The 115,343-nt window shown below is 51.0% G+C and carries 106 protein-coding genes, 3 tRNA genes, 1 pseudogene and 1 other annotated feature (1 of these 111 running past the window's edge); of the genes and pseudogenes, 48 read left to right on the top strand and 62 right to left on the bottom strand.

The window, feature by feature from the left end; genetic code table 11:
- Positions 1-2: 2 nt before the first annotated feature.
- The 3 genes from SC206_RS19290 to SC206_RS19300 all read right to left on the bottom strand — a co-directional run bounded on the left by SC206_RS19290 (position 3) and on the right by SC206_RS19300 (position 1,874).
- Positions 3-76, bottom strand: a tRNA-Val gene (locus tag SC206_RS19290).
- A gap of 76 nt (positions 77-152) precedes the next feature.
- A tRNA-Val gene (locus SC206_RS19295) sits at positions 153-229 on the bottom strand.
- Between the two features lie 271 nt (positions 230-500).
- Entirely contained in the window at positions 501-1,874 is a 1,374-nt protein-coding gene (locus tag SC206_RS19300) for an MATE family efflux transporter (RefSeq protein ID WP_332739862.1), read from the bottom strand.
- A 343-nt stretch (positions 1,875-2,217) separates the two neighbouring features.
- Here SC206_RS19300 and SC206_RS19305 point away from each other — a divergent pair, with 343 nt between their 5' ends.
- Positions 2,218-2,883, top strand: coding sequence for a riboflavin synthase subunit alpha (locus tag SC206_RS19305; RefSeq protein WP_332739864.1), 666 nt, complete (start codon positions 2,218-2,220; stop codon positions 2,881-2,883).
- A gap of 113 nt (positions 2,884-2,996) precedes the next feature.
- On the opposite strand, the gene cfa is transcribed toward SC206_RS19305, so the two are convergent.
- Positions 2,997-4,148 (bottom strand): cyclopropane fatty acyl phospholipid synthase, encoded by a 1,152-nt coding sequence (cfa, locus tag SC206_RS19310; RefSeq protein ID WP_332739866.1) that lies wholly within the window; start codon positions 4,146-4,148, stop codon positions 2,997-2,999.
- A gap of 379 nt (positions 4,149-4,527) precedes the next feature.
- The gene (punC, locus tag SC206_RS19315) at positions 4,528-5,724 is read right to left on the bottom strand and encodes a purine nucleoside transporter PunC (protein WP_332739870.1); all 1,197 of its coding nucleotides are present in this window, start codon (positions 5,722-5,724) and stop codon (positions 4,528-4,530) included.
- A 200-nt stretch (positions 5,725-5,924) separates the two neighbouring features.
- Between punC and punR the strand changes: the two genes are divergently transcribed.
- Entirely contained in the window at positions 5,925-6,827 is a 903-nt protein-coding gene (gene punR, locus SC206_RS19320; protein WP_332739872.1) for a DNA-binding transcriptional activator PunR, read from the top strand.
- An 80-nt stretch (positions 6,828-6,907) separates the two neighbouring features.
- Here punR and purR read toward each other — a convergent pair whose 3' ends face one another.
- Together purR and SC206_RS19330 are read right to left on the bottom strand one after the other, a co-directional pair.
- Positions 6,908-7,933, bottom strand: coding sequence for an HTH-type transcriptional repressor PurR (gene purR, locus SC206_RS19325; protein WP_332739874.1), 1,026 nt, complete (start codon positions 7,931-7,933; stop codon positions 6,908-6,910).
- A 447-nt stretch (positions 7,934-8,380) separates the two neighbouring features.
- Positions 8,381-9,253 carry a C40 family peptidase gene (locus SC206_RS19330; RefSeq protein ID WP_332739876.1) on the bottom strand — a complete coding sequence of 291 codons (873 nt, stop codon included), beginning with the start codon at positions 9,251-9,253 and terminating at the stop codon, positions 8,381-8,383.
- 466 nt (positions 9,254-9,719) lie between these two features.
- Between SC206_RS19330 and SC206_RS19335 the strand changes: the two genes are divergently transcribed.
- Positions 9,720-10,070, top strand: a complete 351-nt coding sequence (locus SC206_RS19335) for a Grx4 family monothiol glutaredoxin (protein WP_332739878.1) — start codon at positions 9,720-9,722, stop codon at positions 10,068-10,070.
- Positions 10,071-10,174: 104 nt separating this feature from the next.
- Here the strand turns inward: SC206_RS19335 and rnt are convergent, their stop codons facing one another.
- From rnt to SC206_RS19350, 3 genes are all read right to left on the bottom strand, one after another.
- Positions 10,175-10,846 (bottom strand): ribonuclease T, encoded by a 672-nt coding sequence (gene rnt, locus SC206_RS19340; RefSeq protein ID WP_332739880.1) that lies wholly within the window; start codon positions 10,844-10,846, stop codon positions 10,175-10,177.
- Positions 10,847-10,970: 124 nt separating this feature from the next.
- On the bottom strand, positions 10,971-11,378 hold the full coding sequence (gene gloA / locus SC206_RS19345) for a lactoylglutathione lyase (protein WP_332739881.1): 408 nt from the start codon (positions 11,376-11,378) through the stop codon (positions 10,971-10,973).
- Positions 11,379-11,501: 123 nt separating this feature from the next.
- Positions 11,502-12,593 carry an alkene reductase gene (locus SC206_RS19350; RefSeq protein ID WP_332739883.1) on the bottom strand — a complete coding sequence of 364 codons (1,092 nt, stop codon included), beginning with the start codon at positions 12,591-12,593 and terminating at the stop codon, positions 11,502-11,504.
- Between the two features lie 219 nt (positions 12,594-12,812).
- Here SC206_RS19350 and SC206_RS19355 point away from each other — a divergent pair, with 219 nt between their 5' ends.
- Positions 12,813-13,052: a DUF1289 domain-containing protein gene (locus SC206_RS19355; RefSeq protein WP_332739885.1), complete on the top strand. Its 240-nt coding sequence runs from the start codon at positions 12,813-12,815 to the stop codon at positions 13,050-13,052.
- Between the two features lie 11 nt (positions 13,053-13,063).
- Here the strand turns inward: SC206_RS19355 and SC206_RS19360 are convergent, their stop codons facing one another.
- From SC206_RS19360 to SC206_RS19370, 3 genes are all read right to left on the bottom strand, one after another.
- On the bottom strand, positions 13,064-15,115 hold the full coding sequence (locus SC206_RS19360; protein WP_332739887.1) for an FUSC family protein: 2,052 nt from the start codon (positions 15,113-15,115) through the stop codon (positions 13,064-13,066).
- Positions 15,116-15,191: 76 nt separating this feature from the next.
- Entirely contained in the window at positions 15,192-16,049 is an 858-nt protein-coding gene (locus tag SC206_RS19365) for an HlyD family secretion protein (protein ID WP_332739889.1), read from the bottom strand.
- A gap of 3 nt (positions 16,050-16,052) precedes the next feature.
- Complete coding sequence (locus SC206_RS19370) at positions 16,053-16,298, bottom strand: DUF1656 domain-containing protein (protein WP_332739891.1); 246 nt, start codon at positions 16,296-16,298, stop codon at positions 16,053-16,055.
- Positions 16,299-16,490: 192 nt separating this feature from the next.
- On the opposite strand from SC206_RS19370, the gene slyA reads away from it, so the two are divergent.
- Positions 16,491-16,925, top strand: a complete 435-nt coding sequence (gene slyA / locus SC206_RS19375) for a transcriptional regulator SlyA (protein WP_332739893.1) — start codon at positions 16,491-16,493, stop codon at positions 16,923-16,925.
- Between the two features lie 237 nt (positions 16,926-17,162).
- Here the strand turns inward: slyA and SC206_RS19380 are convergent, their stop codons facing one another.
- Complete coding sequence (locus SC206_RS19380) at positions 17,163-17,636, bottom strand: glycine zipper 2TM domain-containing protein (protein WP_332739895.1); 474 nt, start codon at positions 17,634-17,636, stop codon at positions 17,163-17,165.
- A 272-nt stretch (positions 17,637-17,908) separates the two neighbouring features.
- Between SC206_RS19380 and anmK the strand changes: the two genes are divergently transcribed.
- The 5 genes from anmK (at position 17,909) to pdxY (ending at position 22,771) form a co-directional block, all read left to right on the top strand.
- The gene (gene anmK / locus SC206_RS19385) at positions 17,909-19,033 is read left to right on the top strand and encodes an anhydro-N-acetylmuramic acid kinase (RefSeq protein WP_332740343.1); all 1,125 of its coding nucleotides are present in this window, start codon (positions 17,909-17,911) and stop codon (positions 19,031-19,033) included.
- Between the two features lie 32 nt (positions 19,034-19,065).
- Positions 19,066-19,410 carry an MliC family protein gene (locus SC206_RS19390; protein ID WP_332739897.1) on the top strand — a complete coding sequence of 115 codons (345 nt, stop codon included), beginning with the start codon at positions 19,066-19,068 and terminating at the stop codon, positions 19,408-19,410.
- 227 nt (positions 19,411-19,637) lie between these two features.
- Positions 19,638-20,315 carry a pyridoxamine 5'-phosphate oxidase gene (pdxH, locus tag SC206_RS19395; protein ID WP_332739899.1) on the top strand — a complete coding sequence of 226 codons (678 nt, stop codon included), beginning with the start codon at positions 19,638-19,640 and terminating at the stop codon, positions 20,313-20,315.
- Between the two features lie 151 nt (positions 20,316-20,466).
- Complete coding sequence (gene tyrS / locus SC206_RS19400; RefSeq protein WP_332739901.1) at positions 20,467-21,741, top strand: tyrosine--tRNA ligase; 1,275 nt, start codon at positions 20,467-20,469, stop codon at positions 21,739-21,741.
- A gap of 169 nt (positions 21,742-21,910) precedes the next feature.
- Positions 21,911-22,771, top strand: coding sequence for a pyridoxal kinase PdxY (pdxY, locus tag SC206_RS19405; RefSeq protein WP_332739903.1), 861 nt, complete (start codon positions 21,911-21,913; stop codon positions 22,769-22,771).
- A 192-nt stretch (positions 22,772-22,963) separates the two neighbouring features.
- On the opposite strand, the gene gstA is transcribed toward pdxY, so the two are convergent.
- The 12 genes from gstA to pspF form a co-directional block, all read right to left on the bottom strand.
- Entirely contained in the window at positions 22,964-23,572 is a 609-nt protein-coding gene (gene gstA, locus SC206_RS19410; RefSeq protein ID WP_332739905.1) for a glutathione transferase GstA, read from the bottom strand.
- A gap of 69 nt (positions 23,573-23,641) precedes the next feature.
- Positions 23,642-24,508: a 4-hydroxy-tetrahydrodipicolinate synthase gene (gene dapA / locus SC206_RS19415; RefSeq protein WP_332739907.1), complete on the bottom strand. Its 867-nt coding sequence runs from the start codon at positions 24,506-24,508 to the stop codon at positions 23,642-23,644.
- 236 nt (positions 24,509-24,744) lie between these two features.
- Positions 24,745-25,017, bottom strand: coding sequence for a hypothetical protein (locus SC206_RS19420; protein WP_332739909.1), 273 nt, complete (start codon positions 25,015-25,017; stop codon positions 24,745-24,747).
- Positions 25,018-25,189: 172 nt separating this feature from the next.
- Positions 25,190-26,389, bottom strand: a complete 1,200-nt coding sequence (gene fabV, locus SC206_RS19425; protein ID WP_332739911.1) for an enoyl-ACP reductase FabV — start codon at positions 26,387-26,389, stop codon at positions 25,190-25,192.
- A gap of 291 nt (positions 26,390-26,680) precedes the next feature.
- Positions 26,681-28,219 (bottom strand): dipeptide/tripeptide permease DtpA, encoded by a 1,539-nt coding sequence (gene dtpA / locus SC206_RS19430; RefSeq protein WP_332739913.1) that lies wholly within the window; start codon positions 28,217-28,219, stop codon positions 26,681-26,683.
- A gap of 560 nt (positions 28,220-28,779) precedes the next feature.
- Positions 28,780-29,958 carry a CMD domain-containing protein gene (locus tag SC206_RS19435; RefSeq protein WP_332739915.1) on the bottom strand — a complete coding sequence of 393 codons (1,179 nt, stop codon included), beginning with the start codon at positions 29,956-29,958 and terminating at the stop codon, positions 28,780-28,782.
- Between the two features lie 192 nt (positions 29,959-30,150).
- Positions 30,151-30,924: a putrescine export ABC transporter ATP-binding protein SapF gene (gene sapF / locus SC206_RS19440; RefSeq protein WP_332739917.1), complete on the bottom strand. Its 774-nt coding sequence runs from the start codon at positions 30,922-30,924 to the stop codon at positions 30,151-30,153.
- Positions 30,924-31,916 carry a putrescine export ABC transporter ATP-binding protein SapD gene (gene sapD, locus SC206_RS19445; RefSeq protein WP_332739920.1) on the bottom strand — a complete coding sequence of 331 codons (993 nt, stop codon included), beginning with the start codon at positions 31,914-31,916 and terminating at the stop codon, positions 30,924-30,926. Before sapD ends, sapF begins: the two co-directional genes overlap by 1 nt.
- Positions 31,916-32,806 (bottom strand): putrescine export ABC transporter permease SapC, encoded by an 891-nt coding sequence (gene sapC / locus SC206_RS19450; protein WP_332739922.1) that lies wholly within the window; start codon positions 32,804-32,806, stop codon positions 31,916-31,918. The genes sapD and sapC overlap by 1 nt, the downstream gene beginning before the upstream one ends.
- Entirely contained in the window at positions 32,793-33,758 is a 966-nt protein-coding gene (gene sapB / locus SC206_RS19455) for a putrescine export ABC transporter permease SapB (RefSeq protein WP_332739924.1), read from the bottom strand. Before sapB ends, sapC begins: the two co-directional genes overlap by 14 nt.
- Positions 33,755-35,488, bottom strand: a complete 1,734-nt coding sequence (sapA, locus tag SC206_RS19460; protein ID WP_332739926.1) for an ABC transporter substrate-binding protein SapA — start codon at positions 35,486-35,488, stop codon at positions 33,755-33,757. The genes sapB and sapA overlap by 4 nt, the downstream gene beginning before the upstream one ends.
- A gap of 347 nt (positions 35,489-35,835) precedes the next feature.
- On the bottom strand, positions 35,836-36,861 hold the full coding sequence (gene pspF, locus SC206_RS19465) for a phage shock protein operon transcriptional activator (RefSeq protein WP_332739928.1): 1,026 nt from the start codon (positions 36,859-36,861) through the stop codon (positions 35,836-35,838).
- A gap of 243 nt (positions 36,862-37,104) precedes the next feature.
- Here pspF and pspA point away from each other — a divergent pair, with 243 nt between their 5' ends.
- From pspA to SC206_RS19495, 6 genes are all read left to right on the top strand, one after another.
- A complete protein-coding gene (pspA, locus tag SC206_RS19470; protein ID WP_332739930.1) occupies positions 37,105-37,776 on the top strand; it encodes a phage shock protein PspA in 672 nt (223 codons plus the stop codon).
- 70 nt (positions 37,777-37,846) lie between these two features.
- Complete coding sequence (gene pspB / locus SC206_RS19475; RefSeq protein ID WP_332739932.1) at positions 37,847-38,074, top strand: envelope stress response membrane protein PspB; 228 nt, start codon at positions 37,847-37,849, stop codon at positions 38,072-38,074.
- Positions 38,074-38,433: an envelope stress response membrane protein PspC gene (gene pspC / locus SC206_RS19480; RefSeq protein WP_332739934.1), complete on the top strand. Its 360-nt coding sequence runs from the start codon at positions 38,074-38,076 to the stop codon at positions 38,431-38,433. Before pspB ends, pspC begins: the two co-directional genes overlap by 1 nt.
- Positions 38,434-38,632: 199 nt before the next feature.
- Complete coding sequence (locus tag SC206_RS19485; protein WP_332739937.1) at positions 38,633-38,956, top strand: phage shock protein PspD; 324 nt, start codon at positions 38,633-38,635, stop codon at positions 38,954-38,956.
- Positions 38,937-40,334, top strand: a complete 1,398-nt coding sequence (locus SC206_RS19490; protein WP_332739940.1) for a YcjX family protein — start codon at positions 38,937-38,939, stop codon at positions 40,332-40,334. Before SC206_RS19485 ends, SC206_RS19490 begins: the two co-directional genes overlap by 20 nt.
- Positions 40,331-41,392, top strand: coding sequence for a YcjF family protein (locus tag SC206_RS19495; RefSeq protein ID WP_332739942.1), 1,062 nt, complete (start codon positions 40,331-40,333; stop codon positions 41,390-41,392). The genes SC206_RS19490 and SC206_RS19495 overlap by 4 nt, the downstream gene beginning before the upstream one ends.
- Positions 41,393-41,501: 109 nt before the next feature.
- Here the strand turns inward: SC206_RS19495 and SC206_RS19500 are convergent.
- The 3 genes from SC206_RS19500 to SC206_RS19510 all read right to left on the bottom strand — a co-directional run bounded on the left by SC206_RS19500 (position 41,502) and on the right by SC206_RS19510 (position 43,251).
- A tRNA-Tyr gene (locus SC206_RS19500) sits at positions 41,502-41,586 on the bottom strand.
- Between the two features lie 211 nt (positions 41,587-41,797).
- The gene (gene purU, locus SC206_RS19505) at positions 41,798-42,646 is read right to left on the bottom strand and encodes a formyltetrahydrofolate deformylase (RefSeq protein WP_332739944.1); all 849 of its coding nucleotides are present in this window, start codon (positions 42,644-42,646) and stop codon (positions 41,798-41,800) included.
- Between the two features lie 143 nt (positions 42,647-42,789).
- Positions 42,790-43,251 (bottom strand): YchJ family protein, encoded by a 462-nt coding sequence (locus tag SC206_RS19510; protein ID WP_332739946.1) that lies wholly within the window; start codon positions 43,249-43,251, stop codon positions 42,790-42,792.
- A gap of 170 nt (positions 43,252-43,421) precedes the next feature.
- On the opposite strand from SC206_RS19510, the gene rssA reads away from it, so the two are divergent.
- The 4 genes from rssA to SC206_RS19530 all read left to right on the top strand — a co-directional run bounded on the left by rssA (position 43,422) and on the right by SC206_RS19530 (position 48,091).
- Positions 43,422-44,333, top strand: coding sequence for a patatin-like phospholipase RssA (rssA, locus tag SC206_RS19515; protein WP_332739948.1), 912 nt, complete (start codon positions 43,422-43,424; stop codon positions 44,331-44,333).
- 97 nt (positions 44,334-44,430) lie between these two features.
- Positions 44,431-45,444, top strand: coding sequence for a two-component system response regulator RssB (rssB, locus tag SC206_RS19520; RefSeq protein WP_332739950.1), 1,014 nt, complete (start codon positions 44,431-44,433; stop codon positions 45,442-45,444).
- 286 nt (positions 45,445-45,730) lie between these two features.
- Positions 45,731-47,074, top strand: a complete 1,344-nt coding sequence (locus SC206_RS19525) for a UDP-glucose dehydrogenase family protein (protein ID WP_332739952.1) — start codon at positions 45,731-45,733, stop codon at positions 47,072-47,074.
- 9 nt (positions 47,075-47,083) lie between these two features.
- Complete coding sequence (locus SC206_RS19530; RefSeq protein WP_332739954.1) at positions 47,084-48,091, top strand: NAD-dependent epimerase; 1,008 nt, start codon at positions 47,084-47,086, stop codon at positions 48,089-48,091.
- Positions 48,092-48,287: 196 nt separating this feature from the next.
- On the opposite strand, the gene hns is transcribed toward SC206_RS19530, so the two are convergent.
- Positions 48,288-48,692: a histone-like nucleoid-structuring protein H-NS gene (gene hns, locus SC206_RS19535; RefSeq protein WP_332739956.1), complete on the bottom strand. Its 405-nt coding sequence runs from the start codon at positions 48,690-48,692 to the stop codon at positions 48,288-48,290.
- 654 nt (positions 48,693-49,346) lie between these two features.
- Here hns and SC206_RS19540 point away from each other — a divergent pair.
- The gene (locus SC206_RS19540) at positions 49,347-49,925 is read left to right on the top strand and encodes a thymidine kinase (protein WP_332739958.1); all 579 of its coding nucleotides are present in this window, start codon (positions 49,347-49,349) and stop codon (positions 49,923-49,925) included.
- A 158-nt stretch (positions 49,926-50,083) separates the two neighbouring features.
- Here SC206_RS19540 and adhE read toward each other — a convergent pair whose 3' ends face one another.
- Entirely contained in the window at positions 50,084-52,786 is a 2,703-nt protein-coding gene (adhE, locus tag SC206_RS19545; RefSeq protein WP_332739960.1) for a bifunctional acetaldehyde-CoA/alcohol dehydrogenase, read from the bottom strand.
- Between the two features lie 550 nt (positions 52,787-53,336).
- Between adhE and SC206_RS19550 the strand changes: the two genes are divergently transcribed.
- The 6 genes from SC206_RS19550 (at position 53,337) to oppF (ending at position 60,538) form a co-directional block, all read left to right on the top strand.
- The gene (locus tag SC206_RS19550; RefSeq protein WP_332739963.1) at positions 53,337-53,981 is read left to right on the top strand and encodes a YchE family NAAT transporter; all 645 of its coding nucleotides are present in this window, start codon (positions 53,337-53,339) and stop codon (positions 53,979-53,981) included.
- 882 nt (positions 53,982-54,863) lie between these two features.
- On the top strand, positions 54,864-56,510 hold the full coding sequence (oppA, locus tag SC206_RS19555; protein WP_332739965.1) for an oligopeptide ABC transporter substrate-binding protein OppA: 1,647 nt from the start codon (positions 54,864-54,866) through the stop codon (positions 56,508-56,510).
- A gap of 86 nt (positions 56,511-56,596) precedes the next feature.
- Positions 56,597-57,517, top strand: coding sequence for an oligopeptide ABC transporter permease OppB (gene oppB / locus SC206_RS19560; RefSeq protein WP_332739967.1), 921 nt, complete (start codon positions 56,597-56,599; stop codon positions 57,515-57,517).
- A 17-nt stretch (positions 57,518-57,534) separates the two neighbouring features.
- Positions 57,535-58,443, top strand: a complete 909-nt coding sequence (gene oppC, locus SC206_RS19565; RefSeq protein ID WP_332740345.1) for an oligopeptide ABC transporter permease OppC — start codon at positions 57,535-57,537, stop codon at positions 58,441-58,443.
- Positions 58,444-58,454: 11 nt separating this feature from the next.
- Complete coding sequence (locus tag SC206_RS19570) at positions 58,455-59,504, top strand: ABC transporter ATP-binding protein (RefSeq protein ID WP_332739969.1); 1,050 nt, start codon at positions 58,455-58,457, stop codon at positions 59,502-59,504.
- The gene (oppF, locus tag SC206_RS19575) at positions 59,501-60,538 is read left to right on the top strand and encodes a murein tripeptide/oligopeptide ABC transporter ATP binding protein OppF (protein ID WP_332739971.1); all 1,038 of its coding nucleotides are present in this window, start codon (positions 59,501-59,503) and stop codon (positions 60,536-60,538) included. The genes SC206_RS19570 and oppF overlap by 4 nt, the downstream gene beginning before the upstream one ends.
- Positions 60,539-60,652: 114 nt before the next feature.
- On the opposite strand, the gene SC206_RS19580 is transcribed toward oppF, so the two are convergent.
- The gene (locus SC206_RS19580) at positions 60,653-60,976 is read right to left on the bottom strand and encodes an HI1450 family dsDNA-mimic protein (RefSeq protein WP_332739973.1); all 324 of its coding nucleotides are present in this window, start codon (positions 60,974-60,976) and stop codon (positions 60,653-60,655) included.
- 92 nt (positions 60,977-61,068) lie between these two features.
- The gene (cls, locus tag SC206_RS19585; RefSeq protein WP_332739975.1) at positions 61,069-62,529 is read right to left on the bottom strand and encodes a cardiolipin synthase; all 1,461 of its coding nucleotides are present in this window, start codon (positions 62,527-62,529) and stop codon (positions 61,069-61,071) included.
- Positions 62,530-62,771: 242 nt separating this feature from the next.
- Between cls and SC206_RS19590 the strand changes: the two genes are divergently transcribed.
- Positions 62,772-62,948, top strand: coding sequence for a YciY family protein (locus SC206_RS19590; RefSeq protein ID WP_152623567.1), 177 nt, complete (start codon positions 62,772-62,774; stop codon positions 62,946-62,948).
- A gap of 146 nt (positions 62,949-63,094) precedes the next feature.
- On the opposite strand, the gene SC206_RS19595 is transcribed toward SC206_RS19590, so the two are convergent.
- Both SC206_RS19595 and SC206_RS19600 read right to left on the bottom strand, forming a co-directional pair.
- Positions 63,095-63,256, bottom strand: coding sequence for a YnfU family zinc-binding protein (locus tag SC206_RS19595; RefSeq protein WP_332739981.1), 162 nt, complete (start codon positions 63,254-63,256; stop codon positions 63,095-63,097).
- 246 nt (positions 63,257-63,502) lie between these two features.
- Positions 63,503-63,799, bottom strand: a complete 297-nt coding sequence (locus SC206_RS19600; RefSeq protein ID WP_332739983.1) for a YciI family protein — start codon at positions 63,797-63,799, stop codon at positions 63,503-63,505.
- A gap of 218 nt (positions 63,800-64,017) precedes the next feature.
- On the opposite strand from SC206_RS19600, the gene SC206_RS19605 reads away from it, so the two are divergent.
- Both SC206_RS19605 and SC206_RS19610 read left to right on the top strand, forming a co-directional pair.
- Positions 64,018-64,779, top strand: coding sequence for an energy transducer TonB (locus tag SC206_RS19605; RefSeq protein WP_442976150.1), 762 nt, complete (start codon positions 64,018-64,020; stop codon positions 64,777-64,779).
- 303 nt (positions 64,780-65,082) lie between these two features.
- Entirely contained in the window at positions 65,083-66,114 is a 1,032-nt protein-coding gene (locus tag SC206_RS19610) for a hypothetical protein (protein ID WP_332739987.1), read from the top strand.
- Positions 66,115-66,317: 203 nt separating this feature from the next.
- Here SC206_RS19610 and yciA read toward each other — a convergent pair whose 3' ends face one another.
- From yciA to SC206_RS19625, 3 genes are all read right to left on the bottom strand, one after another.
- Positions 66,318-66,758 (bottom strand): acyl-CoA thioester hydrolase YciA, encoded by a 441-nt coding sequence (gene yciA / locus SC206_RS19615; RefSeq protein WP_332739989.1) that lies wholly within the window; start codon positions 66,756-66,758, stop codon positions 66,318-66,320.
- An 86-nt stretch (positions 66,759-66,844) separates the two neighbouring features.
- Entirely contained in the window at positions 66,845-67,393 is a 549-nt protein-coding gene (locus SC206_RS19620; protein ID WP_332739990.1) for a septation protein A, read from the bottom strand.
- A gap of 104 nt (positions 67,394-67,497) precedes the next feature.
- Positions 67,498-68,271 carry a YciC family protein gene (locus SC206_RS19625; protein WP_332739991.1) on the bottom strand — a complete coding sequence of 258 codons (774 nt, stop codon included), beginning with the start codon at positions 68,269-68,271 and terminating at the stop codon, positions 67,498-67,500.
- Between the two features lie 315 nt (positions 68,272-68,586).
- Between SC206_RS19625 and SC206_RS19630 the strand changes: the two genes are divergently transcribed.
- Positions 68,587-69,597 carry a glycosyltransferase family 9 protein gene (locus SC206_RS19630; protein WP_332739992.1) on the top strand — a complete coding sequence of 337 codons (1,011 nt, stop codon included), beginning with the start codon at positions 68,587-68,589 and terminating at the stop codon, positions 69,595-69,597.
- Here the strand turns inward: SC206_RS19630 and SC206_RS19635 are convergent.
- Positions 69,560-69,979 (bottom strand): YkgJ family cysteine cluster protein, encoded by a 420-nt coding sequence (locus SC206_RS19635; RefSeq protein WP_332739993.1) that lies wholly within the window; start codon positions 69,977-69,979, stop codon positions 69,560-69,562. The genes SC206_RS19630 and SC206_RS19635 overlap by 38 nt on opposite strands.
- Before the next feature lie 296 nt (positions 69,980-70,275).
- Here SC206_RS19635 and ompW point away from each other — a divergent pair, with 296 nt between their 5' ends.
- On the top strand, positions 70,276-70,911 hold the full coding sequence (gene ompW, locus SC206_RS19640) for an outer membrane protein OmpW (RefSeq protein ID WP_332739994.1): 636 nt from the start codon (positions 70,276-70,278) through the stop codon (positions 70,909-70,911).
- 132 nt (positions 70,912-71,043) lie between these two features.
- On the opposite strand, the gene SC206_RS19645 is transcribed toward ompW, so the two are convergent.
- From SC206_RS19645 to SC206_RS19675, 6 genes and pseudogenes are all read right to left on the bottom strand, one after another.
- Positions 71,044-71,358, bottom strand: a complete 315-nt coding sequence (locus SC206_RS19645; protein WP_045046667.1) for a BON domain-containing protein — start codon at positions 71,356-71,358, stop codon at positions 71,044-71,046.
- A 245-nt stretch (positions 71,359-71,603) separates the two neighbouring features.
- Positions 71,604-72,410, bottom strand: coding sequence for a tryptophan synthase subunit alpha (gene trpA, locus SC206_RS19650; protein WP_332739998.1), 807 nt, complete (start codon positions 72,408-72,410; stop codon positions 71,604-71,606).
- Complete coding sequence (gene trpB, locus SC206_RS19655; RefSeq protein WP_332740000.1) at positions 72,410-73,600, bottom strand: tryptophan synthase subunit beta; 1,191 nt, start codon at positions 73,598-73,600, stop codon at positions 72,410-72,412. Before trpB ends, trpA begins: the two co-directional genes overlap by 1 nt.
- 23 nt (positions 73,601-73,623) lie before the next feature.
- Positions 73,624-74,988, bottom strand: coding sequence for a bifunctional indole-3-glycerol-phosphate synthase TrpC/phosphoribosylanthranilate isomerase TrpF (trpCF, locus tag SC206_RS19660; RefSeq protein ID WP_332740002.1), 1,365 nt, complete (start codon positions 74,986-74,988; stop codon positions 73,624-73,626).
- A 3-nt stretch (positions 74,989-74,991) separates the two neighbouring features.
- Positions 74,992-76,595: pseudogene (gene trpD / locus SC206_RS22120) on the bottom strand (bifunctional anthranilate synthase glutamate amidotransferase component TrpG/anthranilate phosphoribosyltransferase TrpD).
- A gap of 1 nt (position 76,596) precedes the next feature.
- Complete coding sequence (locus SC206_RS19675) at positions 76,597-78,159, bottom strand: anthranilate synthase component 1 (protein ID WP_332740006.1); 1,563 nt, start codon at positions 78,157-78,159, stop codon at positions 76,597-76,599.
- Between the two features lie 21 nt (positions 78,160-78,180).
- Positions 78,181-78,282: a sequence feature (Trp leader region), on the bottom strand.
- A 287-nt stretch (positions 78,283-78,569) separates the two neighbouring features.
- Between SC206_RS19675 and rnm the strand changes: the two genes are divergently transcribed.
- Both rnm and SC206_RS19685 read left to right on the top strand, forming a co-directional pair.
- A complete protein-coding gene (gene rnm / locus SC206_RS19680) occupies positions 78,570-79,445 on the top strand; it encodes an RNase RNM (protein WP_332740008.1) in 876 nt (291 codons plus the stop codon).
- Between the two features lie 95 nt (positions 79,446-79,540).
- Positions 79,541-80,161, top strand: coding sequence for an L-threonylcarbamoyladenylate synthase (locus tag SC206_RS19685; protein ID WP_332740010.1), 621 nt, complete (start codon positions 79,541-79,543; stop codon positions 80,159-80,161).
- 9 nt (positions 80,162-80,170) lie between these two features.
- Here SC206_RS19685 and SC206_RS19690 read toward each other — a convergent pair whose 3' ends face one another.
- Positions 80,171-84,943 carry a hypothetical protein gene (locus tag SC206_RS19690; RefSeq protein WP_332740012.1) on the bottom strand — a complete coding sequence of 1,591 codons (4,773 nt, stop codon included), beginning with the start codon at positions 84,941-84,943 and terminating at the stop codon, positions 80,171-80,173.
- Between the two features lie 804 nt (positions 84,944-85,747).
- Between SC206_RS19690 and rluB the strand changes: the two genes are divergently transcribed.
- Entirely contained in the window at positions 85,748-86,623 is an 876-nt protein-coding gene (gene rluB, locus SC206_RS19695; protein ID WP_332740349.1) for a 23S rRNA pseudouridine(2605) synthase RluB, read from the top strand.
- 92 nt (positions 86,624-86,715) lie between these two features.
- On the opposite strand, the gene cobO is transcribed toward rluB, so the two are convergent.
- Positions 86,716-87,306, bottom strand: coding sequence for a cob(I)yrinic acid a,c-diamide adenosyltransferase (cobO, locus tag SC206_RS19700; protein ID WP_332740014.1), 591 nt, complete (start codon positions 87,304-87,306; stop codon positions 86,716-86,718).
- A 12-nt stretch (positions 87,307-87,318) separates the two neighbouring features.
- Positions 87,319-88,080, bottom strand: coding sequence for a YciK family oxidoreductase (locus SC206_RS19705; protein ID WP_332740016.1), 762 nt, complete (start codon positions 88,078-88,080; stop codon positions 87,319-87,321).
- Positions 88,081-88,445: 365 nt separating this feature from the next.
- Here SC206_RS19705 and sohB point away from each other — a divergent pair, with 365 nt between their 5' ends.
- Positions 88,446-89,492 (top strand): protease SohB, encoded by a 1,047-nt coding sequence (gene sohB, locus SC206_RS19710; protein WP_332740018.1) that lies wholly within the window; start codon positions 88,446-88,448, stop codon positions 89,490-89,492.
- A gap of 119 nt (positions 89,493-89,611) precedes the next feature.
- Here sohB and SC206_RS19715 read toward each other — a convergent pair whose 3' ends face one another.
- Complete coding sequence (locus SC206_RS19715) at positions 89,612-89,857, bottom strand: YciN family protein (protein ID WP_332740020.1); 246 nt, start codon at positions 89,855-89,857, stop codon at positions 89,612-89,614.
- Positions 89,858-90,292: 435 nt separating this feature from the next.
- Between SC206_RS19715 and topA the strand changes: the two genes are divergently transcribed.
- The 3 genes from topA to acnA all read left to right on the top strand — a co-directional run bounded on the left by topA (position 90,293) and on the right by acnA (position 97,183).
- A complete protein-coding gene (topA, locus tag SC206_RS19720) occupies positions 90,293-92,890 on the top strand; it encodes a type I DNA topoisomerase (protein ID WP_332740022.1) in 2,598 nt (865 codons plus the stop codon).
- 371 nt (positions 92,891-93,261) lie between these two features.
- A complete protein-coding gene (gene cysB, locus SC206_RS19725; RefSeq protein WP_332740025.1) occupies positions 93,262-94,236 on the top strand; it encodes an HTH-type transcriptional regulator CysB in 975 nt (324 codons plus the stop codon).
- A 271-nt stretch (positions 94,237-94,507) separates the two neighbouring features.
- On the top strand, positions 94,508-97,183 hold the full coding sequence (gene acnA, locus SC206_RS19730; protein ID WP_332740027.1) for an aconitate hydratase AcnA: 2,676 nt from the start codon (positions 94,508-94,510) through the stop codon (positions 97,181-97,183).
- Positions 97,184-97,272: 89 nt separating this feature from the next.
- On the opposite strand, the gene ribA is transcribed toward acnA, so the two are convergent.
- Positions 97,273-97,863, bottom strand: a complete 591-nt coding sequence (ribA, locus tag SC206_RS19735) for a GTP cyclohydrolase II (RefSeq protein WP_332740029.1) — start codon at positions 97,861-97,863, stop codon at positions 97,273-97,275.
- Positions 97,864-98,215: 352 nt separating this feature from the next.
- On the opposite strand from ribA, the gene pgpB reads away from it, so the two are divergent.
- From pgpB to lapB, 3 genes are all read left to right on the top strand, one after another.
- Complete coding sequence (gene pgpB, locus SC206_RS19740) at positions 98,216-98,986, top strand: phosphatidylglycerophosphatase B (protein ID WP_332740031.1); 771 nt, start codon at positions 98,216-98,218, stop codon at positions 98,984-98,986.
- Positions 98,987-99,245: 259 nt separating this feature from the next.
- Positions 99,246-99,554, top strand: coding sequence for a LapA family protein (locus tag SC206_RS19745; RefSeq protein WP_332740033.1), 309 nt, complete (start codon positions 99,246-99,248; stop codon positions 99,552-99,554).
- Positions 99,555-99,560: 6 nt separating this feature from the next.
- Positions 99,561-100,730 carry a lipopolysaccharide assembly protein LapB gene (gene lapB, locus SC206_RS19750; RefSeq protein WP_332740035.1) on the top strand — a complete coding sequence of 390 codons (1,170 nt, stop codon included), beginning with the start codon at positions 99,561-99,563 and terminating at the stop codon, positions 100,728-100,730.
- 66 nt (positions 100,731-100,796) lie between these two features.
- On the opposite strand, the gene SC206_RS19755 is transcribed toward lapB, so the two are convergent.
- On the bottom strand, positions 100,797-101,105 hold the full coding sequence (locus SC206_RS19755) for a hypothetical protein (protein WP_332740037.1): 309 nt from the start codon (positions 101,103-101,105) through the stop codon (positions 100,797-100,799).
- Between the two features lie 207 nt (positions 101,106-101,312).
- On the opposite strand from SC206_RS19755, the gene pyrF reads away from it, so the two are divergent.
- Together pyrF and yciH are read left to right on the top strand one after the other, a co-directional pair.
- Positions 101,313-102,041 carry an orotidine-5'-phosphate decarboxylase gene (gene pyrF, locus SC206_RS19760; RefSeq protein ID WP_332740039.1) on the top strand — a complete coding sequence of 243 codons (729 nt, stop codon included), beginning with the start codon at positions 101,313-101,315 and terminating at the stop codon, positions 102,039-102,041.
- Positions 102,042-102,052: 11 nt separating this feature from the next.
- On the top strand, positions 102,053-102,382 hold the full coding sequence (yciH, locus tag SC206_RS19765; protein ID WP_332740041.1) for a stress response translation initiation inhibitor YciH: 330 nt from the start codon (positions 102,053-102,055) through the stop codon (positions 102,380-102,382).
- Between the two features lie 228 nt (positions 102,383-102,610).
- Here yciH and osmB read toward each other — a convergent pair whose 3' ends face one another.
- Positions 102,611-102,829 (bottom strand): osmotically-inducible lipoprotein OsmB, encoded by a 219-nt coding sequence (osmB, locus tag SC206_RS19770; RefSeq protein ID WP_442976143.1) that lies wholly within the window; start codon positions 102,827-102,829, stop codon positions 102,611-102,613.
- A gap of 277 nt (positions 102,830-103,106) precedes the next feature.
- Between osmB and araD the strand changes: the two genes are divergently transcribed.
- Positions 103,107-103,802, top strand: coding sequence for an L-ribulose-5-phosphate 4-epimerase (gene araD, locus SC206_RS19775; RefSeq protein WP_332740044.1), 696 nt, complete (start codon positions 103,107-103,109; stop codon positions 103,800-103,802).
- Positions 103,803-104,119: 317 nt separating this feature from the next.
- Entirely contained in the window at positions 104,120-105,118 is a 999-nt protein-coding gene (kdgT, locus tag SC206_RS19780; RefSeq protein WP_332740045.1) for a 2-keto-3-deoxygluconate transporter, read from the top strand.
- 83 nt (positions 105,119-105,201) lie between these two features.
- On the opposite strand, the gene SC206_RS19785 is transcribed toward kdgT, so the two are convergent.
- The 4 genes from SC206_RS19785 to spy form a co-directional block, all read right to left on the bottom strand.
- Positions 105,202-105,750: a GNAT family N-acetyltransferase gene (locus SC206_RS19785; RefSeq protein ID WP_332740046.1), complete on the bottom strand. Its 549-nt coding sequence runs from the start codon at positions 105,748-105,750 to the stop codon at positions 105,202-105,204.
- A 159-nt stretch (positions 105,751-105,909) separates the two neighbouring features.
- Positions 105,910-106,215 carry a YbdD/YjiX family protein gene (locus SC206_RS19790; RefSeq protein ID WP_332740047.1) on the bottom strand — a complete coding sequence of 102 codons (306 nt, stop codon included), beginning with the start codon at positions 106,213-106,215 and terminating at the stop codon, positions 105,910-105,912.
- Positions 106,208-108,274, bottom strand: a complete 2,067-nt coding sequence (locus SC206_RS19795; protein ID WP_332740048.1) for a carbon starvation CstA family protein — start codon at positions 108,272-108,274, stop codon at positions 106,208-106,210. Before SC206_RS19795 ends, SC206_RS19790 begins: the two co-directional genes overlap by 8 nt.
- Before the next feature lie 300 nt (positions 108,275-108,574).
- The gene (gene spy, locus SC206_RS19800) at positions 108,575-109,075 is read right to left on the bottom strand and encodes an ATP-independent periplasmic protein-refolding chaperone Spy (protein WP_332740050.1); all 501 of its coding nucleotides are present in this window, start codon (positions 109,073-109,075) and stop codon (positions 108,575-108,577) included.
- Positions 109,076-109,493: 418 nt separating this feature from the next.
- Between spy and SC206_RS19805 the strand changes: the two genes are divergently transcribed.
- A complete protein-coding gene (locus SC206_RS19805) occupies positions 109,494-110,933 on the top strand; it encodes an aminotransferase-like domain-containing protein (protein ID WP_332740052.1) in 1,440 nt (479 codons plus the stop codon).
- A 100-nt stretch (positions 110,934-111,033) separates the two neighbouring features.
- A complete protein-coding gene (locus SC206_RS19810; RefSeq protein WP_332740053.1) occupies positions 111,034-112,464 on the top strand; it encodes a hypothetical protein in 1,431 nt (476 codons plus the stop codon).
- A 57-nt stretch (positions 112,465-112,521) separates the two neighbouring features.
- Here SC206_RS19810 and SC206_RS19815 read toward each other — a convergent pair whose 3' ends face one another.
- The 6 genes in view from SC206_RS19815 to sctI are tightly spaced (each overlapping or abutting the next) and all read right to left on the bottom strand, a layout consistent with a single transcriptional unit that may run on beyond the window.
- Positions 112,522-113,022 (bottom strand): hypothetical protein, encoded by a 501-nt coding sequence (locus SC206_RS19815; RefSeq protein ID WP_332740054.1) that lies wholly within the window; start codon positions 113,020-113,022, stop codon positions 112,522-112,524.
- A complete protein-coding gene (locus SC206_RS19820; RefSeq protein WP_332740056.1) occupies positions 113,016-113,237 on the bottom strand; it encodes a hypothetical protein in 222 nt (73 codons plus the stop codon). The genes SC206_RS19815 and SC206_RS19820 overlap by 7 nt, the downstream gene beginning before the upstream one ends.
- Positions 113,237-113,932, bottom strand: coding sequence for a hypothetical protein (locus SC206_RS19825; protein WP_332740058.1), 696 nt, complete (start codon positions 113,930-113,932; stop codon positions 113,237-113,239). The genes SC206_RS19820 and SC206_RS19825 overlap by 1 nt, the downstream gene beginning before the upstream one ends.
- Positions 113,907-114,467 (bottom strand): hypothetical protein, encoded by a 561-nt coding sequence (locus SC206_RS19830; RefSeq protein WP_332740059.1) that lies wholly within the window; start codon positions 114,465-114,467, stop codon positions 113,907-113,909. Before SC206_RS19830 ends, SC206_RS19825 begins: the two co-directional genes overlap by 26 nt.
- The gene (gene sctJ / locus SC206_RS19835; protein ID WP_332740060.1) at positions 114,460-115,182 is read right to left on the bottom strand and encodes a type III secretion system inner membrane ring lipoprotein SctJ; all 723 of its coding nucleotides are present in this window, start codon (positions 115,180-115,182) and stop codon (positions 114,460-114,462) included. Before sctJ ends, SC206_RS19830 begins: the two co-directional genes overlap by 8 nt.
- Positions 115,179-115,343, bottom strand: partial view of a type III secretion system inner rod subunit SctI gene (sctI, locus tag SC206_RS19840; RefSeq protein WP_332740061.1) — the 3' portion only. 135 nt of this gene lie beyond the right edge of the window; only the last 165 of its 300 coding nucleotides appear in the window; the start codon falls outside the window, past its right edge; its stop codon occupies positions 115,179-115,181. Before sctI ends, sctJ begins: the two co-directional genes overlap by 4 nt.

Below are 115,343 nucleotides of genomic sequence, written 5' to 3' on the forward strand. Positions count from 1 at the left end.
GGTGCGTCCGAGTGGACTCGAACCACCGACCCCCACCATGTCAAGGTGGTGCTCTAACCAACTGAGCTACGGACGCACATCAAAATGCAATTTACTGCGAGTCATGATTTAGTTTGAAATCATTAACTTTTAAATCAATAGCTTTCGAGATTTGGTGCGTCCGAGTGGACTCGAACCACCGACCCCCACCATGTCAAGGTGGTGCTCTAACCAACTGAGCTACGGACGCATCGTTATCCCTGTCTGCCAGTGCTGGCAGCGGGGACGAATATTAACGACCTACCCGATGACTGGCAAGGGAAAAAATGCATTTTCATGACATATTGCATCTGATTGCTGCGCTAACGCTCATTCCGTTGATTTTTTGGTCATTAATGACGCTAGGAACACGGATTACTGATGGGGAAAAATGAAAACCTGAACGAAACAAAACGAAAGAAAAGGAAAGTGATCAGGCTGGGAGAAGATTATCATCTGTCACCCAGCCTGATTAATAAGGCTTAACGCCCGGCGCGCTGTAAAATCGAAAATGATGACTGTTTCTGCAACCAGCGCATGCGAAATGACATCATGGTCGCCGCGAACGTCAGGCCGATAATAAATCCGCACCAGAAGCCGCTAGGCCCCATCGCGGGCACCAGATAATCCGTCAATGCCAACAAATAGCCGATTGGTAGCCCCAAAATCCAATACGCCGTGAAGGTGATGTAGAAAATCGAGCGCGTGTCTTTATAACCTCGCAGCACCCCGCTGCTAATCACCTGAATGGCATCGGAAATTTGGAAAATCGCCGCAAACAGCATCAGATGCGAGGCCAAACTCACCACCTCGGGGCTGTCGTTATACAGCAGCGCAATTTTTTCACGTAACAGCACCACCGCCGTGGCGATAAAGCAGGCCATCACCACCCCCGTGGCAATGCTGGTGTAAGCCGAAACCTGCGCCGCCTGCGGATTAGACTCGCCTAGCCGCGAACCTACGCGAATGGTGGCCGCGACGCTCAAAGAAAGCGGCACCACAAACATCAGCGAGCCGACGTTAAGGGCAATTTGATGACTCGCGACCGCCACAATTCCGAGCGGCGAAACCAGCAGCGCAACGACGGCAAACAGCGTGACTTCAAAGAAAAGTGCCAACGCAACGGGCAGGCCCAACTGGGTCAGACGTTTGAGCACGGCCCAATCAGGCTTGGCAAACGACTGGGTCGGCACAATATCTTTCAGCCAGAACGCGCGTTTGGTGTAAATGCGCATCATGATAAACATCACCCAATAAACGGTGCCGGTTGCTACGCCACAGCCCACGCCGCCCAGCGCAGGCGCGCCAAACTTGCCATAAATAAAGATGTAGTTAACCGGAATATTGACCAGCAGCCCGATAAAGCCGAACACCATGCCCGGCTTGGTTTTCGACAGGCCTTCGCACTGGTCACGTAATACCTGGAAGAACAGATAGCCCGGCGCGCCCCACATAATCGCCCGCAGATAGCCAATGGCTTTCTCTTTAAGCAGCGGATCGATGTTGTGCATCAGGCCAATCATCAGGTCGCAATTATAGATAACCACCATCACCAGCAGCGAAACGCCACCGGCCAGCCAGAAACCTTGCTGCACCTGATCGCCGATTTTGTCACGTCGTCCGGCGCCGTTTAAATGGGCAACGGTCGGGGTGAGGGCCAGCAGCAGGCCGTGTCCAAATAAAATCGCCGGTAACCAAATCGAGGTCCCGACGGCAACCGCAGCCATATCGGTCGCGCTCACCGATCCTGCCATTATGGTGTCGACAACACCCATTGCTGTTTGCGCAATCTGGGCAAGAATAACGGGGATAGCGAGAGCCAATAAACTACGCGCTTCTGTAAGGTACTTCTGCACGCATTACACCTTTTATAGTCATTAATAATTAATAAGCGGAACCGTCACTCAGCGGCGACGTTATTTCCAGAGGGTTTCATTATCTTTCAATCAACGCTCTGTGTTGTAAACAGAGGGAACCTATTCTAAATAAATAGAACATAACGGAAAATTGCTGAAAGATTGTACCTTGTCATGCAGGTTAAGCCAATCGCATGCTTAAGTGTCATGCAATCTTCATCTGGAAACATTTTATACCGCGCAGCACGTTTGGACCCGTATTGAATTTGGCTTTCGTGAGGAAGTACGGCAAACTTATTAGCATCATCTGAAGTAATTAAATTGAATTTGCGAGGCGCGCGTTATGTTTACCGGAATTGTGCAGGGCAAAGGCACGCTAGTGTCCATCGACGAAAAACCTAATTTCAGAACCCACGTGGTGAAATTGCCGGCCGAACTGCTGCCGAATCTGGCGCTGGGCGCTTCCGTGGCCCACAACGGCTGCTGCCTGACGGTGACCAAAGTTGAAGACGATCTGGTGAGCTTTGATCTGATTAAAGAGACGCTGCGACTGACCAATCTGGGCGAACTTCAGATTGGTGATGAAATTAATATTGAACGTGCAGCCCGTTTTGATGACGAAATTGGCGGACATTTGATGTCAGGCCACATTGTTTGTACGGCAGAAGTACAAAAGATTTTAACTTCAGAAAATAATCGTCAAATCTGGTTCCGCCTGCCGCATCCTGATTACATGAAATATATTCTGCATAAAGGTTACGTGGGCATCGATGGCATCAGTTTGACCGTCGGCGAAGTCACGCCAACGCGTTTTTGCGTACATTTAATTCCTGAAACGCTGGAGCGCACCACGCTTGGCAATAAACGTCTCGGCGACAAGATTAATATCGAGATTGACCCGCAAACTCAGGCCATTGTCGATACCGTAGAGCGGGTGCTTGCCAGCCGTGAAGCAGCACAGGCCGCCGCCGCCGCGCTGGCCGAGCAGCAACATCACGACGCTGAGTGATAAAAAAGAGCCAATAAAAAGCCGAGGGCAATTAACGTCGCCTTCGGCTTTTTTGTTGCAGCAGCTAATGTGTAGAACCCAAATAAATAAAAAAAGCTAGTTAAAACTTAGGTTTAACGCGGCACGCGGATCCCGCCTTCAACGCCGTTCGGACTCAATACTACCTGCCAAAGCTGAATGTCGCGCGCGCGGAATGCCCCGGCGCAGGCGTTCAGATAGTAGGAGAACATCCGGTAAAAGCGGCTTGAATAGTTATCGGCAATCGTAGGCCAGGCTTGCAGGAAACGCTCATACCAGGCCATCAGCGTGTGGTCGTAATCCGAGCCAATATTGTGCCAGTCTTCCATGACGAACAACCCTTCGGTGTATTGAGCAATATGCTTAACCGACGGCAGACAGCCGTTAGGGAAAATATATTTATCAATCCACGGATCGACGTTGAGATCGGTTTTATTGGCGCCGATGGTGTGCAGCAGGAACAGGCCGTCGGGCTTGAGATTGTGTTTAACCACGTTGAAATAGGTCTGATAGTTTTTCGGACCCACATGCTCGAACATGCCGACCGACACGATGCGATCAAACTGGTCGTCGAGGTCGCGATAATCCTGTAACAGGATAGTCACGTCGAGACCTTCGCAGCGTTGCTGAGCCATTTTTTGCTGTTCGGCCGAAATAGTCACGCCGAAAACGCTCACGCCATAGTTGCGCGCGGCATATTCCGCTAATCCACCCCAGCCACAGCCGATGTCGAGCAGGCGCTGACCCGGTTGCAGTTGCAGTTTATCGCAAATCATTTTCAGCTTGGCTTCCTGCGCTTGTTCAAGCGTGGTGGCGTCTTTCCAATAGCCGCAGGAATATTGCATGTAGGGGTCGAGCATTTTACTGAACAGATCGTTACCGAGGTCGTAATGTTCTTTACCGACGATCCAGGCACGTTTTCTGGATTGAAGGTTGGTCAGTCTTGCTGCTGCAATGCGAAGGGTGTCCTTTAAATGATGCGGAAGTTTGCTCTCAAGGCCAGCGGCAACAACGCGTTGGAAGAAAATGTCGAGTCTTTCACATTCCCACCAGCCGTCCATGTAGCTTTCACCCAAACCGAGCGAACCTTCCTGCAGGACACGTTTAAAAAAATCGGGATTTTTTACGGTAATGTCAAAAGGGCGGGAACCATTAACCTCGATGCCAGCCATTCTTAACATTTCGCTTGCGATGCGGTACCACTGATTGTCTTGAATACTTAGATCTTCTACGCACGATGTACTCATAGCTTCTCCATCACTTTTCTCTTCTGACTTATTAACCAGCCAACTTATTTAACCAGCCAAGTTATTTAACCCATTAACAAATAGGAACGCCTGGCAGATCTAATGAGAACAGACGAAAGGATCCGTCTTGCCTGATATACGACTATGAACAGAGGAAAATACGAAGGACACCTGACGGTTTAACGCCACGGTGAAACATCCTTGTACTATTAATGTGACGCGATGCCCGCGCCCAAAAGTTGCTTGTGATAAAAGTTTTGTAAAAGTGTTATTTTATTTTGTTGAATTGAGTATAAGCTCGCCTGCCAGCATTCTCAATATTAAATATTCGCAGGCGCACCTATTGTTCAACTCACTGTTTGCTATGATTTTTTAGCAGTCAATTAGCATGCTTTGCTTCTGGATGTCTGGACTTCTGTTTTGCCACTTTCTTCGTCAATCTATATCCCAATACCATTAATCCTACCGTCGATAACATCACTGTGACCGTCGCCAGCAAAGGTTGGGCAATAAATGTCGAGACCAGCATGCTGGCAATAAAACATAATCCTAATTGCAGAGTATTTTGCAGCGCGGCAGCCTTGCCGGTATTTGCCGGGAAGGGCATCAATGCGTTCGCCACCACAATCGGATAACAGGCACCGTTCATGAAAGCCATAAAGCAGAACGGAATCAGCAAGGCTAATAATGGCGCCGTGGTGAGTGTGGCAATCAGGAATAATGAAATAACGCTGACCGCATAGCCCACTAATAGCCAAGGCAGCAGGCGAGCGCCATCAATTTTGCCGATAAGCGCGCGACATCCATAACCGCCGAGTAAAAATGCAATCGTTTGAGGCACATAGCTTAAACCAATGGCCGATGCGCCATAGCCCATTTCACCCAGAATAAAGGGTGAGCCGGTCAGCCAGGCAAAGAAACCCGCCGAGCTGGCGGCGTAAATCAATACGTTACCGCTATAGACCGGCGAGGCTAACATGCTGCCGATCCCACTTTGTGATGAATTTTTTTGCCCGCTTGCTTTACGCGTTTCTTTTAAGGTCAGCGTGAAGAACAGCAGCAACGCGCCCAGAACTAACAGCAGGGCGAAAATCACGCGCCAGTTAAAGTGATTCAAAACCCAGGCACCGACCAGTGGGGCAAGCGCGGGGGAAAGCGCGACCAGCGGCATGATGCTGGCAAAAGTGCGTTTGGCAACCTGCGCGGAATAGCGGTCAACCACCAGCGCCTGCCAGCTTACCGCCGCCGCACAAACGCCCACGGCCTGCACGAAACGCAGCGCCAGCAGCAGCTCGGTGCTTTGCACCCAAATCATGCCGAGACAGCCGAAGGTAAACAGCCCCAAACCCGCCAGCAGGATAGGTTTCCGACCAAACTTGTCTGACAATGGCCCCCAAATCAGCTGCGCGGCCGCAAAACCCGCTAGAAAAACGCTCAGGCTCGAGCTAATTGCGCCGGGCGAGGCATCAAGGCTTTCTTGCATATAACCGAAGGCCGGCAGATACATGTCGGTGGCCAAAAATCCGAGCATGCTCAGACCCGCCAAATAAAGTAAAAATCCAAATGAAGGTTTCATGATGTTCTCTTGTAATGCGTAAACGTAGCCAAAACTGTTGTAGGGACAGAATTTGGGAGTGAATGTGCTAAAAGCGAAAAGTTAAGAGCGCGCAGTTTATCTGCTTGGCGCGGCGGTTGTGAAACGCTAATATTTGCACCATCGATTCAAAAATTTTGAAAGCAGAGGGCGGCCTTTTCAGGCGTCGCGAGGAACCGGTTATGTGGTCAGAATATTCACTGGAAGTCGTCGACGCCGTCGCGCGGAACGGCAGCTTTACCGCGGCGGCTCAAGAGCTGAATCGCGTGCCCTCGGCGATCAGTTATCAGGTGCGCCAGCTTGAAGAATGGCTGGCGGTGCCGCTGTTCGAAAGGCGGCATCGCGACGTGGAATTAACCCCTTCAGGGCGGCTTTTCGTTGAAGAAGCGCGGGTGCTTATCAAAAAAATGCTCTCAACCCGGCGTCAGTGTCAGCAGATTGCCAACGGCTGGAGCGGACAGCTGCGCGTGGCGGTGGATCGCATCGTTAAACCGGCGCGCGTGCGCCAGCTGGTGGTGGATTTTTACCGCGCCTTTCCCGATACGGAGCTGCTCATTCAGGGCGAAGTTTTTAACGGCGTGTGGGACGCGCTGGCCGACGATCGCGCCGACGTGGCGATTGGCGCGACCAGCGCGGTGCCGGTGGGCGGGCGTTTTAGCTTCCGAGATATGGGCACCTTGCCGTGGCATTGTGTAGTCAGCGCCGAACATCCGTTGGCACAGCTTAAGCTGGCGCTTAACGATGACGCGCTTCGCCCTTATCCTGCGCTGTGTATTGAAGATACTTCAAGAAATCTGCCTAAGCGCGACACCTGGACACTCGATAACCAGCGCCGTTTAGTGGTGCCGGACTGGACCTGTGCCATCGATTGCCTGTGTGAAGGGCTGTGTGTCGGCATGCTGCCCGTTCACATGGTGGAAACGTGGATTGCAAAACAGCAGCTGGCGGTGCTCGATTTAGCCAGTGGTTTTCCGGAAAGCCCGTGTTGCCTGACGTGGGATCAGCGCAATCACTCTCCGGCACTGGATTGGCTGCTCAATTATTTGGGCGACAGCGAGACGTTAAATAAAGAGTGGTTGCGGTAGGCTGTTCCGTATAAAAAGGCTTTAAATAAAAAAAACGCCTACAAGGTAGGCGTTTAGGGGGTTAATCTGATAAATAACTTTTAACGACGATAGTCGATAAACGGACCATCGACCACAGAGCGTCTTTCTACCAGCTTCGGTTTCACTTCAATGGTCTGCTGAATCTCGCGTTTGCTGATGATTCTGTCGAGCAACATGGTGAAAGCCATTTCGCCCAGTCGCTCTTTCGGCTGGTGGACGGTGGTTAACGCCGGTGAGAAATAACGCGCGTTGCGCACGTTGTCATAGCCAATCACCGAAATGTCCTGTGGAACGCGCAGGCCCATTTCGTCGGCGGCGCAAATCGCGCCCATTGCCATAACGTCACCACCACAGAAAATCGCCGTCGGCCGCTGCTTCTGATTCAAGATCTTTTGCATCGCCTGATAACCGGACTCTGGCTCGAAATCGCCCTGAACGACCCATTCATCGCGCACGGCAATGTTGGCTTCGTTCATGGCTTTTAAAAATCCGCGATAACGACCGCCGCCGGTGTTGCGATTAAGCTGGCCCGGAATAGCGCCAATGTCGCGGTGACCGCGTTCGATCAAATAACGGCCCGCCAGATAACCGCCTTCAAAGGCGTTATCAATAATCGAGTCGGTAAAATCGTTTTTCGCCTCGCCCCAATCCATGACAACCATGGGAATCGAACGATACTCTTCGAGCATCGCCAGCAGCTCGGCAGGATATTCTGCGCACATGACCAGCAGGCCATCGACGCGTTTTTGCGCCAGCATCTGCAAATAGGCTTTTTGCTTTTCAAAATCATTGTGCGAGTTGCACAAAATCAGGGTGTAACCCTTGGCAAAGCAGCTATTTTCAACCGCTTCAATCACTTCGGCAAAGTAGGGCGCCTCGCTTGAGGTTGCCAGCAGGCCGATAGTCTTGGTGTTGTTAACCTTCAGGCTGCGCGCGACGGCACTCGGCGAATAGTGCAGATCTTTAATGGCAGCGCGGACAGCGGCTTTGGTTTCTTCGGCGACGAAACGGGTTTTATTGATGACGTGCGACACGGTTGTAGTCGAAACACCAGCGCGCTTAGCGACATCTTTGATCGTGGCCATGTAAAAATCACTCCTGAACTAACCCTTTTCAGCACGTTAGTTTTTTGTTAATCGTTTGCCTGCGTGCATTCCACTGCTCAAATCATTTTAGGCAGTCGAATCGTTGGGGAGTTTCAGGAAGGCCTGAAAGAAGCGTCGGACAGCTAAGACCGGGCACACAGCGTGGTAACCGCTAATTTTCTCTTATATCGTTATAAAGGGAAAGCCAAATTTGTGCTTTCCCTTTAACTTGATGCGCAAATTGGCCTATTTAAGAGTTTTGTTGCGCAATAAAACCAAAGCAGGCGGCGCTAAAAGTGAAAAGGGCGATTTCCTATTAAAGAAATCGCCCTTGTCTATTTTCTTTCTGCGCCCGCTTTAGCCATATTGCCTGTTAGGGCTGGAAGGCGATTCGGGGTAAACCATTCGTTAAATGCTATTCACAGGTGTTAAGCGAGAAATCATTATTTAACGAATCGTTTTTGGCGTCATCACTCGGCGAGCACCAACATAATGGTCTTGCCAGTAGTTATCGGCCAGATAACTGATTTTGATGTCTTCACCAGTACGTGGCGACTGAATAAATTTGCCGTTACCGACATAAACGCCTACGTGGTCCGCTGCGCCGCGCTTGGAAATACGGAAGAAGACTAAATCTCCGGATTCAAGCTCACCGCGAGCAATAGGGGCTGCGTCGCGTAAATGGTACATCTCGTTGGCGGTACGTGGCATCTTGATACGCATTAAATCTTTATACGCGTAATAGACCAGACCACTGCAATCGAAACCGGTATTTGGCGAGGTTCCGCCCCAGCGATAAGGTTTGCCGACCTGGTGCATCAGCTTGTTCATCGCGGTTTCTTTAGCGTGCAAATACTTTTTCTTGTGTGCGGCGCTCAAAGTCAGCGGGGCACAGGTATCGGCTTTGGCTTTATGCTTTCGATGTCGGCCATAGCTCTTTTTCGTTTCTGTCGCGCACAACACGTTAGTGGTGGAGGCAACAGAACGGGTAATAGAAGTTATCTCTTTCTTCGGCTTTTCGGCTTTGTTTCTTACCAGCTTGGTGCTGATAGGATGTTGATGAGCAATTTTGCTCTTCGCCTGCACGCGGGTTTTACTTTTGCCGTGTTCTTTCGCTTTAGTCTGCTCTTTAACGGGAACCGTTTTCGTCTTTTTACTGCTTCGGGCGACGACCTTTCGCTTTCGTCGCTCATCAGGTTTTGCCTGATTAATATGTTTTTCCGCCTGCTGCACGGAAACACGACTGCTTGGCGAAGCATGCGCCAAATTTAAAAAGAGCTGGGTAAACAGCAGCACAAAAAGCGTAAACATTAAACGCATGGCGTCGCTACCAATATTAGGCCGAAGTTAAACATCAAAAGATGTCCCAGTATTCCCCAAAAGCGGGAGACAAAACAGCACGAATTGCTTCGATTCTAATTCATATTGTGAGAAAAAGTTAATAACTTTTTTTTCGGCTGAAATATGAACTATGATGCTGCAAAATTAACCGAGATTCAGGGGCTTATACCGACGTTACCAAAAAGATCCCGTCAGGATCCTTTGGGTTAAAGTCACAGAATAAAAATGTTATTCTATTTGAATCTTTAGTTTTGCACTGTTTTGGCAATCAGGGATACTATCACCGACATTACCGTGATGCATTAACTTACGCGATAAAGACCCTGCAAAAAATAGCGTTTTTATCCGCGAGCTGCCATCGTTACAATGGCAGACAGTTGATCAGGTTTTCCCTGGATTGAGTAATGACCGTGACAGCCAATTAATGGCTTGAGGAAGCAAGAAAATGACCACTACTATTGAAAAAATTCAGCAGCAGGTTTCCGAAAACCCAATCCTGCTTTACATGAAAGGCTCACCAAAGCTGCCAAGCTGCGGCTTCTCTGCTCAGGCCGTTCAGGCGCTGTCAGCCTGCGGCGAGCGTTTTGCCTACGTTGATATCCTGCTGAACCCGGATATCCGCGCAGAAATGCCAAAATTCGCCAACTGGCCAACCTTCCCGCAGCTGTGGGTAGACGGTGAGCTGGTCGGTGGCTGTGATATCGTGATCGAAATGTATCAGCGCGGCGAACTGCAGCAGCTGATCAAAGAGACGGCCGAGAAGTACAAGACCAACGAAGAACAGCAGCCAGAATAAGCATTCCTCCCTTTTTAGGGGAATGCTTCAAGGCAAAACAAAAGAGCGGCATCGATATTCGATAGCCGCTCTTTTTTTATTGTTTTAAGCCGTGCTTTTAGTCGTTATTCAGCGTTGGCGTCGATTTCATCTTCATCTGCGGCGATAGGCAGTGGCCAGCCACCCAAACGTTTCCAGCGATTGACCAGCTCGCAGAATAAATGCGCGGTCTGCTCGGTGTCATACAGCGCGGAGTGCGCCTGTGAACTGTCGAACGGCATGCCCGCTGCAATGCAGGCTTTGGCCAGCACGGTTTGACCCAGCACCAATCCGCTCAGCGCGGCGGTATCAAAAGTGGCAAACGGGTGGAAAGGGTTACGTTTCAAGCCCGCACGTTCGGCGGCGGCCATCAGGAAGCTGTGATCAAAGTTGGCATTGTGCGCCACGATAATTGCGCGGTTGCAGTCCTGCTCCTTCATACCCTTGCGGATCCCCTTGAAAATCGCATGCAGCGCGTCATATTCGCTGACCGCGCCACGCAGCGGATTGGTCGGATCGATGCCGTTGAACGCCAGCGCTTCAGGATGCAGGATCGACCCTTCAAAAGGCTCGACGTGGAAATGCAGCGTTTCATCGTTTTGCAGCCAGCCTTCGTCGTCCATTTTTAACGTGACGGCGGCTATTTCGAGCAGGGCATCAGTCTGGGAATTAAACCCGGCGGTTTCTACATCTATTACCACAGGATAAAACCCGCGGAAACGACCTTTCAGGGCGTTAACGTCACTTTTTTCAGCCATTGTTATCTTATCTTTAAACGAATTCAGCGCGCATTATGGCAAAAATTCCGGCCAGATGCAGGAAGGAGTGGAAAAAGAAAAAAGGGCGCAGGAGATGCGCCCTTGAGTCCAACAATCCGCAGACTTAGTTGCCCAAGCCGTGACCGACGTGTTCGGACTGGATCAGTTCGATTTTGTAACCGTCTGGATCTTCAACGAAAGCGATAATAGTGGAACCGCCTTTTACCGGACCCGCTTCACGCACGACGCTGCCGCCGGCTTTACGAATGTCTTCGCAGGTTTGCGCAACGTCATCAACGCCCAGCGCCAAGTGACCAAACGCGGTGCCGTGATCGTAGCTGTCAACGCCGTAGTTGTAGGTCAGCTCGATGACTGCGCCTTTGCTTTCGTCTTCATAGCCGACGAAGGTCAAATCGTATTTGTATTCTTCATTCTTGCTGGTGCGCAAAACGCGCATGCCAAGGATTTCGGTGTAAAACTTCACTGAGCGTGGCATGTCGCCAACGCGGATCATGGTATGGAGTAAACGCATAATATCCTCTGTTTCTCATTTAATTCTATTGATACTAGACTAGCGCAATGAGGCGGCTTTGTCTGTACGCGACCGGCCAACTGCACAGTCTGTAAGCATCCGCCTCATTGCCAATCGGCTTCTTTATAAAGTAGGATAATCCGTGTAACCCTGCGCGCCGCCGCCGTAGAAGGTTTCTGGCTGTGGTTCGTTCAATGGCGCATGGCTTTTCAGGCGCTCAACCAAATCCGGGTTGGCAATGTAGCTGCGACCAAAGGCCACGGCGTCGATGTAACCCTTGTCGATCAACTCTTCGCCTTTCTCGGCGGTGTAAGCACCCGCGCCCACGATGACGCCTTTATAATGCTCGCGGATTAACTTGCGGAACGCTTCGGTATACGATTTACCGCCTGCCCAGTCTGGCTCTGAAATGTGCAGATAAGCCAGATTACGCTTGTTCAGCTCGTCGAGCAGGTAAACGGCGGCCGCTTCCTGATCGTCGCCATTGTCCAAACCATTAAACGGACCCATCGGCGAAATACGAATACCCACGCGATCGGCACCAATTTCGGCCACGGCGGCATCGACCACTTCCAGCGTCAGGCGAGAACGGTTTTCGACGCTGCCGCCGTAATTATCTTCGCGCTGGTTAGAGGCCGGAGAGAGGAACTGGTGCAGCAGGTAGCCGTGCGCCGCGTGCAACTCGATATAGTCGAAATCGGCGTCACGTGAATGGGCAGCGGCAACGCGGAAATCATTAACAATGCCCGCTATTTCAGCGGTTTCCAGCGCGCGAGGCGTTGAACACTCTTCGCGAACCGGATTGCCGTTGGCATCACGCAGGCTGGTACGTGTACCGGCAGCAATGGCCGACGGTGCGACAGGTGCCTGATTGTCTGGCTGCAAGCTGGTGTGCGAAATACGGCCCACGTGCCACAGCTGCACGGCAATATTTCCGCCTTTGGCATGTACGCCCGCGACGATTTTTTTCCACGCGGCAATCTGCTCCGGCGTGTGCAGGCCCGGCGCGCCGGCATAGCCTTTGGCCTGGAAAGAGATCTGCGTCGCTTCGGTAATCAGCAGGCCGGAGCTGTGGCGCTGCGCGTAATATTCGCCCATCAGCGGAGTAGGAATGTCGCCCGGCTCGATGCTGCGAAGACGCGTCAACGGCGCCATAAAGACGCGATTTGGCAAGGTCTTGTGACCGACAACGATCGGCGTAAACAGTGTAGACATGTTTTGATATTCCCTGAAAATGAGTGGAGCCAATTATTAGCTGACTGCATTTACGGTAATAGACCGATCTCTCCTGGTCAATGTAGCGAGGCCGTCCACCGCTCATTTTGCTACGTCGGGCAGCGGGTTTTTTGCGGAGTTAGACTAAAATAAAGGCAATAAGAGAGGTTGGCTGTTTATTGGCGATTTGGCTTGGTGATAACAAAGGTGGGAGGTTCGGTGGCGCAGCAGCTTGAGTTTTTTGATATTCCCAGTCCATGCCGCAACCTGTGTGAGCTGGACCCGAAAGGCTATTGTCGCGGCTGTTTTCGCAGCCGACAGGAACGTTTTGAATGGAACGGCATGAATAACGCCGAAAAACGCCACGTGCTGCATCTTTGCCATCAACGCTATTTACGCTTCTCCCGCGCCGCCAAAGCAAATGATGAAACCCCGCCAGAGCAGCCTTCACTGTTTTGATCGGCTAAACGTTAAGCCGGTTTGGGCGCAGAAGGCGCTGGATTGGCCGCCACGTCTTCGATATTTATCGCCGATTGCAGCTGCGACAGCGAGCAATAAAGCCGCCAGATTACCCCCGCCAACTCGCGCGCCGACGCATCCGGATGGGTTGAAAGCACGTCGCTAATTCGCTGTAACTCCGCCAGACTGGCATCCAGCTTCGGATGACTGACGCCACGCTCGGTCATTATTCCCTTGAGACAGTGAATACAGACGTCGCGCACTTTAGCCAGCGGATTGGAGCGCGATTCCCAATCCCTGAGCTGCCACACAATGTGACTACAGTTGAGCAGCACCACGCCCCAGCGCAGCAGCCAGGTGCGCGAAAGCTGATCTTTACTCTGATTCAGCTGGTTAACGCGATAGTAAATCAGCGACTCAAACTGTAAATGCGACAGCTGCGGGCGACGGCTGAGCTGGTCGATAAAATCGCGACGCAGCGCGCGGATTAGACGACGACTTTTACGGCTGTCGGAACTTGGGCGCAGCACCTGAAAGAACAGGCCGGCCAGCATCACGCCCGCGACTTTCGCCAGTCCATCGTTAATAAAAGATTGATAATCGTAGGTCGGCGGATTGGTCACCGCCAAAAAGGAGCCGCCGAATACGATTAGCTGTCCCCACAGCGCGGCGTAGCGTTTGTACTGCAATTTGCACAGCTGCATGCTGGCTAACAGCGGCAGTAAAAAGGCGCAAAACAGCCAGAAATCATTGATCTGCACCATCAGCCCAAACTTGATAATAAAACAGCCAATAAACAGGAAAATCAGCGATTTAGTGAGCAGCGTGATGCTGTTAATCGGCGACGCGGTGGAGGAGTAGAGCACGCAACCAATCGCCGCCAGCGTCACGCCCGACGCGCCCGAATCCCATTGCGTGTTTATCCAGTAAGCACAGGCCAGCACGATACACAGAAAAGTGCGCAGCCCGCTGTAGGCGGCCTCGTAAGTGTCGGCATGGCGGGTTAATCGACTGACTTTTGGCGCTTGCAGCTGTTCGGCAGCCACCAGATTGGCGTTTTCGACGCGCTGCAACAGCCGTTCGGTGCGCAGAAAAAGCCAGCAAAAATCGCGCAAGCGCAGCCAAAAAGCGTGATGACGATAATCGGCGGGATCCGTCGGCTTGAGCTGATACAGCAGCTGCGCCAGCTGATATTTGTTGGTTTCAGGGTCGCGAAGCTGCTCGAGCAGGGCGGCGAGCAGTGAATTAAGGTTCTCGGGCTGATTGGGCCAGTTGAGCATCATCCGCCGCAAACTGGAGATATAACTGGTCAGCCGCAGCTGCTGGTGGAGCAAATAGTTGAGCACGTTATTTTGCTGACGCAGCCGGTAATGACTCCAAAACGCCTGAATTCGCAGCAGATTTAGCGTCAGAATCTGGTTAATCACGCCCTCGTGCGAGACGCGAATTTGATTATTCACCTCGCTGCGCCACAGCAGCTGCGCGTGTTCCAACAGCTGAACGTGCATTTTACGCAGTGAAGTGAGCAGCGCGTCGCCGTCGGAGGTGCTGGGCAGCACCATCATCATGAATGCGCCGCACAGTATGCCGGTAATCACTTCACAGACGCGAGCCTGAGCAATATCAAAAATGGTTGTAGTATCAGTGACATCGACAGTAGAAAAAGCAATGATCGCCGCCGTGTAACCCGCCAGTGCGAAGGCGTAGGAGACATTATTTTGATACAGGTTGGAGACGTAAGTACAAACGCCAAGCCAGGCGGCGATCGACAGTGTGAACAGCCACGGGTCGTTCAGGCCGTGACCGGCAATCAGCACGGCGGCGCTCGCCCCAAGCAGGCTGCCAAAAACGCGGCCAATACTTTTGCTTATCACCCCGCCGACGGTCGGAAAGCTGACGACCGCCGCCGACGTCAGCGCCCAGTAAGGCTCATCGAGCTCGAGTACAAAAGCAATCCACAGCGCCAGACACATGGCAATGGCATTACGCAGGGCGTAGCGCCACTGCGCAGGCGTCGATTTCCCCCACAGCGTATTTTTCCATTCAAGCCACGAAAGATTCACGCCACGCCCTCAACTTATGATCACTTTAATGATTTACCGAAACTGAATCTGAAACTGAAACTGATAACGACCGAATTTAATAGTGGATCGAAATCGTACAGGTTGTGCCCGCGACCAGCACCAGATTGGCAGGCAGGCTGTCGATTTTAATGCGCACCGGCACGCGCTGCGCCAGCCTTACCCAAGGCACGTTGGGTTTAACGTCCAGCAGCAGGCCCGTCGAACTCTCGACGCTTTGGTCATAAATGGCCCGCCCCACGCTTTCAACCTGACCTTTCAGCGGCACATTGCCGTCGTACAACACGATATCTGCCGGGCTGCCGACGTGAATATGTTTAAGCTTGGTTTCTTCAAAATATCCCAGCACGTAGAACGAATGCGCGTCGACCAGCGCCACCAACGGCGTGCCGCTGCTGGCATAGTTGCCTTTACGGGCATTAAGGTTTGTGATGTAACCGTCTGTCGGCGCTACGATTTTTGTTTTACTGAGATTCCAGCGCGCCTGTTCCAGCGTCGCTTTGGAGGCTTCCAGCATGGCTTTCATCGACTTGGCTTCGAGCACTGCCTGATCGAGTGATTCGCTGGAAATCACCTCGCGGCCCAGTTTTTGACGTCGCTGCGCTTCATGATTGGCCTTATCAAGATCGGCCTGCGCTTTATCGACCGAAGCCTGCGCATTATCAACGGCTATCTGGAAGGGAACGGCGTCGAGGGTAAACAGCACCTCTCCGGCATGAACGTACTGATTATCATGCACGGTAATATCGGTAATTCGCCCTGAAACTTCCGGCGTGATATCTACCAGCTCGGCGCGAACTTTTCCATCGCGGGTCCAGGGAGACTGCATGTAATAATTCCACGTCCACCAACCTGCACATAATGCGACGGCGACAACGGCGAGAGTCGAAAAGTATTTTAGGGTTTTAAATTTCATTGTTTACTCATTCACAATCTTCACGATGAAAAGCAACGCCGCGCATATCGATATGACAAATATAGATAAATCCATCAAAGTTGGATGCCAGATTTCACCGGAATAGATCCAATTGCGTAATAAATGATGAATTATCAGCCAAAAAAAGAGTCCAAGTAAAAAAGCTTTAAAGATAGGTGGGAAATAAAGGGAAGCACCCAATACTAAATCAGGGAGAAAGGGTCCAGAATGAAACATTTGGGCAATCACAATATTAATCTCTGCATCGTGTTGTGTTATAAATAACCGGCATTCTGAATGCATTTTTGCATTTGGGGTACACGTCTCAGATTAATTGTATTCGGCGTTACATGTTTAGCATGTAAATTTACGATTAAATTCACCATAACTAAGCTAAACTCTGGGGAGTTATCTTAGCATGCTAATTATAAGGAGGGTGCATTGGAATCGAACCTCGGCTCAGATCTCGCACGTTTAGTTCGTGTTTGGCGTGCATTAATCGACGAACGGCTCAAGCCGCTGCAACTCACGCAAACGCATTGGGTGACCTTGCATAACATCAATATTTTGCCTCCTGAACAGTCACAAATTCAGCTGGCGAAAGCGATTGGTATCGAACAGCCGTCACTGGTGAGAACGCTGGATCAACTGGAAGAGAAAAAGCTGATTACCCGTCAAACCTGTGCCAGCGATCGTCGTGCCAAACGTATTAAACTGACTGAAGAAGCCGCGCCAATAATCAATCGTATGGAAACGGTGATTGACGATACGCGTCAGGAGATTCTGTCGGGGATTTCATCGACAGATATTAAGCACTTGCTCGACATGTTGGCCAGATTGGAAAAAAATATTGCTGCCTTGCAAAACAAACCATAACAAGATTGGCAACGCTCGTTGCCGAGGGCCATCATGGCCGCGCGCGATTAACGTTTTTTGCTTTTTGCTGCAAAGACAGCAAATTTTAGTGGCTAAACCAGGCGATCTTTAACGCGATATCAACGTAAAGAACAGTTTGAATAAAAAAAATCGGAACCCTGTATAAGGATTCCGATTTTTTTTGGCCCAAGCTTTGTTCAAACAGCAAAGTTACTCGGGCCGAAAAGTCAGGGCAGCTTAGACGCTTGGCGAAACGGTTACGGTACTGCCGCTGCTTGCCATGCTGACGCGCTGACCCACGTAGTATTTGGTGTTGCTGTCGGCTTTCTGTACCACCATGATGGTGTTGCCGTCATCTTTACGAATCTGCAACTCTACGCCGTTTGAACGATTGAGCGCGCTGGAGACGCCTTGACCCGCCAGACCCCCGGCAACCGCACCACCGGCCGTTGCGAGGCTGCGACCCGCGCCGCCGCCGATCGTGTTACCCAGGAAACCACCCAGCACTGCACCACCGATTGCCCCGATGATGTTGTTCTCATCGCCGCCCTGAATCTGTACCGGACGTACAGAAACCAGCGTGCCGTAAGAGACATTCTGCACCTGTTTCGCCTGCGACGCCGAGTAGACGTTGCCCGAGAGATTGTTGTCGCTAACACAGCCAGCGAGGGTTGTGCCGACCAGAGCCACGATGAAAATACGCTTGATCATATAAAACTCCTGTTTATTTACACGCCAACGCCCGTGAGCATTCGACGTTTGAAATCGGGACCCAGTTCAACATCACTGTTGAACCTGTCAGCTACTATGATAGCTCAAACTGGTCATCATCTTATCGACCTGCCCATCAACTAATAATAAACGTTGATTTAATTTGTCAGATTATCAGAAAAATAACCTGTCGAAACCATTTCTCTGTGACCTACTGTTCAATTACCCTTTAGCCATGACGGATTTTTTCGCAGGAGTTTAAGATGTTATCGATGAAGTCGGGCCGTTATATCGGCGTGATGTCAGGCACCAGTCTGGACGGGGTCGATGTCGTGCTCGCAGCAATAGATGAAAGAATGGTGGCCCAGCAGGCCAGCTATTTGCATCCGATCCCTGCTGCTATCAAACAGGCGGTGCTCGACATGTGTCAGGGACAGGCGGTAACGCTGGCGCAGGTGGGCGAGCTTGATGCGCTGTTAGGCAATCTTTTCGCCGACGCGGTCGCGGGTTTGCTGGAAAAGGCGGGCATCGAGCCGGAAGAGGTGACGGCGATCGGCTGCCACGGCCAGACTGTCTGGCATCAGCCGAAAGGTGACACGCCTTTCTCCATGCAGCTTGGCGACAATAACCGACTCGCGGCGAAAACAGGCATTACCACCATCGGCGATTTTCGTCGTCGCGACATCGCGTGGGGCGGACAGGGCGCGCCGCTGGTGCCCGCGTTTCATCAGGCGTTGCTGGCGCATCCGGTGGAGCGGCGAATTATTTTGAATATCGGCGGCATCGCCAACCTTTCCCTGCTGTTACCGAATCAGCCCGTGCGCGGTTTTGATACCGGTCCGGGCAACATGTTGATGGACGGCTGGATAAACCAGCATCTCGGCCAGCCTTACGATAAAAATGCCGAATGGGCCTGTCAGGGCCAGATAAATTTGGCGCTGTTGCAGCATATGATTGCCGACCCTTATTTTGCCGAACCTGCGCCGAAGAGCACGGGCCGCGAATATTTCAATCAGGCCTGGCTCGACCGCCAACTGAGCGCGTTTGCCGAACTCACGCCGCAGGACGTGCAGGCCACGCTCGCCGAGCTGACCGCCGTCACCATTGCCGAGCAGGTTTTGCTGGCGGGCGGCTGCGATCGGCTGCTGGTGTGTGGCGGCGGCGCGCGGAATCCGCTGGTCATGGCGCGCCTGTCGGCCTTGCTGGCGGGCACCGAAGTCAGTCCAACCGATGCGTTTGGCGTGAGCGGCGATGACATGGAAGCTCTGGCTTTTGCCTGGCTCGCCTTCCGCACGCTGTCTGGCCAGCCCGGAAATCTGCCGTCGGTCACCGGCGCGAGCCGCGAAACCGTGCTCGGTGCGATTTATCCGGTTTTTTCAAACGGCTCGCGGCAATAAGTTAGGATAGAAATAAACAGGATGAAAAACTCATGCAAACTCGTGTTAAAACCTCGGTGAAAACCACCTTTATCGCGCTCGCCGGCCTTGCGCTGTCGGGCTGTAGCCTGCTTGATCATCACTCGGCCCAGCCGCAGTCCAATATTGTGCCGCTGCATTATCAGTGCGGCACCACGCCGCTGACGGTCAATCTCGACAAGTCGGCGAAACAGGTCAGCCTGATTCTCGACGGTGTTCAGCTCAAGCTGCCACAGGTTGAAGCCGCATCGGGCACCCGCTACAGCGACGGCCGCTATACCTTCTGGTCCAAAGGGCAGAGCGCGTTGGTTCAGCGTGGCGACGATGTGATCATCGACGATTGTGACCTTCATTCTTGAAACTACAGCTGCGTTGGCTGCTCTTACTCACCCCAGTCACTTACTCATGTAAGCTCTTGGGGATTCGTGCGTTTGCCGCCTTGTTGTAGTCCCAATTATTTTGGTCACGACTTTCTTAATGAAAATTCATGAAAAATGGATTTGAATTTATGCTCTTGAGATTATTGTTATCTTTTAGCTATGAGAGCAGAATGATCCCATCCTTTATTAACGCGTGATGATTCTATATGTCTGAAAAGAATGAATTTGATGTTGCAGACTTGCGACGGGAATATATTCGGGGCGGCCTGCGACGCAAGGATTTAACCGATGCGCCGCTGCCGCTGTTCGAGCATTGGCTCAAGCAGGCCTGCGAGGCGAAACTGCCGGATCCGACCGCGATGTGTGTTGCCACAGTCGATGAAAACGGTCAGCCTTTCCAGCGTATCGTGCTGCTAAAACATTATGACGAGCAGGGGATGGTGTTCTTCACCAACCTGGGCAGTCGCAAGGCGCAGCAGCTGGCCAATAATCCGCGTATCAGCCTGCTGTTTCCGTGGCACATGCTCGACCGTCAGGTCATCGTGCTGGGCAAAGCCGAGCGTTTGCCAACTCTCGACGTGATGAAATATTTCACCAGCCGTCCAAAAGATAGCCAAATCGGGGCCTGGGTTTCTCAACAGTCGACCCGTATTTCGGCGCGCGGCGTATTGGAGGCAAAATTCCTCGAGCTGAAGCAGAAATTTAGTCAGGGCGAAGTGCCGCTGCCAAGTTTCTGGGGTGGATTCCGCGTTAAATTCGATTCAATGGAATTCTGGCAGGGTGGCGAACATCGCCTGCATGACCGCTTTATTTATCAGCGCGAGAGTGCAGACGAGGCAAACGGCAGCGCAACTGGCTGGAAAATAGACCGTTTGGCGCCTTAGGCCGCTAAAAGTTGTCTGAAATCCTAGCGCTCGCCTCGCGGGCGCTTTATTCTATAGGCCTTGCAAATTCGTGGGCCGCATTCCCCTTTGTTCCCCCGATTTTGACTAAATCTTCCCGATAAATGATTTTCCGGAATTAATGGAGTTTTTAATGGCAAGCAGCAACTTGATTCAACAATTGCAGGAGCGGGGGCTTATCGCCCAGGTAACGGACGAAAAAGCGTTGGCAGAGCGACTGGCGCAAGGGCCAATTGCACTGTATTGCGGTTTCGATCCTACCGCTGACAGCCTGCACTTGGGCCATCTGGTGCCTTTGCTGTGCCTGAAACGTTTCCAGCTGGAAGGTCACAAGCCGGTTGCACTGGTGGGCGGCGCGACCGGCCTTATCGGCGATCCGAGCTTTAAAGCGACCGAACGCAAGCTGAACACCAGCGATACCGTCAACGAATGGGTTGAAAAAATCCGTCATCAGGTATCACCGTTCCTCGATTTCAACTGCGGCGCGAGCAGCGCGATCACTGCCAACAACTACGACTGGTTTGGCGGCATGAACGTGCTGACCTTCCTGCGTGATATCGGCAAACACTTTTCCGTTAATCAGATGATTAACAAAGAAGCCGTTAAGCAGCGCCTGAATCGTGACGACAGCGGCATTTCGTTCACCGAATTCTCCTACAATCTGCTGCAAGGCTACGATTTTGCGTCGCTGTATGACCTGCATCAGGTTGAGCTGCAAATCGGCGGTTCCGACCAGTGGGGCAATATCACCTCGGGTATCGACTTAACCCGCCGTATGCACCAGAAGCAGGTATTCGGCCTGACCGTTCCACTGATCACCAAAGCTGACGGCACCAAATTCGGTAAAACCGAAGGCGGCGCGGTGTGGCTGGATCCGAAGAAAACCAGTCCGTACAAGTTCTACCAGTTCTGGATCAACACCGCCGACGCCGACGTTTATCGCTTCCTGAAATTCTTCACCTTTATGGAAATCGAAGAGATTAATGCGCTGGAAGAAGAAGATAAAAACAGCGGCAAGGCACCGCGCGCGCAGTATGTGCTGGCCGAGCTGGTAACCGGCATGGTTCACGGCGAAGAAGGTCTGACCGCGGCGCGTCGTATTACCGACAGCCTGTTCTCGGGTTCTTTGAGCGACATGACCGAGGCCGATTTGGCCCAGCTGGCGCAAGACGGCATGCCGACCATCGAGCTGGAAGACGGTGCCGACCTGCAACACGCGTTAGTGACTGCCGAGCTGGAACCTTCTCGTGGCCGTGCGCGCACCGCGATCACCTCCAACGCGATCAGTTTGAATGGTGAAAAGCAGAGCGATCCTGAATTCAAATTCAGCGCCGACGATCGCCTGTTTGATCGCTTTACGCTGATGCGTCGTGGCAAGAAAAACTACTCTTTGATCGTCTGGAAATAACTGTCGTCTAGAAATAACAGTCGTCTGGAACTCACTGTTTTAGCGCTTTTTATTTACGCTAAACAGCCAGCCTCTAAACCGCTGACGGAGCGAATTATTCTCCGTCAGCTTTTTCGTCTCCCCGTTGCGCCATCTTGCTTGCAGATGACGTCGCCATCGGACCCTCAGCATGAAAAATATTCTCTCGATTCAATCCCACACCGTTTTTGGTCACGCGGGTAACAGCGCCGCCGAATTTCCTATGCGCCGCATGGGCGCAAACGTTTGGCCGTTGAATACCGTGCAGTTTTCCAACCATACGCAGTACGGCCACTGGACCGGCTGCGTGATGCCCGCCAGTCACTTAACCGACATCGCGCGCGGCATCGCCGAAATTGGTCGCCTCAAAGATTGTAGCGCCGTATTGAGTGGTTATATCGGCTCGGCGGAGCAGGGCGAGCACATCTTGCAGATTGTCAGTCAGGTGAAAGCCGCCAATCCCGACGCCTGGTATTTTTGCGATCCGGTCATGGGCCATCCTGAAAAAGGCTGTATCGTGGCGCCGGGCGTGGCGGAGTTTCACTGCAAGCAGGCGCTGATCGCCTGTGACATTATCGCGCCGAACCTGCTCGAGCTGGAGATGCTGTCAGGCCACACGGTGACCAACGTTGAAGAATCAGTGATTGCTGCCCGTGAGCTGATTGCCAAAGGGCCGAAAATCGTCTTGATCAAGCATTTGAGCCGCGCGGGTTATCACAGCGATCGCTTTGAAATGCTGCTGGTGACCGCCGACGAAGCCTGGCACATTCATCGTCCGCTGGTGGATTTCGGCGTGCGTCAGCCCGTTGGCGTGGGTGATTTAACCAGTGGTTTGCTGTTGGTGGATCTGCTGAAGGGCGAGGCGTTGGATAAGGCGCTGGAGCACGTCACGGCGGCGGTTTACGACGTGATGCTGACCACCCATTCGATGGGCGAATACGAGCTGCAAGTGGTGGCCGCGCAGGATAAAATCGTTAATCCGAGCCAGCATTTCCCGGCCGTTAAGCTGTAGTTCGACAAGTTAAATCCAGTTTGAATGGGTAAATTCAGTTCGAACGGGTAAATTCAGTACGACCTCGTAATATTGAGCTCAGTAAAAACTTTCTCTCCGCCAAATCGCGCGGAGAGAAGTTATCCTCTTGAAAGCAAAAAAGGCTTTTTCAGCCTTGATTCGAATCAATTATTCGAATCAACTATCATAAAACTACTGCTTTAATCCTTCAGCCATCAACGCCGCGTCTACCGCAGGTCTTGAGGCGACCCTTTCTTTATATTCGCTCAACGCCTGTAATCCCGACAGATCAAATTTCAACACTTTTGCCCACGTCAGCATGGTAAACAGGTAAGCATCGGCCACGCTAAATCGGCTGCCAAGCAGAAAATGTTTATCTTCAAGCGATTGATTAACGAAGGCGAATTTGCGCATTAATCCTTCACGGGTGAAGGTTTTAAAGTCGTCGGGGGTTTTGGAATTAAACAGCGTGCTCAGACTACGGTGCAGTTCGGTGCCGATATAATTCAGCCATTCCAGCGCGTGATAACGGGCCGGCGTGCCGAAATCGGGCAGCAGCTGGCGATCGGGCTTTTGATCGGCAATATATTGCACAATCACCGGCCCTTCGGTCAGCAGCGTACCGTCGTCAAGCACTAACGCCGGAACCTGGCCTTTGGGATTAATTTGCAGATAATCCTCATCGAGCTCGGTTTTTTTGGTCGACAGATTGACGGCGGTGAGCGTGAAGTCTAAATCGGCCTCGCGCAGAACGATGTGGGGAGAGAGTGAACAGGCACCGGCTTTATAATACAGTTTCATAATACCTCCGTCTGATAGGTGGGCATGTCTGGACCGTCTAGAAAAACGTGGGGCTGTTCACATTATACGCTATCTGCTGATTGTGTTGAGATAATCCGTAATCGCCTGCTCGATTTCTACCGGCGCGGGCAGCAATGGCGCGCGGACCTCATTTTTCATCAGGCCGTCGAGCGAAAGGGCGAATTTAATTGCCGCCGGATTTGGCGCGGAAAACATCAGGCGAATCATCGGCATCAGCTGGAAGAAATTAGCGCGCGCGGCGGCTAAATCACCCTCTTTAACCTGTTTTACCAGCTGCACGAAACGCGCGGGGAACAGATGCGCCGAGGCGGTAATTGCGCCCGTTCCGCCCATGCAAAGGGTAGAAAGAATCTGCCCGTCTTCGCCCGACATCACGTCAAGCTCGCCGTCGGCAATCAGCGAATAGGTTAAATCGCTGTCACCGCCGCAGTCTTTAATTGCCACAATGCGCGGATGTTTCGCTAAACGACGCAGCGTTGCCAGCTCGAGGTGAATACCGCTGCGGTAAGGCACGTTGTAAACCACGATCGGCACGTTTGAGCTGTTGGCCAACTCGGTAAACCAGACTTCAAGCGCGGCCTGAGAAGGGCGAATATAGTAGGGCGCGGGGAGGAGAATACCGGCAATCGGGCGCGCGGTAATGGCTTTTTGCATCGCCAGCACGCTTGGCATGTGAGTGCCAGACAGGCCCATCATCACTTTTTCGCCGGGGATAATTTCCAGCACGGCGTCGAGCACCTGCAGCTGTTCTTCGTCACTCAGCATCGGCGCTTCGCCGGTAGTCCCGCACACAACCACGCCGTCGACGCCCTGTTCCATCACGTAATGGCACAGCGCGGTCAGCGCAGAAAAATCAATATTACCCTGATTGAAAGGTGTAACCAGTGGAACCCAAATACCCGAAAATGTAGACATAATTCACACGCATGACGCAGCGGTCATCCAAAAGAGTGCAGAGGAAAAGGCCGTTGAAACCTGTTGTTATCGCTTTTATCGCTTGCAACCAGTCTGCGTGAAAAACCCTGCGGCGGCTAATGGAATGATTTAATAAGCCCGTTGGCATTATTTGTCTGGCTAATGATAACCGTCAGTCATCACTGTTTTTTATCAAAAGTGCGAAATAAAGAGTGGGGATCGAGCAGGGCAGGAAATTATTGTGGCGGCGGTGGCGGCGCGTATTTTTCGCGGTATTCACGACGATAGGCGCGGGATTTCATTCGGCCATGCAGCCAGAGATAGGTACACACGACGCAAACGCCGCCCGAAAAGACGATGTTTCGCATGTCGCGGTCGTAGAAAAACACCAGCAGGCAGTCGAGCAGCGCCACAATGGCAAACCACTTGTGCACGTGGGATAACTTGCGGGTTTCGGCGTTAAGCCTTTTGAGTTGGCGTCCTTCATCCAGGACTTTTCTCTTTTCCATCTTGGCCTCCTGGGTGAGCGTCTGGTTTCAATATAACAAAACCGTTAAGCAAATAGTGGGCCGAAATGAAAAATATCCGCATTTTTTGTCAAAAAGTGAAAAGGGAACGCAAGCGCTCCCTTTTTTGGCTCTCCGACGAAAGCCTCTTTTAACCCGCCAGGTGGAGGAAAAGTTAGACCAGTTCGATAACGTCGAACTTCACTTCACCTGAAACGTCAGCTTCGTAATCAACGCCTTGCAGACCAAAGCCGAACAGACGCAGGAACTCGTCCTTGTAGCCCTGATAATCGGTCAGCTGATAGATATTGTCGTCGTTCAGCTGGGACCAGATAACGCCACAGGTTTTCTGCACTTCGTCGCGCAGTTCCCAGTCGTCCAGACGCAGACGGTTTTTCTCGTCGGTTTCCGGAACAGAGCCGTTGTACAGCTTGGTGGTGAACAGACGCTGGATCTGCTCGATAGTACCTTCGTGAATACCCTGTTCTTTCATGATCTTGAAAGCGATAGAGATATACAGCGGCATTACCGGAATAGCAGCAGAAGCCTGAGTCACGACAGATTTCAGTACCGCAACGTTCGCAGAACCGCCTTTAGCTTTCAGCTTGCTGTCAATCGCGTGCGCGGCGCGGTCAAGGTCTTCTTTCGCCTTGCCCAGCGTACCGTGCCAGTAGATTGGCCAAGTCAGCTCGGTACCAATGTAGGAGTAAGCCACGGACTTGGCGTTGTCGGCCAGCACGCCAGCGTCTTCCAGCGCGTTCATCCACAGTTCCCAGTCTTGTCCGCCCATAACCTGAATGGTATCAGCGATTTCCTGCTCGTTGGCAGGCTCGACAACGGCGGTCACCAGTTTGTCTTTGTTGGTATCCAGCGCGGTAGATTCATACGGTTCGCCGATAGGTTTCAGGGCAGAACGCACGATTTCGCCAGACTCAGGCATTTTACGCACTGGAGAAGCCAGCGAGTAAACGACCAGATCAATTTGACCCAGATCTTCTTTAATCAGCTTGATCACGGTGTCGCGGCATTCATTGGAGAATGCGTCGCCGTTGATGCTCTTGGAGTACAAGCCTTCTTCTTTTGCCGCTTTATCGAAAGCCGCAGAGTTGTACCAGCCAGCAGAACCGGTTTTCGTTTCGGTACCCGGCTTTTCGAAGAACACCCCAATGGTGGCAGCATCTGCACCAAACGCGGCGTTAATTCTTGAGGCAAGCCCATAACCAGTGGAGGCACCAATGACCAGGACGCGTTTTGGCCCGTCTTTCAGTTTGCCTTGCGCTTTCACGTATGCAATTTGCTCACGCACGTGGGCTTCACAGCCGATTGGGTGAGTGGTCGTACAGATAAATCCACGAATTTTAGGTTTGATAATCATGACAAGGCTTATCTTGTTAGTTATTAATGGACGGTAATATTACCTCATTTTCTCTCTAAGCTTAACACCCCCGATTTAACTCGGCGCGAATTGTGCTCATTAATAAGAATAAAACGGGGAAAAAGCAGCAAAAATAAGCAGTTAAAAACGGGAGAGGGGCGAGGAAAAGGCTATTTTAGCAGGCTGCGCGGCGGGAGGAATGCCGCGCAGTTTTTTAATCTTTAACTTACAGCGGGACTTTACCTGCGCCATTTTGAATAAAGGCGCAGGAGGTGTAGACGTTAATTAACGCTATTGTGCGTGGGTCGCCAGTTTAGCTTCCGGCTGTTTGGCGTTTTGCGGATTAACGTCGCTTTCGCGATCCAGCGTCATGCGATGCAGTTTTGGTGCGGTCAGCAGCATCAGCAGGGCAATCACGCCGGTAATCACGCCGATTTGCATAAACACGTGGCTGTAAATCGCCAGTGAAGCATGCGCGTCGCTGATATTACCCGGCACGGCAGTCAGTGCGGCAACTTTACCGGCAATGATCGCGGCAGCCGCGGTGGTCAGATACCATGAACCCATGATAAAGCCCATCAAACGTTGCGGCACTAACTGCGCCACCATCGCCAGACCCAGACCTGAAATCATCAGCTCGCCAATACTTTGCAGCGCGTAGCTCAGCACCAGCCAGTTTACCGACACAATCCCGGCCTGATTAGCGAAGCTTGCGCCCCACGGCAGCACCAGAAACGCCAGTGAACACAGCACCATACCAATCGCAAACTTGTGCGGCATTGGCAGGCTCTTGCCGAACTTGGCGTAAATCATCGCCAGAATCGGGCTAGCCAGCATGATCCAGAACGGGTTCAGCGCCTGATACTGTTCCGGCTGGAAATCAATGCCGAGCAGGTGGTTGTTCACGTTGTGGATTGCAAAGAAGTTCAGAGATGTAGGCATCTGCGCATACAGCACGAAGAACACGATCGCTTCGAGCATCAGCAGGAACGCAACAATCATCTTGCGGCGCGCAATGCCTTTCAAGGCAAACGTCTCTTTAGCGAAGATAATAATGATGCCAAGAGAAACCACCGCCAGCGCCCAGCGCGCAATTGACTGGTTGTGCAGCAGGAAGCTTGAAATAGCAACCAGCGCCGCGACGCCGACCAGCACCATTAGCAGCTTGCCGTAGTTCATCGGCTTGAAGTCAGGCTTGGAGCCGTGATCCTTCACCCAGCGGCGGCAGAACATAAAGTTAACCAGCGTAATCAGCATGCCGACCACGCTCAGCGAGAACGCCACGCCCCAGCCATATTTCGCGGCAAGGTAAGGCGTTGCCAGCATGGAGAAGAAGGAACCGATGTTCACGGACATGTAATACATGGTGAATGCGCCATCAAGACGCGGGTCATCTTTCGCGTAACAGGTTGAAAGCAAAGAGGATGGATTTGCTTTAAACAGGCCGCTACCGACGGCGATTGTCGCCATGCCCAGATATACCCAGAAGATGTCGTGCCCGGAATAGGCCACCTGCGCGTAGCCCAGCGCCAGCACAATGGCACCCAGCACGATCACGCGTTTAGAGCCGAGCACCTTGTCGCCCAGCCAGCCGCCGATCGCGACAAAGCCGTAAACCAGTGCGCTAAACGACGAGAAAAGGGTGATGGAATCGGCTTCGCTCAGGCCAAGCATTTTGACCAGATAAACCGCCATGATCCCCTGAAGGCCGTAGTAACCAAATCTTTCCCATAATTCGATCGAGAAAATAAGGTAGAACGCGCGGGGCTGTTTGAAGGCGTTCATGCTGACGCTTTCATCTTTGGTTGGTGTTGAGTTTGCTTTTGACACTAATACCTCGAATTATCTTTTCCCGCCATGAAACAGGCAGCACATAAGTAGCGCAGGTATGCACTCTTAGCATAGTTATAGGGTGTATTACGGCAGGTAATGTTCCCTATCTTGCCCGAGCAGGCAAGTATTTCGACATATCCTGTTACCATTGCGTTCGGCGTGTTGATTAAACTCTGCTCGATTTGTTATGCAGCATTAACGTTTATGTTTAATTAAATTGTTGAATGATTGTGCTGTTTGTTAATTGCCCAAAACGGGCATGACGTTAACCGCCACAAAAGCAGGGTATTTAAGAATATTATCCCGCTATTATCGGAATTAACCGAAGGAAATTTTAAATTAAGGGGTTTTTTGCAGTCTTTCGTAAAATGAAGGTCGCGGGCTTTTGCAAGTGCTTTTTCGCGGACGATTGTAATGTGATATTCGTCACTTTTTAACACTAAATTTTAGATAGGAATTAAGCCAAGTACCAGAACAGGAGGTATAGAAGAGGTGTAGTGACTGAAAATGCGTCATTACAGAGTGATTTACCCCGCAATGACGCGATCGGCAACAGCTTACGCCAGACGGGATTCGCCCAGCGTCTGGATGAGTCTATTCAACCAGTTGAACAGGGCGCTACTGAGTAAAATATCGAGAATCTGGGCGTGCGAATAGCCAGCGTCGAGCAAAGGTTGCAGCGCGGCGGCGGCAAATTTTTCAGGTGTTTGGGTCAGTATTTTCACCGCGTTAACCAGCGGATCTTGCTGAGACAGCGCCGTATTAGCCGTCTGCGTATCGTCAAATAGCGTGTCGATTAGTTCTGCCTGCCCGCCGGATTGCAGATAATAGCGGCCGTGGATCCCGGCACAGAACAGGCAGCCGTTAATGCGCGATGTCGCGGCGGCGGCCCACTCTTTTATCGCCAGCTTCTGATCGCCCGGCTGTTGCATAATGTGCGTCGACACGGCGGAAAGCGCTTCGAGCGTCGGGGCATCCTGCGCCAACAGTCGATAAAATGACGATTCACGCGCGTCGGGGGCGCAGAAGTCCAGCACGTCCAGCTGCTGTTTATTGGCTTTCTTCAAATCAATTTCAGGAAGCCGCGATTGCCAGCTACGCAGTTGCAGCGAAAATCCGCGCTGCTCGCACTCTTCAGGCCGTGGAAATCCGGGCAGCACGGTCGCCGGACGACCCGCCAACGCATTGACCACCGCCAGCAGGCGCGCCTGAAAACTCACAAAACCAATCAGCTGCGAAAAGAGAACGATATCCTGCGTGCTCAACCCGACCTCGTTGAGCTGGGTCAGCATCGCGGGCGTAATTAACGTCGGCTGGGTCGCCAGCAGCCGGGCATATTGCGCAAGATGGGTTTGGCGAATATTACTTTCACGGGAAGCATCGGGGCAATTGAGTGGAGCAAGGCGCGCGGCATAATGACTGCACAGCGGCTGAATGCCGGTAACCTGCGCCACGGTGAGCGCGCTACTCAGGCGATCGTAAAGAGATAAGGTTTGCCCGCGTGAAAGCGTGACATTTTTGGGGAATAACTTGTTGTAACAGGTTTGAGCGGCAAAAAGCAGTCCATTGCGCTGGGTCAGCGTGCGGAGCAACGACGGCTCTATTTTCTGTTCGAGACCCAAAAGAAAGCTGTCAGCGTGTTGAGTTTGACAGGGATCCAGTGGGGTGTGCCGCAGCGGACTGGTTTGAGTTTCATGATACCAACCCGCCTGTGCGGCTCTGCGCTGCTGTTCCATAATCGAGTCCTTTGCGTAGGGCAATTCAGACTCTATCCTTGCCGATCGCTCACACCCTATAAAATACTGTTAAGTGATAAATCATAGCTAAAAGGAATAGCAAAAATTAAAACTGCGACAATAAGCGCTTTCAATTGCCGTTTACTAAATCATTTCTAGCGTCGTTTCTTGTCATTAAGGCTGTCGTATAAATCATTCACCGAAGTGACTCGCCACCAGCCGTTTGGTCAAATCATGCTGCGGCGCGGCCAGCACGTCGGCGGTATTGCCTCGTTCGACCACCTCACCATTGTGCATCACCAGCACTTTATCGCTGATGTGTTTCATCATGCCGAGATGCTGCGTCACATAAATGTAAGAGATGCCCTGTTTTTCCTGCAGCTCAAGCATCATGTTGATGATTTGCGCGCGCATCGACATATCCAGCGACGCCAGCGCCTCATCGGCGACAATAACTTTGGGTTGCAAAATCAAAGCTCGCGCCAGCGCCACCCGTTGTACCTGACCCGAGGCCAGCATGTGCGGATAATAGTTGGCGTGATCCGGCAGCAGCCCGACCTGACGCAGCGTCTGATTGAGCCGGATTTCCCGCTCGTGCGCTTCCATATTGCTGGTTAAACGCAGCGGTGCTTCGAGAATGTTGCCGATACGCTGACGCGGATTGAGCGAAGTCGTTGGATCCTGAAAAATCATCCGAATAGTTTGGCTGCGCTGGCGATAATCGCCAAACTTCAGGCTCTGTTCATCAACCAGAATCTCGCCGTCGGTCGGTTCAATCATGCCTACCAGCATTTTTGCCAGCGTCGATTTTCCGGAGCCGTTTTCACCAATAATCGCCAGCGTCTGTTTAGCTTGCAGGCTAAAATTGACCGGTTTAACGGCCTGCAAATTCATTTTGCGAAACAGTCCGGTGCGATAGCGGAAGGTTTTGCACAGATTTCTGACTTCAAGCAGCGTCTCAGCCATTATTTTTCCTCCATATTCAAGGGGAAGTGGCAGGCGTAGGCGTGCGTTTTGGGCTGAAGCAGGCGCGGCGTTTCGATGCATTTTTTCTGCGCGCGAGGGCAGCGCGGCCCCAGTCGGCAGCCAATCGGCAGATGTTCGAGAGACGGAATCGCCCCGGGCAAGGTATTTAAACGGCTTTTATGCGGCAGCGAACGTCCAAAATCGGGCATCGCGCGGATCAGCGCCTGTGTATAAGGGTGATGCGGCGTCGCCAGCAGCTCTTCGACCACCGCGCTCTCAACCGTTTGGCCGCAATAAAGCACGTTAACCCGATCGGCCCATTTGCTCATCATCTGTAAATCGTGACTAATCAACAGGATGGTGGTGCCGTTGTTCTGATTTAACCGCGCCAGCAGGCGGAAAATCTGCGCCTGCGTCGTCGGTTCCATCGCATTGGTCGGCTCATCGGCAATCAGCAGGCGCGGCTGATTCGCCAGCGCGATGGCTATCATCACCTTCTGACATTCGCCTTCGGTCAGCTCGTAAGGGAAGCTGGCCATAATATCTTTGTGATCTTTAATCCCGACGCGGTGCAGCAGCTCGATAGCGCGCTTCTTGCGCCACATAAAGCGCTGATACCACAGACCTTTATAGGTCGAGCGCGGGATCGATTGAATCAGCTGTTTACCGATGCTTTCGGAAGGATCCAGACAGGATTGCGGCTCCTGAAAAATCATCGAAATATTGCTGCCAATCAGCTTGCGGCGTTCACGGGCGGAGAGCGGCAGCAGATCGATGCCGTCAAAACGCATCCGGTCAGCCGTAACGCGCCAGTTGTCTTTAGTGACGCCACAAATCGCCTTGGCGATCAGGCTTTTACCCGATCCCGACTCTCCTACCAGCCCGCGAACTTCTCCGGCGGTAAGCGACAGGCTAACGCGATCAACGGCTTTAACCGGCCCGTCGGAGGTCATGAATTCGATGGTTAAATTACGAATATCGAGTAACGGCATTATTTCACCCCCGCGATGATTGCGCGACGCACGCCGTCGCCCAGCAGGTTAATCAGCAGCACGCTGACCAGAATACAGGCGCCGGGCAGCATCACCGTCCACGGCGCGACGTAAACCAGCTCCAGCGAATCGCCGAGCATGGCGCCCCATTCCGGTGAGGGCAGCTGCGCGCCGAGATCGAGAAAACCGAGCGCGGCGATGTCCATTATTGCCATAGACAGCGCGCGGGTGAATTCGGTCACCAGCACCGCAACAATATTCGGCAGCACGGCGTAACGCAGAATTTGCAGGGTAGTTGCGCCGTCAAGACGCACCGCCACCACGTACTCTTTTTCCATTTCGTCGTGAACCGCAACATATAGCGTGCGCGCCACGCGCGGCAGCAGCGCCATCCACACCGCCAGATAGGCGTGCTCGAGTTTGGGGCCGATAAACGCCACCACCACAATCGCCAGTAATAAAGAAGGGATCGACAGCAGCGTATCAAATACGTGATTCAGCACCGCCGACCGCACGCCGCGCGTACTGCCCGCCAACACGCCGATAATCATTGCGCAAAAGGCGGCGGCGAGAGTGACCAGAATCGCGCCACCGATGGTCGGCGCAGCGCCGCTCAGAATGCGGCTGAGCAGGTCACGGCCTAAATCGTCAGTACCTAAAAAGAATGAAACGTCGCCGTAATGTGACCACGAAGGCGGCAACAGCTGGAAGCCGAGGAACTGCTGATCCAACTGATAAGGCGCCAGCAGCTCGCCAAAAACACACAGCAAAATCAGCGCGATCACGCCATAAAAGCCGATCATTGACAGGCTGTCGCGATAGAAAATTCGCCAGGTATGACGCAGCGGGCTCGGCACCTGTTTTTCGCGATAGACGTTATCGGAAGGCATACCATTCCTTATGTTTCAATGGGTTAAGGATTGCGCCTAGAATGTCTGAAAGCACGTTGACGATAATCACCAGCGATCCGGCCACCATCACGCCCGCCGAAATAGCGGCGTAGTCCTGCTGGCGAATCGCGTTAATCATCCAGCGCCCCAGGCCCGGCCAGTTAAACACCATTTCAGTGATCATCGCCAGCGTCAGCATGGTCGAAAACTGTAGGCCAAGCTGTGGAATAATCGGCGGCAGCGCGTTGTGCAACACGTGGCGGCGAATAATCGCAAAGCGTGACAGGCCACGGGTCGCGGCGGCTTTAATATAATTCTTGCCGATAATCTCGTCCGTCGAGATGCGCATCAGGCGAATCACCTCGGTCGTCGGAGCCACGGAAAGCGCGGCAATCGGCAGGATCATGTGCTTCACGGCGCTGATTATCATCTCGTGGCGATACGGCGAGTGCGACAGCCAGGCGTCGATCAGCGCAAAGCCGGTCACCGGTTTAAGCTGATAAAGCAGGTCGATACGTCCGGAAACGGGCAGCCAGCCAAGCTGCAACGAGAAGAACAGCATCAGCAGCAGCGCCAGCCAGAAAATCGGAATCGAAAACCCGAGCAGCGCCAAGGTACTGATCGCCACGTCGGGCCATTTGCCGCGCATCACGCCGGCGGTAATGCCCAGCGGGATCCCGACCAGCAGGGCAAAAATAAACGCCAGAATGCACAGTTCCATGGTGGCCGGGAACACGCTGATCAGCTGGTCGCTAATCGCCTCGCCGTTAATGCTCGAGACGCCAAAATCAAACTGACACAGGCCAACAAAAAAGAAACGGTAGGCATCCCACAGCGACGCGCCCTGTAGCGGCGCGTGCGGCGTAAAATAGCTCAGGCTGAAAGAGACCAGACTCAACAGGAAGAGGGTGATCAACAGCAACAGCAGGCGACGTAAAACAAAGATAATCACGGCGTTGTCTCCCCAGCAGGTCCCGGAAGATTGGCATCGTTGTTGCTGCCCGACGCGTCACGGAATACGCCCGCAAACGACGAATTGCCAAACGGGCTTAACACTAACCCTTTAATATCATAACGATAGGCCTGAAGACGCAGCGAAGAGGCCAACGGCAAGACGGGCAGCTCTTTTTCGAGAATATCCTGCGCCTGCTGATAGTAATCAATACGTTGCGACAACTGTTGCGACAGCAAAGCCTGATGCAGCAGGGCATCAAACTGCGGGTTACACCAGTGAGCATAGTTGGTCTGCGAGCGAATTGCCGCGCAGCTCAGCACGGGACGGAAGAAGCTGTCGGGGTCATTACTGTCGGTCGACCAGCCGGAAAGCGTGAGGTCGTGATTCATTTCCATCAAACGCGCCTCCTGAAAACGCCCTTCGACCGGCACGATGATCACTTTAATGCCGACCTGACCTAAATCCGCCTGAATCAGCTCGGCGGTTTTCAGCGGACTGGGATTGTACGATTGCGAGACAATCGGCACCCAAAGATGCAGCACTAAATCTTTTTTACCCAGACTTTCAAGGATCTGCCGCGCCTTGTCAGGATTATATTCCGTGACTTTGGCACTGCTGTCGTAGGCCCACGAGGCGCGGGGCAACACTGACGCCGCCGTTTCCGCCGTGCCGTAATAAATAGACTGCATCAAACGCTGATTGTTAATCGCCAGCGCAACCGCCTCGCGCACGCGAGGGTCATCCAGCGGCGCTTTGTTGGTATTAAACGCCAGATAAGCGACGTTCATGCCCGGACGCAACGTCAGCCGCAGGCGCGGATCGTCGCGCAGAATAGAGAGCTGGCTCGCCGCAGGATAGGCCAGCACGTCGCATTCACCGGTCAGCAGCTTGGAAATACGCCCCGTGCCGCCGACGCCCATATCAATCACCACCTGCTGCATGCGCGGAATACCTTTCCAGTATTTCCCGTTGCGTTCGAGGCGCACATATTGTCCGGCGCGAAAATCAGAGAGTTGGAAAGGGCCAGTGCCGACGGGCAGGCGATCGATCTGCTCTTCAGTACCGCGTTTTTTCAGGTTGGCCGCGTATTCCGCCGACAGTACCGGCGCATAGTGGGTCGCCAGATGCCACAGGAATGAAGCATCTGGATTATTTAATTTGAATTCGACGGTGTAATCGTCGAGCTTTTTAACGCTTTTCACCGTGTTGGCAAACTGCAAGCTGTCGAAATAGGGGTAATCGCTGCCGTTAACGTTGTGGTACGGATTATTTTCGTCGATAACGCGCTCATTGCTGAACACTACGTCGTCGGCATTCATTTTACGGGTTGGCGTAAACCACGCCGTTTTTTGGAACGGCACATCTTTACGCAGGTGAAAACGGTAGGTCGCGCCGTTGTCGAGCACTTCCCAGCTTTGCGCCAGCTCGGGGATCAGCCGATAAGTATAAGGGTCGACGTCAAGTAAACGGTCGTAAAGCTGCGCGGCGAGGGTATCGATAATCAACCCGCTGCTGGCTTTTTGCGGATTAAAAGTATTAACCATGCCGTTGACGCAATAGACAAATCCGCTGTGACGAATATCAGCGGCGGGCGCAGGCGGGGCGGGTGAATGCGTTTTTTCATTGACGGTGCTCGCAGCGGAATTTGCCGCTGCAAAAGTTAGCACGGCAAAGCAGGCCGATGTCAGACCGACCAGTAATTGCATCCAGGGGGTTTTACGACGCATAAGGGCTTCAAATGTAAGTAAGCGATCTGCTAAGTGTACCGCACTCTGCCGGACACCCCAATCATTGCCGCAAACAGTAGCCGCAAACTTAGTATGGTAATGAGAAAAATTCTCAACAAAGTGCTTTACAGATGCTACTGATAACTATTATCATCTTTTTACCGGCCGCAGAACGCCCCGCCCTGGGACGTAAAACGGCGGGTACGACATTGCTCACATTGCTTCCAGTATTATTTAGCCAGCTCGGGTGCTGGCTTTTTTTTTGCCTGAAAATCCATCTTTCTTCTTTATACCTTCCCATCGTGAATCCTTCTTCGTGACTTCTTTATAGCTACACTCGATTACGCCTACTCGTCGTCTTGCGTATTCACCTGTATGCCGTGCTTCTTGAGCATTCCACGCAGCTGATGGTAAGTCAGGCTGAGCAATTCCGCCGCGCGGCGCTGGTTGAATTTTGCCTGCTTCAGCGCCTGTTCAATCAGCTTTTTTTCTACCTCTTGCAGCCAGGCTTTGCTGTCGACCGGCAGAGAAGGCAGGGCAGACGTCGCCTGCGAGGCGGGCAGGTTGTCAGCCAGCGGCGCAGAGGGCAGTGACGCGGTGTTGCGGCTAAACGGGTTCAACACGATATTATCCAGCGGCGTATCGCTGGTGCCGTGGCGATACATCGAACGTTCCACCACGTTTTTGAGCTCACGCACATTGCCGGGCCAGCGATAATCGAGCAGCGTGGCCTGTGCCGACCGGGTAAAACCGGGGAATAACGGCAGCGAAAGTTCGCGACACATCTGGATAGCAAAATGCTCGGCCAGCAACATGATGTCTTGTTGTCTTTCACGCAGCGGCGGCAGCTGCACGACGTCAAACGCCAGCCGGTCGAGCAGGTCGGCACGAAACTTTCCGGCGGCGGCGAGGGCGGGTAAATCGTCGTTGGTGGCGCAAACCAGCCTGACATCCACCTGCAAAGGCTGACTGCCGCCCACGCGCTCGAGATGGCCATATTCAATCACCCGCAGCAGCTTCTCCTGCACCAGCATGGGCGCGGTCGCCAGCTCGTCGAGAAACAGCGTGCCGCCATCTGCGCGTTCAAAACGCCCCAGATGACGCTTTTGCGCGCCGGTAAATGCGCCCGCCTCATGGCCGAAAAGCTCCGAATCCAGCAGGCTCTCGTTTAATGCCGCGCAGTTTAGCGAGATAAACGGCCCTTGCCAGCGGCCCGACAGATAATGCAGGCGATGAGCAATCAGCTCTTTGCCCGTTCCGCGCTCGCCCGTTACCAGCACCGGCTTATTTAATCGTGCAAGTTGCGAGACCTGTTCCAGAACCTCGATAAATGAATTGGCTTCGCCGAGCAGATTGTCGATAGTGGCTGTCATAGTGAGATTTACCAACTCTTGGTTAATTTAATCATTGTGTTTTTAAGCCTAGCAGAAAGGGAAATAAAAAAACCGTTTTCTTTCAGGGAGATATTAAATTTTCAAAGTTGGCACGCGTTTTGTAATACCTATAGCAGAGAAGATGAATGCAGAGCGCTTTTACTTTCTGCACCATCACTGATTTAGGTCGACCCATTTGGGTCTTAAAGTCAAAGAGTTAACAGTCAAAGAGGACGTTTCATTATGGGTATTTTTTCTCGTTTCGCCGATATCGTTAATGCCAATATCACTAACCTGCTGGATAAAGCCGAAGATCCGCAGAAGTTAGTCCGCTTGATGATTCAAGAGATGGAAGACACGCTGGTTGAAGTTCGTTCAACCTCTGCCCGCGCGCTGGCCGAGAAGAAGCAGCTAAATCGCCGCATCGAACACGGCGAGTCGCAGCAGGCCGAATGGCAGGAAAAGGCCGAGCTGGCGCTGCGTAAAGACAAGGACGATTTGGCGCGTGCCGCCCTGATTGAAAAACAGAAGCTGGTGGAATTGGTCGCGACGCTTAAAACCGAAGTGCAGGCCGTTGAAGAAACGCTGGATCGCATGAAGTCTGAAATTGGCGAGCTGGAAAGTAAACTGACTGAAACCCGCGCGCGCCAGCAGGCATTGACGCTGCGTCATCAGGCGGCTTCTTCGTCTCGCGATGTGCGTCGCCAGCTCGACAGCGGCAAAATTGATGAAGCGATGGCGCGTTTCGAGCACTTCGAACGCCGTATTGATACCATGGAAGCCGAATCGGAATCTTACGGCATCGGTAAAAAGAAAACGCTCGACCAGCAGTTTGCCGAACTGAAAGCCGACGATGAAATCAGTGCCCAAATCGCCGCGCTGCGTGCCAAAATTAACACTAATAAGGACGCGTAATCGATCGTGATGATGACCTGCAAAGGGTCAACCAACGATCTTTTACCTTGGCTATCCTAAAGGAGTAGAGATGAGTGTTCTGTTTTTAGCCATACCCCTGACCATTTTTGTTCTGTTCGTGGCGCCTATCTGGCTGTGGCTGCATTACAGCAGCCGCGGACAAAACGGCAGCCAACTGAGCCAGAATGAGTATCAGGATTTACAGCAGTTGACGGGCGAGGCGCGCCGCATGCGCGAACGTATTCAGGCGCTGGAAGAAATTCTCGATGCCGAGCATCCGGGTTGGAGGCAGTCATAATGTCTACCACGCTGTCACAAAGAAAGCTCTATCTCGTGCCTGAAGAGGGCATGCTGAAAGGCGTTTGCGCAGGTCTGGCTCATTATCTGGGCGTGCCGGTTAAACTGTTGCGCCTTATAGTCGTGTTGTCGATGTTCTTTGGCCTGTTTATGTTCACTATCGTGGCCTATGTTCTGCTGGCCTGGCTGCTTGAGCCCGCGCCCGCCGACAGTTTTGGCGATGAAAAGCAGGCATCTTCCCGTGATTTACTGGCAGAAGCCGACCGCCAACTGGCCGCCAGCGAGCAGCGGCTGAGAGAAGTCGAACGCTACGTCACCTCCGAAACCTTTGGGGTACGCAGCCGCTTCCGTGAACTCTGATTTCACGATTTGTTATACTAAATAAAATACTGCTTTAAACAGTAACGATCTAAAAACAGACTGTTTTTAAAAACAGCTCGGTTTTAAAAACTGATCGGAAACAGCGCCTTCGGGCGCTGCATTTATAGATGTTACCTATTCATATCTTGTCATGGCCCATTAATTATTCGTTGGGTGCCAGACTCAGGAGGCAATACTTATGCGTTATGCATCAGCCGTTTCTACCTCAGCCGTTCCTGCATCAGCCGTTCCTGCATCAGTTAAAGCCAATACGGATTCCGCAGCTCGCGCAACAGCGGCAAAACCGGCTAAACGTGGCTTCATGAAGAAGGCCTTCAAGCTTATCGTTATGCTGGTCCTGACGTTTGCTCCTGCGGGCGTCGCCGCCAAAGTGCTGGGCGTTTTGGGCCGTGGTCCGCTGCGTTATATTTTGGCTATTGTGCTTGAGCCGCTGATTAGAAAGTTGTTAACCGCCCTGTTGGGGCGTCATGCCAGGGAGAGCAATGAAACGATTACAAAATGAGTTTGGATCGCTGGTCAACCGTGGATTAGACCGGCATTTACGTCTTGCCGTCACCGGCCTTAGCCGTAGCGGCAAGACGGCATTTATCACTTCTTTGGTTAATCAACTTTTACACGTTCACAGCGGTGCGAGATTGCCGCTGTTTTCCGCAGTGCGCGAAGAGCGACTACTCGGCATTAAAAGAGTGCCGCAGCGCGATTTGGGCGTGTCGCGCTTCACTTACGATCAGGGCATCGCCCAGCTTTACGGCACGCCGCCCGCGTGGCCTACGCCAACTCGAGGCGTCAGCGAAATCCGTCTGGCGCTGCGCTACCGCTCCAATGACTCCCTTCTGCGCCACTTCAAAGATACCTCCACTTTATATCTCGAAATCGTCGACTATCCGGGCGAATGGCTGCTGGATTTGCCGATGCTGGAGCAGGACTACTTAAGCTGGTCGCGACAAATGGCCAGCCTGATAACCGATCGCCGCGCCGAATGGGCTGCACCTTGGTTAAAACTTTGCCAACAGTGTGATCCCCTTGCGCCCGCCGACGAAAATCAGCTGGCTGCCATCGCGCAGGCATACACCGACTATCTGACGCGCTGTAAAGATGAAGGGCTGCATTTTATTCAACCCGGTCGCTTTGTGTTACCCGGTGATCTAGCTGGCGCGCCCGCGCTGCAGTTTTTCCCATGGCCCGAGCTGGGCCAATATACTGATGCCCAGCTGGCGCAGGCCGACAAACAGAGTAACCTCGGCATGCTGCGTCAGCGCTTTGACTATTACTGCGCGCAAATCGTTAAAGGATTCTATAAAGAACACTTTATCCGTTTTGATCGCCAAATCGTGTTAGTCGACTGTTTGCAGCCGCTCAACAGTGGTCCGCAGGCGTTTAATGATATGCGCCTTGCGCTGACTCAGCTGATGCAAAGTTTTCACTATGGAAAGCGCACGCTGTTCCGCCGTCTGTTTGCTCCTTGCATCGACAAACTGATGTTTGCTGCCACTAAAGCCGACCACATCACCGGCGATCAGCACGCCAATTTGGTCTCGCTGCTGCAACAGTTAGTGCAGGAAGCCTGGCAGAATGCCGCTTTCGAAGGTATCAGCATGGACTGTGCCGGTTTGGCTTCCGTACAGGCGACCGAAAGCGGGTTGGTGGATTATCAGGGGCAGTCGATTCCGGCAGTCAAAGGCCAACGCCTTGCCGACGGACAGCCGCTGACCGTTTTCCCGGGCGAGGTGCCTGCGCGTCTGCCGGGCAACGCGTTTTGGCAACAGCAGGGGTTTCATTTCGATGATTTTCGTCCGCGCCAGATGAACATCGACCAACCTATGCCGCATATTAGAATGGATGCCGTGATGGAATTTTTACTGGGAGACAAATTGCGATGAGCGCGCCTTTGAAACCAAGAATCAATTTCGAGCAGGATATCAAAAGCCCCGAAGAGCCGGTGCTGCGTGCTGCGCAAAGCTTTGAAGGCGATCACGCCGAAAACTTTTTGGCCGTACCTGAAGCCGATCCGCTACTGCCCGAAGATGGACAGGCCGAAGCCGTGGTGAGCCGCGCCTTGAAACCGCGCCGCAGCCTGTGGAGCAAAATGGTTCGCCTCGGTGCCGCCGTTTTTGCCGCCAGCGTGGTTGGGCAGGGCGTGCAATGGATCCATCAGGCATGGGTGCAACAAGATTGGATTGCATTGGGTGCCTGCACGGCGGGCGGCTTAATTGTGGTTGCCGGTATTGGCTCGGTGATTACCGAATGGCGACGGTTGTATCGCCTGCGCCAGCGTGCCGACGAGCGAGATGAGGCCAGCGATTTGCTGCACAGCCACGCATTGGGCCACGGACGCGCGTTTTGCGAGAAGCTCGCTCGACAGGCCGGACTCGACCAAAGTCATCCGGCATTACAGCGTTGGCAGGCTTCTTTGCACGAAACGCACAGCGATCGCGAAGTAGTCGAACTCTATGCCCGTTTGGTTCAGCCCGTGCTCGACGGCCAGGCAAGGCGCGAAATCAGCCAGTCTGCCGCAGAGTCCGCGTTAATGATTGCCGTTAGCCCGCTGGCTATTGTCGACATGAGCTTTATCGCCTGGCGAAATCTGCGTTTAGTTAATCGAATTGCTAATTTGTATGGTATTGAGCTGGGATATTACAGCCGAATCCGGCTGTTCCGTTTAGTGCTGCTTAACATGGCTTTTGCCGGCGCGACCGAACTGGTGCGCGAAGTGGGCATGGATTGGGTATCGCAAGATTTGGCCGCCAGACTCTCCGCTCGCGCAGCGCAGGGGATCGGTGCCGGTTTACTTACCGCGCGTTTGGGCATCAAAACTATGGAATTATGCCGTCCGTTGCCGTGGCTTGAAGGCGATAAACCGCGTTTAGGTGATTTTCGTAGCGAGTTGGTGGGCAAGCTGAAAGCGACCATGAGCAAAAGCACCAAGGCGAAATCTTAGCTGTTATAGCTGTAATAAAGTCGAAGCGTGTTATCAAGGATTGATACAGTTTTGAAGGTAAAGCGCAGGAAATAAATACTGAAATGACGTGCTAGAGGATGAAGCGAGATGGTGGTGGGGGAAGGATTCGAACCTTCGAAGTCGATGACGGCAGATTTACAGTCTGCTCCCTTTGGCCGCTCGGGAACCCCACCACGAAATTCGTGGATTTCTATTTCTCTCGAGATTCGTGAAACGTTGAATCTCTCTCGCCGCGTGGCTTGTCGCGGTAAGCGGGGCGCATCATATCAAATGAAACGCGGCTGTAAAGTGTTGAATCCGAGAAAATAGTTTGAATGCCGTTTTTTTAGTCGGGCGGGCGTTTTCGTGAACAAAAACGCCCGCCCTTGCTCGTAAAGTCGTCTGCTAAACAATAATCGTGCGATTGCCGTAAACAAAGACGCGCTGTTGCAGCACTTTATAAATCGCACGGCTTAACACATTCTTCTCAACGTCACGACCGGCTCGCATCATATCGTCAGCGGTATAGGTGTGGTCGACGTGGATCACGTCCTGCATAATGATCGGACCTTCATCCAGATTGTCATTCACATAGTGCGCGGTCGCGCCAATGATCTTCACGCCACGCTCGTAAGCCTGATGATAAGGACGCGCGCCGATAAAGGCCGGCAGGAACGAGTGGTGAATGTTGATCACCTGATTTGGATAATGCTGCACAAAGCCCGGCGTCAACACGCGCATATATTTCGCCAGCACCACATAATCAGGCTGATACTGGTCGATTTGTTCCATCATCGCGCTGTCATGCTGTTCGCGGGACAGCCCTTCGTGGCTCACCAAATGGAACGGAATATCGAAACGCTCGACCAGCGTTTGCAGCGTGTCGTGGTTGCCGATAACCGCCGCAATCTCTACGTCCAAGCCGCCGTAGGTTGATTTCATTAGCAGATCGCCAAGACAATGCGCCTCTTTGGTGACCAAAATCACGATGCGGCGACGATCGGTGCTTTGCAATTCACGTACTGAACCTTTCGGCAGGGCGCTATCGAGATCGGCCAGCAGCGTATTGTCGTTGAAAATGCCTTCAAGCTCGGTACGCATAAAGAAACGGCCGGTGCGGTGGTCAACATATTCGTTGTTCTGCACGATGTTCAGCTCATGCTTGAAACAAATATTGGTGATTTTGGCGATGAGGCCTTTTTCATCCGGGCAAATGGTACGAAGAACTTTGGTTTGAACGTTGTGTTGTGACATTGAGGTCTGGATCCTGTCGCCTTCTTGCTGAGTAAAAGACCCACGCGTGGCGCGCCGTGGGCAATTTACGCTCGCTCGGAGGTAAGTTAATTATGTGTTTGTCTGATTATGGTGCGCTTGAGCGCATCGTCAGTGCCGCGTTATCAGGCGCAGCACTTTTTATATTTTTTGCCTGAGCCGCAGTGACAGGCGTCATTTCTGCCAAGCAGTGGCTTGGTGCCATCAATATAATACCAGTGTTTGGCAATTCTCAAAAAGCGCGAGCGTTCATGAATTGTCACGACCGCGTCTTCGCCGTTTTCCTGATAACGGGCCGAGAATTCGACAAAACCTTCGTCGGGATTTTTCCCCGCTTTGGTGGTAATTACGCGAAGGCCAAGCCAATCGGTTACGGCGAAACCTTCTTCCAGCGCGGCGCGCAGTTCAGGCACGCGACAGTCCGGATGCCAGCTGGCAATCAGGTAATCGGCATTTTTGGTGACGTAGGCGCTATAGCGCGAACGCATCAGAGCTTCGGGCGTCGCCGCTGGGCTTTCGCCAGTGATCGCCGGTTGGCAGCATTGTGCAAATTCGTGTTCGCTGCCGCAAGGGCATAAAGTGGTCACATTAACTCCGGGGGCGGCTATCGCCTGAGGTACGCTATTGAATGCAGAAGGGCGTTATGTTACCTAACAATGTCACTGGGTGACAACGCGCAAACCACAGCAAAGTGTGAACAAACAGCAATTTTCTGGTCCGCAGCAAAACGCGTCAATAGACAAAGATAGGAAAAACAATGGCTCGACAGTTAAAAATTGGTTTAGCACTGGGTTCGGGCGCGGCAAAAGGCTGGGCACATATTGGCGTAATAAACGCACTGCATGAGATGGGCATCGAGGTTGATATTGTCGCGGGTTGCTCGGTAGGTTCACTGGTTGGCGCTGCTTATGTTAGTGGTCGCTTACCTGCCATGGAGAGCTGGGTGCGCTCGTTCAGTTATTGGGACGTGCTACGGCTCATGGATTTTTCGTGGCGTCGTGGCGGCCTGCTGCGCGGCGAACGCGTGTTCAACGCCGTTTCACAGCTGCTACGTATTGATGATTTCGAACAGTGCAACCGCAAGTTTGGCGCGGTTGCTACCAACTTGAGCACGGGCAGAGAGTTATGGTTGACCAAGGGCGACCTTCATCAGGCGGTTCGCGCCTCATGCAGCATGCCCGGACTGCTCGCGCCGGTCTGGTTTAACGGTTACTGGCTGGTGGACGGCGCGGTGGTGAATCCGGTTCCGGTTTCACTCACCCGTGCGATGGGCGCAGATATTGTTATCGCCGTCGATTTACAGCATGACGCGCACCTGATGCAGCAAGAAATGCTGTCGGTTCAGGAGACGCCCGCGACGGTGAAAGATGCTATCGAGCTTAACTGGCGCGATAAAATTCGCCAAAGGTTGGCGCGCCCGCCGATGCAACAAAGTAATCCCACGCCGACGGCGATGGAAATTATGTCCACCTCGATTCAGGTGCTCGAAAACCGTCTTAAGCGCTATCGCATGGCGGGCGATCCGCCTGACGTTATTTTGCAGCCTTTCTGTCCGCAAATTTCTACGCTGGATTTTCATCGCGCCGATGAAGCGATTGCAGCAGGGCGATTAGCGGTTGAAAAACAGACCGATCTCCTTTTACCATTGATTAAAAGCAATCATTTCTGAACGGCTTAGCAAGAAACGCGCGTTATATGATAATTCAGACGGGCAAAAGTGCGCGTTATAGGCCACTATTAGGAGTAAGAAATTCTGGGAGACCCTGATGGACAAGCCACTTACAAGCAAGCACATTCTGATCGTCGAAGACGAAGCCGTTTTCAGATCGGTACTGGCAGGCTATGTGAGTTCGCTGGGTGCGACCTTTACTGAGGCTAAAAACGGCCTGGAGGCGTTGTCACTGGTTGAAGATGTGCCGCCGGATCTGATCCTCTGCGATCTGGCGATGCCTGAAATGGGCGGCATCGAATTTGTAGAAAATCTGCGCCTGCAGGGAAACAAGATCCCTGTATTGGTTATTTCGGCCACTGACAAAATGACTGACGTCGCGACCGTGCTGCGTCTGGGCGTGGAAGATGTTCTGCTAAAACCGGTGAATGACCTAAACCGTTTGCGTGAGGCGCTGCTGAGCAGCCTTTATCCCAAACTGTTTTCATCGCAGGCCATGGAAAAGAACGATCTTATTCAGGACTGGGAAGCCCTTTGCCGTAATCCTCATGAAGCCGCCCGACTGTTGCAAGAGTTGCAACCGCCGGTACAGCAAACTCTGGCTCACTGCCGTATCAACTACCGCCAGTTAACGATGGCTCAAAATGCCGGACTGGTGCTGGATATCGCCGCGCTGTCGTCGAAGGATCTGGGCTTTTATTGCCTGGATGTTACCCGCGCCAATGAAAATGGCGTGTTGGCCGCGCTTTTGCTGCGCGCAATATTTAACGGATTGCTGCGTGAACATCTGAGCAATCAGAATCAGCGCTTGCCGCAGATGTCCGCGTTATTAAAAGAGGTGAACCACCTGTTTAAACAGGCGCACCTTCATGGACAGTTCCCGTTGCTAATGGGCTACTACAATTCCGAACAGAAAAATCTTATTTTGGTCTCTGCCGGATTGCACGCCAATATTAATACGGGCAACAATCAGATTCAGTTGAGTAACGGGGTGCCGCTGGGCACGCTAGGTTCTTCTTATTCTAATCAGGTCAGTCAGCGTTGCGAATCCTGGCAGTGTCAGGTTTGGGGAGCCGGCGGGCGTTTGCGACTCATGCTCTCTGCCGAGTAACTTTCTGCTGCTTCTTTTTAGCCGCAAAAATAGCGTGTGGCAGTGAAAATAGCGCGTGCAGACCACTTTTTGCAAAACCGGGTTAACGCCTGGTTTTGAATGATTAAACAATGCGTATACCTGCCACCACTTTGCCCCATCCTACGCATGATCTGCGTCACCATCCCCTTCTAAGCTGTTATACTGCCGCCCAATAATTGCCGCGCCCCTCATTGGGAAGCTGACTACGAGCTGAAATCGCGCGCGCTTTATCCGATTTACGCGTATTGATAATGGAGTATTGCCAATGAAAGTGACCGTTTTTGGAATTGGTTATGTGGGGCTGGTTCAGGCCGCCGTTCTGGCAGAGGTCGGGCACGATGTATTGTGTATTGACGTCGATGCGCAAAAGGTTGAGAACCTTAAAAACGGACAGATTCCGATTTTCGAACCGGGCCTGACGCCGCTGGTAAAACAGAATTTCGAATCGGGTCGCCTTAAATTCAGCACCGACGCGCAGGAAGGCGTTGCCCATGCACAGGTGCAATTTATTGCCGTCGGCACGCCGCCTGATGAAGACGGTTCGGCGGATTTGAAATATGTTACCGCCGTCGCTCGCACCATCGCCCAATATATGACCGCGCCAAAAATCGTTATCGATAAATCGACGGTTCCGGTAGGCACGGCCGATAAAGTGCGCGAGGTGATGAATCAAACTTTGCTGCAGCGCGGCGAAAATATCTCTTTCGACGTGATTTCTAATCCTGAATTTTTGAAAGAAGGGGCCGCCGTCGCTGACTGTATGCGACCTGAGCGCATCGTTATCGGTACCGATAATCCGAACGCTATCGATCCTATTCGCGAGCTGTACGAGCCTTTTAATCGAAACCACGATCGCATGATAGTGATGGATATTCGCAGCGCCGAGCTGACCAAATATGCCGCCAACTGCATGCTGGCGACCAAAATCAGCTTTATGAATGAAATGTCCAATCTGGCCGAACTGCTGGGTGCCGATATAGAAAAAGTGCGTCAGGGAATTGGTTCCGATTCACGTATTGGCTACCACTTTATTTATCCGGGCTGTGGTTATGGCGGATCCTGTTTCCCGAAAGATGTTCAGGCCCTAATTCGTACCGCCGAGCAAATTGGCTATCAGCCAAGTTTGTTACAGGCGGTCGAAAAAGTGAATGCCAAACAAAAATATAAGCTTTCCTCTTTCGTCGAAAAACATTTCGGTGCCGATCTGGCAGGAAAAACGTTCGCGCTGTGGGGATTATCTTTTAAGCCAAATACCGATGATATGCGTGAGGCTTCCAGCCGAGTATTGATGGAACAACTTTGGGCCGCAGGCGCGAAAATAAAAGCCTATGATCCCGAAGCCATGAATGAGACGCAGCGTATTTATGGTCATCGTCACGATTTAGAGTTGATGGGAACCAAAGAAGCGGCATTGCAGGGTGCAGATGCGTTGATTATTTGCACAGAATGGCAAAACTTCCGCGCACCCGATTTTGAATTGATAAAAAATTCGCTTAAGAATGCGGTTATTTTCGATGGGCGCAATTTGTATGATCCCGAGCGTCTCGAGAAAAGAGGCATCACCTATTATGGTATTGGCCGTGGCGCTTCCGTGAATCCGGTATTGTAAGGAGAGGGCATGAATTATTTAGTAACAGGTGCAGCCGGTTTTATCGGATATTACGTTTCATTGCGTCTGCTGGCAGAAGGTCATCAGGTTACCGGTCTAGATAATCTTAACAATTACTATGACGTCAATTTGAAACTTGCCCGTCTTGCTCAGCTCGAAGATAAGGCGGGTTTCACATTTATCAAATTAGATCTCGCCGATCGTGAAGGTATGGCCGCGCTATTTACCGAAGGTCAGTTTGATCGGGTAATTCATTTGGCCGCGCAGGCGGGCGTTCGCTATTCAATCGATAATCCGCTCGCTTACGTGGATGCAAATTTAGTCGGTTTCGCCAACGTTCTTGAAGGATGCCGTCATAATAAAGTTAAACATTTGCTTTATGCCTCGTCGAGTTCGGTATATGGAATGAATCGCAAGCAGCCTTTCGCGACCGAAGATAATGTCGATCATCCAATTTCGCTTTATGCCGCGACTAAGAAAGCTAATGAGTTGATGGCGCATACTTATTCACACTTGTATGGTTTACCGACTACCGGAATGCGATTCTTTACCGTATACGGTCCGTGGGGACGCCCTGATATGGCATTGTTTAAATTCACCAAGGCTATTATTAGCGATCAAAGTATTGATGTTTATAACCACGGCGAGATGCGCCGCGATTTCACTTATATCGATGATGTTGCAGAATCTATCATGCGCCTGCAGAATATTATTCCTGCCGCACAGCCAGAATGGACGGTAGAGTCTGGAGAAGGCTCAATGAGCTCTGCGCCGTATATTATCTATAATATCGGTAATAGCAGCCCCGTTAAGCTAATGACCTACATAGAAGCGCTGGAAAGCGCATTGGGCGTGGAGGCGAAGAAGAACCTGTTGCCGATGCAGCCTGGCGACGTGCATGAAACCAGCTCCGACAGCGCGCCTCTGTTTAATGCTACGGGCTTCAAGCCGCAAACCTCGGTACAAGATGGCGTAAAACGTTTTGTAGAGTGGTATAAAGGATTTTATCAGAGCTGATTGCCGAATAAGGCGTTAATGTCTGAGTTCAAAGATAAGGCGGCTTCGGCGGCCTTATTTCTTTTATATCTCTGCACATTTATCACTGCGGCGTTGAATCAAACGTAGGTTTGGATATTGTACAGACAATAAAAAACCACCGCCGGAGCAGTGGTTTTAAGGAAATATTTTGAGACTGTTAATTCAGCCAGAAAACTTACAGCAGGAAATCGTCCAGCTGTTTGCCATCGTCGATCGCTTTTTTGATTACCGCAGGAGTACGACCCTGGCCGGTCCAAGTTTTGCTTTCGCCGTTCTCGTCGATGTATTTATATTTAGCAGGACGTGCAGCGCGTTTAGCTTTGCCCGTTGCTTTAGTTGCAGCCATAGTCTGCAGCAGTTCATTAGGATCAATACCGTCTGCAATCAGCATTTCACGATATTGTTGCAGTTTACGCGTGCGCTCTTCATTTTCTGCAGCAGCCTGATTATCTTCATCACGGCGCTCATTAACAACAACTTCTAATTTCTCAAGCATTTCTTCAAGAGTTTCCAGAGTGCATTCACGAGCCTGCGCGCGCAGAGTACGGATGTTGTTCAGAATTTTTAATGCTTCGCTCATTATACAAGTCTCAATTTAATTAGGTGGGGGGCGTTTGGGTAATAATAGAATGCTCTTCTGTATTCTGCAATAGCCAATTTGTTATGTTGACGGGAATTTACCTTTTATAAGCATTAATATTTCCCTGCTCCAGAAATATAAGCCTGATAAAAGGTCAAATAAGCAGGGTGCGTTAAGGCAAATTGATTAGCATTCCGTGCGGGATAACGCCGTTTTTAATCGGCTCTTTTATAACCTCGACAAACAGGTAACAAATATCAATAGCCTTAACGTATAACTGACGAAGTGATGTTACAGATTACGCCTGTTACTTTTAGCAATATGTGTCACTTCCTCTCCAGCCGGAAGCCAATACCGCAAGGGGGATTATAACCGCGGGCAAATAGCTAATTGTTTACTCTTTGATTTATTCGGGCACATTCGGGCAATGTGAAGTGGGCTGTTCTGATTAACGGGCTAATTAAGAACATTGGTAAACACAATAACCGTTGTAAGTGTTTGTAATTTTCCTGCATCATTATTGCCATCAAAGGTTGAAGCTAGCCAAAGGTGAGTGACTGTCAAAATGTGCGGCGGGTCACTATTATCATTATCACCGTAACGTTAGCTGTGACAGGCATCACCTCTATTTTATACAGTCGGAGTATCGGGCACATGGCTCAGCTTTATTTTTATTATTCTGCGATGAATGCAGGAAAATCGACCTCGCTACTGCAATCTTCCTATAATTATCAGGAACGCGGTATGAGAACGCTGGTGTTAACGGCGGCAATAGACAATCGTTTCGGCGAAGGTAAGGTAAGTTCGCGTATAGGACTTTCTTCACCCGCTGAATTGTATAATGAGCAAACCGATCTTTTTGCCCTGATTAATGCCGCGCATCTACAGCAGACAATTCACTGTGTATTGATAGATGAAAGTCAATTTCTCTCCCGTCAACAAGTTGAACAACTTACCGACATCGTCGACGGTCTGGATATACCGGTATTATGCTACGGCTTGCGTACCGATTTTCAGGGCGAACTCTTTTGCGGCAGCCAATATTTACTGGCGTGGGCAGATAAGCTGGTTGAGCTTAAAACCATCTGTCACTGCGGGCGCAAGGCTAATCAAACCCTACGCCTCGACGAGCATGGGAAAGCGCTTCACGATGGCGCACAGGTGGTTATAGGCGGAAATGAGCGCTATGTTTCCGTGTGTCGCAAACATTATAAAGAAGCGATGGCCGAGTAGAACAGTGCGTTAAATAACGCCTTGTTTACACAATGGTTACGTTTGGATTATTTGCAAATGCGAATAATCGCCTAAAATGATTAACAGACTTAATGTTTTGAACATAAAAAAACCCGCAATAAGCGGGTTTTTTATTAGGGAAAGTTTTAAAGGCTTAATTAAGGCAGTTCTTTAGTGATTGCCGGCGCTTTGGCAACCGCCGCGACTTTCATCACTTTTTCCTGTTTTTCATTAACAGCAATCACAGGTAATTCTTCGCTAAACTTATTACCGTAATAGGTATCCATCAATATTTGTTTAAGTTCCGAAATGAGCGGATAACGCGGATTGGCACCGGTACACTGGTCATCAAATGCGTCTTCGGAGAGTTTATCCACTTTTGCCAGGAAATCGGCTTCCTGCACGCCAGCTTCACGAATAGAAGTTGGAATACCCAAATCGGCCTTGATTTCGTCGAGCCAGTTAAGCAATTTCTCAATTTTCTGCGCGGTACGATCGCCTGCCGCAGTCAGACCCAGATGGTCGGCAATTTCACCGTAACGACGACGCGCCTGCGGGCGGTCATATTGACTGAAAGCAGTCTGCTTGGTTGGGTTGTCATTGGCGTTATAGCGAATGACGTTCGAAATAAGCATCGCATTGGCAAGACCGTGCGGAATATGGAATTCGGAACCCAGCTTGTGCGCCATTGAGTGACAGACACCCAGGAAGGCGTTGGCAAAGGCGATACCCGCGATGGTCGCTGCATTGTGTACACGCTCACGCGCTACCGGATTCTTGGCACCTTCGTGATAGCTGGCTGGCAAGAACTCTTTCAGCAGTTTCAGCGCCTGAAGAGCCTGACCATCGGAAAATTCGTTTGCCAATACGGAAACGTAGGCTTCCAGTGCGTGAGTGACGGCATCGAGTCCACCAAAGGCGCAGAGCGATTTTGGCATGTTCATGACGAGATTGGCGTCGACAATTGCCACGTCAGGCGTCAGCGCATAGTCTGCCAGCGGATATTTCTGGCCGGTGGCGTCATCGGTAACCACTGCAAACGGCGTCACTTCGGAACCCGTACCGGAAGTGGTGGTGATAGCAATCATTTTCGCTTTCACGCCCATTTTCGGGAATTTGTAGATACGTTTGCGAATGTCCATGAAACGCAGCGCCAAGTCTTCGAAGTGAGTTTCTGGATGTTCATATAGAACCCACATGATTTTCGCTGCGTCCATTGGCGAACCGCCACCGAGCGCAATGATCACGTCAGGTTTGAAGGAGTTCATCTGCTCGGCCCCTTTACGCACAATACTCAGGGTTGGATCAGCTTCGACTTCAAAGAACACTTCGGTTTCGAGGCCGTGGCTTTTCAGAACGCGAATAACCTGATCGGCATAACCGTTGTTGAACAGATAACGGTCAGTCACGATGAACGCGCGTTTTGCGCCGTCGGTGGCGACTTCTTCAAGCGCAATCGGCAGTGAACCGCGACGGAAATAGATAGATTTTGGAAGTTTATGCCACAACATATTCTCTGCTCGCTTCGCGACGGTTTTCTTGTTGATCAGATGTTTTGGCCCGACGTTTTCAGAAATTGAATTACCGCCCCACGAACCACAGCCTAGCGTCAGGGAAGGGGCAAGTTTGAAGTTGTAAAGGTCGCCAATACCGCCTTGTGACGCCGGGGTATTAATCAGAATGCGCGCGGTTTTCATTTTGTTGCCGAAAAAGCGTACGCGTTCAGGTTGATTGTCCTGATCGGTATAAAGGCAAGAGGTATGGCCGATGCCGCCCATTTTGACCAGTTTATCGGCCTTATCTACTGCATCTTCAAAATCTTTGGCGCGATACATGGCAAGAGTAGGGGAGAGCTTTTCATGCGCAAACGGCTCTGACTCATCCACACGACTGACTTCGCCAATCAATACTTTCGTTGTTGCGGGCACGGTGATACCGGCCATTTCGGCAATCTTAGTCGCAGGCTGGCCCACGATGTCGGCGTTAAGGCCGCCATTTTTCAAAATAATGTTCTGAACCGCTTTCAGTTCACTGCCTATCAGCATGTAGCCACCGTGTGAACTGAAGCGTTCGCGCACGGCGTCATAGATGGAGTCGACGACAATGACCGACTGTTCGGACGCGCAAATAACACCGTTATCGAACGTTTTCGACATCAAAATCGAAGCGACAACGCGTTTGATATCTGCCGTTTCATCTACGACAACCGGTGTGTTACCCGCGCCGACACCGATGGCCGGTTTACCCGAGCTGTAGGCCGCTTTCACCATGCCTGGGCCGCCGGTTGCCAGAATCAGATTCACATCAGGGTGGTGCATCAGCTCATTGGATAATGGCACGCTAGGGGCATCAATCCAGCCGATAATGTCTTTCGGTGCGCCCGCTTTAATTGCTGCCTGTAAAACAATATTTGCCGCCTGAATGGTCGCTTTAGCTGCGCGAGGGTGAGGCGAAAATACGATGGCGTTACGGGTTTTCAAGCTGATTAATGCTTTGAAAATGGCCGTGGAGGTCGGGTTGGTGGTTGGGACGATACCGCAAATGATGCCGATAGGTTCGGCGATAGTCAGTGTGCCGTAGGTTTCGTCTTCGCCGACGATGCCACAGGTTTTTTCATCTTTATAGGCGTTATAGATATATTCGGAAGCGAAGTGGTTTTTGATCACTTTATCTTCAACGATGCCCATTCCAGACTCTTCAACCGCGATTTTAGCGAGAGGAATACGTGCATCGGCGGCGGCGAGTGCGGCGGCCCGAAAGATTTTATCAACTTGCTCTTGCGTGAACTCTGCGTACTCACTTTGTGCTTTTTTTACTCGAGCGATGAGCTCGTTTAGTTCAGCAACGTTGGTGACAGCCATGGTGTTCTCCTGAGAATGTTAAATTTTTTAGGAAATATTCGGGCCAGCTGCAAGTATAGTTACGGTGAAAAATGCTGCTGTTTTCATTTAAAGTAGATTTTTATCATGCAGTTAAAAATCTGTTTTCCTATATTTCCTGAAAAAGCTGGGTTTCTGTGGGAGCAAAGGTGACAAATGTTGTGAAAAATCGCCTTTATTGCCTGATCCTTCTTTTGTTAAAATTTTCTGAATTTGTTGTCTTGGGTAAAGTTTACTCACTTTGGAGTAGAGGGAATATGATCCAGATCAAGATAATAAGTGAAGCTGACACCATTCAGCTAAAGATATGTTGCGAGATTTACCGCAATGTTGAAATTTTGTGATTTTAAAGCAGGGGGTTGATTCGAACTTTTCGGAAAATAAAAAAGCAGTTTTATTCGCTATATAAATTTTAAAATCTAGAGGTTAATGCTGTAAAGCTCCATGGTGTGTACGAAGGGATTCGAGTACATTAGCGCCAGCAAAAAGTCAGTTTTATACTTTCCTTCTTTAACCTTATGCGGAGCACTGCGTGAGCCAGACAATTTTGGATTTTTCAGGTTACATCAAGTTTTTTGTCGGTCTATTTGCCTTGGTCAATCCTATCGGTATTTTGCCGGTATTTATCAGCATGACCAATTATCAGGGGGCCGTAGAGCGTAATAAAACCAATCTTACAGCTAACCTGTCGGTCGCCATTATTCTTTGTACTTCGCTATTTTTAGGCGATGGTATTTTGCATCTATTTGGAATATCGATTGACTCATTCCGCATTGCAGGCGGAATTCTGGTAGTCACTATTGCCATGTCGATGATTAGCGGCAAGCTGGGTGAGGATAAACAGAACAAGCAGGAGAAGTCGGAAACCGCCATTCGTGAAAACGTCGGCGTGGTGCCTTTGGCTTTACCACTGATGGCAGGGCCGGGTGCTATCAGCTCGACTATCGTCTGGAGCTCGCGTTATTACAATTGGGAAAACCTGCTGGGCTTTACACTCGCCATCGCATTTTTCTCTTTTTGCTGCTGGTTGTTATTCCGCGCCGCGCCTATGGTCATGAAATTATTGGGGCAAACCGGCATCAACGTCATTACCCGTATCATGGGTCTGTTGCTTATGGCATTAGGCATCGAGTTTATTGTAGCGGGCGTTAAAACCATTTTTCCGGGACTGCTTTAATTTCTACTCTTCGAATTCTCTCTATCTACCCTTAAAAAATCCTTATTAAAAAAGCGGAAGTGATCACACTTCTGCCTTTTTATTATCAAAACTTATAATACGCCGCCTTATAATAGTGCATCTAATGTTCATAAAATGTGCCTTTGCACTGCTATGTGGCATAAATACACCTCCTGCCATCAATATTTGTTAAATCGCCTATTTCTATACGTTTTCTTGGCGTTTTATTGCCTTTTTTGCCTCTTTTAATGCCCGTATTGCGGTTAAAGTAATCATATAAAACTATACCTCTTGTACATGACGATTCGAGATGTTATTAGTGTTTACCACGCAGTTAACAGGGCTTTATTCTTAAAAGTAACTAAATATTAACCTAATGTTTCAGGGTTGCTTTTTGAACGAAAATTGACTTAATTCGCGATTCGAAAACTTACAATAATCAATAACATCAACAAGTTATGTGTTATCTCTTTGAGCTTTCAAAGCTGGTCTGTCAACTTTTTGATTGATGAAAACGAGAAACACTTAACATTTTCGCAATGTTTATGAGCAGCGCTATAGCCACTGTGTCTATCATTGGCGACTTTCTAAAAAGATAAAAAATCAGGCGCAATGCCCGATTGAGAACGATTCTTGCAAAGCTTTACCGATAATGAGCTAAAGATCGTGTTTACGTCATTTTAAGGAATTTTGTAAAAGCCGACTTGGGTTTCATCTCGCTGCATCGTCTCCCCCGAGGCGTAATTCCTCTCATGCGTAGCGAATGAATCAAAGCCGAATTATTTCTGTAGCGCATTTTAAAACGTCGAATAGTTAAAAAATCGATGTCGCGCCATCAGAATATTAATGACAAGTAAAAAATAACAAATGGAGTCGATAGCAATGACCAACATCACAAAAAAACACCTGCTCGCTGCGGGCATTCTGGCCGCAGTTGGCGCAGTGACTACCTTCAGCAGCCTCGCCGCCGATGTTCCGGCTGGCGTTCAATTGGCGGCTAAGCAGGAGCTGGTTAAAAACAACGGTTCGGAAGTGCAATCTCTTGATCCGCACAAAGTTGAAGGCGTACCTGAGTCCAACGTTATCCGCGACCTGCTTGAAGGGCTGGTCAATACGTCGTTGAAAGACGGCAGCGTTATTCCGGGCGTAGCAGAAAGCTGGGACAACAAAGATTTCAAAGTCTGGACGTTCCACCTGCGTAAAGACGCCAAATGGTCCAACGGCCAGCCGGTTACCGCCGCCGATTTCGTCTACAGCTGGCAGCGTCTGGCGGATCCGAAAACGGCATCACCTTATGAAAGCTATTTGCAGTACGGCCACATCGTTAATATCGACGAGATTATCGCCGGCAAAAAAAGCCCGGATACCCTGGGCGTAAAAGCCGTTGATGATCATACTCTTGAAGTCACGCTGAGCGAGCCGGTCCCTTATTTCGTTAAAATGCTTTCCCACACTGCGATGAAGCCGGTGTACAAACCCGCCATCGAAAAGTTTGGTGATAAATGGACCCAGCCTCAAAACTATGTCAGTAACGGGGCTTACACTTTAAAAAGTTGGACCGTCAACGAACGCATCGTGCTTGTGCGCAACCCGCAGTATTGGGACAACGCCAAAACCGTGTTGAATCAGGTGACTTTCCTGCCTATCTCTTCTGAAGTTTCTGACGTTAACCGCTATCGCAGCGGCGAAATCGACATGACTTACAACAACTTGCCGATTGAGTTGTTCCAGAAATTGAAGAAAGACATTCCGCAAGAACTGCACGTCGATCCTTACCTGTGCACCTACTATTACGAAATCAACAACCAGAAAGCGCCGTTTACCGATGCGCGCGTGCGTGAAGCGCTTAAGCTGGGTCTGGATCGCGACATCATGACCAATAAAGTGAAAGCGCAGGGCGATCTGCCGGCCTATGGCTTTACGCCTCCTTACACTGACGGCACCGACGGTAAGCTGACGCCACCGGCCTGGTTCAAAGAAACGCAGGAACAGCGCAATACCGAAGCTAAAAAACTGCTGGCCGAAGCGGGCTTCACGGCCGACAAGCCGCTGACTTTCAGCCTGCTTTACAACTCTTCCGATCTGCATAAAAAGCTGGCGATTGCCGCCGCGTCTATTTGGAAGAAAAATCTCGGCGTTAACGTCAAGCTCGAGAATCAGGAGTGGAAAACCTTCCTCGAAACCCGTCATCAGGGCAACTTTGACGTGGCACGTGCAGGCTGGTGTTCCGACTATAACGAACCAACGTCGTTCCTGAATATCATGCTTTCTGGCAGCAGCAATAACACCTCGCATTACAACAGCCCTGCATTCGATAAGCTGATTGCCGACGCGCTGAAAGTGAAAACCGATCAGGAGCGTGCGGCGCTTTATCAGCAGGCCGAACAGCAACTCGATAAAGACTCGACCATCGTGCCGGTTTATTACTACGTGAACGCCCGTTTGGTTAAGCAGTACGTTGGCGGCTATAGCGGTAAAGACCCGCAGGATAACGTTTACGACAAAGATCTCTACATTATCAAGCACTAATTAGGTGCAGCAGCAGGGCGGAACCCGAGCCGCCCTGCTGGTTAATGATTGAGTTAGCAACACGTTAAGCAAAGCAGGTACGAGCAATGTTGAAATTTATTTTACGACGCTGTCTGGAAGCGATCCCGACGCTTTTCATTCTGATAACCATCTCATTTTTTATGATGCGTCTCGCCCCCGGCAGCCCGTTTACCGGTGAGAGAAATTTACCGCCGGAAGTGATGGCAAACATCGAGGCGAAATATCACCTCAATGATCCAATGTACAAACAGTATTTCCATTATCTGGAGCAGTTGGCGCACGGCGATTTCGGCCCTTCCTTTAAATACAAGGACTACAGCGTCAACGATTTAGTGGCGACCTCCTTCCCCGTGTCGGCCAAATTAGGGCTGGCGGCATTCCTGCTGGCGATTGTGCTGGGCGTGTCGGCTGGCGTCATTGCCGCCCTTAATCAAAATACTAAATGGGACTACACGGTGATGGGCATTGCCATGACCGGGGTGGTTATTCCGAGTTTTGTGGTTGCGCCTTTATTGGTGCTGGTGTTTTCAATCCTGCTGAAATGGCTGCCCGGCGGCGGCTGGCACAACGGCGGATTCAAATATATGGTGTTGCCGATGGTAGCGCTGTCGCTGGCCTACATTGCCAGCATTGCGCGAATCACTCGCGGCTCGATGATTGAAGTTCTGCACTCCAACTTTATCCGCACGGCGCGCGCCAAGGGTTTGCCGCTGCGTCGGATAATTTTGCGCCACGCCTTAAAACCGGCGCTGTTACCGGTTATCTCTTATATGGGCCCCGCTTTTGTCGGCATTATTACCGGCTCAATGGTTATTGAAAGCATTTACGGATTGCCCGGCATTGGCCAGCTGTTTGTTAACGGTGCATTAAACCGTGACTATTCGCTGGTGTTAAGCCTGACCATTTTGGTAGGGGCGTTAACGATTCTGTTTAATGCGATTGTCGACGTGCTGTACGCCGTTATCGATCCGAAAATCCGTTATTAAGGCTGGGCACGCTTATGATGTTAACCAAAAAGAAAAGCAGCGAAGCACTGGAGCATTTTACAGAGAAGCTGGAGATAGAAGGGCGCAGCCTGTGGCAAGACGCGCGCCGTCGATTCATTCACAACCGCGCGGCGATTATCAGTTTGTTTGTTTTGCTGCTTATTGCGCTGTTTGTGACTTTCGCTCCGATGCTGGCGCAGTTTCGTTATGACGATACTGACTGGAACATGATGTTGGCCGCGCCGGATATCGCTTCCGGACACTATTTCGGTACCGACTCTTCTGGCCGTGACCTGCTGGTGCGTGTCGCGATTGGCGGCAGAATCTCCCTGATGGTCGGCGTTTCGGCCGCGCTGGTGGCCGTTGTTCTCGGCACCTTGTACGGATCGATTTCGGGTTATTTAGGAGGCAAAACCGACTCGGCGATGATGCGCCTGCTGGAAATCCTCAACTCATTTCCGTTTATGTTTTTCGTTATCCTGCTGGTGACCTTCTTCGGACAAAACATCTTCCTGATTTTTGTTGCGATCGGCATGGTCTCGTGGCTGGATATGGCGCGTATCGTGCGGGGTCAAACGTTAAGCCTGAAGCGCAAAGAGTTTATCGAAGCCGCGCTGGTCAGCGGCGTTTCTACCTGGAATATCGTGCTGCGCCACATCGTGCCGAACGTGTTGGGCGTGGTGGTGGTGTATGCCTCGCTGCTGGTGCCGAGCATGATCCTGTTTGAATCTTTCCTCAGCTTCCTGGGATTAGGCACGCAAGAGCCGCTGAGCAGCTGGGGCGCGTTGTTGAGCGACGGCGCCAACTCGATGGAAGTCTCGCCGTGGCTGCTGTTCTTCCCGGCGGGTTTCCTGGTGGTGACGCTGTTTTGTTTCAACTTTATCGGCGACGGGCTGCGTGACGCGCTCGATCCGAAAGACCGTTAAGGAGTACCACGATGAGCACAATTGAACATACCGCGAGTACTTCGCAAACGGTCGACCCTAACAACGAAAATCGCCGTCTTAATAGCGATGGCAGCCCGATTTTGCTGGATGTCAAAGACCTGCGTGTTACCTTTGGTACGCCAGACGGCGACGTGACGGCAGTTAACGATTTGAATTTTGACCTGCGCGCCGGCGAAACATTGGGCATCGTGGGCGAGTCTGGCTCGGGCAAGTCACAGACGGCGTTTGCGCTTATGGGGCTGCTGGCGAGTAATGGCCGCATCGGCGGTTCAGCTAAATTCAACGGTCGTGAGATTCTTAATCTGCCGCAAAAGCAGCTCAACCAGCTGCGCGCCGAACAGATTTCGATGATTTTTCAAGACCCGATGACCTCGCTGAATCCTTATATGAAAGTCGGCGAGCAGCTGATGGAAGTCTTGATGCTGCACAAACACATGAGTCGTTCAGAGGCTTTCGAAGGATCGATTCGCATGCTCGACGCGGTGAAAATGCCCGAAGCGCGTAAGCGAATGAAAATGTATCCGCACGAGTTTTCCGGCGGCATGCGTCAACGCGTCATGATTGCCATGGCGCTGTTGTGCAGCCCGAAACTGCTGATTGCCGACGAACCGACCACCGCGCTCGACGTGACCGTTCAGGCGCAGATCATGACGCTGTTAAACGAGCTTAAACGCGAATTTAACACCGCTATCATCATGATTACCCACGATTTAGGCGTGGTCGCCGGTATCTGCGACAAAGTGTTGGTGATGTACGCGGGGCGTACCATGGAGTACGGACAGGCGCGCGAAGTGTTCTATCAGCCGAGTCATCCGTATTCGATTGGCCTGCTGAATGCCGTGCCGCGTCTTGACGCCGAGGGTGAATCCTTGCTGACCATTCCGGGCAATCCGCCTAACCTGCTGCGCCTGCCGAAGGGCTGCCCCTTCCAACCGCGCTGCCCGTATGCGATGGAAATTTGTGCCACCGCGCCGCCGCTTGAGCGATTCGGCGACGGTCGCCTGCGCGCCTGCTTCAAGCCCGTGGAGGAGTTAGTATGAGTGAAGTCATCAGTTTGTTTCCTGAAAAACGCGCGGCGCACGTCGATGAAAGAAAGGTGCTGCTCGAGGTCGCCGACCTCAAAGTGCATTTTGATATAAAAGACGGCAAGCAGTGGTTCTGGCAACCTTCGAAAACCCTAAAAGCGGTCGACGGCGTGAGTCTGCGACTCTATGAAGGCGAAACGCTCGGCATTGTCGGGGAGTCGGGCTGTGGTAAATCGACCCTTGCCCGCGCGCTGATTGGCTTGGTCAAAGCCACCGATGGCCGCGTGGCGTGGCTCGGTAAAAGCCTGCTCAATATGTCAGATGCAGAATGGCGCACTACGCGCAGCGATATTCAGATGATCTTCCAGGATCCGCTGGCTTCGCTTAATCCGCGCATGACTATCGGCGAGATTATCGCCGAACCGCTAAAAACCTATAATCCGAAAATGACCAAGCTTCAAGTGAAAGAGAAGGTCAAGGCGATGATGCTGAAGGTGGGGCTGCTGCCAAACCTGATAAACCGCTATCCGCACGAATTTTCGGGCGGGCAGTGTCAGCGAATCGGCATCGCGCGCGCGCTGATCCTCGAACCTAAGCTGATCATTTGCGACGAGCCGGTTTCCGCGCTGGACGTCTCGATTCAGGCGCAGGTGGTTAACCTGCTGCAACAGTTGCAGCGCGAGATGGGGCTGTCGCTTATTTTTATCGCCCACGATTTGGCGGTGGTGAAGCACATTTCCGATCGCGTGCTGGTGATGTATCTCGGGCACGCGGTGGAGTTGGGCAGCTACGACGAGGTCTATCATAATCCGCTGCACCCTTATACGCGCGCGCTGATGTCGGCAGTGCCGGTGCCGGACCCGGACAAAGAGCGCAATAAAAAGATTCAGCTGCTGGAAGGGGAGCTGCCGTCGCCGATTAATCCGCCGTCAGGCTGCGTGTTCCGCACCCGTTGTCCGATTGCCGGGCCGGAATGTGCCGTCACGCGGCCGCTGCTGGAAGGCAGTTTCCGCCACGCGGTTTCCTGCCTAAAAGTGGATCCGCTTTAATCCAGCATTCATTTCTCTGGTTTTTAAACAGAAAATAGACGTAAAAAAGAAAACCCCGCAGGCATTGGCTGGCGGGGTTTTTTTGTGTACAAGCTGTTGTAAAAAATCAGGAAATTATTCTTTCCAGAGAATATGGCACAGCTTGTGGTCTTTTTCGCGACACAGCAGTACGCGCGCAAAGACGTCGTTAATCGGTTCGCCATCGGCATCGGCCAGACCAATCACCACTTCCGCGAAGAAGTCTGGATTGAGGTCAAAATCAACGTGCTCAGCCCAATCTTCAGCCGGATCGTAAAGCTCGGCACCACCGCGCTCTTCAAACTGCAGGTTGAAAATCAGCACATCGGCAGGATCCAGATTATCTACCGCCAGTTCGAGGAAGATATCATAGGCTTGCTCAAGGGTTTCGTCTTCGGTCAGGCGATTATTCAGATCCATAGTCTTCTCATTTAATAGTTGATGACGTGACAGGGGCCAAAGTTGAGGGCGGGCCTGTCACAGGGCCTATTAGAACATTCTCGCTGCCGCTTTTACAGTAACGGACTGAAAAAGTAGAACAGGCGTTCAACGATACGGTGCCAGAACGGTCGCTGGAGCCACTCTTTCGGATCCAGCAAGCGGGAACGCGCCAGATAATCTTCCTGAACTACGGCGAGATCGCTGCCGAAACCGGCGTCGTCGATCACCAGCGTAATCTCGAAATTCAACCACAGGCTGCGCATGTCGAGATTGACCGTGCCGACCAGACTGAGCTGGCCGTCGACCAGAATGCTCTTGGTATGCAGCAGGCCGCCTTCAAACTGGTAAATCTTCACGCCCGCTTCAAGTAGTTCGTTAAAGAACGCGCGGCTTGCCCAATCGACCATCATCGAGTCATTTTTCATCGGCATGATAATGCTGACGTCAACGCCGCGCTGTGCGGCAGTGCAAATTGCGTGCAGTAAATCGTCGCTCGGCACGAAATAAGGCGTGGTCATCACCAGCTGTTCACGCGCTGAATAGGAGGCGGTGAGCAGCGCCTGGTGGATCATGTCTTCAGGGAAGCCCGGCCCAGAGGCGATCACCTGAATAGTATGGCCGCTTTCCTGCTCGAAAGGCATTTGATTGACCTCGGGCTCGGGCGGCAGAATGCGCTTGCCGGTTTCGATTTCCCAGTCGCAGGAGTAAACGATGCCCATGGTGGTCGCGACCGGACCTTCCATGCGCGCCATCAGGTCAACCCACTGGCCAACGCCCGCGCCCTGTTTAAACAGCGCCGGATCTACCATGTTCATGCTGCCCGTATAGGCCACGTAGTTATCGATCAATACGACTTTACGGTGCTGGCGTAAATCCATACGGCGCAGGAACACGCGGAACAGGTTCACTTTCAAAGCCTCTACCACTTCGATACCGGCGTTGCGCATCATCGCCGGATACGGACTGCGGAAGAACTGCAAGCTGCCGGCAGAGTCAAGCATCAGGCGGCAATGCACGCCGCGTCGCGAGGCGGCCATCAACGACTCGGCGACCTGATCGACTAAACCGCCGGGCTGCCAGATGTAAAACACCATCTCGATGTTATGCCGCGCCAGTTCGATATCGCGCATTATCGCTTTAAGCGTGTCATCGCTGGTGGTCAGCAGTTGCAGCTGATTACCTTTTACACCCGCAATACCTTGACGACGTTCGCAAAGCTGAAACAGCGATTTTGCGACATCACTATTTTCGGTAGCGAAAATGCGATGCCAACCTTTAAGGTCATTAAGCCAGCGCGCGGTAGAAGGCCACATCGCCTTGGCGCGTTCGGCGCGACGTTTGCCCAGATGCAATTCACCAAACGACAGATAAGCAATAATGCCAACCAGTGGAATAATAAAGATAATTAATAACCAGGCCATGGCGGACGGGACCGCGCGGCGTTTCATCAAAATGCGTAAGGTTACGCCGGCAATCAGTAACCAGTAACCGAAAACCATCAGCCAGCTGATTACTGTATAAAATGTCGTCATAGGGGCGAAGGATCCTGTTCGCGTGCAAGTTTGGGGAGTTTACGCAGAGTGCGCTTAAGGTTAAACCTTTTAACTATTTTTATCTTCGGCTTCAATCGGCTACGGCTGAATAATAGGTCGGAAAAGTAATATTTGGCCTGATTATGTTATTAAGCGTAGCTAAAACTCTCAATCAGGAGAGCGGTTGATCTATAATATTCGCGCTATTTGAACAGAGACCTTGGTAAAGGAATTGTTGTTGTATGAAACGTAGTAGAAATGAAGTCGCTCGCTGGCGTTTAAAGCGCCAGGCTCAGAAAAGAAAGAGCCGATGGCTTGAGGGCCAGTCTCGACGTTATCGACATATATACCGTATTCGAGCTATCCACTCACTGCAGCATCAGCATCTCGCGTTGTACCACGTCATCCACGGATGGTAAGGGTTCTGACATCAGGCGCGTAAAGCGCCTTTTTTTGTTTCATAACTTCTATGCTTCATAACTTCTATGCTTCATAACTTCTGTGCTTAATAACTTCTGTGCTTAATAACTTCTGTGCTTCAAAACGCCTATGCTTTAAAAAACGCTTATTTATCATTCACTCGGAACAGCGCGCCGCATTTCGGGCACACGAGCGTGGCATTTTTACGCACCTTGGCACTGATTTGTTCGGTAGAAGCTTTGCATTGCGGGCAGACGACCTTAGTGGATTTACTGGTCAAAAACTTCAATCCGTCGAAGAGTGACATATTGGGGTAACCTCGCAGGTTGGGGTAAACAGTCTACCACGTACGCGCCAGCTTAGCTTGGAGGTTAATAACGCAAGGAAACAAATCGGCCAGAGGTTGCGTCAAAAGTGAGAATGAGAGAAGGGTAAGAAATAGCGTTAAGACATCCAGATAAGAAATCTAGGTATGGATAAATAGAGGTAAGAAGCAGGGCCAGCCTGCTTCAAATGAAAACGTGATGTTTTCGTTAGTCGTAAAGCAAAAACGTTAGATAGTCTGCTTGAAGGGTTTCACGGTGACATTTTTATAAACGCCAGCGTCGACGTAAGGATCCACCTCGGCCCAGCTTTTCGCGGCTTCAAGACTTTCAAACTCGGCAATGACCAGCGACCCCGTCATGCCCGCATCGCCCGGCTCTTCACTGTCGATAGCAGGGAAAGGTCCGCCCAGCACCACGCGGCCCTGTGCTTTCATCTCTTGCAGGCGCGCAATATGCGCAGGGCGTGCAAGACGGCGTTTTTCGAGTGAGTCAGCGACATCTTCGGAATAGATTACGTAAAGCATGGTTCACCTTATTTGATTGTTTGTAAGTAGATTCGAATGCCTTCTAACATAGCGAAACCTGGTGCCAAGTGAAAGCGCATGAATGTATCAAAAATGCAGTATTTGAGAATAGTTTTCATCTCCTTATTGAATATGATTGCTATTTGCATTTAAACTTGCGGATTCACGGGGAAATCGAACTCATTAAGCAGCCAACAGCGATGTCATTATCAGATGCTATGCCGTTAAACAATCAGTCCATTATTCGCAGAATAACGTTGCCAGCGATCCTCTCAATCGGGATCCACGGCGCACTTATCGCCGCGTTACTCTATGTCACCATGACTGACAGCGCCAAAATGCCGAAGCAGGAAGAGCATGTCATGAGCGTCAGCATGGTGAATCCGGAAGTCTTTACGCCGCCGCCAACGCCGCAGCCAGTTGTAGAGCCACAGCCAGAACCCGAGCCTGAGCCAGAACCCGAGATTAAACCTGATCCGGTCGTCACTCAGCCCGTGGAAGTGCCGTTGCCGAAACCCAAGCCTCAGCCTAAGCCGAAGCCAAAACCTGTGAAAAAAGTGGTCGAGAAGCCAAAACCGAAGCCGCAGCCACAGCCGCGCCCGGTAGAGAAGACGCAGCAGGTGACCAAAGCGGAAGCGTCGCCGTTTAGTTCGCAAAAGGCCCCGGTATCACCAGCGGCTAAACCTGCGGCGCAAACCACCGGCAGCAGCAGTGGTCCGCGTCCGCTCGACAGGAGCAAGCCGCAGTATCCGGCACGCGCCTTTGCCTTGCGAATCGAAGGGCGGGTTAAAGTGCAATTTGACGTCGACAGTGACGGGCGAGTCGATAACATAAGAATTCTTTCTGCCGAACCGCGAAATATGTTTGAACGCGAAGTCAAAATGGCGATGAATAAATGGCGCTACGAAGCTAAAGAGGCGAAAAACCTTACCGTTACACTGGTATTTAAAATGAGCGGCGGCGGTGGCGTAGAAGATTAATTAATTTCCGCCAGCCGATTGAATTAAATAACGGGGCAAAGCTTAGGTTTTGCCCCTTTTTTTTCATCTTGACTCATCGCGCGTGTTTTTTTATCGCGAAATGAAATTTATTGTCTATCCTCTAATTGATTGATAGTGATTTGTTCTTTTTATTGTAAATACAAAAGGACAACGCATTCTCATATCGTCGTTTTATTCTGAATGATTATCGGCTGCCGCTTATGTGATTGACTTAGCTTGGTCAACGAGCTGTGTACACGGCCATTTATCGCTTCAAGTCATTAATTTATAGAGGAAATAATTATGACGCATAATGATCCCACTCTTTATCAGTCTCCTGATGGAGTTGTTACGGACGTTTATCGTAATAATAATGCGCGACGAATTTCATGGGGTGCCATCTTTGCAGGCGTAATCATTGCCATTATTACGCATATGCTTTTATCTCTTCTGGGTACAGCTATTGGGGCTTCTACCGTAGATTCTCTTAAGGAATCAAACCCGCTTGATGGATTAGGCAAAGGCGCATTAATCTGGATGCTGGTGAGTGCACTTATCTCCTATGCCGTGGGCGCTTATTTTGCTGGCCGTTTAGCTCGCAGAGAGGGCGCACTTCATGGCGTTCTTTCTTGGGGCGTAGTGACGCTAATTTCCGCCTATCTTGTGGTGACAATATTTAGCAGCGCCGTGGGCGGCGTAATGAACGTGGCGGGCGAAGGCTTGAAAGCGGCGGGCAACGGTATTGCCAGCGCCATGCCGCAGGCGGGAAATATGGTAAAAGATCAGCTGCAAAAGGTGAACTTTAATCTAGATGACCTGCAAAACGAGTTAACGACCACCTTACGTCAGACGGGTAAACCGGAACTGCAACCTGAAAACCTGCAACAGCAGGCGCAGCAGGGCGCTAATTCTGCCGAACAGCAGGCGGGCAGCTCTCAGGCACCGAGCCAGGATCTGCAACAGTGGTTTAGCGGTGTTGTTCAGCGCGGCAGCAGCACGCTGCAAGCGGCTGACATTGATGCTCTGAAAAATATCATCAAGGCGCGTACCGGTAAATCTGACCAGGAAGTGGACCAGATTGTTGCCAAAGCGCAGCAGACCTATGAGCAGGCTTACCAGAAGTATCAGCAACTGAAAGCCGATGCGGAACAGAAAGCGCGTGAAGTCGCCGATAAAGCGGCTGCCGAACTCTCTAAAGCTAGCTGGTTTGCTTTCGTTCTGCTGGTGATTGGCGGTATTGTGGCCGGTTTTGCCGGCGAGTGGGGTCGTCGTACTCAGCCTCATCATCTTGCCAACGGTGAAACCGTTCACGGTGACAAGCACATCCGTCGTTAATCTGGCTGTAAAGCAGTTAACTAATGAGCAGTAATAAGTATCAGAAAATAAAAAGTCGCGGCCGAAAACTCGGGCGCGACTTTTTTATTTGTTACTTATTTATTAGGACGATTCAAAACATCTATTCAAATGTCGATTCAAACATCTATTCAAAACGTCGATTCAAATGTGAAACAAATTTCTTTTCAATCAATTACAGCGAATTAGTCATCAAGTGAAGCATCGGAATCCACGCTGAAATTGCTCCGACCCTCGGGCAGCTGGCGAGATTTGCCTTCGCCGTCGACGGCAACGTAGGTAAAGACCGCTTCGGTGGCGATGTAACGCTGACCAATCGGCTCGGAAGAGACCTTTTTTACCCACACTTCAACGTTGATAGTAATGGAGCTATTGCCGGTCTTGATGCAGCGCGCGTAGCAGCACACCACATCGCCCACGGCCACCGGTTTCAGGAATGTCATGCCGTCAACGCGCACGGTAACCACGCGCCCTTTGGCAATCTCCTTGGCCTGAATAGCACCGCCCATATCCATTTGCGCCATCAGCCAGCCGCCAAAAATATCACCGTTTGCATTGGTATCGGCCGGCATGGCGAGGGTGCGTAACACCATCTCACCATTGGGTAACTTATGTTTTTCGTTCATAGGCTTCACATTGAAAAAATTCACATTCAAAAAAGTCCATTACCTGAGGTTCGGGAAGCACGTCAGGTAATACGTCGGAGGTATTACTATTTTTTTTGTTCTTTTTCTTCTTCGGGCATGTGCCTAAAGATATAAACACCGCTTAACAAGGTAAACAGCAGGGTCAACACGGTAAGGCCGAACACTTTAAAGTTAACCCATACGTTCTCAGGTAACCAGAACGCGACATAAATATTTGCCAGCCCGCAAAGCAGGAAGAAAATAGCCCATGCGATGTTCAGCTTGCCCCACACCGCGTCAGGTAATGTCAGCTCTTTGCCCAACATTCTCTGAATCAGCGGTTTTTTCAATATTAGCTGACTGACCAGCAGCGCGCCCGAGAACAGCACATAAATAACGGTTACTTTCCATTTGATGAACAGGTCATCGTGGAAGACCAGCGTCAGCGTGCCGAATACGGCGACCATGACGAAGGTGATCAGCGTCATTTTTTCAACTTTGCGGTATTTGATCCAGGTGAAGACCAGCGCCAGCGCGGTCGCGGCGATCAGTGCGCCGGAGGCGGCGTAGATATCGTAAAGCTTGTAGACGACAAAAAAGACAATCAGGGGAAGAAAATCAAGGAGCTGCTTCATACTTCATTCCATATTTTAAGTAAGCTCTGACTATACCGGATCCTGTTTCGCCATCAAAAGAGGACCCTATAAAAAGAGGGGCTTGCGACGCCCCTCGTATTCGATTATTTGATGCTGGCTTCTGCCTGACTGCGCAGCTTGCTGTACAAGCGGAACAGGTAAATCAGCAGATAGGCCGAAATCAGATTACTCACCGCGCTCAGCACAATGGTCGCCACTTCCGGACCCAGAAACTTCAGGTGGCTCACGGCCAGCAACACCAGCATTTTTGCCGCCAGCCATAGCATGATGGCAGGAACAATCACGCGGGTATTGGCGAAAGCCAGCTTGGCGCTGAATTTAATCGACTTGAAGATACCGAGCTTTTCAGTGGAGACGATAATCGGTGACAGCGACACCGCGACGGCGATAATCAGGCCCGGCACGATAAACAGAGTTAAACCAAGCTGCACGATGAGCGTACACAGGAACATCAGCAGCAGCACGCGAGGCAGAGTAGGCGCAGAGGCGCCGATAGCGCGCAGGGCGCTGGTACGCGCACCCGCCGACACTTGCTGGATAAGCGTTAACATGCCGCCCACCAGCAACACGTTACCGATCAGTGCCGAAAAGGTCGCCGCAGCGGAGACTTTAAGCAACACCATCTGCTGCTCGGGGGTCATCTGCTGGATAATCTGCTGAAGACTCATGCCCGCCGTATCGGAAAGGGAATCGCTGCCGCTGGTCAGCAGGCTAAGCTGATCGCTGTTTGGCGTGAAAGTGTGATTTAAAATGACGGTAATAAATGCGGTCAGCAGGGACATCAGCAAAATGCTGCCCAGCTGGTTACGCAAAAAATTGAAACTGTCACGGTACAATGTACTGGCCGTGATAGGCATGAAGACTCCTAAAGTATCTATTATTGATCCCAAACCGCGATTGTACCCTGTAATTGCCCTGCTGACATCAGGCCAATCGGCCTAAACCGGCTCCTTACGAACTCTTACGTTTGCTGCTTTTATATCCGCGCCATTTTAGAGCCATTTTCACCTTAACGAATGGATTTTAAGGTTTTATTTTCGAGACAATTGCAAGTTAAAAAGATTCAATCGTTAGCTAATTAAATGAAATTTAGCTCTTTTTGCGTAAATTGGCTTGATTGTTTAATTCTGTAAACCTAGGATGCAGGAAGTTTTCTTACCATAGCTGCGAATATGAAAATCCTTTTAATTAGACGTGACAATATCGGTGACCTGATCCTCACCACGCCTCTTATTGCCACGTTGGCAGGCCAAAAAAATACCACGCTGGACTTGCTGGTAAATACCTACAATAAAGATGTTCTGGAAGGCAATCCCCACATCGGCAAAGTGCACCTTTATTGCAAGTCTCACCACCGTAAAAGCGGGCAAACGCTGCTCGGCGTTTATTTCCAGCGATTGAAAACTATTCTCGCCATTCGTTTCGCGCGTTATGACGTGGCCATTGTCGGCAGTACCGACAAGCGTCCATTACAGTGGGCCAAACTCTCTGGCGCAAAACGCATTATTGCCATCGGCGATAAGCCGCTCGAGTGTGTTACCGACATGATTGCGCGCCAAAAAGGCCAGCATATTGTCGAACAACTGAACGGATTGTCGAAACCGCTGGGTATCGATCAACGGCCTGGCCCGTTGGAGCTCTACGTCTCTGAAGATGAAGTGGCGCAGATGGCCAAAAAGTATCATGTCGATCGCAGCAAACCGGTGTATGGCCTGCAAATCAGTGCCCGCAAGCCGCAGCAGCGTTGGCAAGTTGAAAAATTTATTCAGCTAGCCCAGCGACTTTCGACGCGCGAAGCCTGTCAGATCATCCTCTTTTGGTCGCCGGGCGCGGAAGATAATCCGGAGCATCCGGGCGATGACAGCAAGGCACAGCAGATTGTCGACGCCTGTAAAGATATCAACCTCATTCCGTTGCCAACGGGCAATATTCGCGAGCTAATGGCCGCGATGTCACTGTGTGACCAGATAATCACCAGCGACGGCGGCGCGCTGCACATTGCGGCGGGCGTGCAAAAACCCGTGGTGGCACTGTTTGGTAACAGCGACGCTGATTACTGGGGACCGTGGCAGGTGCCTTGCGCAATTATTAAAGCCCCGTCGGACAATGTCGGTCTGGTACACGTCGACGATGTTTACAGCCAATTTACCGGACTTCGCGAGCGGGTTCTGTCCCCGGTTTAAACGCTGACAATCCTGCTAAATCAACTGTCTCCAAAGGCGGCATGCCATAACGAGCCCGTGCGCGATCGCAGGCTTCGTTGGCGATGCCGTCTAATCCAGACTGATCAAACTCGCGGCAGGGCGTGGGGCGATTGAGATAGATAGAGCAGGAAACGGCTTGGCCTATTTCACCTTCCAGCGCCACGCAGCGCGAAGCCCGCGCGTTAGTCCCACTCATACAGCTTAAAAAAGGCGTGACCTGTTCGGTTAATGCCTGCGGCACCACGCCGCCAGCCTCATCTGATTCAGCCCAATAAAACGAAACGCGAAAATAGGCGCAGCATGCGCCACAGGAAATACAGGGATTTTCTTGGATGCCTATCTGGAACGCTTTTTCGCTCATTTCTGGACGCTACCGTAACCGGAGACATAAAACCAAAATCAATCGTGAGTAGCTAACCTACGCATCCGCCATTTTTTCCGCAACTGTTTGTTATTTGATCAAGGCCAATGCTTGTTAAAAAAATTAACAAAAATCACCATAAATTGATCTAGATCATTTCCTTTGTTTTTAACAGGTTAAGATCAATTTAACCAAGTGCAATTACATCTGTTTTCATATAAAAACCTGAACTCGCTACGGCATAATCTTTGCAGGGTATGGCTAAATACCCGAAATAATCACAACGAGGGATTGATATGAAAGCAGCACATTGGGCACTTTTAGCGGCAGCCGCCTTACCAACGGTCGCCAGTGCCAATCAGGCGGGAGATGTTATCGTGCGCGTGGGAACCGCCACGGTGAGACCGTCGGCCAATTCGCCGAGCGTATTGGGTTCACTCGGCTCTTTTAACGCCAGTAACGATACGCAGATGGGCCTGACGCTGGGCTATATGTGGACCGACAATATCGGCACCGAGCTGCTGGCCGCCACGCCTTTTCGCCATAAAATCGGCCTCAACGGCATGGGTGACATCGCCACCGTGCGCCAGCTGCCGCCGTCTTTAATGGCGCAGTACTATTTCCGCACTAAAGAAGACAAACTGCGTCCGTACCTCGGCGTGGGCGTAAACTACACCACCTTTTATCATGCGCGTTTTAATCAAACCGGCTCTGACGCCGGGCTTAGCGATCTCAGCATGAAACACTCCTGGGGATGGGCCACGCAGGCCGGCGTCGACTACAACATTAACCAGAATTGGCTGCTGAATGCGTCGGTTTGGTGGATGGATATCGACACCACCGCGCGCTTCAAGGCGGGCGGCCAGCAGCAGTCGGTCAGCACCCAGCTTAATCCGTGGGTGTTTATGTTCGCCGTGGGTTACAAGTTCTAAGCGTTTTGGCTGTTCAGACGTGAAAAACTAAACGTGTAAACTTGGACGTGAAAACCTGAAAACCTGAAATTTGCCATAGAAAAAGGCGTCAACTGAGTGACGCCTTTCTTCATTCACGATGCGTTAAATAATTTATTTAACCTGCGTGTCGTTCTCTACAGATTTAACGCCCGCTACGCCGCGCGTAACAGATACAGCGCGACTTGCTTCAGCTGGAGAGGTAACAAAACCGCTCAGCTGTACGCGACCTTTAAAGGTTTCGACGCTGATTTCACGCGATTTGATATTGTCATCGGCCAGCAGGGCAGATTTCACTTTGGTGGTGACGACGGTGTCATCAATATAACCGCCGGTGCCTTCTTTTTTCGGTGTTGGGGCACAGGCTGCAAGAGTAGTCACGACAACGGCTGCCATACAAATAGCTGAAAGACTCTTTAAAAGCTTCATAATTAACTCTCCATGCATGTGTTTTAGCAATAATGTAAGAAACTTAAAATTCAACAAAATAAGGCAAGTTGGTGTTAATTCCATGGTGCAGACAAGTGTCTGATTAAGAATAACAAACGATGCGCGAAGTAAGTGTGGTTTAAAAAGGCAGGATGTACAGTTTCGAGGCGTAAAAAAGCGCAATATAGTGAAAAAATAAAGCCCCTATCACAGATGAGAGGGGCTTTGCGTCGAGCCGGTTTTGATTACGCGCGAGTGGCGGCTTTCATATCCGTCACGAAGCGCGACAGCTGAGCCAGCATTTCGGCAGGGTTATCAAGGTTGTTTTCGATAATCCGCACAATCGCCGAGCCAGAAATGGCGCCCGCCGCGCCTGCGGCCAGTGACTCTTTCACCTGAGAAGGCTCGGAGATCCCAAAACCTTGCAGCGGTGGCGCAGCGCGGAACTCACGCAGCTTATCCACCAGGTGATTCAACGGGGTGATTGCACGCTTTTCAGTACCGGTAACGCCAGCACGCGACAGCAGGTAGGTATAACCTCGGCCATGTGAGGCGATTTCACGCAGCAGGGCGTCGCTGGCATTCGGCGGACAGATGAAAATCGGCGCTACGTTGTGACGCATCGCGGCGGCACGGAATGGCGCAGACTCTTCCAGCGGAACGTCGGCCACCAGCACCGAATCAACGCCTACTTCTGCGCAACGCGCGTAGAAACTGTCGAGGCCTTTGTGGAACACCAGATTGGCGTACATTAGCAGGCCAATCGGAATAGTCGGGTGTTTTTCACGAATCTTGGCCAGCAGCTCGAAGCACTGTGTTGGCGTTACGCCAGCCGCAAAGGCGCGCAGATTGGCGTTCTGAATCGTCGGGCCATCGGCCAGAGGATCAGAGAACGGAATGCCTAACTCCAGCGCGTCGGCACCGGCTTCAATCAGGGTGTCGATAATTGCCAGCGACAGCTCTGGATTCGGGTCACCGAGCGTCACGAACGGCACGAACGCACCTTCTTTCTGGCTCTCAAGACGCGCGAACAGTTGTTGATAGCGTTCCATCAGATCTCTCCTCGAGCAGTCAGAATATCGTGCACGGTAAATATGTCTTTATCGCCGCGACCAGAAAGGCTCACCACCAGAATCTGCTCTTTTTCCGGCTCTTCTTTAATCATTTTCAGGGCATAAGCCAGCGCGTGAGAAGATTCCAGCGCCGGGATAATGCCTTCATTGCGAGAAAGCGCCTTAAAGGCTTCCAATGCTTCGTCATCGGTAATCGACACGTAATCGGCGCGACCAATGCTGTTGAGATAGGCGTGCTGAGGGCCTACGGAAGGGAAATCCAGACCGGCGGAGATGGAATAAGACTCTTCAATCTGGCCTTCGGAAGTCTGCATCATTGGCGCTTTCATGCCAAAGTAAATGCCGACCGGCGCGTGTTTCAGCGGCGCGCCGTGCTGTCCGGTTTCAATGCCCAAACCGGCCGGTTCGACGCCAATCAGGCGCACGGCCGTGTCATCGATAAAGTCGGCAAACATACCGATCGCGTTGGAACCGCCGCCCACGCAGGCGATGACGGCGTCAGGCAGGCAGCCTTCGCGTTCCTGCATCTGTGCCTTGGTCTCTTCGCTGATCATCCGCTGGAACTCGCGCACAATCGTTGGATACGGGTGCGGACCCGCCGCCGTGCCCAGCATGTAGTGCGCCGTTTCGTAACTGCCCGACCAGTCGCGCAGCGCCTCGTTACAGGCATCTTTCAGCGTCGCAGAGCCGCTGTGTACCGGAATAACTTCGGCACCCATCAAACGCATGCGGAAGACATTCGGTGACTGACGTTCAACGTCTTTGGCACCCATATAAATGCGGCATTTCAGGCCGAGCAGGGCACAGGCCAGAGCCGAAGCCACGCCGTGCTGACCCGCGCCGGTTTCGGCGATGATTTCAGTTTTGCCCATGCGTTTTGCCAGCAAAGCCTGACCCAGCACCTGATTGGTCTTGTGTGCGCCGCCGTGCAGCAGGTCTTCACGCTTGAGATAGAGCTTGGTGTTGGTGCCCGCCGTGAGGTTTTTACACAGCGTCAGCGCCGTTGGACGGCCCGCGTAGTTTTTCAGCAGGTCGATAAATTCGGCCTGAAATTCAGGGTCACGCTGCGCGGAGACGAAAGCTTCTTCCAGCTGGATAAGCGCAGGCATCAGAATTTGTGGCACGTACATGCCGCCAAATTCGCCGAAGTACGGATTAAGTAAAGTCATGAGATTCTTCCTTTAACACTAATTTAGTAAGCGCGCAGCGTTTGGAATACCGCAGCAATTTTTGCCGCGTCTTTGATTCCCGGCTCGCTTTCGACACCTGAATTGAAATCCAGTCCGGCGCAACCCTGCTGGGCCGCTTGAACGCAGTTATCTGCGCCCAACCCGCCCGCCAGCAGCACGTTGTCCAGCTTTTCGCCTTCAAGCTTGCTCCAGTCAAAACGCTGGCCGGTGCCGCCTTTGCCGTTATCGAGCACGTAACGCTGCACGTGCTCTAAGTCGCGAGCGGGCACCACGTCGGTCACGCTCAGCGCTTTCCAGATTTGGCAGCGCGGCGGCAGAATTTCACGCAGGTGGTTAATGTAAGTCTGGTCTTCATCGCCATGCAGCTGCACGGCAAACAGATTCAATGCCTGGGCTTTTTCGGCCACTTCGGCGATGTCGGCATCACGGAACACGCCAACGTATTTCAGCGGCGCGCCGCTCTGCACCTGACGCGCCTGCGCGCTGTCGACATAGCGCGGCGACGCTTTAACGAAAATCAGCCCGCCATAAATCGCGCCAGCGTGATAGGCGACATTGGCGTCCTGTTGACGCGTCAGCCCGCAGATTTTGTTTTCGCCAAGCAGCACGCGACGCACGGCGCTGGTCAGATCAGGTTCGGACATCAGCGCGCTGCCAATCAGGAATCCGTTGGCAAAACGGCTTAATTCGCGGATTTGCCCGTAATCGTTAATTCCGGATTCGCTGATAACCAATGTACCGTGCGGCACGCGCGGCGCCAGTTCACGGGTGCGATTCAGGTCGATTGACAGGTCACGCAGGTCGCGATTGTTGATGCCGACCACTTTTGCTTTAAGTTTAATCGCGCGCTCAAGCTCTTCTTCATTGCTGGCTTCGGTCAACACGCCAAGGTTGAGGCTGTGTGCGACGGCGGCCAGCTGCACGTATTGCTCATCGTCCAGCACGGAGAGCATCAGCAGAATGGCGTCGGCCTGATAAAAGCGCGCCAGATAAATCTGGTAAGGATCGATGATAAAGTCTTTGCACAGCACGGGTTGCGTCACCGCCGCGCTGACCAGTGGCAGAAAATCGAAGCTGCCCTGGAAATATTTTTCATCGGTCAATACGGAAATCGCCGAGGCGAAATCTTTGTAAACGTTGGCAATTTCTACCGGATCAAAGTTCTCGCGGATCTTGCCTTTTGAAGGCGAAGCCTGTTTGCATTCAAGAATGAACGCGGTTTTCGCGCCTTGCAGGGCATGATAAAAGCTGCGCTGGCTTGGCGTAATGTCGTTTTGAAAACTGGCTAGCGGCTGTTGTTCTTTACGTGCCGCGACCCAAACTTCCTTGTCGCGGACAATCTTGTGGAGCACGGTTTCCTGCTGCATCACTTATCCTCTTGCTGCCAATGCAGTAACGCGCTTGAAGGGTTCTCCGCTGCGCATTACGGCCAAAGCTTTCTGTGCATTTTGTTTTAAATCTTCCTGACCGAAAAGACGCAATAACATGGCGACGTTTGCAGCCACGGCGGCCTCGTGTGCCGGGTCACCTTTACCTTGTAACAAGCGTGCAAGAATGTCACGGTTTTCTTCCGGTTCGCCGCCGAGCAGGGCGGAGATAGGGAAGTTGTCCAGCCCAAAGTCCTGCGGCGTCAGCTCGTAAGTGGTGATTTCACCGTTTTTGAGCTCGGCAACCTGCGTCGGCGCGTGAATCGCCACTTCATCCATGCCGCCGCCGTGAACGACCGCCGCGCGCTCATAACCGAGCGTGCGCAGCGTTTCGGCGATCGGGCGTACCAGCTCGGGGCTGTAAACGCCAATCAGCGCCAGCGGCGGACGGGCCGGATTAATCAACGGCCCCAGCACGTTGAACAACGTGCGTGTTTTCAGCGCTTTACGTACCGGCATCGCGTGGCGAAAACCGGTGTGATACTGCGGCGCAAACAGGAAGCAGACGCCTAAATCATCCAGCGCTTCGCGTGAGGCTTGGGCTGGCATATCCAGCGTGATGCCAAACGCGGCCAGCAAATCTGACGATCCTGAACGGCTTGAAACGCTGCGATTGCCGTGTTTGGCCACCCGCGCGCCGCAGCAGGCGGCAACGAACGCGCTGGCGGTAGAAATATTGATGCTGTTAGTGCCGTCGCCGCCGGTACCGACGATGTCGGCAAACGCATAGTCCGGACGCGGGAACGGCTCGGCGTCGGCCAGCAACGCCTGCGCGGCACCGGCGATTTCTGCCGGCTGCTCGCCGCGCACTTTCATGCTAATTAGCGCCGCCGCCAGCTGTGCCGGTTCAAGTTCGCCTTTGATGATAGCGGTAAACAGGGTTTGGCTCTCTTCCTGAGTCATCGTCTGTGCCTGGTAAAGGTTTTCCAGAATACCTGCGATAGTTTGCGTTTCCATGACTGTTCCTCTTACGCCAAAGCCCAGGCCAGCGTCTGTTCCAGCAGACGGGCACCCTGAGAGGTTAAAATTGATTCCGGATGAAACTGGAATCCGCAGACGCGATCTTCGTCGTGGCGCACGGCCATCACCATCTCGCCGAAGCGGGCGTTGACGGTCAATCCTTTCGGGATTTGACTGCCTACCAGTGAATGGTAGCGTGCGACCGGCAGCGGATTGTTCATTCCAGCAAACATGCCTTCGTTATCGTGTGTAATAGATGACGCTTTACCGTGCAGGATTTCGCCCGCCTGACCCACGTGACCGCCGTAGGTTTCAACGATCGCCTGATGGCCTAAGCAAATGCCGATGATAGGAAGCTGCCCGAGCAAACGGCGCAGCAGTTCTGGCATGCAGCCCGCCTGCGACGGCGTGCCCGGGCCCGGCGACAGCAGCAGCACCGGTTTTTCCATTTGGCTGAGTTTTTCAATAATCACGTCAGCCGGGATCTGGTTACGATAAATTTTGACGTTGTGTCCGCTCGAACGCAGCTGGTCGACCAGGTTGTAGGTAAATGAGTCTACGTTGTCGATAAGTAAAATGTCGGCCATCTTAAAACACCTCTTTAACATGATGAGCTGTGGCGATGGCGCGCAGCACGGCACGGGCTTTATTACGGGTTTCGTCGGCTTCTGCCTGTGGAACGGAGTCAAGCACAACGCCGCCGCCGGCCTGCACGGTCGCGATGCCGTCTTCAACATACGCTGAACGAATGACGATACAGGTATCGAGATCGCCATGAGCAGTAAAGTAACCCACTGCGCCGCCGTAGCTGCCGCGACGGGATTGTTCAGATTCGGCAATCAGCTGCATGGCGCGAACTTTCGGCGCGCCGGTCAGCGTACCCATGTTCATCACCGCCTGATAGGCATGCAGCACGTCGAGGTCGGCGCGTAAGGTGCCCACCACGCGGGAAACCAGATGCATCACCACGGAATAACGGTCAACTTTAGTCAGGTCGGCGACGTAACGGCTGCCCGGTTCGCAGATGCGCGCCAAGTCATTACGTGCCAGATCCACCAGCATTAAATGTTCGGCCAGCTCTTTGTGATCGGTACGCATTTCAAGCTCGATGCGGCTGTCAAGGTCGGCATCCAACGAACCGTCAGCGCGACGACCCCGTGGACGGGTGCCTGCAATCGGGTAGATTTCAATCTGACGATTAGTAGCGTCATATTTCAGCGCGCTTTCAGGTGACGCACCGAACAGGGTGAAATCGTTGTCCTGCATAAAGAACATATAAGGACTTGGATTGCTGTTCTTCAGCGTTTCATAGGCTGCCAGCGGCGCAGGGCAAGGCAGCGAGAAGCGACGAGACGGCACCACCTGGAAAATTTCACCGGCGCGAATCGCCACTTTCATCTGCTCGACCACGCCACCAAACTCTTCATCACTCTGGTTGCAGCTCAGCTGCATGTCATTCACAGACTGCTGCGGAATGGCGTGAGGAGGCTGTTTCAGCTGATGTTGCAGCTGTTCAAGACGTTCGGTCAGGCGCAGTTTCTCTTCCTGATTCGGCGTAAACACGCTCGCCTGCAGGCGGCTGGTGCGTTTCTGGTGATCCAGCACCAGCAGCGTTTCGGCCAGATAGAAGCAGAAATCCGGGCAACGCTGATCGGCGCGCAGCTGTGGCAAATCTTCGAAACCGGCAACCAAATCGTAGGCAAACAGTCCACCGAGGAACATCGCTTCGCGCTCGTCTTCCGGCGATTCCACCAGATTCAGCACGTTACGCAGCGCGTCGAATACCGACTTGGCACGCAAACGGGCATCTTCATCCTGCATGGTGTCAATAATCGGGAAGGTCAATTCACGACCGTTCGGACGCACCTTGTTGTCGACGTCGTGCGGCAGTGATTCATCGAGCAGCGGCAGCAAAGAGGCGCCGTTGGCGGTAAGCGCCTGAATGTTGACCACGCGGCCCATCGCGGTAATACGCAGGGCGCTGTCGACGATCAGCAGGCTTTTCAGGCTCTCTTTAGTATTGATTTCCGCGCTTTCAAGCAGCAAGGTCGCAGGACGTGCGCCACAGAGTTGGTGGAAAATTGCGGTAGGATCGCCACGATGACTTCCCTGCGATGTCAACAATTCCAATTTATGTCGTTGATTGCTCATGATGTTTCCTAAAATTTATCCACAAAAAAGCCCGCGTTATGCGGGCTTCGGGTATCTGCAGCGTCTGATGACAGCTATGCGCAATTACACCGCCCGCGAAGGGGAAGCGCGCCACCAGCTATTTGAAAGGTTGAGGTTCATTTTCATCATCAGTCACTCTTGTCAGTTATCTTGCCGGAATTCGATGGTCACTTATTTCGTGAACTTGCGTACTAGTTAACTAGTTCATTGGCGCAAAGTCAACCTTCTTTTATCCATTCTTTAGACAAAAAGGGCGTAACTTGTCGGCAACGGCCGATTTTGCTCAAAAGCTGCGCGATTCCAATCCCGTGCCGAGATAGCGGTAACGTCGAGAGGCCTTACACGTTATGATAGACGCAGTTTTTTATCTAAGGCCTACAAGCATTATTATGACATCCAGCGTATCCGATAACCCTGCCTTCACTCTTTATGACCTGCACAGCCACACTACCGCCTCCGACGGGTATCTCACACCGGAGCAGCTGGTTGCCCGCGCGGTCGAGATGCGCGTCGGCGTGTTGGCGATTACCGATCACGACAGTACCGACGGACTGGCGCGTGCCGCCGCTGCCATTGAAGCCGACAGCTTGCCTCTTCAGCTAATCAACGGCGTTGAAATCTCGACGCTGTGGGAAAACCACGAGATCCACATTGTGGGCCTGCGCATTGATCCCGAACATCCGGCGATGGTGAAACTGTTGGCGAATCAGGCACGTTTGCGGGTGGAACGCGCGCAGGAGATAGGCCGTCGTCTGGAAAAAGCGCGAATTGAAGGCGCGTGGGAAGGCGCGCTGCGTCTTGCTCAGGGCGGCGCGGTAACCCGTGCGCATTTTGCCCGTTATCTGGTTGAAATCGGCGTCGCGGAAAACATCGCCAAGGTGTTTAAGAAATATCTGGCAAAAGGCAATATCGGCTACGTTCCGCCACAGTGGTGTACACTTAAAGAAGCTATTGATGTTATTCATCAATCGGGTGGGCAAGCCGTAGTCGCGCATCCCGGACGATACGATCTGTCGACCAAATGGCTTAAGCGACTGCTTGCCTATTTCGCCGAGCAGGGTGGCGACGCGATGGAAGTCGCCCAGTGCCAGCAAGCGCCCAACGAGCGCACGCAGCACGCCGCTTTTGCCCGCGACTATAATTTACTGGCGTCGCAGGGTTCTGATTTTCATCAGCCCTGCTCGTGGATTGAACTTGGCCGCAAGCTTTGGTTGCCCGGTGGAGTAAACCCAGTCTGGGCTAATTGGCCAATCCTTCGGCCTTGAAGCTGCAACTGTGTTGGCTGCGCCAGCTCACCCCAGTCACTTAGTTATGACTTTGGATTATGACTGCGGCCTTTTAGAAGTGAAGAGGAGTTTTTATGAGTCAGTATTTTTATGTGCATCCTGAGAATCCGCAGCCGCGTCTGATTAATCAGGCCGTCGATATGTTGCGTAAAGGCGCGGTGATTGTTTACCCGACCGATTCTGGCTACGCGCTGGGTTGTCGCCTTGAAGATAAGGCCTCGATGGAGCGTATTTGCCGCATTCGTCAGCTCGATGGTAGCCATAATTTTACCTTGGTGTGCCGCGATTTGTCTGAGCTTTCGACCTATGCCTATGTCGATAATACGGCGTTTCGTTTAATCAAAAATAACACGCCGGGCAATTACACCTTTATTCTCAAGGCGACCAAAGAAGTGCCGCGCCGTTTGATGAACGATAAACGTAAAACGATTGGCCTGCGCGTGCCGTCGAATCCGATTGCGCTGGCCCTGCTTGACGTACTCGGCGAGCCGTTGATGTCGACCACGTTGATGCTGCCGGGCAATGATTTTGCCGAAGCAGATCCGGAAGAGATCAAAGATAACATTGGCAAGCTGGTGGATCTTATTCTCGACGGCGGATCGATTGGTCAGCAGCCAACCACGGTTGTCGATCTCACTGACTCAGTACCCGAAGTGGTGCGCGAAGGGGCAGGGGATCCAGCACCTTTCCGTTGATGACCGGTTTTATGGCTTCATGCTTTTATATGACTTATTGACCCCCTTTAAAACTTTCTGATAGTCATAAGAGGTCATAAACCTGTCGTAATGTCGATAAACTAGCCGATGGATCTGTTCTCTGATTGATAGATAAACTTCATCGGCGGTTATCAATGACCAAACTTCAGAAGGTACGGCATTGGGCCGGCCTTCTCGAGCGCGTATGAAATCACGGTATTTTGTATTAATGAATATCGAGGGCAGTCGGCCAGAGAGATCGGACTGATAGTTATTAATTTCCTGTTTTAATTCGCTATTTCTTAGCAGTCGATAGAAACAGTCAGCACCTGCTTTATGTAAGCAAGCCACATCCAAAGCGCCTTTAAGCTCCTGCACCATTTGCCGAATAAAAGGCTGCAATAAAGCCTCAGTCACATTGCCGAGAAAGATTTTCTCTGCTTGCACCTGCTGGGTAATAATGGCGATAACAAAATTCTTATCCCAATCCTCAAGGCTAAACAGCGCCAACTGACCGAATAGATTGGCGAGATAACGGCTGCTGATTAAATCGTCTTCGACATCGGGTAAATAACTGGCGCCGCGGATACTTTGCGCCAGTTTCTCTATCGCTATTAGCAACGCGCTATTTTGCGGGCGGCTTTCCCACCGATTAACGGGCGAAGAAATGGCGATATTTCTACCCGCTTCGGCTTTTGCCATAATTAACGCGAATGCCTCGGCCGATTTGATGGCAGTTTGCCGAGGGTTAATCATTAACAGCAGGCCGTCGAATTCCCGGTCCCAAAGCGTGACGTAAAATTCTTTGAGATAAGCAAGGGTAGGGTCGAACTGCGGACTAATAGCAATAAAGCTCACCGTGCGCCGCGCTAACTCGCCATTAACCTGTATCTCGACGCTGACATTATTGAGTGACCGTTGCCAGTAATGAGGATTATCACTTTGAAAGAGGGCAAGCAGCAATTTCTGATGAAGCGCGCGACGAATGGTTAATTGTTCGACTGAATCCTGCGCTCCCAATTTAACGGGGCTTATCTGCTCATAAGTTTCAAGCTCACAGCGCAGCCGCAGACGATTGAAATTGCATCGCTCTTCATTGAAGGTAATGTCATAGGGGAGATATCGCTGCGGATTGGAAATCATCTCAAATATTTCTTCATTAAATTCATCGGGCCGTTCATTAGCCGACGTTTGTAACTTGCGCCTCACGCTGCGAAAAACTTTTGGCGCAATTTTTTCGCCAATAAAGCCCATGGCAGGGGCCGCATTGGATTTAATGCCCTGTGCGATGGTTTTGAGCAGAAAGCCTTTATTCATACTCGTGACGGCATGAAACAGCATTTTCATGTTCCATTTGAATATATTAGGCAGCGGAATCGGCGAACCACGAGAAACAAACGTATAGATGCCGTCAATCAAGATTTCGGATAACCCTTTTTCGCTCATCCGATAGATTTCATCGCTGTAAATATTTTTGTATAACCGCCTGAATTCACCTAATGAATCAGCGGTAACGCCGGGAATAGGCCCGGAAAAGAAGCGATCAACGGAGTGCATGACGGCCGTTTTCATTGCCGTTTTGCCGGGACGCGTTATTTTCTGCGCGCCTTTAATAATGATCTTAAAGGGCGCAGTGACAATTTTACCGGCAGGAATGAAATTTAAGCCACAGGTTAAGCCATCCAGCGCCGTTATCCAGAACTTCTCTTTTTCGTTAGCCAGACCCGTTGTAAAGTCATAGCACTCGATAAAGGGTAACCACGGGCGCAAAGCCAACCAGCGTATATCCTGCGCCAACTCCCGCTCCTCTGCCGTTTCTGCATAAGCGCGACGTTTCATATCTTGTCGTGGCTGCAAATTATCACGACAAAGCTGATCAATGACCTGTTGTTTAGAAGTATACCGCCGTGTCTCGAGTTCAAAGGAATAAGCAGTAATGGCCCACATTGGAATAGGGCAACGCTGATGAGTGTTGGTTTCGATAAACAGCTGCGGATTGGCAGACATATAATCAAATAAGCGTGAAAGCGTATTTTGCAAACTGCCGCAATGTGAATATTCACGCAGTAAGGTAATAAGCTCACCCTTAAGCGTTTTGAGATAATGACGGCGATTAAAAGCAAATACGTTGAGCGTTTCACCATGAAAAATAATGACGAGCGTAGCCAGCTTCCAGGTCGGGAATAGCTCACGCTGGGTACTCTCCAGCTGAGCGAAGGCGCTTTCAAAGGTGTGTGCATACTTGAGGAGATTGACCATCATATAGCCGTCGGCACTATTGATTAATTCCCGCTGCCTCACGCTGAGCAACTCGAGTGATTTATTAATCGTCTGACGAATAAGGTCATGTTCGCGGGCTATATCGCGGTCATACTTGGTATGAAAAAGTGTGTTGATGCTTTTCAAAGGCATCATTTTTTGCAGGCTGCGACGAATATCCTGCTGCGGATTATGTTTAGTAAAATTATCAAACACCTGCGGATCAACTTCCAGCATGACGGTTAAGTTGCCGCCGAGCGCAATATATTGCTCCAGCCAGTTACGGTGTCTTTCAATGGCTATCATGTGGCTACGCGGAATAACGGCACCCGAGCGTCCGCTGGTACTTTCACGCTGTTTGTAATAGTTATGAATGCGGGTAAAAGCCTGCTCAATCGACAACTTACCGGGATACGGAATGGTGCGCTTTGCGGTCCACGGCACGCGCTGTTGCGCCCCCAATTCTGAAACCACCACGGTAATCATCGCCATTCTGTCGAAGTAGCCTAAGTCATGAATATTCTTTTCAATTTCGGCTATTTCATATTCGGTATTGAAAACCCATCGATGAATGTCGGCGATGAAACCCTGTTTTCTAAAGGTCGCGGCGAAGAGTTCACTGTGAGTGATTAAATTAATAGTGCGTATATCTTCGTGTTTAACCTTCTCTATTGTCGAAAGATAGTTATCGACGCGAAGCTCGTCACCCTTATTTTTGAGTGACAGGTCAGCATGAATAGCATAGGAATTTTGCTTACTGATCGCGGGCGCGCTGCCGTTATTAAACTGAATGCCGATGGCGACATTCGGCATTTCAAGATAAATAAGAAAATGAATCAGCCTTTTAACGTCGACCTGATGAGGATTAAAGGGCGCGATCGCCCGCCGCAATTTCTCTTCAAGCTGATGATAAAATTCACCCATCGTCAGATCGGCTGTTTTTGGATCATGCTGCTCGGCAGAGGTATTCGGGCGATGATTGAGATACCACTGATAATAAAGACTCACGGCGTGGTATTTAACCTCGTTGAGGCTAATAAGGATGGGGAACGCCGTGCCGCTGGCGCGTAAAGTCAAATGCATAATTAATGCGACGGCATCGCGAAGTTCGGCATGGTTTATCTTTCCGCCAGCAATATCCTGCGCCAAATCAAAGGGCTTATGACCCGTCCAGATAATTAACCCAACCTCCGAACTGTTACCGCTTTTATGTCCCGAAAGGCCAATGTCATCAACCTTTGCAGCCTGCTTTAGATAACGGAAAAAAAGATTGAGCTGCGTAAAGTTATAATCGAGCCTGTTATCAAAAAGTTGATTGGCCAAAGCCGCGATAAGCGCGATGCCGTCCGTGGAATCGGCGGGGAATTCTGCACTCAAAAACTTTCTGGCGGCGGATAAAATGGGCGCATCTATTTCATTGCGCGGCGTGAAGTTTGAAATATGCAGTGCTTTTGAATAGTGCGTGGATAACGCCTTTCTGTTTCTAGCAGAAAGTGATGCTTTACTCGGCGCGAGCGGCTTTTCTCGAGGGTTTAATGCCGATAATCCGTGTAGCAACTTCATTACTAACTTATATCCGCCATAGGTTATCAATGTTGCTGAAGAGGCGAGTGCTACGGCAATGCCCGCGGGACGTCGCGATTGCCAACCCATATTTGCAGCCGCCGCCGTGCTAGTTAATAAAGGAACCGAAACCTGTTGCGTAGCTGCATTATTTGCATGCTGCTGACTCCGCAAAGGCTTAGTCGCCGGCATTGATTCGAGTCTGGGAATAAAGGATTTATTTAGGGGCGTGATGAATGAATTGGGCAAAAAAGGCGGATAGAGGTTGATCAGTCGAGTGAGCAGCGAGCGTAAAAGAGAGATAAGCGAAGAGGGCGGAGAAAGCGGTTTTTTTATCGTCCAGAGTATCGCTAAACTGCTTATTAATAGACAAACGTTGACAAGGTCAGAGTGAGTATAGGCCTGCAACCAGGCGTTTTTTTGCCAGTAATCAAGATGCTCTACTATCCAATAATTGAACGCATCAAGCGGAATATCGCGATAGCGTTGCACGGCAATATAGAGTGACGGCAATTCCAATATTAATGATATCAGCGCCGGGCAAGAAGTTGTTCGCGTATCATTTCGTGTGTCATTTTGCGTATACAATCGCGCATAAATAAGGGGGACTATCAGGCTGGACGCGACCTGGCAAAGCAGCGTTTTAGTTTCGCTGCTCGCCGTTAATAACACAATGGGCTGAATAATTAGCGCGTGGAGTAAATGAGCCTGACTGCGGGCCATAAAACAGCGCCACAAGTCCTGTAATTTAGGCGAATGATTGAGCTCATGAATCGTTAGGGCGCTGCTTAGGGTAATAACGGGCAATAATAAAGGTCTGATATCCGCTGAAATAGTCGGCGGCAACAGCGGGTTAATGACCGCATGATGCAGTTGCGCCAAAGAATTACTGACATTATGCGTAGCGATGTGCAACAGAAAGGCGCGCCAGTTATGGATCGGAGCTGAATTAACATCCAAACCGTCGCAGCTCGACAGCTGACGAGAAATATTGCGCACCCAAATCAAGGCGAATTGCAGAGGATTGGCCGCGTGGCAGGGGATAAAAGCAGGGCGAACCTGCGAGCTGGCGATGATGCGCATGATGGCATTACCCGTCAAGGGAGATTTTCAGCGCGAAACTCGCTGCGTTATTCCCCCATCCTATCGCCCATTTATTATAAAAACTTCAACGTTTCACTCATTGCGGCGCATCGTGAGCGCGGTTTACTGCCATCGTAAGGCACTATTTTTTCAGTGAATTAATATCAAAAAAATTATGCTGCACTGTGGTAAACTAGCGCCCGTTATTCACCTTTGTATCGCGTCGCACGCCTGACACTTATATCCTATTGCTTATATCTTATTGATAGACATGAAGATTATTTGGCGCGCCGACCCTATAGTAAAAATGACGCCTGTGAAGGCGACAAAAGAGGCTGCTCAATGAGCGAGAAGTATAATTCCAGTAAGCAAAAAAACGATAAATTTTCCTCTGACAAGCCGCGTTCTCAGCGCAGCGAGTCGGATAAGCCGCGCGGCAAAAAGCCCGGCGCCGAAAAATCCCGTATTCAAACTACCCGTGGTGGTAAAGCCGCTGCGGAAAAATCAGGTGCAGGCAAAAGCCGTACCGATCAGCCACGAAATGGCCGCCCGCAGGGTGACAAACCGCGCAGCACCAAGCCGCGTTCAGAGTCACTGCAGGTTAAAAAAGTCACTGATGACGAAGTAGAAGACGCACCGAAATACGAAAAGCCGAAAAATGCGCTGGACGACGGTGAAGGTCTGCAAAGCGAAAAGCTGCAAAAAGTATTGGCGCGCGCCGGACACGGTTCACGTCGCGAAGTCGAAGCGATGATCCAGGCTGGCCGTATCAGCGTCGACGGTAAAATCTCTACCCTCGGCGATCGCGTTGAAATGCACGCGGGCACCAAAATTCGTCTCGATGGTCACGTGTTGTCGATTCTCGAAGCCGAAGATACCGTCTGTCGCGTGCTGGCGTACTACAAGCCGGAAGGCGAGCTGTGTACCCGCAGCGATCCTGAAGGTCGCCCGACCGTGTTTGACCGTCTGCCGAAAATGCGTGGCTCTCGCTGGGTTGCCGTTGGCCGCCTTGACGTGAACACCTCCGGTTTACTGCTGTTCACCACCGACGGTGAGCTGGCTAACCGCCTGATGCACCCAAGCCGTGAAGTTGAACGCGAATATGCCGTGCGCGTATTTGGTCAGATTGACGACGCTAAAATCTTGCAGCTGAGCCGTGGCGTTCAGTTGGAAGATGGTCCGGCTGCTTTCCGCACCATTAAATATCAGGGCGGAGAAGGGCTGAACCAGTGGTACAACGTAACTCTGACCGAAGGGCGTAACCGTGAGGTTCGTCGTCTTTGGGAAGCCGTTGGCGTACAGGTGAGTCGTCTGATTCGCGTGCGTTACGGCGATTTGAACCTGCCTAAAGGCCTGCCTCGCGGCGGTTATAAAGAGCTGGATCTGCCGGACATCAACTACCTGCGTCAGCTGGTGGACATGACCGAAGAAACCGTCAGCAAGATGCCGGTTGAGCGCGATCGTCGTCGCGTGAAAGCTAATCAGATCCGTCGTGCAGTGAAGCGCCACACCGGCGTTGCACCTTCGCGTCGTAGTACAGGTCCTGCCAAGCGTTAATTTCGCGGGTAAAAACTGTGCTACAGGGTTCTGAAGGGGCCTGAATAAATGAAACCGCAGCTTAAGAGTTGCGGTTTTTTTTTAGGCAAAATTTACCAGTCGATACCCTGTTGCGCCATAATCCCGGCATCAAATGCGTGCTTCACCGGACGCAATTCGCTCACGGTATCAGCCAGTTCAAGCAGCTCTCGATGACAGCCGCGGCCCGTAATGATCACCGTTTGATGAGCAGGGCGAGCATTCAGCGCATCAATAACTTCCTGCAAATCCAGATAACCAAAACTCACCATGTAAGTTAGTTCATCAAGCACGACTAAATTGAGCGAGGCGTCGGCCAGCATCCGTTTGCCGTGCTGCCAAACGGCCTGACAGGCAACGGTATCGGTCTCTTTATTCTGCGTTTCCCAGGTGAATCCGGTCGCCATGACCTGAAATTCTACGCCGTGCGGCTCAAGCAAGTTTCGCTCGCCGTTGGGCCATTCACCTTTAATAAATTGAATCACGCCCGCGCGCTGGCCGTGGCCGACGGCGCGAGTCACGGTGCCAAATGCGCCGGTGGTTTTGCCTTTGCCATTGCCCGTCAAGACGATAAGAATGCCGCGCGTTTCCGTGGCGGCTTCAATACGCGCATCGACCTGCTCCTTGAGCTTCTGCTGGCGCTGCTGGTGTCTCTCTTCGCTCATTAAATCGCCTTATTATTCAGCGGGACCGGCTTTGCGGCCAGGTTGGGCATCATAGCTGGTACCGGTTTTACGGCGGCTATCGTCGCCCATCAAATAGAGGTACAGCGGCATAATATCGGCGGGCGTTTTAAGCTTCAGGCTGTTCTCTTCCGGGAACGCCGAGGCGCGCATACTGGTGCGCGTACCGCCCGGATTGATACAGTTTACACGCAGATTAGTGTGCTTATACTCATCGGCCAAGACCTGCATCAGCCCTTCGGTGGCAAACTTGGAAACCGCGTAGGCTCCCCAACCGCTGCGACCTTCACGACCGACGCTGGAACTGGTAAACACCAGCGACGAACTCGCGGATTTTAGCAGCAAAGGCAGCAGGCTTTGGGTCAGCATAAAGGTCGCGTTAACATTGACCTGCATCACGTCTTGCCAGTCCTGCAATTTGATTTCACTGACGGGCACGATTTCGCTGAGCAAACCGGCATTGTGCAGCACGCCGTCGAGGCGCGGCACCCATTGAGCGATTTGCTCGGCGACGTTATCGCAATCCTGCTGAGTGGCGGTGAGCAGATCGAGGGTGATAATCTCGGCCGCTTGCCAACCTGCATCGGCAATCTGCTGTTGCACCTTTATAAGTTTGCTTTCTGTACGACCCAATAAAATGACCCGCGCACCAAAGCGGGCATAGGTTACGGCGGCTTCGCGACCAATACCGTCGCCGGCACCGGTGACTAAAATAATACGTTGGCGAAGCAGGTCGGATTTTGGATGATAATGCACGGGAGTTGTCCTCTAAGTGGCGTCAGGATGTGGTGGTCAGCGCCAGCGACACATCGGAACAATTCGTTTGCCGGGAGTTGAATCCTCAACCGGGCCAAACGAATTGCTAGAATATTCAATAAGAATGGATTAACGGTGGCAGTTATATGCCTGAAATAAATCTCAGTTTCAACGATTAACCCATTATAAAGCTGATCATTTGTAACAAAATTGGACTTTCGGCGCACCCTGTTTAGCGCATTTATGGCGATTATCCTGAAAATGTGTCTTGAGTGGCTTATCTTGCCCCTTTCCAGCAAGACGGGCCGCTGGCGATTGTCTAGAATAGACTTCGTGTCTTATCAGAATGTTAATAGGCGGTATTTGTGGATTTACTCCCTCTGTACGGGCTTTTTCTAGCCAAGATTGTAACGGTAGTGGTAGCCATTGGTGCACTGATCGTGCTGGTTATTGGGCTGCGTCAGCGTAAATCATCCTCGAAAGGCGAACTGCGCCTGACCGATCTGGGTGAAGAGTACCGCGACATGCAGCGCGAAATGCGCACGGCGCGGCTGCATCCGGCTGAACAGAAACTGCATCTCAAGGCTTTCAGAAAAGAAGAGAAAGCGCAGGCGAAAATCAAAAAGCAGCAGGCGAAGGCGGGCAGCAGAAGTAGCGGCAAACCTTGTCTCTACGTGCTTGATTTTAAAGGCAGTATGGACGCTCATGAAGTGACGTCGCTGCGTGAAGAGATATCCGCCGTACTGGCCGTCGCGACGCCGCAGGATGAAGTGTTGTTGCGTTTGGAAAGCCCAGGCGGCGTGGTGCATGGCTACGGCTTGGCGGCTTCCCAGCTGGTGCGCCTGCGTCAGGGTGGCGTGCGTCTGACCGTTGCGGTCGACAAAGTTGCGGCCAGCGGGGGTTACATGATGGCCTGTGTCGCCGATCGCATCGTTGCGGCACCTTTTGCCATCATCGGGTCGATTGGCGTTGTGGCGCAGATCCCGAACTTTAGTCGTCTATTAAAGAGAAACAATATTGACGTCGAGCTGCACACCGCCGGTCAGTATAAACGTACGTTGACTCTGTTCGGCGAAAACACCGATGAAGGGCGCGAAAAATTCCAGGAAGACTTAAACGAAACTCACGTATTGTTTAAAGAGTTTGTTCACCAGAATCGTCCTTCACTGGATATCGAGGCGGTGGCCACCGGTGAGCACTGGTTTGGCACGCAGGCGCGTGAAAAAGGGCTGATTGATGCCGTGGGCACCAGCGATGATTTGCTGATCGCCGAAATGAAAAATCATGAGGTCATTGCGGTACGTTACGCCCGTCGTAAACGAATGATGGACCGCTTTACCGGCAGCGCGGCGGAAAGTATTGACCGTCTGTTTTTACGCTGGTTGCAGCGCGGTGAAAAACCGTTGCCATAACAAAATATACAGGGGCTACGGCCCCTTTTTTATCGCTTTTTAATCACTCAAAAGGAGTAGATTACTTAATTAAAAATTAATTAAATGCCTCACTCTTTCGATTAAAAAAGAAACGTGTTTTACAGCCTGTATTTATCTGAAAAAAGATGGGCGAGATGTTTAAACATATTAAATACGGCAGTTGTTTTTACCGTAGGTAATCCTTGTTCATCGAGGAAGAATTCCCCGCGAAAGACCAAAACATTTCCTTTTTGTTCAACTTCTGTTGCATTCATACCCGTAAGATAATTTTCGTGCTGGCGAATAACTTTATTTGCTTCTATAAGTAGTGCAGCAGGCGTTATTGTTTCGCGATCGGTTGGCATTGGCTTTGTGCCTCATTGAAGGAGTGCCGATTATTGTAGCGCCGAGCGTCGACGGGCCGCAATCCCGCGCGGGGCAAGGCTGTATGACGCAGATCAAATTATGTTCAGGTTGGCAGAAAGCACATTTACATGCTAATTAAGTTGCGTGGCAATTTTTATCAGGTAGAGTGTGGGATTTTCTGGCATCGGGTGGAATGATTTGTTTACGCTCGAAGAATATTTTGTGCCATGATTGCGGTTTCCTTATCCTGTCCGGGCTTCTAACTCTTCGTTTCATTGAGTTGCCCCTCTGGAAGACGGTTGAAAAGGCCAAGTAAAAAAAAGGGTTGATCTCCTGACCGAGTGCCGCAATATAAATAAAGACATTAAATGTGCCGCGGCATAAACAAGACAAAATCTTCTTTCCGAGAAGAATAATTTAGGTAAAAGGTAATTATGGGTAAAGCTCTCGTAATAGTTGAGTCCCCGGCAAAAGCCAAAACGATTAATAAATATTTAGGAAATGACTACGTGGTTAAGTCCAGCGTCGGTCATATCCGCGATCTCCCAACCAGTGGCTCTGCGAGTAAAAAAAGCGCTAACTCAACCGAAGATAAAACAAAGAAAAAAGTTAAAAAGGATGAGAAAACGGCGTTGGTCAATCGCATGGGCGTGGATCCGTTCCACGGCTGGGAGGCGCAGTACGAAATATTGCCCGGTAAAGAGAAAGTCGTTGCCGAGTTAAAATCGCTCGCTGAAAAAGCCGACCACATCTATCTCGCAACCGACCTTGACCGCGAGGGGGAAGCCATTGCCTGGCACCTGCGGGAAGTGATCGGCGGTGACGAAAAACGCTTTAGCCGCGTGGTGTTTAACGAAATCACCAAGAACGCCATTCAACAGGCGTTTGAGCAGCCGGGCGAGCTGAATATTGATCGCGTAAATGCCCAGCAGGCGCGCCGTTTCATGGACCGCGTTGTGGGTTACATGGTCTCGCCGCTGCTGTGGAAAAAGATTGCCCGTGGACTGTCGGCGGGGCGCGTTCAGTCTGTCGCCGTGCGTCTGGTGGTTGAGCGCGAAAAAGAGATCAAGGCTTTTGTTCCCGAAGAGTACTGGGAGCTGCACGCTGATTTGCAGTCGAAAGAGAACATCGCGCTACAGATGGAAGTAACTCATCATCTTGAGAAACCTTTCAAGCCGGTTAATCGCGAGCAGACTCACGCGGCCGTTGCGCTGCTTGAGAAAGCCCGCTTTGACGTGGTGGATCGCGAAGACAAACCGACCAGCAGCAAGCCGGGCGCACCTTTTATTACCTCCACACTTCAGCAGGCGGCCAGCACGCGTCTGAGCTTCGGCGTGAAGAAAACCATGATGATGGCCCAGCGTCTGTATGAAGCCGGTCACATCACCTACATGCGTACTGACTCAACCAACTTGAGCAAAGACGCGGTAGAGATGGTGCGCGGGTATATAAATGATAACTTCGGCGAGAAATATCTGCCGAAAGCGCCAAATCTCTACAGCAATAAAGAGAATTCGCAGGAAGCGCACGAAGCGATTCGTCCTTCCGATGTCAGCGTCGTTTCCGAGCAGTTGAAAGATATGGAAGCCGATGCCCAGCGCCTTTATCAGCTGATCTGGCGTCAGTTTGTGGCTTGCCAGATGGTGCCGGCGCAGTATGACTCCACCACGCTGACCGTTAAAGCGGCCGATTACTCACTGCGCGCCAAAGGCCGTACGCTGCGTTTCGATGGTTGGACCCACGTGATGCCTGCGCTGCGCAAAGGCGACGACGATCGCACGTTGCCGCCAATCGAAGTCGGCACCACGCTTGACCTGCAACAGCTGCTGCCGACCCAGCACTTCACCAAACCGCCTGCGCGATTCAGCGAAGCGTCGTTGGTTAAAGAGCTTGAGAAGCGCGGCATTGGCCGTCCGTCTACCTATGCGTCGATCATTTCGACCATTCAGGACCGCGGCTATGTGCACGTTGAAAACCGTCGTTTCTACGCCGAGAAAATGGGTGAAATCGTCACCGATCGTCTGGAAGATAACTTCCGCGAGCTGATGAACTACGATTTCACCGCGCGTATGGAAGACGGTCTGGATCAGGTCGCCAACAACAAGGCCGAGTGGAAAGGCGTGCTGGACGATTTCTTCGCGCAGTTCAGCAAACAGCTTGAGATTGCCGAGAAAGATCCGGAAGAGGGCGGCATGCGCCCGAATCAGATGATCATGACCAGCATCGATTGCCCGACCTGTGGCCGTCCGATGGGTATTCGTACCGCGACTACCGGCGTTTTCCTGGGCTGCTCCGGTTACGCGCTGCCGCCGAAAGAGCGTTGCAAAACCACCATTAACCTGGTGCCAGAATCAGAAGTTCTGAACGTTCTTGAAGGCGACGATGCTGAAACCAACGCGCTGCGTGCTCGCCGTCGCTGTACCAAATGTGGTACCGCGATGGACAGTTACCTGATCGATACGGGCCGTAAGCTGCACGTCTGTGGTAATAACCCGGAGTGCGACGGTTACGAAATCGAAGAGGGCGAGTTCCGCATCAAGGGTTACGACGGTCCGATCGTCGAGTGCGACAAATGTGGTTCTGAAATGCACCTGAAGCTGGGGCGTTTCGGTAAATACATGGGTTGTACCAACGAAGAGTGTAAAAATACCCGTAAAATTTTGCGTAACGGCGATGTTGCGCCACCGAAAGAAGATCCGGTGCCGCTGCCAGAGCTGCCTTGCGAGAAGTCCGACGCCTATTTCGTGCTTCGTGACGGCGCGGCTGGCGTATTCCTTGCGGCCAATACCTTCCCTAAATCGCGTGAAACCCGCGCGCCGTTGGTGGAGGAGTTACTGCGCTTCAAAGATCGCCTGCCTGAAAAGCTGAGCTATTTGGCCGATGCGCCGGTAGCCGACCCGGAAGGCAACAAGTCGATGGTACGCTTTAGCCGTAAAACCAAGCAGCAGTATGTCTCGTCCGAAAAAGAGGGCAAGGCAACAGGCTGGACGGCGTTCTTCGTCGACGGTAAGTGGGTCGAAGGTAAAAAATAAGGATCTTTTTCGCCTCGATGCATAAACAAGTTCACGTTTAAGCGTTAATAAAAAACCAGTCCTCGTGGCTGGTTTTTTTATGCATATCAAAACCCTCGTTGAGTAATTTTCGCGCTAAAGCCCGCTTCTCAATTATTCTACCCGTCGCTTACTGATTTTTTTATAATCACAGACAAGACAAAATTGTTTGATAAATGATACAGTTGGTATATAAAATATTGTTTTTATGCATTATTGGCATTAATCACACACGCTATTCATCGCGCTATTCGCAGATAAACAAAAGAGCACCCATCGCTTTCTGCCGGCAAACAGCCGCCAGCAAAGAGTGAAAGAGATTTTCAGGGTTTGAAACTAGGATGGTATAAGATATGAAATTACAGCAGCTGCGTTACATCGTAGAAGTTGTTAATCACAATCTGAACGTCTCTTCGACGGCAGAAGGCCTTTACACCTCACAGCCGGGCATCAGCAAGCAGGTTCGCATGCTGGAAGATGAGCTTGGGATCCAGATTTTTGCCCGCAGCGGTAAGCATCTGACTCAGGTTACGCCTGCCGGACAGGAAATCATCCGCATCGCTCGTGAAGTGCTGTCAAAGGTTGACGCCATCAAGGCCGTGGCCGGAGAGCATACTTATCCTGATAAAGGCTCGCTGTATGTTGCCACCACGCACACGCAGGCGCGTTACGCGCTGCCCAATGTCATCAAGGGCTTTATCGAGCGTTATCCGCGCGTTTCGCTGCATATGCATCAGGGTTCGCCGACGCAAATCGCCGAAGCCGTTTCAAAAGGTAATGCCGATTTCGCCATCGCCACCGAAGCGCTGCATCTCTACGATGACCTGATTATGCTGCCTTGCTATCACTGGAATCGCGCGGTTGTCGTTCAGCCCGATCACCCGCTGGCAGGCAAAGAAAAAGTGACCATCGAGGAGCTGGCTGCCTATCCGATTGTCACTTACACCTTTGGTTTTACCGGCCGCTCCGAGCTCGATACCGCCTTTAACCGCGCGGGTCTGACGCCGCGAATCGTCTTTACCGCCACCGACGCCGACGTGATTAAAACCTACGTTCGTCTCGGATTAGGCGTTGGCGTGATTGCCAGCATGGCGGTCGATCCGGTGCAGGATCCTGATTTGGTCACCGTCGACGCCAGCGACATTTTCACCCACAGCACCACCAAAATCGGCTTCCGTCGCAGCACCTTCCTGCGCAGCTACATGTATGATTTCATTCAGCGTTTTGCCCCGCACCTTACCCGTGACGTGGTTGACAGCGCCATTGCGCTGCGCTCGAATGAAGATATCGAGGCGCTGTTTACCGATATTAAACTGCCACACAAATAATTCTGTCGCTTTCCTTCAGATAGCAGAAATAGAGGCCGCCCTTTGCGTGGCCTCTTTTTTTACCCCTCTTTCCCTTCTAAAATTCTGCAAAACGTCGCAATGATCCCCTGTTTTTTCTGCGGATAAATTAGCAGTTCGTGTTGTTATAAAAGTGTTAATTCTAATTTGTGTTATCTTTAATAGAACACTTACGGTCTGGCGGGTCTTTCCCGTCAGCTAAACTTGCATGGTAAAGCCATACACAAGAAAAAAGCGTTTTAAAGGAGAAGCTATGTCGTCCGATCTTCGCAAGAATAGTCAGGATAAGCTGGCAAACCTCGATAAGGAATATCACTTTTACAGCTTGCCGAAAGCCGCTACCACCTTGGGCAACATTGACCGGCTGCCAAAATCCATGAAGGTATTGCTCGAAAATCTGCTGCGCAACATTGACGGCGATACCGTCACCGAAGACGATTTGCAGGCGATTGTCGACTGGCAACAAACCGGTCACGCCGATCGCGAAATTGCCTACCGTCCGGCCCGCGTTTTGATGCAGGATTTTACCGGCGTGCCTGCGGTCGTTGACCTCGCGGCCATGCGTCAGGCCGTCGAGCGCCTTGGCGGCAATGTGAATCAGGTGAACCCACTTTCCCCCGTAGATTTAGTTATCGACCACTCCGTGACCGTCGATGAATTTGGCGATCGTCAAGCCTTTGGCGAAAACGTCAAGCTGGAGATGGAGCGTAACCACGAGCGTTATATCTTCCTGCGTTGGGGGCAAAAAGCCTTTAACCGCTTTCGCGTAGTGCCGCCGGGAACGGGTATCTGCCATCAGGTGAACCTAGAATATTTAGGCAAAACCGTGTGGCACGAAGAGCAGGACGGCAGAGAAGTTGCCTATCCGGATACGCTGGTCGGGACCGATTCGCATACCACCATGATCAACGGCCTTGGCGTGCTCGGCTGGGGTTGCGGCGGTATCGAAGCCGAAGCGGCAATGTTGGGCCAGCCGGTTTCCATGCTGATCCCTGACGTGGTTGGCTTCAAATTGACCGGCAAACTGGGCGAAGGCATCACTGCCACCGACTTGGTATTAACCGTTACCCAAATGCTGCGTAAACATGGCGTGGTCGGCAAATTTGTTGAATTTTATGGTGACGGGTTGGCGGACTTGCCTCTGGCAGACCGCGCGACCATCGCCAATATGGCACCGGAATATGGCGCAACCTGCGGCTTCTTCCCGGTCGATGACGTGACCTTAAGTTATATGAAACTTAGCGGCCGCAGTGACGAGCAGATTGCGCTGGTGGAGGCTTACAGCCAGGCGCAGGGGTTATGGCGTCACGAGGGCGATGAGCCAATATTTACCAGCAGCCTCGAGCTGGATATGGCGCAGGTCGAATCCAGCCTCGCGGGTCCAAAACGTCCACAGGATCGCGTCGCGCTGCCAAACGTGCCGCAGGCTTTTAAAGCCGCGACCGAACTTGAGCTGACCAATATCGCCTCGAATCACGCAGAAAGCGTAGATTTCACCTATAAAGGCGAGCAATTGCAGCTGAAAACGGGCGCGGTGGTGATCGCGGCGATCACTTCCTGTACCAATACCTCAAACCCGAGCGTGCTAATGGCCGCGGGTTTACTGGCGAAAAACGCCGCCGCGCGAGGCTTGAATAGCAAGCCGTGGGTGAAAACCTCGCTGGCTCCGGGCTCTAAAGTGGTGACCGAGTATCTCAACGCGGCGGGCCTGATGCCAGAGCTTGAAAAGCTGGGCTTTAATCTGGTCGGCTACGGGTGCACCACCTGTATCGGTAACTCGGGGCCGCTGCCCGATGAGGTCGAAACGGCGATCAAAGAGGGCGATTTAACCGTCGGCGCCGTGCTGTCGGGTAACCGTAACTTCGAAGGACGTATTCATCCGCTGATTAAAACTAACTGGCTGGCCTCGCCGCCGCTGGTGGTGGCCTACGCGCTGGCGGGCAATATGTCGGTCAATCTGACTCACGATCCGCTCGGTGAAGATCAACAGGGAAATCCGGTTTATCTGCGCGATATCTGGCCAACCGCCAACGAAATCGCCAAGGCGGTGGAACAGGTGAAAACCGATATGTTCCACAAAGAGTACGCCGAAGTCTTTAATGGCGATCAGGATTGGCAGAATATTCAGGTTGAAGGCACGCCGACTTACGCGTGGCAGGAAGATTCGACCTATATTCGTCATCCGCCGTTCTTTAGCGATATGAAACGTGAACCCGATGCGATTCAGGATATTAAAGACGCGCGCATTTTAGCGATTCTGGCAGACTCGGTAACCACCGACCATATTTCGCCAGCGGGGAATATCAAGAAAGAGAGTCCGGCGGGGCGCTACCTCAGTGAGCACGGCGTGCAAGCCGGCGATTTCAACTCTTACGGTTCGCGACGCGGCAATCATGAAGTGATGATGCGCGGGACCTTCGCCAACATTCGTATTCGCAATGAGATGGTGCCGGGCGTGGAAGGCGGCGTGACGCGTCATATTCCTTCAAACGAACAGCTGGCGATTTATGACGCGGCGATGCGCTATCAAAGCGAGGGTGTGCCGACGGCGGTGATCGCGGGCAAAGAATATGGTTCAGGTTCAAGCCGAGATTGGGCGGCAAAAGGGCCAAGATTGCTCGGCGTGCGAGTAGTTATCGCCGAATCGTTTGAACGAATCCACCGTTCGAATCTGATCGGCATGGGCATTCTTCCGTTGGAATTCCCACACGGCGTTAATCGTAAGACTTTGAATCTGAAGGGTGACGAGACGATCAGCGTGAGTGACATGCAGACGCTGAGACCGGGACAAAACGTGCCGGTGCGCATTACTTTTGCCGATGGTCATACCGAAATCATCAACGCGCGCAGCCGTATCGATACCGGCAACGAGCTGACCTATTTCGAAAACGGCGGTATCCTGCATTACGTGATTCGTAAAATGCTCTAATTAGCTGATTTTTAACAGTAACCATAAAAAAAGCACCGATTTTGCGATCGGTGCTTTTTGCTATTTTGAGGGTTAAAGCTCTGGGCGAATTATTTATCCAGCAGATGGCCCATTTTGGCCGCTTTGGTCGCCAGATAATGCTCGTTCTTCGGGTTACGACCTACGATCAACGGCACACGTTCAACAATGTTGATGCCGGCTTCGGTCAGAATCTCGACCTTTTTCGGGTTATTGGTCAGCAAACGCACGGCATCGACGCCCAACAGTTTGAACATGTCGGCGCACAGAGTAAAGTCGCGCTCGTCGGCCGCGAAACCCAGCTGGTGGTTGGCTTCAACCGTGTCATAACCTTTATCTTGTAACGCGTAGGCGCGAATTTTATTCAACAGGCCAATGTTGCGACCTTCCTGACGATGGTACATCAGGATGCCACGGCCTTCTTCGGCGATGTCATTCAGCGCCGCTTCCAGCTGAAAACCGCAATCGCAGCGCAGGCTGAACAGCGCGTCGCCCGTCAGACACTCTGAATGCACACGCGCCAGCACCGGCGTGTCACCACTGATGTCACCAAAGACCAGCGCGAGGTGATCGTGTCCGGTTGCCAACTCTTCAAAACCCACCATCAGGAAATCGCCCCAAGGCGTTGGCAGTTTGGCTTCTGCCACCCGTTTCAGCTGCATGTTACTCTCCAAAACCTGCAATTATTCTTAATTCTTGTGGCGCATCCTACGTAGAGATGAACAGGTTGACCAGAAAAAAAGGCCCGTTCCCGCACACTTTTAGGCGGCTGCGTTGATAAAACCGTAAAGCTGCTTTTATAAAACCCTAGAATAGTTGACCAATCGGTCTGCTAATTCCTTGCAACAATAACTTTGCACCAATAGATCTCCCTTAAGGCAAACTCACTGCGGGAGCGCACACGAATATTATTCGCAAGTATAACATTCACGGCTAGACTGCGTTGCAAGCGGCTGCGTAGAATGCGCATTATACCTTTCATTTTCATGAATCTTTAGATATTAGGGCCATACAATGTTTCAAATCGCTATAAGGACATCCTGTACCGCGCTGCTCCTGCTGCTCATGCCTGCGCTGGTCTGGCTAAGCGGTTGGCTGTGGTCGCCCGGCATGAGTGACAATATCTTACGCCCATTTTACGCGATAACAGAGACGGTTAGTGCGCCTTGGGGCACCCTGACCAATATTATTCTCTGCGCCTGGTTTCTATGGTGTCTGCGCTATCGCCTTAAACCGGCCATCGTGCTGGTGCTGTTGTTGAGCATGGCGGTGCTGATTGGGCAGGGCGTGAAGAGCTATGTTAAACAACAGGTTCAGGAACCGCGACCTTACGTGCAGTGGCTTGCCAAGACGCAGGGGCTGGACGTCGCCAAGTTTTATGAGCAGAAAAGAAAGGCGCGCGGTTTACAGGTTCGTCAGCAGCTCGACAATATGGAAGACAAGGCCGAGATCCCGCACTGGCTGGGCAATAGCTGGCAGAAAGATACCGACTTTGCCTTCCCGTCGGGCCATACCATGTTTGCCGCGACCTGGGCGCTGCTCGGCGTTGGCCTGCTGTGGCCGCGTCGTCATTACAAGACGATTGCGCTGCTCATCGTGTGGGCGACGGCGGTAATGGGCAGCCGTTTGCTGCTCGGCATGCACTGGCCGCGAGACCTGATGGCGGCGGTGGCGATAAGCTGGGTGCTGATTACGCTGTCGTGCTGGCTGGCGCAAAAACTGTGTGGGCCTTTTGCGCCACCGGTTCAGGAGCAGCAGGAAATTCAGACCCGCGAGCCTGAATAATCCACCGCCTTTTAATTATAAATTTTGTCCCCATATATTGTGCAGGGCGATAAGATAATCCGCCGGAAAAGCCTATAGTTAAGTAGGGGTTAAGTTACACGGCACGAAACCACGCCATCATGCTGTGTGAACTTTCTGCGATCCCGACTTTATCCGGCTGCAATGTTTCCCTGCGGGGATGGGAAATGCTAACTTATTAGGTTAGGACTGCAGTTTTTGGCATAATTTATCCGGACTCTCCGGCATTACAGGACTGAATGTGAAATATTTGCTGATTTTTTTGTTCGTGCTGGTCATCGTGGTGGTTTCAATCACTCTGGGTGCCCATAACGATCAGGTAGTGACCTTTAACTATTTACTGGCACAGGGCGATTATCGCGTGTCGACTCTGCTGGCGGTGCTATTTGCCACCGGTTTTGTGCTTGGATGGGTTATCTGCGGCCTGTTTTATCTGCGACTTCGCCTGTCGCATGCTCGTGCCCAGCGTAAAATCAAACGCCTCGAGCAGCAAATTGCACCCGCTTCGACCGAGCCTGCCGTCCAGCAGACAGCGGTCAGTAAGGAATAACCTTCTATGTTAGAACTGCTGTTTCTGTTACTGCCCGTTGCCGCCGCGTATGGCTGGTACATGGGGCGCAGAAGCTCACAACAGGATAAACAGCAGAATGCCAACCGTTTATCTCGTGAATATGTAGCGGGAGTAAACTTTTTACTCTCGAATCAGCAAGATAAAGCGGTCGATCTGTTCCTCGATATGTTGAAGGAGGACAGTAACACCGTCGAGGCGCACCTCACTCTCGGGAACCTCTTTCGCTCCCGTGGCGAGGTGGACCGCGCAATCCGTATTCACCAGTCGCTTATGGAAAGCGCGTCGCTGACGTTTGAACAGCGACTGCTGGCTATTCAGCAACTCGGACGCGACTACATGGCGGCGGGTTTTTACGATCGCGCCGAAGACATGTTTAATCAGCTGGTTAAAGAGCAGGACTTTCAGCTGCTTGCCTTGCAACAGCTGTTGATTATCCATCAGGCCACCAGCGACTGGCAGAAAGCCATTGAAGTGGCAGAAAAGCTGGTCAAGCTAGGCAAAGAGAACAAAAAGCAGGAAATCGCGCATTTTTACTGCGAGTTGGCGCTTCAGGCAATGGCCAGCGACGACCTCGACAAAGCGGCCGGTCTGCTGAAAAAATCGGCCTCCGCTGATAAGCTTTGCGCCCGCGTGTCCATCATGCAGGGCCGAATTCTTATTGCCCAAGGTGACTACGCCAAAGCGGCCGACGCCCTGAAACGCGTGCTTGAGCAAGATAAAGAAGTCGTCAGTGAAACGCTGCCGATGCTGCAAGAGTGTTATCAGCATCTCGATAACAAGCTCGAGTGGGCCGAGTTTCTGAAACGCTGCGTAGATGAAAACACGGGCGCGACCGCCGAGTTAATGCTGGCCGAAATCCTGCAACAGGAAGAGGGGCGTGAAGTGGCGCAACTCTATATCAACCGCCAGCTGCAGCGTCATCCGACGATGCGCGTGTTTCATCATTTGATGGATTACCACTTGGCGGATGCCGAAGAAGGGCGAGCGAAAGAGAGTCTGGTGCTGCTGCGTGACATGGTCGGCGAACAAATCCGCACCAAGCCGCGCTATCGCTGCCATAAGTGCGGCTTTACCGCGCATTCGCTTTATTGGCACTGCCCGTCGTGCCGTGCATGGGCCACGGTTAAACCGATTCGCGGTCTCGACGGACAATAGTTAACGTACAGTTGTTAAAGCGAAATCTTTGAAGATAAATCATTGCTCGCAAGATTACGCCTGATGTTATTTCTTTTTGCTGGTAGATTTACTGGATGTTTTAGCCGTAGATTTACCCGCAGGTTTAGCAATAAGCAGGCGCAGCTTTTTTAACTCTTTCTGGGTGAGCGCGGGTTCAGCTTGTTCACCTAGGTGCTGATTATCAATCTCCAGCGCTTCAGGTTTGCCGTCTTTTTCTTCTTTATCAGTAAAGCTGTTTTCCAGTCTTGAGCAAACTTCTGCGCTTAATGAAAGCTCGCTATGCAAAGCGGCTTCGCGAATCTGCTCTTTTAAATCCGCAGGGATCTTGATGGTCAGCGTGACAGTCTCGGTCATTTTGAAATTTCCTAAATTAAAACATCAAATTATGTCAGCCTCCGCTTACTGTCTACCCGTTCACAAAAAATTCATAAAACTGTAACTTCTCCATCGTGGGTAGAGATTAACTCTCGGCTGGGCTTTAGGCGGGATGCCATGTAGAATGCGGGCGTCAGATTTTTGTCCCACGCTTCCTACGTTTAAAACTCACAAAAGGTTGAAGAAATGAAGTCAGAAAATAACCCTCATAACAACGACTTGAAATCATCGCCTATTGTAGTCGCCCTTGATTACGCCAATAAGTCAGCGGCGTTGGAGTTTGTTGACCGCATTGACCCACGCGATTGCCGTCTCAAAATTGGCAAAGAGATGTTTACCCTTTTTGGTCCGCAGCTGGTGAAAGAGCTGCACGACCGCAACTTCGATGTCTTTCTCGACCTTAAATTCCACGATATTCCAAACACCGTGGCGCATGCGATTTCTGCCGCTGCCGATTTGGGCGTGTGGATGGTTAACGTACACGCCAGCGGCGGCGCGCGCATGATGGCGGCGGCAAAAAATGCCCTGCAACCTTTTGGCAAAGATGCGCCATTGCTGATTGCCGTTACGGTCTTGACCAGCATGGAAGCCAGCGATTTGGCCGACCTCGGCATTATGCAAAGCCCGGCTGACTACGCGCTGCGCCTGGCCACGTTGACCCGCGATAACGGCCTCGATGGCGTGGTGTGCTCGGCGCAGGAAGCCGTGACCTTTAAAAAACAGCTCGGTAATGACTTTAAGCTGGTCACTCCAGGCATTCGTCCTGCAGGCAGTGCCGCAGACGATCAGCGCCGCGTTATGACTCCGCGCGATGCGCAGCTTGCCGGCGTAGATTACATGGTCATTGGCCGTCCGATTACTCAGTCAGCTGATCCGGCTCAGACGTTAAAAGATATTCGCGCGTCATTGGCGTAAAGGGGAGTCTGATGAAAAATGACGATAACAGCCGTTTAGTTTATTCGACCGACAGCGGACGCATCGACGAGCCGAAGCCTAAAGTTGAACGACCAAAAGGCGACGGCGTGGTGCGTATTCAGCGCCAAACCAGCGGCCGAAAAGGCAAAGGCGTGTGTCTGATTACGGGCGTAGACCTTGATGATGCCGCGCTAGAAAAGCTGGCTGCCGAGCTGAAAAAGAAATGTGGCTGTGGCGGCGCAGTGAAAGACGGCGTGATCGAGATTCAGGGTGACAAACGTGACCTGTTAAAACAGCTGCTTGAAGCCAAGAGCTTTAAAGTCAAATTAGCAGGTGGATAGCGCTTTTATCTACCCAAGAAATAACCCATAAAAAAACGCGCCAGCTGAGCGATCAGCGGCGCGTTTTTTTATTAGTGTGTATAAGAATAGCCAGAGTTAATGCCGGGCAATTAATTTAAATATAAATTCTTGGCATTTATTTACTGTAATTTACGTAAGCCGCATTTACCTTATTTAATAGCTCGTTTAGAGCAGCCCGTATCTATTCTTATTAAGTCAAATTAGCGCTTATCGGCTGATCTGATGACCTACAACGCCACCGACTGCTGCGCCACCGACGGTACCTAATGCGCTACCGCGAGTTAATACAGCGCCGCCTAAAGCACCGGCACCGGCACCAATGGCGGTATTTCGATCGCGGTTAGACCAATGTCCACCACAGGCACTGACAGATAAAGTCACAACCAATACAAATCCAATGCTGGCAACACGCTTATTTAAAATCATTGTCATACTCCTCAAAGGGATTACTTTAATAACGCTTATAAGTATAGTTAAGAAATGGCTTCTTTGCGTAACATCTGTAAATTACGCATTAAGGAAATGTGTTAACAGGTAAATAATCTTAATTAATATTTCCGCTAATCGACCAGCGCACAAAATGCTACATGACAGCCATAAATGTCATTGCAGCAGAACAGCACGCGCTCTTTAGCTATTTATGCCATACCCAGTAAAGCCTAAGGATCTCAGAATAAGTGATGGGTCAAAAAAGGAGATCCCAATGCTTACTTCGTTAAAAGAACAGGTCTTGGAGGCTAATCTCGCGCTTCCACGTCATCATTTGGTGACCTTTACCTGGGGAAATGTCAGCGCCGTCGACCGCCAACAGGGGTTAATGGTGATTAAACCTTCCGGGATTGAATATCAGGATATGAAGCTGGAAGATATGGTGGTGGTCGAGCTTGAAAGCGGCAAGGTGGTTGAAGGGAATAAAAAGCCCTCGTCGGATACTGATACCCATCGCATACTTTATCAGCGCTTTAATGAAATTGGGGGAATTGTGCACACCCATTCGCGCCACGCGACGATTTGGGCGCAGGCCGGACGTGATATTCCCGCTTGGGGCACCACCCACGCCGACTATTTTTATGGTGATATTCCCTGCACCCGCAAAATGAGCGACGCTGAAATAGCCGACCGTTATGAATGGCAGACGGGAGAGGTCATTATTGAAACCTTTACCGAACGCGGCCTTTCACCGAATGAGATACCTGCTGTATTAGTACATTCCCATGGGCCTTTTGCCTGGGGAATAGATGCCGAAAACGCCCTGCATAATGCCGTGGTATTGGAGGAGATTGCCTATATGGGGATCTTCTCACGGCAACTATCTCCCGAGCTGGGTAATATGCAGCAAACCTTGCTCGATAAGCATTATCTGCGCAAGCACGGAAAGAATGCCTATTACGGTCAATAAGAGCGGCATGAGTAACAATAGTTTTGATAAGTCCGCGTCAATAAGTCTAGCAGCAATAATCTCATCTCTCATCGCCTCAAAAATAGTTTCCGCCTCTGCCCGTATCGCGCCTGATACGGGTTTTTTTTGGCTCACGTCACAAAACGAAACAAGGGATCTTTAAAAAAGAAACGTTGTTTCATTTTTATGTGTGCGATCACTTTTATTCGTTTAATAAGCGGTTAATTTGGCGTCCATCAGCGAAGTTATCGTCGCTTATCGGCCGATATCCGGCGCGTTCACCTCAATTGATGCTCTGCTACTCAGGTGGGTACAACATGCAAATTAAACGTGCAATCGAGAAAATTCCCGGTGGAATGATGTTGGTGCCGCTTTTTATCGGCGCAATTTGCCACACTCTAGCCCCGGGAGCCGGTAAATATCTGGGCTCTTTTTCCAATGGATTAATAACGGGTACCGTGCCCATTCTCGCCGTGTGGTTCTTTTGCATGGGGGCGTCAATAAAACTCAGCGCCACCGGCACAGTTTTGCGCAAATCCGGCACGCTAGTGGTCACTAAAATCGCGGTAGCCTGGGTAGTGGCGGCGCTGGCCTCAAAATTTATTCCGGAGCACGGCGTTGAATTTGGCTTCTTCGCGGGTCTCTCCACGCTGGCGCTGGTAGCGTCGATGGACATGACCAACGGTGGCCTTTATGCCTCAATTATGCAGCAGTACGGCACCAAAGAAGAGGCGGGCGCTTTCGTTTTGATGTCATTAGAGTCAGGCCCGTTAATGACCATGATTATCTTGGGCACCGCCGGAATCGCCTCCTTTGAACCCCACGTATTTGTCGGCGCGGTCTTACCGTTCCTGGTAGGTTTTGCATTAGGTAATTTAGATCCAGAACTGCGGGAATTTTTTGGCAAGGCCGTGCAGACGCTCATTCCGTTCTTCGCCTTTGCCCTTGGCAATACCATTAATCTCAGCGTAATTCTGCAAACCGGCCTGCTTGGTGTACTGCTGGGTCTGTCAGTTATCGTGATTACCGGCATACCGCTAATGCTTACCGATAAATTTATTGGCGGTGGTGATGGCACGGCGGGCGTGGCGGCTTCAAGTTCGGCGGGCGCGGCGGTTGCAACGCCGGTGTTAATTGCCGAAATGGTGCCGGAATTTAAAGCTGTTGCGCCAGCCGCCACGGCGCTGGTCGCAACTTCAGTCATCGTGACCTCGGTTTTAGTGCCGATTTTAACGGCCATGTGGTCGAGACGAATTAAAAACCGTGCGGTATTGAATAAGGTCACCATTGACGATCAAATTGCCCGCATCAAATAATCTCGGTCATCTTTTTAACGGCAGCCGCGTTGGCTGCCATCAAAATCTTTAGGAGATTGTTCACAAATATTTATTTTATGAAATCAGATAAGTAGAGTCATTTTTTTATGGCTCACACCTTCTAGAATGATTTTGTTCGCGACAGCAAAGCCATAGCTTTTATACATTTTCTCGAGGTGCGGTTTGGTGTCGTCGGCGAGCAGGGAGAGTTTGCCGAGGGCGTAGGTTTTGGCTTGGATTTTGGCGGCTTCGATTAACTTTTCTGAAAGCTGTTGGCCGCGAAACTCGGGATATACGGCGAGTGAATCGATGTAGAGTTCGTCGTCATCAGCTTCTCTGACGTCGGCAAAGACAGACACCGCCTGCGAAATAAACGTCGGTTCGAGAAAACCGGGAAAGGCTAAAATACACCCCGCCAGTCGTTCATTGATAAAACAAACCTGCGTAAACAGATAACTGTAATAGACATCTTCGCGCCCAAATCCCTGTAAATAAACCTGCTGTGCTTCTGCAAGTGTGCCTTTGCCGGTAAGGTATAGCAGTGCGTGTTCATCCGCAAAGCTAATCAGTTCTATAACCTGACGTGCGTCGGCAAGGGTGGCAGGACGAATAACGAAATGTGAGCTTTTCATGATGTCAGAGAGTTTCAGAGAATTAATGGCCAACAAGGTGAGGGGGAGTTTACGCCTGTGCGAGAACACAGGCGTGTGTTGAGTCAAAAAATCAGATCTTTATCAGGTTTAACTCAGATCTTCATCAGGTATTACTCAGGTCAAAATTCAATGAGAATTTTAACAAGGGCATTTACCGAGCTTTCCGGCTTCACTGGGGAAGCGTGCATCCAGACAATAGCGATGAAACGCTTTCTCCGTCATCGGCGTTTGTTCAGGATGATGCAACGCCATGTGACGCACATAATTAGGATAATCCTGCACGCCCACCATCAGCCTGAAACTCTGCGCGATCCCCTTACCAATATAAACCAGCCACTGTTTGATATTCTCGGGCCGTGGCGGACGTGCAACCATCGGCTGACAGCGTGTAATAGTCAGAAACCGTTGCGGATAATGGCGATAAGGCAAACCATATTCAGACATGACGCGCCTCCCGAGTCGCCAGCGGACTGGTTTCATGTACGGTAGGTTTTGGCGATTTCAATGCGCGGCGGATGACAAAAAATGACGAGATAAGCATAGTCACCGCTACCAGCATAAAGAAGCCGCACAGCACGGCATTTATCTGATTATTCAAGACGATAGTATGCATGTCGGCAATCGTTTTGGCCGGTTTTATCAGCATGTTATTGTCGATACCCGTAGAGAACTTTTTCGCCTGCGCCAGAAAACCGATTGACGGATTTTCATGGCAAATCTTCTGCCAGCCGGCGGTCATGGAAGTTACCAGCAGCCAGACGGTAGGCAAAATCGTTACCCAGACATAGCGCTGTTTCTTCATTTTGAACAACACCACGGTGCCGAGAATCAATGCCATCGAGGCGAGCATCTGGTTGCCGATACCAAACAACGGCCACAACGTATTGATACCGCCCAGTGGATCGACCACGCCCTGATAAACGAAGAAGCCCCAACCCGCCACGGCCACGGTGGTGCCGGCGATAGTGCCAACCCAGGAACGGTTATTTGCCAGTGAAGGAACCGCGACGCCGACCAAATCCTGCACCATAAAACGACAGGCGCGCGTACCGGCATCGACCGCGGTCAGGATAAACAGGGCTTCAAACAGAATCGCAAAGTGATACCAGAATGCCATCATCGCGCGGCTGTTAAAGACGTCAGTAATAATGTGCGCCATGCCGACGGCAAAGGTCGGCGCGCCGCCTGCGCGAGAAAGAATGGATTGTTCACCCACGTCGCGTGCAATCACGGTCAGCATTTCAGGCGTAACTACAAATCCCCAGCCGTTGATGACTTGCGAAGCATTTTCAACCGTGGTGCCAATCAGCGCCGCCGGAGAGTTCATCGCAAAATAGACGCCCGGGTCAATTACCGACGCGCAAATCAGCGCCATGATGGCGACGAAGGACTCCATTAACATTGCGCCATAGCCAATAAAGCGAATGTGGCTCTCTTTTTCGATAAGTTTCGGCGTAGTGCCGCTGGCAACCAGCGCATGAAAACCAGAAATCGACCCGCAGGCAATCGTAATAAACAGGAACGGGAACAGCCCGCCAGAAAATACCGGACCACTGCCATCGATAAATTTGGTTACCGCCGGCATTTTCATCTCGGGCATCGCAAAAATGATGCCCACGGCCAGCCCGAGAATGACGCCAATTTTAAGGAAGGTCGACAAATAATCGCGCGGCGCCAGCAGCAGCCAAACCGGTAATACGGAAGCAATAAAGCCATAAATCACCAGTACCCAGGTCAGCGTGGTGCCGTGCAGGGTAAAGAACGGCCCCCAAACGGGGTCTTGCGCCACGTTACCGCCATAAATAATCGCCAGCATCATCAACACGAAGCCAATGATCGACACTTCGGCAATTTTACCCGGGCGCAGGAAACGCATATAAATGCCCATAAACAGCGCGATAGGAATAGTCGCGGCGATAGTAAACAGGCCCCAGGGACTGTCGGCGAGCGCCTTAACCACCACTAGCGCCAGCGCCGAGAGGATAATGATCATCACTCCTAGCGCGCCGAGCATAGTGACTACGCCAGCAAATTGTCCGAGCTCCTGTTTCGCCATTTCGCCTAGCGAACGGCCGTCGCGACGAGTCGAAATAAACAGAATCAGGAAGTCCTGCACCGCGCCGGCCAGCATAACGCCGATCAAAATCCAGATAGTGCCCGGCAAAAAGCCCATCTGCGCCGCCAGAATTGGCCCGACTAAAGGCCCCGCACCGGCGATGGCCGCAAAATGGTGGCCAAACAGCACCCATTTATTGGTCGGCACATAATCCAGCCCGTCATTTTTTCTAAACGCAGGGGTGGTACGACGGTCATCCAGACCAAAAACTTTTTTGGCAATAAACAGACTGTAAAATCGATAGGCGATGCTGTAGCAGGCAATCGCGGCCACCACTAGCCAGACCGCGTTAATGTGTTCGCCACGGCTCAGCGCCAGCATGCCAAAAGCAAAGGCTCCCACTAACGCCACCACCAGCCAGATAATTCCGGACTTGACGTTTGTCATGATCAACCACTCCTTGAAGATGCAACCTTGAAGGTCGCTATTGTTTTGTCATTCGCAAGGCATGAGAGGAACATGCCCGTAACTGCCCGAGGTAACGTGTTGCAGTCATTGAGGATTACAGCGCAAAAAGGGGGGATATACAGCCGCAAATTCAAACAGAGGATCAGAAATGTGATGCAGTAAACGCTTTCAATGAGTATGGCAGTATAGGGAAGACAAAAACGCGGTACGGGGTTCTGATTCAGACATAAAAAAACCGGCCACGAAGGCCGGCTTTGACGAGATGATGTCTCTTACTTATTAAGCAGCAGGTTTAGCAGCATCGGCTTTGTGTTCGCGATGGTGCTCGGCCATTTTCTCGGCACGTTTCTGATAGTTTTCGTTAAACTGCTTTTTCTGCTCAGGCGTCAGCAGGTTATACATTTTGTTCTCGACTTTGGCACGGTCCAGCATACGCGCTGACTGAGCTTGGGAGATTTTGTCGATCTCTGCTTTCACTTTGGCTTCGTCGAAGCTGTTGGAAGCAACCAGACCGTGTAGGGTATCCATCTGCGTTTTCATTGCGGCACGATCTGGACGCGGGCCAGACTCTTTCATCAGCGCTTTCATTTGCGTGCGCTGCTGTTCAGTCAGGTTCAGACCGGCGAACGGGTTTGGATGATGTGGACCTTTATGGTGATCCATTTTGCCCTGAGTCTGGGCCGGTGCGCCCGTCGCCGGGGTGGTTTCGGCAGCGAAAGCGAAAGAAGCCGAGCTCAGAGCCAGAGTTGAAGCCACAACCATTGCGGTAAGTTTGCGCATTATTCAATTCCTCATTGTTCTGTTATAGCCAGATTCTAAACCAGCTAATGTTGTCTTGTGTAGTCGGCAGGTGTTATGCCTTGCCGGGTTGACGAAATACAGTCTACATCCTGAAATGAATAGTAGTGCGAGGTACTGTAAATGTCTGAAAGCAGGCGTGTCATAATTACATCGATCGTGGAGAAACTGTTTAGAATCCGTAAGGATTTCGCTGTTGCTTACTGAAAAATAAGGTGTTTTAAGATTTACCCTGATCGAGAATTGCATCAATATTGGTCGTATCAAGATTATTCAAATTCTGATGAAGCTAAATAGCGGATATTGGCGAATTCTCGTAAACGGTAAAGTCGTTCACTGATGCGAAAAAGGGTAATCTAGAGATCATACGACAATAACCTATAACAGTAGGCGGTAATGAATGAGCCTGACGCGCTACCAGCAGCTTGCCCAGACGCTGCGTCGACAAATCGATTCACATGTCTGGCTGCCAGGTGAAAAGCTTCCTTCGTTGAGAGAAAGCTGTAAGCAGTCAGGCTTGAGCCTGATGACGGTTTTACAGGCTTATCAACTATTGGAAAGTCAGGGGAGTATTGTTTCCAAACCTCAATCAGGTTATTACGTCGCGCCTCGTCAATTGGCCCACATCAACGCTTCTCCTTTGCATACGCTGCACGCGGCAGAGCAAATAGATGTCAATGACGCCATCTTCGACATTTTAAAGGCGGGGCAAGACCCGGACATTGTGCCTTTTGGTTCTGCTTTTCCCGATCCCACGCTTTTCCCGCAGCCGCGTTTAGCCCGTTCGCTTGCCAGCGCGGTGCGGCGGATGTCACCGCATAGCGCCATCGCCAATCTGCCGCCCGGAAATGAAGAGCTGCGACGTAATATCGCCCAGCGTTATGCGCATCACGGAGTTGAAGTCACGCCCGATGAAATCGTTATCACTTCGGGCGCCATGGAGTCGCTGGGTCTGAGTTTGCAGGTGCTGACACAGCCGGGAGATTGGGTCGCCATCGAATCACCCGCGTTTTATGGGGTGCTGCAAGCGATTGAAAGAAGAAAACTTAAGGCCGTGGCTATTCCAATGGATGAGCAAAATGGCATGGATTTAGCTGCTCTAGAGCAGGCGTTGGCGACTTATCCGATAAAAGCTTGCTGGTTAATGTCTAATTTCCAAAACCCACTGGGTTGTACCATGCCCGCTGAGAAAAAAGCGCGGCTGGTGGACATTCTGCAACATCATCAGGTAGCGCTGATAGAAGATGATGTTTATGCCGAACTCTATTTCAACGGCGTGCGGCCCGATCCTCTAAAAATGTCGGCTTACGGACAGCAAATCTTACACTGTTCTTCATTTTCCAAATGTCTGGCCCCCGGATTCCGCGTGGGGTGGGTGGCGGCAGGGGCTTACGCTTCGCGGATCCAGAGATTGCAGTTGATGAGTACGCTTTCTGCTAGCGTACCGGTTCAACTCGCGCTGGCCGATTTTCTACATCAGGGAGGGTATGACACTCATCTTAGACGCCTGCGTCGGCAGCTTGAGCTAAGACAAATCGCAATGCGCAACGCCATAATTGCCTCTTTCCCGCCTGAGACGCGGGTCAGCCAGCCAGCTGGCGGCTATTTTCTATGGATAAATCTCGGCGAAAAAGTGGATGCAACGAAAATTTATCAGCAGGCATTGGCAAAAGGCATCAGCGTGGCGCCGGGCACTATGTTTGCCGTCGATAGCCGTTATCGGCATTGTTTAAGACTCAATACCTCCTTTGAATGGAATACCCGTGCTGAAAAAGCAATTCAAACATTAGGAAAGCTCGTTTTAGAGGAATCAACGATAGTTAAATGTCGATCCAGATAACAGTTTAGGTTGCCTCTCCATAAAGATGAGCGTTTTATAAAAATCGACCCTATTTTCGTGTGCTATTTAATTACTAAAAAACATAGTGCATGAGAAAATAATGAACGTCGAAAATAACAATCAAGTTATAAAAAGTCTAACCAGACCTGAAATCCCACAACACCTGACGGGAGTCACTGAAGACGACTTAAATAATAATGTCGATAACTTTACTTTCAAAATAGACCTGCAGGACCCTAATGCCCCTGAAGCCTGTCTAATCGAAAAGATGAATGAGAATGATAAATCATGGCTAGGAATGCTGCTTAAGCCTTTCGACATGATCTATTATCTTTGTGGTAAAGCGGGTGAAGAACTCTATCAAAATTATCAGCAACAAGTTGATACAACAGTTGATAATTTCGGAAAATCTATCCTAAATTTGCGTGAAGAACTAAAAAGAATTATGGGAAGGGAAGAAAGTGACCGATTTTATAAACTGTATGAAACCAATTGCAATTTACGAGGAGAAATCCAAGACGTTAAGGCAGATTCAGCAGATAAAAAAATTTTACTGGCGAGTATAGATCAACAGTTAAACGTGATGATTGAAAACTTGCCTTCAGTTTCAACGCACAAAAAGTTACTACGTGTTCTATTGCAAGGTTGTTGTTTGAGAACACCTTTAATGATGCTGCAGATGGCATTCTCTACTCCTATAGAAGAGATACCTGGCGGTTATTCAAAGGTAGGATTGCAATTCCAGCTTGTCATTCCAACTCTCGAAATTTTAAAGAATTTATTTCATGATAAACCGATAGAAAACATTTTCCTCCAACCTTATCTTCACTTGGAAGCAGGTGCGTCAGCGAAGTTGGATTTTAACGGTTATTTGCCAGTGACTTTTCAGGCCTGTATGACTGGCATGCGCGTTACGCATTTCGGTTTAAATATTACTCTAGAAAAAACTGCGAAAGGATGGATCTGGGCAAATACCGATTACATTATGGAGGCGGTAAACAGGTTTGAAGGAAATATTGCGATTAATAGAGATATAGACGATTTAACTCCCGGTATACAAGCTAAGTTAGGAGGCGATACTGTTCGGCAACTAGTCTTTCCATGCAATTCTCTAGGGACAACTAAATTTTTTTCTCAGTGTGCAGTGCGCTCATTAGGAGCACTTGGGCTCGGAGGGCTGGCGTTAGGAGGAGGGCTAAATTTTCCCACTGTAAAAGCAGCAAGTATTATAGGCCAGGATCTAATAAGTATCCCATTAGACATAAGCGGATTAGTACAGCCTAATAAAATCGTGGATATTGTGGAATTGTTGACATTGGGCATCGATCTTTCAATGGGAACCAATACTAAAGTATCTGGTTTAGGTAATCTGGATCTTATGCTGATGAACCGCCTGAATGGCTCATACTTGGTTGAACATGATTTTGTGCAACCCGAGTTAATACCTGCGATGTCAAAATCAACATCAAATACTGAGCAGCATGTAAGAAAGCGCAAGATTTCTGAAGAAATAAGCCATGCTAAAAAATAGTTTTGGAGAAATGCCTGAGTTTGCGATCAGGCATAAATCGGCTAAACAATAAACCTACTAGATACAGTGAAGATATCCTTTTTTAGCTAACAACCATTTGTCAGAGTAAGAATTTGCCAACTCAACATTATAGTCAACTTTGGGTGCGAGTAATCGTGAGCAGATCTGCTGTCTTAACTTATTATCATCCAAAGTGCTTTCAAGCGTTTCAGTAAACTCTTTACGTTCGCTATCACTGAGCTTAGCTAAGGCTTCAGTAGGTAAGTTTTTATGCGCAAGTCGACTAGTCTCACTCTTATCGATTAGCGATTGGTACCAAGTTAGGGTACCTGCTTGGGCATACAGATAAGCGGCACGTTTTTTTTGACTTTTATCAATGCAGTCATTCATTTGCAGGTAAATCAACTTTGGATTATCACTAACCGCTTCAGCACAAGTCGTATTATCAAGAGTAATTTCTTTAGGCAATGCTTTAGGTTGCACACAGCCTGCTAAAAACAAACAGAGACAAAGTGTGGCAATCTGCGGATAACCTATTTTAAAGGGAATCTTCACCACGTGATAGGTTCCTTCTCATCATCTATTTTTTCTTGTAGCTCTTGCTGAGCTTGTTTAAATACAAAATCCACTAAGCTTTTATAAATTTTATCATAGTTCTGTTCAGTAGAATTTCCTGTAAGTTTACTTACACGATCTTTGAGTGCAATATTATCTACAGTAGGTAAGTTGTTTTTTAAAGAGTTATAATTTGACTGGCAGCGTAAACTATCCATTAAAGGCTCCTTGGTGTTTCTTTAATTAATTTCGTAGAAAGCATATTGATAAATTCGCGCATTGCCTGTCCTGAAAGACAGGTCAATTGATTTTCCAGATGCGACAAATAATCCGTTTTTATTTTCTGTTTTTTTATCCATTGCTCTGGCGAAAATTCTGCGATTTTATTGGCATGTTTGATTACATACCGATTTTCATCATGTTGATGTAGCTGAACATCTCCTTGCCAAATGGTTTTTATAAATTCAAGTAAATTTGTTTTCAAATTAGGCGAGTGCTGTGGAATTAACAATATGAGGGGTTGGTGGCTTTCCTTTATTTCTTGAGCCAGCTTTTGTAACCAGTCTTTAATGATGAGGCTGAATACCTCATCGTCCCCAAGCGCTTGCTTAAGATTATGACGCATCGTCTGATTAACATGGGTGTAAAATTCATGGTACAACGCATTGCTATTCTGAAGGTAGTCGGCTACGGAATTAAATGACAACATAATTCCAGCCTGATATCCCTCATTAAAGGCCGATTCGCTAATCTCCTTTGATTCCAAGTTAGCCTGCTTGATGATCTTTGAGGCATTGTTTTGGGCCTGCTCAATTATTCGCATGGCTCTGTCGCGCGCTTTCAAAATTTTTCCTGGAACCAAGACGCCCTCTAGGGCATCTTCAATATCAAAAGGTATGAGAGAATTTTGCATGTTGAATAGCCAATCTAAAATCTAACAGGGAAAGAGGCTTAGGATGAGGCTTAGGTGTTAGCCTCATAATGCTCTCGCTGAAAAGTAGAGGAATACGCTGAATAAGAGCCTTAGATAAGTGTACTGAGAGATTCAATAACATCTGCGCACCACAGGCGTAAAGATAATCTTGTGTCACCGTCGTCCCCATAATGACAGGTTGTACGTCAGCACAATCAGTAAGGCAAAAATGACGGATGCTTTGCGGTAAGAGCTCAAACTCACCTTGATACATCAGCCCGGAACGGTGTCTACGACAGGCAAGGATTTTCGAGATCTCAGGCAGCAACATCCAATTTTGGATAAAATTATCCAGAAAAGAACCTGCCTCAACGTGAGGCAGGTCATTCGAATAACCATTATGTCTTATAAAAACTTTGTTAATTAATTTTTGACAAGTCGCATTGTCGAATATTTCATGATCAACCTTTCTGTCATTATTCATCCAGGAATAGGGTTCAAAAATGATAGCATGTAACGATAATTTGCTAACCATTGAGCACCTTTTTGAAATCAAATTTTCTATAAAATAAATAGCCAACTATCATTAAAATAAGTAGGGCAGGGACACTTAACCACCAATAATTAAATTGCTCAGCATCGTTTTTAAATGCTAACTCCGGTGTTATGGGGAGTACAGCCGATGGGTTTAACACGACGGAAATATCATCGTAACTCAAGTTAGTAAAACTATTTTTAAGAAATCGTTTTACGTCGCTTATCATCAATGAACTATCAGCATGATTGTCATAACTTATTAAGGCCGAAACATGCTCAGGCTCCTTCTTTTTGACATTATTGCTTGAGTCAAACTGATAACTTACATGAACCTGTACAGCCGTTACGCCTTGTAGAGCCATAAGCGACTGCTCCAACCGTTGCTCAATGGCTGAATAAAGTCTTGCCATTTCAGCTAGAGGCGACGATATAAGCGAGTCAGAAGGAAACATACGTGCTATTTCCATTCTTGGCTGAGAAGGTAAATTATAAATACGCAATAGCTCCACGGCATTACTAAAATCTTGCTTTGCTACCGAGACTTTATAGCCATCTTTGGCAAAATCTTTTTTGTCGGCATAAATATTATTTTTTTGCAGAAGTGCAAGAACTTCATTAGCTTGACGTTGGTCAAGCCCTTTAAGTAGCTCTTGTTCTTTGCAGCCTGTGAGAAAAAAGATAAACACGGCAATAAAAAAGTGCGAAATTTTCATGCCCGCAACAATGTCTCCACAGCACCTGTCGCTTTTCGAGTTAAAGCACTAATAAGCGAGACTTCGATATTATAATCAGCCGTTTGCTGCTGTATGGCAAACAGTGTCTCAGGGGAGGTAACTGAGCCGGATGAGCTGACTAAATCAAGCACGTGCTGTTT

Source organism: Rouxiella sp. T17, from assembly GCF_036663475.1.
In the GTDB taxonomy this organism is placed as follows: Bacteria; Pseudomonadota; Gammaproteobacteria; order Enterobacterales; family Enterobacteriaceae; genus Rouxiella.

Excerpts from the sequence above, each read along its gene's own strand:
- hns (WP_332739956.1), bottom strand. The coding sequence starts at position 48,692 with ATGAGCGAAGCATTAAAAATTCTGAACAACATCCGTACTCTGCGCGCG.
- SC206_RS19390 (WP_332739897.1), top strand. The coding sequence starts at position 19,066 with ATGCAAACTCGTGTTAAAACCTCGGTGAAAACCACCTTTATCGCGCTC.
- rssB (WP_332739950.1), top strand. The coding sequence starts at position 44,431 with ATGGACAAGCCACTTACAAGCAAGCACATTCTGATCGTCGAAGACGAA.
- SC206_RS19610 (WP_332739987.1), top strand. The coding sequence starts at position 65,083 with ATGACGCATAATGATCCCACTCTTTATCAGTCTCCTGATGGAGTTGTT.
- SC206_RS19790 (WP_332740047.1), bottom strand. The coding sequence starts at position 106,215 with ATGTCTGAATATGGTTTGCCTTATCGCCATTATCCGCAACGGTTTCTG.
- SC206_RS19715 (WP_332740020.1), bottom strand. The coding sequence starts at position 89,857 with ATGCCAACCGATCGCGAAACAATAACGCCTGCTGCACTACTTATAGAA.
- SC206_RS19525 (WP_332739952.1), top strand. The coding sequence starts at position 45,731 with ATGAAAGTGACCGTTTTTGGAATTGGTTATGTGGGGCTGGTTCAGGCC.
- dapA (WP_332739907.1), bottom strand. The coding sequence starts at position 24,508 with ATGTCTACATTTTCGGGTATTTGGGTTCCACTGGTTACACCTTTCAAT.
- pspB (WP_332739932.1), top strand. The coding sequence starts at position 37,847 with ATGAGTGTTCTGTTTTTAGCCATACCCCTGACCATTTTTGTTCTGTTC.
- adhE (WP_332739960.1), bottom strand. The coding sequence starts at position 52,786 with ATGGCTGTCACCAACGTTGCTGAACTAAACGAGCTCATCGCTCGAGTA.
- sapD (WP_332739920.1), bottom strand. The coding sequence starts at position 31,916 with ATGCCGTTACTCGATATTCGTAATTTAACCATCGAATTCATGACCTCC.
- SC206_RS19435 (WP_332739915.1), bottom strand. The coding sequence starts at position 29,958 with ATGGAACAGCAGCGCAGAGCCGCACAGGCGGGTTGGTATCATGAAACT.
- SC206_RS19635 (WP_332739993.1), bottom strand. The coding sequence starts at position 69,979 with ATGAGCGAAAAAGCGTTCCAGATAGGCATCCAAGAAAATCCCTGTATT.
- rssA (WP_332739948.1), top strand. The coding sequence starts at position 43,422 with ATGGCTCGACAGTTAAAAATTGGTTTAGCACTGGGTTCGGGCGCGGCA.
- araD (WP_332740044.1), top strand. The coding sequence starts at position 103,107 with ATGCTTACTTCGTTAAAAGAACAGGTCTTGGAGGCTAATCTCGCGCTT.
- SC206_RS19570 (WP_332739969.1), top strand. The coding sequence starts at position 58,455 with ATGAGCACAATTGAACATACCGCGAGTACTTCGCAAACGGTCGACCCT.
- punR (WP_332739872.1), top strand. The coding sequence starts at position 5,925 with ATGTGGTCAGAATATTCACTGGAAGTCGTCGACGCCGTCGCGCGGAAC.
- SC206_RS19620 (WP_332739990.1), bottom strand. The coding sequence starts at position 67,393 with ATGAAGCAGCTCCTTGATTTTCTTCCCCTGATTGTCTTTTTTGTCGTC.
- oppC (WP_332740345.1), top strand. The coding sequence starts at position 57,535 with ATGTTAACCAAAAAGAAAAGCAGCGAAGCACTGGAGCATTTTACAGAG.
- pgpB (WP_332740031.1), top strand. The coding sequence starts at position 98,216 with ATGTTTCAAATCGCTATAAGGACATCCTGTACCGCGCTGCTCCTGCTG.
- SC206_RS19675 (WP_332740006.1), bottom strand. The coding sequence starts at position 78,159 with ATGAGCAATCAACGACATAAATTGGAATTGTTGACATCGCAGGGAAGT.
- SC206_RS19645 (WP_045046667.1), bottom strand. The coding sequence starts at position 71,358 with ATGAAGCTTTTAAAGAGTCTTTCAGCTATTTGTATGGCAGCCGTTGTC.
- SC206_RS19605 (WP_442976150.1), top strand. The coding sequence starts at position 64,018 with ATGCCGTTAAACAATCAGTCCATTATTCGCAGAATAACGTTGCCAGCG.
- SC206_RS19625 (WP_332739991.1), bottom strand. The coding sequence starts at position 68,271 with ATGCCTATCACGGCCAGTACATTGTACCGTGACAGTTTCAATTTTTTG.
- SC206_RS19810 (WP_332740053.1), top strand. The coding sequence starts at position 111,034 with ATGAACGTCGAAAATAACAATCAAGTTATAAAAAGTCTAACCAGACCT.
- SC206_RS19335 (WP_332739878.1), top strand. The coding sequence starts at position 9,720 with ATGACCACTACTATTGAAAAAATTCAGCAGCAGGTTTCCGAAAACCCA.
- gstA (WP_332739905.1), bottom strand. The coding sequence starts at position 23,572 with ATGAAACTGTATTATAAAGCCGGTGCCTGTTCACTCTCTCCCCACATC.
- SC206_RS19590 (WP_152623567.1), top strand. The coding sequence starts at position 62,772 with ATGAAACGTAGTAGAAATGAAGTCGCTCGCTGGCGTTTAAAGCGCCAG.
- SC206_RS19485 (WP_332739937.1), top strand. The coding sequence starts at position 38,633 with ATGCGTTATGCATCAGCCGTTTCTACCTCAGCCGTTCCTGCATCAGCC.
- SC206_RS19825 (WP_332740058.1), bottom strand. The coding sequence starts at position 113,932 with ATGCAAAATTCTCTCATACCTTTTGATATTGAAGATGCCCTAGAGGGC.
- cysB (WP_332740025.1), top strand. The coding sequence starts at position 93,262 with ATGAAATTACAGCAGCTGCGTTACATCGTAGAAGTTGTTAATCACAAT.
- SC206_RS19600 (WP_332739983.1), bottom strand. The coding sequence starts at position 63,799 with ATGCTTTACGTAATCTATTCCGAAGATGTCGCTGACTCACTCGAAAAA.
- yciA (WP_332739989.1), bottom strand. The coding sequence starts at position 66,758 with ATGAACGAAAAACATAAGTTACCCAATGGTGAGATGGTGTTACGCACC.
- SC206_RS19785 (WP_332740046.1), bottom strand. The coding sequence starts at position 105,750 with ATGAAAAGCTCACATTTCGTTATTCGTCCTGCCACCCTTGCCGACGCA.
- SC206_RS19830 (WP_332740059.1), bottom strand. The coding sequence starts at position 114,467 with ATGGTTAGCAAATTATCGTTACATGCTATCATTTTTGAACCCTATTCC.
- tyrS (WP_332739901.1), top strand. The coding sequence starts at position 20,467 with ATGGCAAGCAGCAACTTGATTCAACAATTGCAGGAGCGGGGGCTTATC.
- SC206_RS19495 (WP_332739942.1), top strand. The coding sequence starts at position 40,331 with ATGAGCGCGCCTTTGAAACCAAGAATCAATTTCGAGCAGGATATCAAA.
- SC206_RS19365 (WP_332739889.1), bottom strand. The coding sequence starts at position 16,049 with ATGAAATTTAAAACCCTAAAATACTTTTCGACTCTCGCCGTTGTCGCC.
- gloA (WP_332739881.1), bottom strand. The coding sequence starts at position 11,378 with ATGCGTTTACTCCATACCATGATCCGCGTTGGCGACATGCCACGCTCA.
- cfa (WP_332739866.1), bottom strand. The coding sequence starts at position 4,148 with ATGAGTACATCGTGCGTAGAAGATCTAAGTATTCAAGACAATCAGTGG.
- spy (WP_332740050.1), bottom strand. The coding sequence starts at position 109,075 with ATGCGCAAACTTACCGCAATGGTTGTGGCTTCAACTCTGGCTCTGAGC.
- SC206_RS19330 (WP_332739876.1), bottom strand. The coding sequence starts at position 9,253 with ATGCGTTTAATGTTTACGCTTTTTGTGCTGCTGTTTACCCAGCTCTTT.
- fabV (WP_332739911.1), bottom strand. The coding sequence starts at position 26,389 with ATGATTATCAAACCTAAAATTCGTGGATTTATCTGTACGACCACTCAC.
- osmB (WP_442976143.1), bottom strand. The coding sequence starts at position 102,829 with ATGATTTTAAATAAGCGTGTTGCCAGCATTGGATTTGTATTGGTTGTG.
- oppF (WP_332739971.1), top strand. The coding sequence starts at position 59,501 with ATGAGTGAAGTCATCAGTTTGTTTCCTGAAAAACGCGCGGCGCACGTC.
- sapC (WP_332739922.1), bottom strand. The coding sequence starts at position 32,806 with ATGCCTTCCGATAACGTCTATCGCGAAAAACAGGTGCCGAGCCCGCTG.
- pspA (WP_332739930.1), top strand. The coding sequence starts at position 37,105 with ATGGGTATTTTTTCTCGTTTCGCCGATATCGTTAATGCCAATATCACT.
- purU (WP_332739944.1), bottom strand. The coding sequence starts at position 42,646 with ATGTCACAACACAACGTTCAAACCAAAGTTCTTCGTACCATTTGCCCG.
- SC206_RS19685 (WP_332740010.1), top strand. The coding sequence starts at position 79,541 with ATGAGTCAGTATTTTTATGTGCATCCTGAGAATCCGCAGCCGCGTCTG.
- trpB (WP_332740000.1), bottom strand. The coding sequence starts at position 73,600 with ATGACTTTACTTAATCCGTACTTCGGCGAATTTGGCGGCATGTACGTG.
- trpCF (WP_332740002.1), bottom strand. The coding sequence starts at position 74,988 with ATGCAGCAGGAAACCGTGCTCCACAAGATTGTCCGCGACAAGGAAGTT.
- SC206_RS19540 (WP_332739958.1), top strand. The coding sequence starts at position 49,347 with ATGGCTCAGCTTTATTTTTATTATTCTGCGATGAATGCAGGAAAATCG.
- acnA (WP_332740027.1), top strand. The coding sequence starts at position 94,508 with ATGTCGTCCGATCTTCGCAAGAATAGTCAGGATAAGCTGGCAAACCTC.
- SC206_RS19595 (WP_332739981.1), bottom strand. The coding sequence starts at position 63,256 with ATGTCACTCTTCGACGGATTGAAGTTTTTGACCAGTAAATCCACTAAG.
- pdxH (WP_332739899.1), top strand. The coding sequence starts at position 19,638 with ATGTCTGAAAAGAATGAATTTGATGTTGCAGACTTGCGACGGGAATAT.
- ompW (WP_332739994.1), top strand. The coding sequence starts at position 70,276 with ATGAAAGCAGCACATTGGGCACTTTTAGCGGCAGCCGCCTTACCAACG.
- SC206_RS19755 (WP_332740037.1), bottom strand. The coding sequence starts at position 101,105 with ATGACCGAGACTGTCACGCTGACCATCAAGATCCCTGCGGATTTAAAA.
- cls (WP_332739975.1), bottom strand. The coding sequence starts at position 62,529 with ATGACGACATTTTATACAGTAATCAGCTGGCTGATGGTTTTCGGTTAC.
- SC206_RS19580 (WP_332739973.1), bottom strand. The coding sequence starts at position 60,976 with ATGGATCTGAATAATCGCCTGACCGAAGACGAAACCCTTGAGCAAGCC.
- sapF (WP_332739917.1), bottom strand. The coding sequence starts at position 30,924 with ATGGCTGAGACGCTGCTTGAAGTCAGAAATCTGTGCAAAACCTTCCGC.
- sapA (WP_332739926.1), bottom strand. The coding sequence starts at position 35,488 with ATGCGTCGTAAAACCCCCTGGATGCAATTACTGGTCGGTCTGACATCG.
- SC206_RS19305 (WP_332739864.1), top strand. The coding sequence starts at position 2,218 with ATGTTTACCGGAATTGTGCAGGGCAAAGGCACGCTAGTGTCCATCGAC.
- cobO (WP_332740014.1), bottom strand. The coding sequence starts at position 87,306 with ATGAGCGAAGAGAGACACCAGCAGCGCCAGCAGAAGCTCAAGGAGCAG.
- lapB (WP_332740035.1), top strand. The coding sequence starts at position 99,561 with ATGTTAGAACTGCTGTTTCTGTTACTGCCCGTTGCCGCCGCGTATGGC.
- sctJ (WP_332740060.1), bottom strand. The coding sequence starts at position 115,182 with ATGAAAATTTCGCACTTTTTTATTGCCGTGTTTATCTTTTTTCTCACA.
- oppB (WP_332739967.1), top strand. The coding sequence starts at position 56,597 with ATGTTGAAATTTATTTTACGACGCTGTCTGGAAGCGATCCCGACGCTT.
- rnt (WP_332739880.1), bottom strand. The coding sequence starts at position 10,846 with ATGGCTGAAAAAAGTGACGTTAACGCCCTGAAAGGTCGTTTCCGCGGG.
- pdxY (WP_332739903.1), top strand. The coding sequence starts at position 21,911 with ATGAAAAATATTCTCTCGATTCAATCCCACACCGTTTTTGGTCACGCG.
- punC (WP_332739870.1), bottom strand. The coding sequence starts at position 5,724 with ATGAAACCTTCATTTGGATTTTTACTTTATTTGGCGGGTCTGAGCATG.
- topA (WP_332740022.1), top strand. The coding sequence starts at position 90,293 with ATGGGTAAAGCTCTCGTAATAGTTGAGTCCCCGGCAAAAGCCAAAACG.
- SC206_RS19795 (WP_332740048.1), bottom strand. The coding sequence starts at position 108,274 with ATGACAAACGTCAAGTCCGGAATTATCTGGCTGGTGGTGGCGTTAGTG.
- purR (WP_332739874.1), bottom strand. The coding sequence starts at position 7,933 with ATGGCCACGATCAAAGATGTCGCTAAGCGCGCTGGTGTTTCGACTACA.
- SC206_RS19490 (WP_332739940.1), top strand. The coding sequence starts at position 38,937 with ATGAAACGATTACAAAATGAGTTTGGATCGCTGGTCAACCGTGGATTA.
- SC206_RS19820 (WP_332740056.1), bottom strand. The coding sequence starts at position 113,237 with ATGGATAGTTTACGCTGCCAGTCAAATTATAACTCTTTAAAAAACAAC.
- pspF (WP_332739928.1), bottom strand. The coding sequence starts at position 36,861 with ATGACAGCCACTATCGACAATCTGCTCGGCGAAGCCAATTCATTTATC.
- pspC (WP_332739934.1), top strand. The coding sequence starts at position 38,074 with ATGTCTACCACGCTGTCACAAAGAAAGCTCTATCTCGTGCCTGAAGAG.
- SC206_RS19350 (WP_332739883.1), bottom strand. The coding sequence starts at position 12,593 with ATGTCTACACTGTTTACGCCGATCGTTGTCGGTCACAAGACCTTGCCA.
- trpA (WP_332739998.1), bottom strand. The coding sequence starts at position 72,410 with ATGGAACGCTATCAACAACTGTTCGCGCGTCTTGAGAGCCAGAAAGAA.
- kdgT (WP_332740045.1), top strand. The coding sequence starts at position 104,120 with ATGCAAATTAAACGTGCAATCGAGAAAATTCCCGGTGGAATGATGTTG.
- yciH (WP_332740041.1), top strand. The coding sequence starts at position 102,053 with ATGAAAAATGACGATAACAGCCGTTTAGTTTATTCGACCGACAGCGGA.
- SC206_RS19630 (WP_332739992.1), top strand. The coding sequence starts at position 68,587 with ATGAAAATCCTTTTAATTAGACGTGACAATATCGGTGACCTGATCCTC.
- rnm (WP_332740008.1), top strand. The coding sequence starts at position 78,570 with ATGACATCCAGCGTATCCGATAACCCTGCCTTCACTCTTTATGACCTG.
- ribA (WP_332740029.1), bottom strand. The coding sequence starts at position 97,863 with ATGCAGCTGAAACGGGTGGCAGAAGCCAAACTGCCAACGCCTTGGGGC.
- SC206_RS19530 (WP_332739954.1), top strand. The coding sequence starts at position 47,084 with ATGAATTATTTAGTAACAGGTGCAGCCGGTTTTATCGGATATTACGTT.
- SC206_RS19380 (WP_332739895.1), bottom strand. The coding sequence starts at position 17,636 with ATGATCAAGCGTATTTTCATCGTGGCTCTGGTCGGCACAACCCTCGCT.
- anmK (WP_332740343.1), top strand. The coding sequence starts at position 17,909 with ATGAAGTCGGGCCGTTATATCGGCGTGATGTCAGGCACCAGTCTGGAC.
- oppA (WP_332739965.1), top strand. The coding sequence starts at position 54,864 with ATGACCAACATCACAAAAAAACACCTGCTCGCTGCGGGCATTCTGGCC.
- SC206_RS19420 (WP_332739909.1), bottom strand. The coding sequence starts at position 25,017 with ATGGAAAAGAGAAAAGTCCTGGATGAAGGACGCCAACTCAAAAGGCTT.
- SC206_RS19805 (WP_332740052.1), top strand. The coding sequence starts at position 109,494 with ATGAGCCTGACGCGCTACCAGCAGCTTGCCCAGACGCTGCGTCGACAA.
- pyrF (WP_332740039.1), top strand. The coding sequence starts at position 101,313 with ATGAAGTCAGAAAATAACCCTCATAACAACGACTTGAAATCATCGCCT.